The 115,343-nt window shown below is 55.4% G+C and carries 95 protein-coding genes and 1 tRNA gene (2 of these 96 running past the window's edge); 39 read left to right on the top strand and 57 right to left on the bottom strand.

Features of this window, described 5'->3' with window-relative positions; translation table 11 throughout:
* The 7 genes from ACQKLP_RS22860 to ACQKLP_RS22830 all read right to left on the bottom strand — a co-directional run.
* A protein-coding gene (locus ACQKLP_RS22860; RefSeq protein ID WP_427325291.1) for a response regulator crosses the window boundary here: on the bottom strand, positions 1-83 show its beginning. 3,502 nt of this gene lie to the left of the window's left edge; 83 of the gene's 3,585 nt are visible here — the first part of the coding sequence; its start codon is at positions 81-83; its stop codon lies off the left edge, out of view.
* The gene (locus ACQKLP_RS22855) at positions 80-1,681 is read right to left on the bottom strand and encodes a sensor histidine kinase (RefSeq protein ID WP_427325290.1); all 1,602 of its coding nucleotides are present in this window, start codon (positions 1,679-1,681) and stop codon (positions 80-82) included. Before ACQKLP_RS22855 ends, ACQKLP_RS22860 begins: the two co-directional genes overlap by 4 nt.
* Positions 1,682-1,878: 197 nt before the next feature.
* Positions 1,879-2,979: an efflux RND transporter periplasmic adaptor subunit gene (locus ACQKLP_RS22850; protein ID WP_427325289.1), complete on the bottom strand. Its 1,101-nt coding sequence runs from the start codon at positions 2,977-2,979 to the stop codon at positions 1,879-1,881.
* Complete coding sequence (locus tag ACQKLP_RS22845; protein ID WP_427325287.1) at positions 2,963-6,196, bottom strand: efflux RND transporter permease subunit; 3,234 nt, start codon at positions 6,194-6,196, stop codon at positions 2,963-2,965. Before ACQKLP_RS22845 ends, ACQKLP_RS22850 begins: the two co-directional genes overlap by 17 nt.
* Positions 6,197-6,208: 12 nt before the next feature.
* Positions 6,209-7,606: a TolC family protein gene (locus tag ACQKLP_RS22840; protein ID WP_427325478.1), complete on the bottom strand. Its 1,398-nt coding sequence runs from the start codon at positions 7,604-7,606 to the stop codon at positions 6,209-6,211.
* 37 nt (positions 7,607-7,643) lie between these two features.
* Complete coding sequence (locus tag ACQKLP_RS22835; RefSeq protein ID WP_427325286.1) at positions 7,644-8,969, bottom strand: sensor histidine kinase; 1,326 nt, start codon at positions 8,967-8,969, stop codon at positions 7,644-7,646.
* A gap of 6 nt (positions 8,970-8,975) precedes the next feature.
* Positions 8,976-9,659: a response regulator transcription factor gene (locus ACQKLP_RS22830; RefSeq protein ID WP_427325285.1), complete on the bottom strand. Its 684-nt coding sequence runs from the start codon at positions 9,657-9,659 to the stop codon at positions 8,976-8,978.
* Between the two features lie 159 nt (positions 9,660-9,818).
* Here ACQKLP_RS22830 and ACQKLP_RS22825 point away from each other — a divergent pair, with 159 nt between their 5' ends.
* Complete coding sequence (locus ACQKLP_RS22825) at positions 9,819-10,709, top strand: hypothetical protein (protein ID WP_427325284.1); 891 nt, start codon at positions 9,819-9,821, stop codon at positions 10,707-10,709.
* Between the two features lie 78 nt (positions 10,710-10,787).
* On the opposite strand, the gene ACQKLP_RS22820 is transcribed toward ACQKLP_RS22825, so the two are convergent.
* From ACQKLP_RS22820 to ACQKLP_RS22800, 5 genes are all read right to left on the bottom strand, one after another.
* The gene (locus tag ACQKLP_RS22820; protein WP_427325283.1) at positions 10,788-12,824 is read right to left on the bottom strand and encodes a protein-disulfide reductase DsbD family protein; all 2,037 of its coding nucleotides are present in this window, start codon (positions 12,822-12,824) and stop codon (positions 10,788-10,790) included.
* A gap of 99 nt (positions 12,825-12,923) precedes the next feature.
* A complete protein-coding gene (locus ACQKLP_RS22815) occupies positions 12,924-13,379 on the bottom strand; it encodes a protein-disulfide reductase DsbD domain-containing protein (protein WP_427325282.1) in 456 nt (151 codons plus the stop codon).
* A 56-nt stretch (positions 13,380-13,435) separates the two neighbouring features.
* Positions 13,436-14,128: a phosphoribosylformylglycinamidine synthase subunit PurQ gene (purQ, locus tag ACQKLP_RS22810; protein WP_126244175.1), complete on the bottom strand. Its 693-nt coding sequence runs from the start codon at positions 14,126-14,128 to the stop codon at positions 13,436-13,438.
* A gap of 114 nt (positions 14,129-14,242) precedes the next feature.
* Positions 14,243-15,223: a hypothetical protein gene (locus ACQKLP_RS22805; RefSeq protein WP_427325281.1), complete on the bottom strand. Its 981-nt coding sequence runs from the start codon at positions 15,221-15,223 to the stop codon at positions 14,243-14,245.
* Positions 15,224-15,238: 15 nt separating this feature from the next.
* Positions 15,239-16,753, bottom strand: a complete 1,515-nt coding sequence (locus ACQKLP_RS22800; RefSeq protein ID WP_427325280.1) for a hypothetical protein — start codon at positions 16,751-16,753, stop codon at positions 15,239-15,241.
* 156 nt (positions 16,754-16,909) lie between these two features.
* Here ACQKLP_RS22800 and ACQKLP_RS22795 point away from each other — a divergent pair, with 156 nt between their 5' ends.
* A complete protein-coding gene (locus tag ACQKLP_RS22795) occupies positions 16,910-17,833 on the top strand; it encodes a TIGR01777 family oxidoreductase (RefSeq protein ID WP_427325279.1) in 924 nt (307 codons plus the stop codon).
* Here ACQKLP_RS22795 and ACQKLP_RS22790 read toward each other — a convergent pair.
* The 4 genes from ACQKLP_RS22790 to ACQKLP_RS22775 form a co-directional block, all read right to left on the bottom strand.
* Positions 17,830-19,026: an anthranilate synthase component I family protein gene (locus ACQKLP_RS22790; protein ID WP_427325278.1), complete on the bottom strand. Its 1,197-nt coding sequence runs from the start codon at positions 19,024-19,026 to the stop codon at positions 17,830-17,832. The genes ACQKLP_RS22795 and ACQKLP_RS22790 overlap by 4 nt on opposite strands.
* 99 nt (positions 19,027-19,125) lie before the next feature.
* Positions 19,126-19,659 carry a hypothetical protein gene (locus tag ACQKLP_RS22785; RefSeq protein WP_427325277.1) on the bottom strand — a complete coding sequence of 178 codons (534 nt, stop codon included), beginning with the start codon at positions 19,657-19,659 and terminating at the stop codon, positions 19,126-19,128.
* Between the two features lie 97 nt (positions 19,660-19,756).
* Positions 19,757-21,019 (bottom strand): adenylosuccinate synthase, encoded by a 1,263-nt coding sequence (locus ACQKLP_RS22780; protein WP_427325276.1) that lies wholly within the window; start codon positions 21,017-21,019, stop codon positions 19,757-19,759.
* A 79-nt stretch (positions 21,020-21,098) separates the two neighbouring features.
* Positions 21,099-23,339 carry a RelA/SpoT family protein gene (locus ACQKLP_RS22775; RefSeq protein ID WP_427325274.1) on the bottom strand — a complete coding sequence of 747 codons (2,241 nt, stop codon included), beginning with the start codon at positions 23,337-23,339 and terminating at the stop codon, positions 21,099-21,101.
* Positions 23,340-23,516: 177 nt separating this feature from the next.
* Here ACQKLP_RS22775 and ACQKLP_RS22770 point away from each other — a divergent pair.
* The 10 genes from ACQKLP_RS22770 to ACQKLP_RS22725 all read left to right on the top strand — a co-directional run bounded on the left by ACQKLP_RS22770 (position 23,517) and on the right by ACQKLP_RS22725 (position 36,610).
* Positions 23,517-23,598: transfer RNA gene (locus tag ACQKLP_RS22770), tRNA-Leu, on the top strand.
* Positions 23,599-23,714: 116 nt separating this feature from the next.
* Positions 23,715-23,897 (top strand): hypothetical protein, encoded by a 183-nt coding sequence (locus ACQKLP_RS22765; RefSeq protein ID WP_427325273.1) that lies wholly within the window; start codon positions 23,715-23,717, stop codon positions 23,895-23,897.
* Positions 23,898-24,142: 245 nt separating this feature from the next.
* Entirely contained in the window at positions 24,143-24,745 is a 603-nt protein-coding gene (locus ACQKLP_RS22760; protein WP_427325272.1) for an RNA polymerase sigma factor, read from the top strand.
* A 106-nt stretch (positions 24,746-24,851) separates the two neighbouring features.
* A complete protein-coding gene (locus tag ACQKLP_RS22755) occupies positions 24,852-26,027 on the top strand; it encodes a FecR family protein (RefSeq protein ID WP_427325271.1) in 1,176 nt (391 codons plus the stop codon).
* A gap of 207 nt (positions 26,028-26,234) precedes the next feature.
* Positions 26,235-29,933 (top strand): SusC/RagA family TonB-linked outer membrane protein, encoded by a 3,699-nt coding sequence (locus tag ACQKLP_RS22750; protein WP_427325270.1) that lies wholly within the window; start codon positions 26,235-26,237, stop codon positions 29,931-29,933.
* 12 nt (positions 29,934-29,945) lie between these two features.
* Complete coding sequence (locus ACQKLP_RS22745; RefSeq protein WP_427325269.1) at positions 29,946-31,379, top strand: RagB/SusD family nutrient uptake outer membrane protein; 1,434 nt, start codon at positions 29,946-29,948, stop codon at positions 31,377-31,379.
* Positions 31,380-31,412: 33 nt separating this feature from the next.
* Complete coding sequence (locus ACQKLP_RS22740) at positions 31,413-33,494, top strand: DPP IV N-terminal domain-containing protein (protein ID WP_427325268.1); 2,082 nt, start codon at positions 31,413-31,415, stop codon at positions 33,492-33,494.
* Positions 33,491-34,855 carry a TlpA family protein disulfide reductase gene (locus ACQKLP_RS22735; RefSeq protein ID WP_427325267.1) on the top strand — a complete coding sequence of 455 codons (1,365 nt, stop codon included), beginning with the start codon at positions 33,491-33,493 and terminating at the stop codon, positions 34,853-34,855. The genes ACQKLP_RS22740 and ACQKLP_RS22735 overlap by 4 nt, the downstream gene beginning before the upstream one ends.
* Before the next feature lie 221 nt (positions 34,856-35,076).
* The gene (locus ACQKLP_RS22730; protein WP_427325266.1) at positions 35,077-35,889 is read left to right on the top strand and encodes a DUF899 domain-containing protein; all 813 of its coding nucleotides are present in this window, start codon (positions 35,077-35,079) and stop codon (positions 35,887-35,889) included.
* A 10-nt stretch (positions 35,890-35,899) separates the two neighbouring features.
* Complete coding sequence (locus ACQKLP_RS22725; RefSeq protein ID WP_427325265.1) at positions 35,900-36,610, top strand: sulfite exporter TauE/SafE family protein; 711 nt, start codon at positions 35,900-35,902, stop codon at positions 36,608-36,610.
* Between the two features lies 1 nt (position 36,611).
* Here ACQKLP_RS22725 and ACQKLP_RS22720 read toward each other — a convergent pair whose 3' ends face one another.
* From ACQKLP_RS22720 to ACQKLP_RS22680, 9 genes are all read right to left on the bottom strand, one after another.
* Entirely contained in the window at positions 36,612-37,625 is a 1,014-nt protein-coding gene (locus tag ACQKLP_RS22720; RefSeq protein WP_427325264.1) for a GlxA family transcriptional regulator, read from the bottom strand.
* 165 nt (positions 37,626-37,790) lie between these two features.
* Positions 37,791-40,808: a PQQ-dependent sugar dehydrogenase gene (locus tag ACQKLP_RS22715; RefSeq protein ID WP_427325263.1), complete on the bottom strand. Its 3,018-nt coding sequence runs from the start codon at positions 40,806-40,808 to the stop codon at positions 37,791-37,793.
* A gap of 16 nt (positions 40,809-40,824) precedes the next feature.
* The gene (locus ACQKLP_RS22710; RefSeq protein ID WP_427325262.1) at positions 40,825-41,952 is read right to left on the bottom strand and encodes a DUF4855 domain-containing protein; all 1,128 of its coding nucleotides are present in this window, start codon (positions 41,950-41,952) and stop codon (positions 40,825-40,827) included.
* 11 nt (positions 41,953-41,963) lie between these two features.
* On the bottom strand, positions 41,964-43,178 hold the full coding sequence (locus tag ACQKLP_RS22705) for a DUF4998 domain-containing protein (RefSeq protein ID WP_427325261.1): 1,215 nt from the start codon (positions 43,176-43,178) through the stop codon (positions 41,964-41,966).
* A 30-nt stretch (positions 43,179-43,208) separates the two neighbouring features.
* Positions 43,209-44,414 (bottom strand): DUF5000 domain-containing lipoprotein, encoded by a 1,206-nt coding sequence (locus ACQKLP_RS22700; RefSeq protein ID WP_427325260.1) that lies wholly within the window; start codon positions 44,412-44,414, stop codon positions 43,209-43,211.
* A 29-nt stretch (positions 44,415-44,443) separates the two neighbouring features.
* Positions 44,444-46,369: a RagB/SusD family nutrient uptake outer membrane protein gene (locus tag ACQKLP_RS22695; RefSeq protein ID WP_427325259.1), complete on the bottom strand. Its 1,926-nt coding sequence runs from the start codon at positions 46,367-46,369 to the stop codon at positions 44,444-44,446.
* A gap of 28 nt (positions 46,370-46,397) precedes the next feature.
* The gene (locus ACQKLP_RS22690; RefSeq protein WP_427325258.1) at positions 46,398-49,634 is read right to left on the bottom strand and encodes a SusC/RagA family TonB-linked outer membrane protein; all 3,237 of its coding nucleotides are present in this window, start codon (positions 49,632-49,634) and stop codon (positions 46,398-46,400) included.
* A 501-nt stretch (positions 49,635-50,135) separates the two neighbouring features.
* Entirely contained in the window at positions 50,136-51,380 is a 1,245-nt protein-coding gene (locus ACQKLP_RS22685) for a sugar MFS transporter (RefSeq protein WP_427325257.1), read from the bottom strand.
* Positions 51,381-51,401: 21 nt separating this feature from the next.
* The gene (locus ACQKLP_RS22680) at positions 51,402-52,586 is read right to left on the bottom strand and encodes an AGE family epimerase/isomerase (protein ID WP_427325256.1); all 1,185 of its coding nucleotides are present in this window, start codon (positions 52,584-52,586) and stop codon (positions 51,402-51,404) included.
* A 353-nt stretch (positions 52,587-52,939) separates the two neighbouring features.
* On the opposite strand from ACQKLP_RS22680, the gene ACQKLP_RS22675 reads away from it, so the two are divergent.
* Positions 52,940-54,169: an ROK family protein gene (locus tag ACQKLP_RS22675; protein ID WP_427325255.1), complete on the top strand. Its 1,230-nt coding sequence runs from the start codon at positions 52,940-52,942 to the stop codon at positions 54,167-54,169.
* Positions 54,170-54,285: 116 nt separating this feature from the next.
* Here the strand turns inward: ACQKLP_RS22675 and ACQKLP_RS22670 are convergent, their stop codons facing one another.
* From ACQKLP_RS22670 to rhaT, 4 genes are read right to left on the bottom strand one after another with little or no spacing between them, the layout of a single operon-like run.
* Positions 54,286-55,635, bottom strand: a complete 1,350-nt coding sequence (locus ACQKLP_RS22670) for an FGGY-family carbohydrate kinase (protein WP_427325254.1) — start codon at positions 55,633-55,635, stop codon at positions 54,286-54,288.
* Between the two features lie 3 nt (positions 55,636-55,638).
* Positions 55,639-56,913, bottom strand: a complete 1,275-nt coding sequence (locus ACQKLP_RS22665; RefSeq protein ID WP_427325253.1) for a sugar isomerase — start codon at positions 56,911-56,913, stop codon at positions 55,639-55,641.
* Positions 56,914-56,927: 14 nt separating this feature from the next.
* Positions 56,928-59,018: a bifunctional aldolase/short-chain dehydrogenase gene (locus ACQKLP_RS22660; protein ID WP_427325252.1), complete on the bottom strand. Its 2,091-nt coding sequence runs from the start codon at positions 59,016-59,018 to the stop codon at positions 56,928-56,930.
* Between the two features lie 7 nt (positions 59,019-59,025).
* Positions 59,026-60,081, bottom strand: a complete 1,056-nt coding sequence (gene rhaT / locus ACQKLP_RS22655; protein ID WP_427325250.1) for an L-rhamnose/proton symporter RhaT — start codon at positions 60,079-60,081, stop codon at positions 59,026-59,028.
* A 111-nt stretch (positions 60,082-60,192) separates the two neighbouring features.
* On the opposite strand from rhaT, the gene ACQKLP_RS22650 reads away from it, so the two are divergent.
* The 5 genes from ACQKLP_RS22650 (at position 60,193) to ACQKLP_RS22630 (ending at position 65,316) form a co-directional block, all read left to right on the top strand.
* On the top strand, positions 60,193-61,221 hold the full coding sequence (locus ACQKLP_RS22650) for a GntR family transcriptional regulator (protein WP_427325249.1): 1,029 nt from the start codon (positions 60,193-60,195) through the stop codon (positions 61,219-61,221).
* Between the two features lie 309 nt (positions 61,222-61,530).
* Positions 61,531-62,901, top strand: coding sequence for a trigger factor (gene tig, locus ACQKLP_RS22645; RefSeq protein WP_427325248.1), 1,371 nt, complete (start codon positions 61,531-61,533; stop codon positions 62,899-62,901).
* Positions 62,891-63,604 carry an ATP-dependent Clp endopeptidase proteolytic subunit ClpP gene (gene clpP, locus ACQKLP_RS22640; RefSeq protein ID WP_126244202.1) on the top strand — a complete coding sequence of 238 codons (714 nt, stop codon included), beginning with the start codon at positions 62,891-62,893 and terminating at the stop codon, positions 63,602-63,604. Before tig ends, clpP begins: the two co-directional genes overlap by 11 nt.
* A gap of 232 nt (positions 63,605-63,836) precedes the next feature.
* On the top strand, positions 63,837-65,081 hold the full coding sequence (gene clpX / locus ACQKLP_RS22635) for an ATP-dependent Clp protease ATP-binding subunit ClpX (protein ID WP_427325247.1): 1,245 nt from the start codon (positions 63,837-63,839) through the stop codon (positions 65,079-65,081).
* 34 nt (positions 65,082-65,115) lie between these two features.
* Positions 65,116-65,316, top strand: a complete 201-nt coding sequence (locus ACQKLP_RS22630; protein WP_126244204.1) for a DUF2267 domain-containing protein — start codon at positions 65,116-65,118, stop codon at positions 65,314-65,316.
* Between the two features lie 113 nt (positions 65,317-65,429).
* Here ACQKLP_RS22630 and ACQKLP_RS22625 read toward each other — a convergent pair whose 3' ends face one another.
* Together ACQKLP_RS22625 and ACQKLP_RS22620 are read right to left on the bottom strand one after the other, a co-directional pair.
* Positions 65,430-66,005: a cupin domain-containing protein gene (locus ACQKLP_RS22625; protein WP_427325246.1), complete on the bottom strand. Its 576-nt coding sequence runs from the start codon at positions 66,003-66,005 to the stop codon at positions 65,430-65,432.
* Positions 66,006-66,007: 2 nt separating this feature from the next.
* Positions 66,008-66,883 carry a c-type cytochrome gene (locus ACQKLP_RS22620; RefSeq protein WP_427325245.1) on the bottom strand — a complete coding sequence of 292 codons (876 nt, stop codon included), beginning with the start codon at positions 66,881-66,883 and terminating at the stop codon, positions 66,008-66,010.
* A 95-nt stretch (positions 66,884-66,978) separates the two neighbouring features.
* Here ACQKLP_RS22620 and ACQKLP_RS22615 point away from each other — a divergent pair, with 95 nt between their 5' ends.
* Complete coding sequence (locus tag ACQKLP_RS22615) at positions 66,979-67,470, top strand: helix-turn-helix transcriptional regulator (protein WP_427325244.1); 492 nt, start codon at positions 66,979-66,981, stop codon at positions 67,468-67,470.
* 266 nt (positions 67,471-67,736) lie between these two features.
* Here ACQKLP_RS22615 and ACQKLP_RS22610 read toward each other — a convergent pair whose 3' ends face one another.
* The 6 genes from ACQKLP_RS22610 to ACQKLP_RS22585 all read right to left on the bottom strand — a co-directional run bounded on the left by ACQKLP_RS22610 (position 67,737) and on the right by ACQKLP_RS22585 (position 74,316).
* Positions 67,737-69,365, bottom strand: coding sequence for an NADP-dependent glyceraldehyde-3-phosphate dehydrogenase (locus ACQKLP_RS22610; protein WP_427325243.1), 1,629 nt, complete (start codon positions 69,363-69,365; stop codon positions 67,737-67,739).
* 319 nt (positions 69,366-69,684) lie between these two features.
* The gene (locus ACQKLP_RS22605) at positions 69,685-70,827 is read right to left on the bottom strand and encodes an acyl-CoA dehydrogenase family protein (protein ID WP_427325241.1); all 1,143 of its coding nucleotides are present in this window, start codon (positions 70,825-70,827) and stop codon (positions 69,685-69,687) included.
* Positions 70,828-70,842: 15 nt separating this feature from the next.
* Complete coding sequence (locus ACQKLP_RS22600) at positions 70,843-71,346, bottom strand: ComEA family DNA-binding protein (protein ID WP_427325239.1); 504 nt, start codon at positions 71,344-71,346, stop codon at positions 70,843-70,845.
* A 261-nt stretch (positions 71,347-71,607) separates the two neighbouring features.
* Complete coding sequence (locus ACQKLP_RS22595; RefSeq protein WP_427325237.1) at positions 71,608-72,372, bottom strand: MBL fold metallo-hydrolase; 765 nt, start codon at positions 72,370-72,372, stop codon at positions 71,608-71,610.
* The gene (locus ACQKLP_RS22590; RefSeq protein ID WP_427325236.1) at positions 72,369-72,743 is read right to left on the bottom strand and encodes a hypothetical protein; all 375 of its coding nucleotides are present in this window, start codon (positions 72,741-72,743) and stop codon (positions 72,369-72,371) included. Before ACQKLP_RS22590 ends, ACQKLP_RS22595 begins: the two co-directional genes overlap by 4 nt.
* A gap of 19 nt (positions 72,744-72,762) precedes the next feature.
* Positions 72,763-74,316: a response regulator gene (locus ACQKLP_RS22585; RefSeq protein WP_427325235.1), complete on the bottom strand. Its 1,554-nt coding sequence runs from the start codon at positions 74,314-74,316 to the stop codon at positions 72,763-72,765.
* Positions 74,317-74,475: 159 nt separating this feature from the next.
* Here ACQKLP_RS22585 and ACQKLP_RS22580 point away from each other — a divergent pair, with 159 nt between their 5' ends.
* The 11 genes from ACQKLP_RS22580 to ACQKLP_RS22530 all read left to right on the top strand — a co-directional run bounded on the left by ACQKLP_RS22580 (position 74,476) and on the right by ACQKLP_RS22530 (position 85,436).
* Complete coding sequence (locus ACQKLP_RS22580; protein WP_427325234.1) at positions 74,476-75,702, top strand: HD domain-containing protein; 1,227 nt, start codon at positions 74,476-74,478, stop codon at positions 75,700-75,702.
* A gap of 92 nt (positions 75,703-75,794) precedes the next feature.
* Complete coding sequence (lpxD, locus tag ACQKLP_RS22575; RefSeq protein WP_341841620.1) at positions 75,795-76,850, top strand: UDP-3-O-(3-hydroxymyristoyl)glucosamine N-acyltransferase; 1,056 nt, start codon at positions 75,795-75,797, stop codon at positions 76,848-76,850.
* Between the two features lie 32 nt (positions 76,851-76,882).
* Positions 76,883-78,295, top strand: a complete 1,413-nt coding sequence (locus tag ACQKLP_RS22570; protein ID WP_341841621.1) for a bifunctional UDP-3-O-[3-hydroxymyristoyl] N-acetylglucosamine deacetylase/3-hydroxyacyl-ACP dehydratase — start codon at positions 76,883-76,885, stop codon at positions 78,293-78,295.
* A 9-nt stretch (positions 78,296-78,304) separates the two neighbouring features.
* A complete protein-coding gene (gene lpxA, locus ACQKLP_RS22565; RefSeq protein WP_298707709.1) occupies positions 78,305-79,105 on the top strand; it encodes an acyl-ACP--UDP-N-acetylglucosamine O-acyltransferase in 801 nt (266 codons plus the stop codon).
* Complete coding sequence (locus tag ACQKLP_RS22560; RefSeq protein WP_427325233.1) at positions 79,089-79,709, top strand: ABC transporter ATP-binding protein; 621 nt, start codon at positions 79,089-79,091, stop codon at positions 79,707-79,709. Before lpxA ends, ACQKLP_RS22560 begins: the two co-directional genes overlap by 17 nt.
* A 44-nt stretch (positions 79,710-79,753) precedes the next feature.
* Positions 79,754-81,085, top strand: coding sequence for an MFS transporter (locus tag ACQKLP_RS22555; protein ID WP_427325231.1), 1,332 nt, complete (start codon positions 79,754-79,756; stop codon positions 81,083-81,085).
* A gap of 3 nt (positions 81,086-81,088) precedes the next feature.
* Entirely contained in the window at positions 81,089-81,928 is an 840-nt protein-coding gene (locus ACQKLP_RS22550; RefSeq protein WP_341841624.1) for an MBL fold metallo-hydrolase, read from the top strand.
* Between the two features lie 23 nt (positions 81,929-81,951).
* Positions 81,952-82,395 (top strand): hypothetical protein, encoded by a 444-nt coding sequence (locus tag ACQKLP_RS22545; RefSeq protein WP_427325230.1) that lies wholly within the window; start codon positions 81,952-81,954, stop codon positions 82,393-82,395.
* Between the two features lie 42 nt (positions 82,396-82,437).
* A complete protein-coding gene (locus ACQKLP_RS22540; RefSeq protein WP_427325229.1) occupies positions 82,438-84,000 on the top strand; it encodes a helicase HerA-like domain-containing protein in 1,563 nt (520 codons plus the stop codon).
* 12 nt (positions 84,001-84,012) lie between these two features.
* Complete coding sequence (locus tag ACQKLP_RS22535; RefSeq protein ID WP_427325228.1) at positions 84,013-84,384, top strand: SdpI family protein; 372 nt, start codon at positions 84,013-84,015, stop codon at positions 84,382-84,384.
* A gap of 5 nt (positions 84,385-84,389) precedes the next feature.
* Positions 84,390-85,436 carry a Gfo/Idh/MocA family oxidoreductase gene (locus tag ACQKLP_RS22530; RefSeq protein ID WP_427325227.1) on the top strand — a complete coding sequence of 349 codons (1,047 nt, stop codon included), beginning with the start codon at positions 84,390-84,392 and terminating at the stop codon, positions 85,434-85,436.
* A gap of 5 nt (positions 85,437-85,441) precedes the next feature.
* Here ACQKLP_RS22530 and ACQKLP_RS22525 read toward each other — a convergent pair whose 3' ends face one another.
* The 3 genes from ACQKLP_RS22525 to ACQKLP_RS22515 are packed head-to-tail and all read right to left on the bottom strand — an operon-like array spanning position 85,442 to position 90,102.
* A complete protein-coding gene (locus tag ACQKLP_RS22525) occupies positions 85,442-87,346 on the bottom strand; it encodes a RecQ family ATP-dependent DNA helicase (RefSeq protein WP_427325226.1) in 1,905 nt (634 codons plus the stop codon).
* 3 nt (positions 87,347-87,349) lie between these two features.
* Positions 87,350-87,955: a trimeric intracellular cation channel family protein gene (locus ACQKLP_RS22520; protein ID WP_427325224.1), complete on the bottom strand. Its 606-nt coding sequence runs from the start codon at positions 87,953-87,955 to the stop codon at positions 87,350-87,352.
* 38 nt (positions 87,956-87,993) lie between these two features.
* Positions 87,994-90,102 carry a heavy metal translocating P-type ATPase gene (locus tag ACQKLP_RS22515; protein ID WP_427325223.1) on the bottom strand — a complete coding sequence of 703 codons (2,109 nt, stop codon included), beginning with the start codon at positions 90,100-90,102 and terminating at the stop codon, positions 87,994-87,996.
* Positions 90,103-90,347: 245 nt separating this feature from the next.
* Between ACQKLP_RS22515 and tsaE the strand changes: the two genes are divergently transcribed.
* Together tsaE and ACQKLP_RS22505 are read left to right on the top strand one after the other, a co-directional pair.
* Entirely contained in the window at positions 90,348-90,809 is a 462-nt protein-coding gene (gene tsaE / locus ACQKLP_RS22510; protein ID WP_427325221.1) for a tRNA (adenosine(37)-N6)-threonylcarbamoyltransferase complex ATPase subunit type 1 TsaE, read from the top strand.
* Between the two features lie 45 nt (positions 90,810-90,854).
* A complete protein-coding gene (locus ACQKLP_RS22505) occupies positions 90,855-92,072 on the top strand; it encodes an alanine dehydrogenase (protein WP_126244227.1) in 1,218 nt (405 codons plus the stop codon).
* A 52-nt stretch (positions 92,073-92,124) separates the two neighbouring features.
* Here the strand turns inward: ACQKLP_RS22505 and ACQKLP_RS22500 are convergent, their stop codons facing one another.
* From ACQKLP_RS22500 to ACQKLP_RS22490, 3 genes are all read right to left on the bottom strand, one after another.
* A complete protein-coding gene (locus tag ACQKLP_RS22500) occupies positions 92,125-92,907 on the bottom strand; it encodes an undecaprenyl-diphosphate phosphatase (protein ID WP_427325220.1) in 783 nt (260 codons plus the stop codon).
* A gap of 70 nt (positions 92,908-92,977) precedes the next feature.
* Positions 92,978-93,229, bottom strand: a complete 252-nt coding sequence (locus ACQKLP_RS22495; protein ID WP_341841635.1) for a DUF3098 domain-containing protein — start codon at positions 93,227-93,229, stop codon at positions 92,978-92,980.
* A gap of 20 nt (positions 93,230-93,249) precedes the next feature.
* Positions 93,250-94,104, bottom strand: a complete 855-nt coding sequence (locus ACQKLP_RS22490) for a cell division protein FtsX (RefSeq protein WP_427325219.1) — start codon at positions 94,102-94,104, stop codon at positions 93,250-93,252.
* Positions 94,105-94,288: 184 nt separating this feature from the next.
* Between ACQKLP_RS22490 and leuS the strand changes: the two genes are divergently transcribed.
* Together leuS and ACQKLP_RS22480 are read left to right on the top strand one after the other, a co-directional pair.
* Entirely contained in the window at positions 94,289-97,072 is a 2,784-nt protein-coding gene (gene leuS, locus ACQKLP_RS22485; protein WP_427325218.1) for a leucine--tRNA ligase, read from the top strand.
* A 304-nt stretch (positions 97,073-97,376) separates the two neighbouring features.
* Positions 97,377-100,559: a S41 family peptidase gene (locus tag ACQKLP_RS22480; protein WP_427325217.1), complete on the top strand. Its 3,183-nt coding sequence runs from the start codon at positions 97,377-97,379 to the stop codon at positions 100,557-100,559.
* Positions 100,560-101,373: 814 nt separating this feature from the next.
* Here the strand turns inward: ACQKLP_RS22480 and ACQKLP_RS22475 are convergent.
* Together ACQKLP_RS22475 and ACQKLP_RS22470 are read right to left on the bottom strand one after the other, a co-directional pair.
* Entirely contained in the window at positions 101,374-101,619 is a 246-nt protein-coding gene (locus ACQKLP_RS22475; protein WP_427325215.1) for a hypothetical protein, read from the bottom strand.
* Positions 101,620-101,634: 15 nt separating this feature from the next.
* Positions 101,635-101,916 (bottom strand): hypothetical protein, encoded by a 282-nt coding sequence (locus ACQKLP_RS22470; RefSeq protein ID WP_427325214.1) that lies wholly within the window; start codon positions 101,914-101,916, stop codon positions 101,635-101,637.
* A gap of 258 nt (positions 101,917-102,174) precedes the next feature.
* Here ACQKLP_RS22470 and ACQKLP_RS22465 point away from each other — a divergent pair, with 258 nt between their 5' ends.
* Positions 102,175-103,026: an endonuclease/exonuclease/phosphatase family protein gene (locus ACQKLP_RS22465; RefSeq protein ID WP_427325213.1), complete on the top strand. Its 852-nt coding sequence runs from the start codon at positions 102,175-102,177 to the stop codon at positions 103,024-103,026.
* Positions 103,027-103,097: 71 nt separating this feature from the next.
* On the opposite strand, the gene ACQKLP_RS22460 is transcribed toward ACQKLP_RS22465, so the two are convergent.
* Complete coding sequence (locus ACQKLP_RS22460) at positions 103,098-104,069, bottom strand: M20/M25/M40 family metallo-hydrolase (protein WP_427325211.1); 972 nt, start codon at positions 104,067-104,069, stop codon at positions 103,098-103,100.
* 90 nt (positions 104,070-104,159) lie between these two features.
* Between ACQKLP_RS22460 and ruvB the strand changes: the two genes are divergently transcribed.
* Entirely contained in the window at positions 104,160-105,188 is a 1,029-nt protein-coding gene (gene ruvB, locus ACQKLP_RS22455) for a Holliday junction branch migration DNA helicase RuvB (RefSeq protein ID WP_427325210.1), read from the top strand.
* A 74-nt stretch (positions 105,189-105,262) separates the two neighbouring features.
* Here the strand turns inward: ruvB and ACQKLP_RS22450 are convergent, their stop codons facing one another.
* From ACQKLP_RS22450 to ACQKLP_RS22440, 3 genes are read right to left on the bottom strand one after another with little or no spacing between them, the layout of a single operon-like run.
* A complete protein-coding gene (locus ACQKLP_RS22450) occupies positions 105,263-105,964 on the bottom strand; it encodes a response regulator transcription factor (protein WP_423737235.1) in 702 nt (233 codons plus the stop codon).
* 60 nt (positions 105,965-106,024) lie between these two features.
* Positions 106,025-106,819: a DUF3108 domain-containing protein gene (locus ACQKLP_RS22445; RefSeq protein ID WP_427325209.1), complete on the bottom strand. Its 795-nt coding sequence runs from the start codon at positions 106,817-106,819 to the stop codon at positions 106,025-106,027.
* Positions 106,820-106,829: 10 nt separating this feature from the next.
* Positions 106,830-107,837 carry a lysylphosphatidylglycerol synthase transmembrane domain-containing protein gene (locus ACQKLP_RS22440; RefSeq protein WP_427325208.1) on the bottom strand — a complete coding sequence of 336 codons (1,008 nt, stop codon included), beginning with the start codon at positions 107,835-107,837 and terminating at the stop codon, positions 106,830-106,832.
* A 13-nt stretch (positions 107,838-107,850) separates the two neighbouring features.
* Between ACQKLP_RS22440 and ruvC the strand changes: the two genes are divergently transcribed.
* A complete protein-coding gene (gene ruvC, locus ACQKLP_RS22435; RefSeq protein ID WP_427325207.1) occupies positions 107,851-108,414 on the top strand; it encodes a crossover junction endodeoxyribonuclease RuvC in 564 nt (187 codons plus the stop codon).
* 165 nt (positions 108,415-108,579) lie between these two features.
* On the top strand, positions 108,580-109,281 hold the full coding sequence (locus ACQKLP_RS22430) for a response regulator transcription factor (protein WP_126244241.1): 702 nt from the start codon (positions 108,580-108,582) through the stop codon (positions 109,279-109,281).
* Here ACQKLP_RS22430 and ACQKLP_RS22425 read toward each other — a convergent pair.
* The 4 genes from ACQKLP_RS22425 to rsmA form a co-directional block, all read right to left on the bottom strand.
* A complete protein-coding gene (locus ACQKLP_RS22425) occupies positions 109,278-109,679 on the bottom strand; it encodes an HIT family protein (RefSeq protein ID WP_427325206.1) in 402 nt (133 codons plus the stop codon). The genes ACQKLP_RS22430 and ACQKLP_RS22425 overlap by 4 nt on opposite strands.
* Positions 109,680-109,774: 95 nt before the next feature.
* Positions 109,775-110,248, bottom strand: a complete 474-nt coding sequence (gene greA, locus ACQKLP_RS22420; RefSeq protein WP_126244243.1) for a transcription elongation factor GreA — start codon at positions 110,246-110,248, stop codon at positions 109,775-109,777.
* Between the two features lie 157 nt (positions 110,249-110,405).
* On the bottom strand, positions 110,406-111,332 hold the full coding sequence (locus ACQKLP_RS22415) for an NAD(P)-dependent oxidoreductase (protein ID WP_427325205.1): 927 nt from the start codon (positions 111,330-111,332) through the stop codon (positions 110,406-110,408).
* Positions 111,329-112,081, bottom strand: a complete 753-nt coding sequence (rsmA, locus tag ACQKLP_RS22410) for a 16S rRNA (adenine(1518)-N(6)/adenine(1519)-N(6))-dimethyltransferase RsmA (RefSeq protein ID WP_427325204.1) — start codon at positions 112,079-112,081, stop codon at positions 111,329-111,331. The genes ACQKLP_RS22415 and rsmA overlap by 4 nt, the downstream gene beginning before the upstream one ends.
* Positions 112,082-112,183: 102 nt before the next feature.
* Between rsmA and pdxA the strand changes: the two genes are divergently transcribed.
* A complete protein-coding gene (gene pdxA / locus ACQKLP_RS22405) occupies positions 112,184-113,263 on the top strand; it encodes a 4-hydroxythreonine-4-phosphate dehydrogenase PdxA (protein WP_427325203.1) in 1,080 nt (359 codons plus the stop codon).
* On the opposite strand, the gene ACQKLP_RS22400 is transcribed toward pdxA, so the two are convergent.
* From ACQKLP_RS22400 to ACQKLP_RS22385, 4 genes are all read right to left on the bottom strand, one after another.
* Positions 113,264-114,109, bottom strand: coding sequence for a class I SAM-dependent methyltransferase (locus ACQKLP_RS22400; RefSeq protein ID WP_427325202.1), 846 nt, complete (start codon positions 114,107-114,109; stop codon positions 113,264-113,266). It lies immediately after the preceding gene.
* A gap of 85 nt (positions 114,110-114,194) precedes the next feature.
* Positions 114,195-114,491 carry a transcriptional regulator gene (locus ACQKLP_RS22395; protein ID WP_341841653.1) on the bottom strand — a complete coding sequence of 99 codons (297 nt, stop codon included), beginning with the start codon at positions 114,489-114,491 and terminating at the stop codon, positions 114,195-114,197.
* 71 nt (positions 114,492-114,562) lie between these two features.
* On the bottom strand, positions 114,563-115,198 hold the full coding sequence (locus ACQKLP_RS22390; protein WP_427325200.1) for a hypothetical protein: 636 nt from the start codon (positions 115,196-115,198) through the stop codon (positions 114,563-114,565).
* Between the two features lie 28 nt (positions 115,199-115,226).
* Positions 115,227-115,343: the end of a TonB-dependent receptor gene (locus ACQKLP_RS22385; protein WP_427325199.1), read on the bottom strand. It continues 2,037 nt past the right edge of the window; only the last 117 of its 2,154 coding nucleotides appear in the window; its start codon lies beyond the right edge, outside the window; its stop codon occupies positions 115,227-115,229.

Here is a 115,343-nt window from a genome sequence, read left to right as displayed (position 1 = left end):
ATGGACGCCGCCGATCCCGTAATGAGCAGGAATAGCGAGAACCCGAACCCGATGATGAGGTTGCGCTGGAAATTGGACTTCATGTATCGCTTGCTTGAGTATGGTTTTCGTGTTGATGTTGATGAACGGGCAGTACGATCGTAAATACCGAGCCTTCGCCCTCGCGGCTGCTGGCCGTAACCAGGCCGCCGTGGGTGTCGATGATCTTTTTGACGATGGCCAGGCCGATGCCCGTGCCTTCGAATTCGTTGCGCCCGTGCAACCGCTGGAAGATGACGAATATTTTGTCGAGATACCGCTCGTCGAACCCGATGCCGTTATCCCTGACGGTGATGCGGCAAAACGCCCCTTCGGCGGAAGTTTCCCCGGTTACGGACAGTTCCTCCGTTCTTTCGGCGACCACGCTGATTTCCGGGGGAACGCCGCGGCGGGAGAATTTCAGGGCGTTGCTGAGGATGTTCTGGAATACCTGCCGCATCTGCGAAGGGATGGCGAGGAGCAACGGCACGTTTTCCATCCGGATCACGGCGCCTTTTTCGCGGACGAGCAGTTCCATATCGTCGAGGATATCGCGGAGGATGGCGTTGACGTCGGTAGCACGGAACTGGCCGCCGATGGAGATCTTCGAATATTCCAGCACGTCGGTGATGAGGCTGTTCATGCGCGCGGCGGAGGAAACGATCTTGCTGAGGTAATGTTCCGCTTCGGGCGCTTCCGGCCCGAATTTCCCGCTGATAAGGTTGCTGAACACCTGGATTTTGCGGAGGGGCTCCTTCAGGTCGTGCGAGGCTACGTATGCGAATTGCTGGAGCTCGTGGTTACTGTATTCCAGGTCGTGGTTGGCCTGTTGCAGCGCGCGGGTCCGCTCTTCCACACGGTTTTCCAGCAGCTGGTTGATCATTTTCTGTTCGTGGATATCGGTGAAGATGCAGACCCACTTCCTGATGGCACCTTCTTTCCACACCGGCGTCAAACTGAAAAGATGATACCTGAAATCCGGTTCCCCGATGGGCCGGATGCGCACTTCGCAAACCTCCTGCCGGCCAGACGCCATGGCTTTTTCGATGCATTCCGGCAGGGAGGTTTCCCCTTCAGGCGTAGCCGGAAAGGTTTCCAGCGATTCCGCGTACCGGTACCAATACCGGTTGGCGAACTCGATCCGGCCCGAAGGCGCGAGCGTGAAAGCGATCTGCTGGATGGATTCGAGGATGGAACGGAGCTCGTCCAGGCTGTGCGACAACGCTTCCTGCGCCGCTTTCCTTTCCATGACTTCCTGCCGCAACGCTTCCTGCGCTTCGTGCAGCTCGCGGGTTTGCTGGTGAAGGCGGTAGAAGGTGCTCACTTTGAGCAGGAGGATTTCCGGGTCTACGGGCTTGGTAATATAATCCAGCCCGCCCGACGAATAGCCGCGGGTGATGAACCGCTTTTCCACGCTCACGGCGGAAAGGAAGATAATGGGAATGTCTTTCGACTTGCTGTAGCCTGTGATCGCTTCCGCAACTTCGAACCCGTCCATTTCCGGCATCTGCACGTCGAGGATGATGAGAAAATAGGTATTGCGCAGTATTTTCCGCAGGGCTTCCTCTCCCGAGGAGGCCGTATCCACTTTGAAATGATTCACTTCCAGAAGTTGCTGCAGGGAATAGAGATTCTCAGGCCTGTCGTCTACGATTAATATCATATTTGGCTGAATAAAGCGGCTGAAAAATATTCAATTTTCAAACAACAGGACTGTGGATTCTTCTCCACACTCAATGCATTGATTTACAACAACATAAAATGAATTTTCAATGGCATGGTTTTTAATGCCGGCATAAAAAAAGGAACAGCGCCTATCACTGCGCTGTTCCTGTCAACTTGGCCACTCATTGATTCGTATCACTTCTTGATCGTCACGGCAGATCCGTTCCTGATTTCGTCGTTGGCCTTTTCCACAAGCATATCTCCATCGCGGAGGTCTCCGAATATTTCCGTTTTGCCTTCTGCCTCGCGGCCTTTCTTCACATCCACCCATTCCGATTTATTTCCGTTCACGCGGATGACGAATACTTTTTCGGTGGAGCTGACCACGGCGGTGGTGGGTACCACGAACACGCTGTCTGCCGTAGCCAGCGGGATGTGCACTTCGGCTACCATGCCGGGCAGGAGGAGTTTATCGTTGTTCTGGACGTCCATTTCCACACGCTGCGAGCGCAGCCGGGAATCGAGCGCGCCGGCGAGGCGGTTGATGATGGCGTCGAATTCGCGGTTGCCGAGGGATTTGATCACGAATTTCACGGCGCTCTTTTCCTTGAGGTACGGCGTGTATGCTTCGGGAACAGACACCACGAGGCGCAGCTTTTTCTGTTCCTGCAACGTGAACAGCGGCATTTCCGAACCCTTGCCCGAAGGGCCCACATAGGCGCCGGCGCTCACGTTACGTGCGCTGATCACCCCGGAAAAGGGCGCCCTGATCTCCAGGTAATTCCGCTGGTCGGCGATTTCGCGATAAGCGGCACGGGCGGCTTCTTTCTGCGCAAAGTCGCTCTGCTGCTTGGCGAAAGCCATGTCCAGGTCGTTCTGCGACACCGTACCGGGCGTGAGGCTGGTTTGATATAATCTGTCGTAATTGGCTTTGCTGGCGAGGTACACGGCTTCCTGCGAGCGCAGGCGCGATTCGGCGCCAGACAGGGCGCTACCCAGTTCGGGCGCTTCCATGGTGGCCAGCACCTGGCCCGCCTGTACGGTGGAGCCCACGTCTACATTGAGTTTGCGGACGAAGCTGTTCACCTTCGCGTAGAGGTCTACCTGCTGGAAAGCCTGCAGCTCTCCCGGCGTTCTCAGGGATGCGGAGAAGATCGCTTTCCCGAGCGGAAACGCGGTGACGGCGGTGGCCGTTTCCACTTTCGTATTTTCCGGTTTGCTCTGCGAAACGCCGCAACCGGCAAGCCAGATGGCCGCTGCAAGGGCAAGGCCCGGCGTTTTATTGATTGTGATCATACAGGGAAGGTATATAGTGTTTACTTTCTTTGTTTTCTGGATTGAGGGAAACGCTTTGCGTGGATGCGGATTTCATCACCCATCCAAACACCAGCGGGAGCATCACGAGCGCCGCCACCGTAGAAGCCACCAGTCCGCCGATTACCGCGCGGCCCAGCGGGCTCACCTGGTCGCCGCCTTCGCCGTGCCCGATGGCCATGGGGATCATGCCCACCACCATCGCGAGGCTCGTCATGAGGATCGGGCGGAGCCGCAGCGCGGCGGCTTCCCTGGCCGATGCCAGCGCGTCGCCGTTATGCTTGCGCAAATGCTCCGCGTTCGTGATCAGCAGCACCGCGTTGGATATCGATACGCCGACAGACATGATGATGCCCATGTACGATTGCAGGTTCAGCGTACTGCCCGTGATGCGCAACAGCAGCAGGGAACCCAGGATCACCGCGGGCACCGTGGTCAGCACTACGAAAGATACGCGGAACGACTGGAAATTGGCGGTCAGCATGAGGAAAATCACCACGATCGCCACGAGCAGGCCGCTTTGCAGGCTGCTCAGCGTTTCGGTGAGCGTATTGCTCAGGCCCACGGGCTCCATCGTTAAACCGCGGGGCAGCTCGCCCAGGGAGGCGATGGCGGCTTTTACGTCTTTGCTGGCGGTGCCGAGGTCGGTATCGTTGAGGTTCGCGGTCACGGAGATCATGGGCATGGCGCCGAGGTTGTCGTTCTCCCCGTAGGTGGTCCCCGGGGTGAGGGTGGCCACGTCTCCCAGCACGGGGCGCGATGCGTTTTTCAGGAGCGGGATCTCAGCGATCTCGTCTATACTGTTCATTTTGTTCTCCGGCACTACCACCTGCACGCTGTAGCTGAGGTTCGTTTTCTCATCCACCCAAACGTTCTTTTCCGTTAACCGGCTGGAAGACGTGGAAGCGATGAGCGAACGGGTAACGTCCGTCATATCCGCGCCCAGCTGCGCCAGCCGCGTACGGTCTACCTCGATGTTGATAGACGGGTATTTGGTGGATTGCTGCAACTGCACGTCGCGCATGTAAAGGATCGCTTTCAGCTTATCGATGATCTTGTTGGCGTATTCTTCGTTCAGCTTTTTATTCCTCCCGGAAATGCGCACCTCCACCGGCGTCGGGGAACCCTGGCTGAGGATTTTATCGGTCAGCTCGATGGGCTCGAAAGACAATGTCATGTCGGGCACTTTTTCCTTCAGCGCGGCACGCAGCTGCTCTTTCAATTCTTCCAGCTCGAAATGCTTGTCCTTGTTCAGGCTCACCTGCAACACGGCTTCGTGCGGACCGGCCATGAAAAGGTAGATCGGGCTCACGGAGAACAGCGAGGGGTGCTGGCCTATATAAGACGATGTAATGCTGATATTTTCCTTGCCGATGACGTTTTCGATGGTGTGGATGGCGCGGAGCGTTTTTTCTTCCGTCCTTTCCATCCGCGTCCCCTCTTCCGCGCGCAGCCTGACCTGGAACTGACCGCCGTTGGTGCGCGGGAGCACGTCGCGCCCGATACCGCTCAGCAGCCAGAACGCGATGCCGCTGACGATGACGAGGTATGCGATCACCACGGGTTTGCGGACGGGCATGAGCCGGTCTATCAGTTTCATGAAACGGTTCCGGAATTTCTCGAAGCCGCTCACTTTCCCGTCGTTATTGAAATCGGCACGTTCCACGAGCACTTTCTTCTGGTCCCAGGTATCGTTTTCGTTGGCGGGAACATGTCCTTTTTTATGCGCTTTCATGATCCAGTTGGCCATTACCGGCACAAACGTCTGGGAAAGGAAGTAGGAAGTGATCATGGAGAAACCGATCGCGAGCGCCAGCGGGAGGAACAGCGAACCGGGGATGCCTTTCATGGTGAAGGCGGGCGCAAACACGGCGAGGATACAGAACAGGATCAGCAGTTTCGGGAACGCGATTTCCTTACAGGCGTCCCAAATGGCGAGGGCCTTGGGCTTGCCCATGTCGAAGTGCTGGTGGATGTTCTCGATCGTGACCGTACTTTCATCCACCAATATCCCGATCGCGAGGGCGAGGCCGCTCAGCGTCATGATGTTGATGGTCTGGCCGAAGAGGCTCAGGAACAGTACGCCCGAAATGATAGACACGGGAATGGTGAGGATCACGATGAGCGCGCCGCGGAGGTCTCCCAGGAACAGGACCACCATCAAACCCGTGAGGATCGCACCGATGATGCCTTCCGTCACGAGGCTTTTCACGGCGTTCATCACGTAGGTGCTCTGGTCGAATTCGTAACTGAGCGTCACGTCTTCCGGCAACTGCGCCTGCAGCCGCGGGATGGCTTTCTTCAGATTCTGTACCACTTCCCAGGTAGAGGCGTCGGCCGATTTGGCGACGTTCAGGTATACGGACCGGCGGCCATTCACGAGGGCGTACCCCGCGGCAATGTCCGCCCCGTCTTCCACCGTGGCCACATCGCGGAGGAAGAGCGTCTGCACGCCGCCTTTGAACAGCGGCAGATTCTCGAAATCCTTGATGTTTCTGACGGTCGTATTCGTTGGTGTGATGTAGTTTTTGTCGCCGATGCGGACGTTGCCCGAGGGCGCCACCTGGTTATTCAACCGGAGCGCTTCCACGAGCTGGTCGGGCGTGAGGTGATGGATGCGCAGCAGCTCGGGGTCTGCCTTGATCACCACGGTACGGATGTTGCCCCCGAACGGCGGCGGCGCCACCAGGCCGGGGATGGAGGTGAACGATGCGCGTACGTACACGTTGGCCATATCCATCAGTTCGTTGTTGGTCCGCTTGTCGGAACTGAGCACGAGCTCACCCACCGGCAGCGTAGACGCATCGAACCGGATGATGAACGGGGGCTGCGAGCCGGGCGGGAAAATGGCCTGTGCGCGGTTGGAGAAGGCGGACACTTCCGCCGCGGCCTGGCTCATGTTGGTGCCTTCGTAGAAGTTGAGCTTCATGAGCGTGAGGCCCTGCACGTTTTTCGTTTCGATGGATTTTACGCCGTTCACGAACAGCAGGATATTCACGTATTGCTTGGCGAAGAAGGCTTCCATCTGGTTGGGCGTGTATCCGCCGAAGGGGTGCGCGATGTAGAGCACCGGCATGTCGAGCTTGGGGAAGATGTCGACTTTCACTTCCCGCACCGCTTTCACGCCGAAGAAAAACAATCCCGCCACCAATACGAGAATGGTGATCGGTTTGTCTAGCGCGCTTTTGATGAGTCCCATTATCTGCTATGATTAAAATTCGTTGATAAATATTCCGAAATCCCCGGCGGCCGCCGATTTCAGCAGCAGCGCCTGCCACACGTTGCTGTACGCCACGTCGCGGTCGGTTTCCGCACGGTTGAGGGTATACAGCGCCTGGGTGACGTCTACCAGCGTGCTCAGCCCGTTCTTGTACATCACGGTTTTCTGGAGATAGGCGTCAGACGCGGATTTGATCTGCACGAGGGCTTCGCGGTAAGTATCCAGTGCGTTTTTCATTTTGGTATCTGCCAGCGACAATTGCGCTTTCAGTTGCTGGTCCACCACTTCCATTTCATTTTGCAATGCTTTGGACGTGTACGCCTGTGCGCCAAGCTGCTTGTTCACCCGCAAAATACTGGTCAGGTTCCAGGTGACGCCCAGGCCCAGCAGGTAGTTGGTGCGGGTGGGCTTCACGCCGTCCCAGTAATTATGGGTGAATGCGGTGTGGTCGGTGATATATTCCGCCTGGAACCCGGAGCCGCGGGTCTGGATAATGCTGAAAACGCTGAACGCGGGATATTGCAGGGTACGGATGTACTTTTCCTGCTCCTGGCTCAACTGGATGCGGCTTTGGTAAAATTGAAGGATGGGGTGCGCATCCGTCCGCATAGCCACGGTATCGGTCACCACCACCGGCAAGCGGGTGAGGATGAGAGAATCGAGGACGAACGGCTGGGGCGAGAGGCCCATGAGCTGCGCGAGCAGGTTGGCCTGCTCCTGCTCCACATCGCGCGAGCGCGTGAGGGAAATGCGGGCGCTGGCCACTTCCGCATTGGCGAGGGAAGAATCCACCCCGGCGATGAGGCCGTTCTTGGCACGGCGCGTTACCACCGAGCGGAAAGTATCCGCCCGCTCGAGGTTGCGCTCCCAGGCGGCGCTGAGGCGCTGGGCGGCCAACAGGTTAAGATAGGCGCCGGCCACTTTCACTTCGTGACGGAACTGCTCCTGCTGCCAGTCGCGCTCGTCGCGCTGCGCGAGCTGCTGTGCGGCTTTGATCTTTTCCTTCATCCTGCCGAAAGCGAAAAATTCCCAGTTCATGTTGGCCAGGTAGAGCGCCCCGAAAGCGGCGTTCCAGTTTTGCTCCGGCATGGCCATACCGGAAGAAGCTACGCCCAGACCGCCGAAACCGTAGAGCGGACCGTTCTGTCCGTTGATGGTACCATAGTCTTGCTGGGCAGACACGCTGAAGTTGGGCAGATAATCCCGGCGGGCCTGTTCTGCAGAGGCTTTGGAGGCGGCGACGTAGTTGGCTTTCGCCTTGATGGAACCGTAGTTGTTCAGTGCCGTTTGTACAGCATCTTTCAGGGTAAGCACCTGCGCGCGGGCGCCGGTGGAACCGGTGAGAAGGATAACAGACAACAGCAGATGAACAGGATAGCGTGAAGTCATCTGTTTCAAAAATGAGCGATTTTAAAGCATGGCAGCCTTACAGCTGAGTTTTCTCATGCAAAGAGCGCGCATCATTCTGAAGCAATTTTGAAGAAGTGAAAGTGGCGGGAAAATCGATCGAAATTATGTGATGACCGGTTTCAAAGCGGTATTCAATGGTAAAGCCGTTCATATCGCATATTTGCTTGACGATAGACAGGCCGATGCCCACAGAACTCTGGCACCGCATCCCCTTCCTGAACCGCTGGAACATCTCTTCCGGCGGCCCCTGTGGCTCCAGGCCGGTATTGGCGATCACGAGCCGGCGGCTCGTCAGCTCCACGGAAATATGCCCGCCGGGGTAATTGTGGCGGATGGCGTTGCCGAGGAGGTTGTTCAGCAAAATATCCACCAGGGCCGTATGGAGCTTCACTTCCACTTTTTCCTCGATGCGGTAGTCCATCGTCAGCCCCTTGATCGTCACCAGGTCGCAGAAGGTGTTGACGGTATCCCGGGTGTACCGGGAAATATCGAGTACCCCGGTGGAGGCGAACTCGTTGTTTTCCAGGCGCGCCAGCAGCACGAGGCTCTTGTTGATCTTCGTGAGCCGGTCTACCGCGTTCTGCATGTCGGAAATGAGAATGGCCTGTTCGCCCTCAATATTGTATTCGGACATGAGCTCCAGCTTGCTGCGGATGATCGCCAGCGGGGTTTGCAGTTCGTGGGAGGCGTTCTCGGAAAATTCTTTCAGGGAAATATAGTCGTCCACCGCCTTATCGGTCATTTTGCCGACGAACTTGTTCAGCTCGTTGAACTCCTTGGTGCGGGTGGGCTTGAAATCGAGCTTGGTGCGCGATCGCAGGTTGAAATGCTGCAGTTTCTTGAGGGTGTTGTAAAAGGGCGCCAGCACCAATCTTGAAGCCAGGCGCGCCGTGAGCACGATCAACCCTATCAATATGACCAGCTTCCACAGGATACTGGTCCGCAAACCGGCCAGGATCTGCTCGGAACGCGTCACGTAATCCCCCGAAATGATTTTATAACTTTTGCCGTTGATCATGTGCCACGATGCCACGGTGATCTTCCGGTCGTAATCCTCCATATTGGGATCGTGCTTGACGTCGCGGTCGGAAATGAGGAAGAAATCCGCCGGCATGGTGGAATCCGACGGCGCCGCCTTGATCCGGCAGCCCTGCATGAACTCGCCGATGGCCTCTCCCCGCCCCAGCTGCTCCGCCGCCCGGCTGTTGACATGCTTCAACCGCTCCACCGCCGCCCGGTCGATCTCCCCCTTGATGCTCTGGTATGTGATGAAACTGTTGATGGGGATGATCAGCATCGTAACGCCCAGGAACCACAACGTAAATCTGTCTACGATCTTCATGCGCTGTTATTGTCGGGATGTATTGAATTTATACCCCAGCCCGTACACCGTGCCGATGTAATCCGTCCCGTTGGCGGAACTGATCTTCTTGCGGATGTTTTTCACATGCTGGTACACGAAATCGAAGTTGTTCAGGTTGTCGGTATAATCGCCCCAGAGGTGCGCGGCGATCGACTGGCGCGAAAGCACCCTGTTCTTGTTGACCATGAAATACATGAGGAGGTCGAATTCCTTCCGGGTCATGTCCAGCAGCATGCCGTTCACCCAGGCTTCGAACGTATCGATGTTGAGGGTGATCTCGTTGAAGACGATAATGTTGCTGCCGCCCAGCGTTTTCCGCCGGTAAATGGCCCTTAGACGGGCGTTCAGCTCCGGCATGTGGAAGGGCTTGGTCAGGTAATCGTCTGCCCCTTCCTCCAGCCCGATGATCTTGTCGTCCAGCGAATTTTTGGCGGAAAGGATGAGGATACTGCTTTGCAGCCGCTCCTGGCGCATGAACCGGAGAATTTCCAGGCCGTTGCCGTCGGGCAGCATGATGTCCAGCAAAACGCAGTCGTACTGAAAGGAAATGAGCTTGTCCTGCGCATCGCGGATGTTGTAGCTCACTTCACAGATATACCCTTCCCGCGCCAGGAAGGCCGAGATGCTGCTTGCCAGCTCCACATTGTCTTCTATCAGCAACACTTTCATGATCCGGCAAAATTACGCACAAATTTGAAGCAATTCTGAAGCAGCGAACCGTTTGGGCATTCCGTGTGTTATCACTATGCTACTAACTGACTGAATTTCAATAGCTCACAAAACTGGCACGCGATTCGCAACGTACAGCCCGTTTTAAAATCCTTTCTTATGAAGCCATATGTTTTATTGTTCCCTGCGCTCGCCGGACTGGCCGCCTGCGCCGGCGGCGGCGAAAAAGCCGAAGCCGAAGCGGCGGACGCGGCCCGGTTGACGGCCATCAGCGAATATGTGTCCAGCATCGACGAAAAAGCCGCTTCCAACAAGATGATGGCCGCGCACAACTTCGTGAACGGCGATAATTCCGCCGGCGTCATCGGTTTATATTCCATCAAAGACACGCCCATCCGGCTCTATATCTTCCCCGAAGGCCCTCCGGGCGATTCCAGCATCGAAACCTGGTTTTACCTCGATACCGTTTCGGTTGACGTGAAAATGCTCCGCGAAGTGATCACCACCAAAACGGGCGTCATCGAAAACACGTTCTATTTCGACGTGGATACGCTCGTAGGCTCGGAAAGCCGCAAGGCCAAAGACCTCGCCTCCCTGGAAACCGCCGCCATCACGCCGTACGAATCACCCTTCGGCAAAACCGATTACCGGTTCAGCCCCGTCGAAGTGAACACCCTGGCCGAAAAAGCCAATGCGGCGCTGCTGATCGACCAAAAAGACCTCAGCCCGAAAGCCAACGAAATGCGCCGCCTCGGCGCTTCGCACTGGGCGGTGGGCAACGAGCCGGGCTGGTTTCTGGCCATCATTCCCAATAAAAAAATCATTTATACCGGCAACTACGGCGAAAACGTCATCGAATTCCCCGCAGCGCCCGCCCAGAAAGGCGATAAAGACGCGTCCATCTTCACCTCTTCCGCCAACGGCCACACGCTGACCGCCCAATTCGACAACCAGGTGTGCACAGACGATGGCGATAAAAAATACCCCTTCACCGTAACCCTCAAGGTAGACGGGAAAACTTTCCGCGGTTGCGGCCAGCCGCTCTTTTGACATCGTATCACAACTATAAAACAAAAAAAGGACGCCCCATTGCGGAGGCGTCCTTTGCTTTTTTATTCCGGTCGCGGATTATTGCTGCGCGGTGTTGCTCACTTTCTTCCAGCCTTCCAGACCGGCTTTCAGCCAGTTGGAATACTCCTGGATGTCGGGCGTGTAGGCCACGGGGAGCGTCAGCAGCCTTTCGTCGGGCGTGATGAGCACGTACAGGGGCTGCGACTGGTTAATGAAATTCACCCGTTGGAAGGTGGCGTATTTATCGCCGATGGTCACGATCTTTTTGGACCAGCCTTCGTCGGATTTGAAGAGGAACTGATCATTTTCGCCGAGTTTCTTGCGATCGTCGGTGTAGAGCGAAATGAGGATGTAGTTGTCTTTGATGAGGGAATGTACCTCGGGATCGGTCCACACGTTTTCCTCCATGTTACGGCAGTTCACGCAGGCCCAGCCGGTGAAATCGAGCAGCACGGGCTTGTTCTTTTCCTTGGCGAGCGCGAGCCCTTTTTCGTATTCGTTGATGATATCGGGTTCCACGGCGCCTTTTTCCGTAGCGGTGCTATGGCCGTACCAGCTGTAAGACATCGGGGGCGCGAAGCCGCTCATGAGGCGGATGCGGGCGTATTTCGTGTTGGTGATGCCGGGGATCAGGTAGAGCGTGAAGGCTCCGAAAAGGATACCGAAGAAGATGCGCACTTTGCCCAGTTTTTTAATGGGACTGTCGTGCGGGAATTTGATCAGTCCGAACAGGTAAGCCGTGGTGAGACCGAAGATGATGATCCAGATGAGGAAGAACGTTTCGCGGTGGAGGATGCCCCAGTGCGTAACGAGGTCTGCGTTAGACAGGAACTTGATGGCGAGGGCAACTTCCACGAAGCCGAGCACTACTTTCACCGAGGTGAGCCAGCCGCCGGATTTGGGCAGCGAGTTCAGCCAGTTGGGGAAGAGGGCGAACAGGGCGAAGGGCAGCGCCAGGGCGATGCCGAAGCCGGCCATGCCCGCGGTGAGCATCCATGCGCCGTTGGCGCCACCGGCCGCGGAGCCGGCGCCTGCCAGCAGGGATCCCATGATGGGGCCGGTGCAGGAGAAGGAAACCACCACCAGGGTGAGGGCCATGAAGAAGATGCCCACGAGGCTGTTCTTGTTGGCTTTGGAATCCGCTTTGGAAGCGAGGCCGCTGGGCAGGGTGATCTCGAACAGTCCGAAGAAGGAAAGGGCGAATACCACGAATACCACGAAGAAGGCCAGGTTCAGCCAGACGTTGGTGGAAATATTGTTGAAGATGGCGGAGTCGGCTTTGCCGGCGATGTGGAAGGGCAGGCTGAACAGTACGTAGATCAGGAAGATGAAGAACCCGTACATGGTAGCGTTGAAGATGCCCGACTTGCGGTCTTGCGCGGATTTGGTGAAGAACGAAACCGTGAGCGGGATCATGGGGAACACGCAGGGTGTTACCAGGGCCACGAGGCCGCCGAGGAACCCGAGCACGAAGATGAGCCAAACGCTGGATTCGCCTTCGTTACCGATGCCGCCCACTTTCATGATGGGGTTGGCGAGGTCGATGGTGGGACGTTTGAGGCCGGCGGCGGCTTCTTCGTTCACTTTGAGGCCGCCTGCTCCGCCGGCCAGGTTGCCGGAGGCGTCTGCGGTGAAGGTGAACGGTACCTCTTCCGGGAGGATCTCTTCACCTTTGAGGATGAAGTAGTTTACGGTGCCGCGGAGGTCTTTTACGGAGTCGGTGTTATACTTGACGGTGGCGGTGATTTCCGCTGCGTTCTCGAAGTATTTGATCTCCATGTTATCGAGCAGGGGCTCCTTGGCGGTGAGGGGCGCGGAAGCGTCTGCCAGGGCCTGGATTTTAACGCGCGTGTCGCTCAGGCTGTCGAAAACGATGCGGGAGTTGGGCTCGTCGTCGCCCATGGAGGCGGCCATGAGTTTCCAACCCGGTTCTATTTTGGCTTTGAATTTCAGGATATATTCTCCGGGCGCCTTTTTCTCGGCGGTGAATTCCCATGCGGAGGTATGAACTGGAGCGTTTTCCGTTTCCTGTGCTTTGGTGGCGAAGCCGATGAGCAGCAGGAAAGCGGAGATCATCGAAACGATATACTTCATATGTACGATAGACTTAACAGGTTGTATGAAAGCAAAATGCAAAAACGAGTTCCTTCGAATGAAAGAACTCGTTGTTATGATCAATGAGATGAGACAGGATTATTTACCTCCCACGTTCACGGCGAATTCCACTTCTGTAGGGGGAAGGCACTGGTGATCGTCGCATACCATGAATTCAACGGAGCCTTTCACTTTGGTGACAGCTTTCCCTTTCACGGTCACTTTCTGTACGAAGGTCACGGTGTTTTCGTAGTATTTCAGCTCGGAGTTGAAGTTCTTGTCGAATGCTTTGTGCATTTTGCCTACTTCGGTCAGTTTGCCTTGCGCGGTGGCGAGGGGGTTCTTCGCGAATTTGAAGCTGGTGGGCACGGGGCCTTCGCCGGCTTCCTGTGCGTAGAGGTGCCAGCCGCGGTCGATAGTGGCTTTGGCGTGCACTTCATACGTGGTGGCGTTCACTTTTTTGGAAGTAAATTCCCACTTCACGGGGTTCATGTCCTGCGCAATGGCCAAAACCGGCAGCGCGAAGAGCATCATGGCTACGAGCAACTTTTTCATACTTCTTTCTTTAATTGGTTGGTTGTTTTGATTGGTATAGACCAGGCGCTTTGGGCCTAGTTATTATTTATCAGGCTTTGGAAAATCAGCTGGCCGTCGCGGTTGCCCAGTATTTCGCTGGTGGCGCGCTCGGGGTGCGGCATCATTCCGAAAACGTTCCTTTCCTTGTTGCAGATCCCTGCGATGTTACGGATGGCGCCGTTCGGGTTAGCAGAATCAACAATGTTGCCAAACTCGTCGCAATACCTGAAAATCACCTGGTTATTCGCGAAAAGTCCTTCCAGGGTGGCTTCGTCCGCATAGTAACGGCCCTCGCCATGGGCGACGGGGATCATCAGCGGGCGGCCGGTCACCTCTTTAGTCAAAGAAGCTTGCGTGTTTTCGCTTTTGATGAATACGTTCTTGCAAACGAACTGCTGGTTTTCGTTTTTCAGCAATGCGCCCGGGAGCAGGCCCGCTTCGCACAGGATCTGGAAGCCGTTGCACACGCCGATCACGCGGCCGCCTTTGTTGGCAAACTCCACCACGCTCTGCATCATGGGGCTGAACTTGGCGATGGCCCCGCAACGCAGGTAATCACCGTAAGAAAAACCGCCCGGCAGCAAAATGCAGTCTTCCGTGCCGAACATGCTCAAGTCCTTGTCTTTGTGCCAAAGGCTGATCACTTCCTGGTTCAAATCGTTGCGCAGCGCATCGATCATGTCTTGGTCACAGTTAGAACCGGGAAACGTAACAACTCCGAATTTCATTTATTTATTTGTTTGAATATTTCTACTGGAAAGGACAAAATTACTGACCATTGGGGAATTTACAATCACCATTCATCAGATTTATGATTACACTAACAACCACCCCCAAACCCATCAATGGCTAAAATATTGCATTACAATAACATATGCGAGCACTAATATGTGTACTGCATTGGCTACCGTATTGTTAGTGATCGACCAGAACACGTTAGCTGCAAACAGCGAAACCGGCATCACCGCCAGCACCCAGTACGTCGCCGAAAAATGGCCGCTGAACAGGGGGAGCAAGGTTGCCACCAGCGCGTAAATCACCACCGTAGCCCAGATCTTCCGGCCCTGTATGAGCATTTTTTTAAATGTGCGCTGCAGCATCAGCCAGCCGGTCACGAAAAACAGTGCCGTCCCGATCAGCGCCCCCCAAACCTTATAATCCGTAATGATCGGCAGGTTTGCCCGGAGATTGACCAGGTCGGCGATCATGTCCCAGCGGTCCGTCAAAAACAGCCAGGTGCCCAGCAGGTAAAACGGGCAAATGATCCCCAACAGCCCGATGATCCACTCCGCCAGCCTGAACGCCCGCATGATGAGCAGGCTCAGGAACAGCAAAGCCACGAACAGCACCGAAGGGAAGTAAAACAGCCCGCAAACGCCCAGCGCGAAACCGATGTTGAAAGACACGTCGCGCGCGGAATTCCGCATATACAGGTCGGTTATGCTGGAAAATATCCACAGCATCACCGTATTGACGATCAGGGCAGGAGAAAACACGTTCCAGCTTTGCAACAGCGACGTCAGCAGGAGATAGCACATCGCCGTCAGGTACGTATCCTTCGCGAAAAGCCGGTGGTTGTTCACGATGCGCGTCAGCAGCAGCGACTGCACAAAAAGCAGCATCAGCGCCAGGAACGTGAAAAACATCGGGCTCGGCCCCACCCATCCTTCCAGCCATCCCACCAGCCATTTATAGGCCAGTCCCTCCGACCCGTCTGCCAGATAAAGCGACGGGTGCAGCAGGTAGTAAAACTTGATGAACAGCATGTACAGGAACAGCAGCAAGACCGTCAGCGGGTTGCCGGATCTGAAAAACTTAATCACGATGCAAAGGTGGGGTTAAAAGTCAATTTTTGCAAAGCAAATATAATTCCTGTAAATACAGGGAATGAGCACCGTCCGCCCACTAATTTGTTTGCCATACCGGGGCATCCAGGTAAACCCTTTATCCAGGTTCCTGAGCGTAGGCTTGCGGCTCAGCTTGCCGTCGGGCCCGATCGTATTTTCGGTGAGCACGTATTGCCGGCGCTCCAGCTCGTTGAACAGGAAACGCAGCTCGCTGCCCACGTTCACGAGCATATAGCTCAGGTAAAGGTCCGCCCCGTCGTCGAACTGGCTTTTATGCACAAAGTTGCTGAACGTGAGGTCTCCCTTATCGTCGAACGCCATGATGGCGATATTGTCGTAATGGTAGCGCGTGCCCTGCCCGTCGTTCCAGTAATACGGATTGTAATAGGACGGGCTGTAGGGCGAGTAATAATAGGGATAATATCCGCCGTAGCCGCCGTACATATAGTTCCAGCGGTTCCAGGGCTGGCTGCGCGACGAGGTATAGTAAGACTCCGCCGTGAGCATGAACCCGCCGTTGGCCGTGTTCACGATCTTGCGGATGAAATAATCGTTGAAAGCCGCGTTGGTGGAGGCATCTCCCTTCGCCTGCTGCTTGAGCTCGGGGGAGAAGATCACCGTTTTCTCGAAAACCCGCTGGTTGCTGGCATAGTCGAGGCGGAGGAGGTACATCCCTTCTACGTTCCCCCGTTTCTGTTTGTAATAGAACGCCGTCACGAGTGCCTGCCTGTCTTTATTGTCCAGCTTCATTTTCACTTCGTCCAGCAACAATTCCTTCTTCTCGAACGGATACGTCTCAAAAGCGTCTGTGGTGGCGCGTTTCACGATCACGCTCCCGTTCACGATATAATCCCGGCCCGCGCCGCGCTCCAGCTTGGTGAAGAAGAGATCGCCGTCGTTATTGAGGTTGAAGTTGTTGAGGAACTGCTTCTTGCCTTCCATGGGGAGGCTCACGCGGCTGTTGTTGACGAGGTTGAAGGCGCTGTCGTACAGGAAAGTATAGAAAACGTTATTGTCTTCCTTGTCCTGGTTGATTTTATAAATGAGAATGCGCCCTTTGTCTTCAGACGTTTCCACGGAATAGATCTTATTTTCCTTGGAGTAGAAGCCAATGCGGGTGGAGTCTACCATCACCGGCGCTTCCATGAACTGCCCTTTCCCGTTGACGCGCCCCACGAAGCTGTATACGGCGTCTTTCCGCTGGAACTGGTAGATCATGTACGAAAAATCGGGGTAGGATACGAAGTCGACGCTGATGAGCTTTTTGGGAAGGAAGTCGAGCTTCACGCGGTCGAGCAGCTGCATGCCGTTGTCGTACACGGAAATATGGTATTCTCCGCGGTCTGCCTTATACACGAGGATGTTTCCGGAAACCCTGCCTACGATCTCGAATTCGGTGGTTTTGTAATCGTCCCTTTCCGGTTCGGAATAGGTGACTTTCTGGGCCATGGCAAGGGAAGCGCAGAGCATCAGCGCAAGAAATGGAAGGATATGACGGAAGCGCATGGGCATGAGTTTAAGGTAATCTACAGGATAAACGCCTGACGCAGCGGTTTTAGCATAGATCCGCTTCAAACCTACATGAAAAATATCTTATTGCCAAGTGCTGGGAAGCACCGGGATTTATTGCGTAAATTTACGGAGGATCAACAGGCATTTACAATGATGGACACGGTTTTGATAACAGGCGGCTCCGGCCTGGTAGGCAGGGCATTAACGGATTTTCTCCTCGGGCGGGGGTATCGCGTGATCGTCTATACGCGGAAGATGCGCCCTTCCCCTCACCCGAACCTCCGTTTCGCGCTGTGGGACCCGTCCCGCCAAACACTGGATGCGGCCGCCCTGCAGGAAGCCGACCAGATCGTCCACCTCGCCGGGGCCAACGTGGCCGACAAGCGGTGGACCGAATCCCGCAAGCAGGAGATCCTCGACAGCCGCGTGCAGAGCGCGCAGCTTTTGTACGACCAGTTATCGCGCATTCCCAACAAGGTCAGGACTTTCGTGAGCGCCTCCGCCACGGGGTACTACGGCGAATTCCAAGGGAAGAACTTCCTCGAAACCGATCCTCCCGCCAACGATTACCTCGGCAAAACCTGCGTGGCCTGGGAAAACGCCGTGCAGCAAATGTCGACCCTCGGCAAAAAGGTCATCATCCTCCGCACCGGCATTGTCTTGTCCAACCACGGCGGCGCGCTGAAGGAATTTATCAAGCCCGTGCGCCTCGGTTTCGCCACCGTCATGGGCAGCGGCCAGCAGTTCATTTCCTGGATCCATCTGCAGGACCTCGTCCGCCTTTACCACAACGCGCTTACCAACGATCAATTGACGGGCATCTACAACGCCGTTTCCCCCTTCCCTATCACCAACCAGGAACTGGTTACCCAGCTGGCGCGGGCCGTAAAGGGCAAGAGCTTCGTAACGGTGCATGTTCCCGCGTTCGCGCTGAAACTGGCCATGGGCGAAATGAGCGTGGAGGTACTCAAAAGCGTGAAAGCATCTTCGGCGAAAATCCAGTCTACCGGCTTCCAGTTTTCCTACCCCCGCATCCCCGACGCGCTGGCGCAACTGGTGACCTCGGGCGATTAAATTCCCAGGGCTGTGCGCAGGGCACGGGCTTTCAGGAGGCATTCCTCCCACTCTTTTTCCGGGTTGCTGTAAAATGTAATGGCAGAGCCAGTCTGGAAGGAGATGTAATGCTTTTCGGCATTGTACAGAATGCTGCGTATCACCACATTAAAATCGAAATCGCCCTCGGGCGTGATGTAGCCGACGGCTCCTGAGAACAGGCCCCGCCGCGTTTGTTCGTATTGCTCGATGAGCTGCATCACCTTCACTTTCGGCGCACCGGTCATGGAGCCCATGGGAAAGGCGTTGCGGATGGCGTCGGTGAAATGGAACGCGGGGTCGAGGGTGGCGGTGACGGTGGAGATCATGTGGTGGACCTGCGGGAAGCTGTAGATCCCGAAAAGCTCGGACACCTGAACGCTGCCGCGGACGGCCGTGCGGGAAAGGTCGTTGCGGACGAGGTCTACCACCATCACGTTTTCCGATTGTTCTTTGGGGCTGTTGCGGAGTTGTTGGATGAGGGCTTCGTCTTCCTCCGGGCTGGCGGCGCGGCGCACGGTGCCTTTGATGGGCTGCGAGGTGAGCTGGTCGCCTTCCTTGCGGAGGAAGCGTTCCGGGCTGGAGCAGGCGAGGTAGCGGAGGCCGCGGCGGTAATAGGCCGCGAAGGGGGCTGGACTGAGGCCGTTGAGGCGGAGGAAAATGGCCGCCGGGTCCTGGAGTTTGGCGTGGGCGTATTGTTCCCGGCAGAAATTGACTTCGTAGCAATCGCCTTTGAGGATATGGTCCTGGAGGGCGCGGACGGCCTCGAGGTAATCGGCGCGCTGGAGGCGGGCCTGGGAAATGATGGGAACGGGCGGTGCGGGAACGATGCGGGGCTGGCTGCGGAGATCGGTGAGGATGGCGCGGGCGTCGGCTTCGGAGAGGTTTTCCCCGGAAATTTCAAGTGCGTCTGCGGTGAGGCGGAGCACGTAGCGGGGTCTGAAGAACGAAAGATCGGGGAAACCGATGCCGTCGGGGTTGCGGCTTTCGAGCTTTTCGGTCTCGTTTTTAAGGTCGTATGCGAGGTGGCCGAAGAGCCAGCCGGGCTTTTCGTCGTGGAAGCGGCGCAGTTTTCCGAACGCGCTGCCGGCGGGGGATTCCAGTGTTTCCACGGCATCTGCGGCCAGGATGGCTTCTGCGCGGGAGCCGGCCAGGCGGTAATTGTTGTTGTCCAAAAAACAACAAATGTTGAACCGGTTGCCCCAGCTCAACATTTGCTGTTTAATTGCGCTTATATCTTTAACAGGAAAACTGTATGATAGCACGTTTGTCAATTAGAAATCATCATCGTCGTCGTCGAAGCGATCGTTGAACAGGTCCATGTCCTTGAATTCATCGTCGATGCCGAGGTCGTCGTCATCATCGGCGCTTTTCTTGGACGGGCGGCCGCGTTTGTTTTTCGGCTTGGGCATATCGAATTCTTCGAAGTCGGGATCGTAATCTTCGTCTTCGCCTTTTTCCCATGCGTCATCGTCGTCGTCGGCATCATCGTCATCCGAATCATCATCCTCATCGTCGTCATCTTTCTTACGGGTGCCGGCTTTGGCGGGTTTGCGCCCTTTTTTGGGAGCATCTTCGTCATCGTCGTCGTCATCATCATCGTCGTCATCTTCCTTCTTCGATTTTGCCGCAAGCTTATCTGATTTTTTAGATGCAGCAGACTTACGGGGAGATTCCTCCTCATCCTCATCTTCATCCTCGTCTACTTCTTTCTTCGGCTTGGCGCTCGCTTTCTTTTCAGAGGCTTTGTCAGTCTTAGGCGAAGTAGTCTTTTTAGTCTCTTTCTCTTTATCAGATTTTGATTTCATAATGGTACGTTACAATTAGATTCTAAGGGTAAAGTTTTAACAGTTTTTTTTATTCGCCAAATTTTTTTTTGACTGTTTTTTTCGTAATTTTTTGTCTTTACTTTTCGAGTATCTGATCCCTACCCGGCCCGTTGGAAACGTACTTCACAGGCACTTTCAGGTAGTCTTCCACAAAAGATAAGAATTTTTTCATTTCCAAAGGTAAAGCGTCGTATCGTTCGCTTTTAGCAGTAGGTTCCGACCAGCCGGGGAAGTTTTCCAGGACGGGCTGGATGGGAGCGCCGCAGATGTTGAACGGCATTTCGCGGGTGGTCTGACCGTCAATGGAATACGCGGTGCAGGCGCTCACGGTGTCGAACTCGTCGAGCACGTCGCTTTTGGTCATTACCAGCTGGGTAACGCCGCTGAGCATGCAGGTGTAATCGAGTGCAACCAGGTCGATCCAGCCGCAACGGCGGGGGCGGCCGGTGGTGGCGCCGAATTCGTGGCCGGCCTGGCGGAGGCGCTCGCCGGTTTCGTCTTCCAGCTCGGTGGGGAACGGACCGCTGCCCACGCGGGTGCAATAGGCTTTGGTCACCCCGATCACCTCAGCTATCCATTTCGGAGCGATGCCGAGGCCGGTGCATACGCCGGCGGAGATGGTATTGGAGGAAGTCACGAAGGGGTAAGTACCGAAGTCCACATCGAGCATGCTGCCCTGTGCGCCTTCGGCGAGCACTTTCTTCCCGGCTTTCAGGTTGCCGTTCAGCCAGTATTCCCCGTTCACGATGTTCATTTTCGAGAGGAATTCCACCGCTTCCCAGAATTCGTTCTCCCATTCGGCGATATCTTCATCGAAATTATAATTGGCGAGCAATTGCAGATGCTTGGCTTTCAGCTTTTCGTACTGCTGGCGGAAGTCGCTCCGCAGCACATCGCCTACGCGAAGGCCGTTGCGGCCTGTTTTGTCCATATAAGCCGGCCCGATCCCTTTCAGGGTAGAACCGATCTTTTCCTGGCCTTTCGACAGCTCGGAGGCTTTGTCGAGCGCGCGGTGGGTAGGCACGATGATATGCGTTTTTTCCGCAATGAACAGGTTTTGGGACAGATCGATGCCCATTTCCGCCACTTTCTGGCATTCTTTACGGAAAGTCACCGGGTCGAGCACCACCCCGTTACCGATCAGGTTCAGGGTATTGCCGTGAAATACGCCGGAGGGGATGGTATGCAACACCACTTTCTGGCCATTGACATACAGCGTATGGCCCGCGTTCGGGCCGCCCTGGAAGCGTGCGATGATATCATATTTACCGGCAAAGTAATCTACGATCTTGCCTTTGCCTTCATCGCCCCATTGCAGCCCCAGCAGAACATCTACCATTGTTGAAAAGTTAATTATGGTTTAAAGAAGTGGCAAAAATAAGGCGATTGTGTGAAAATCGGGAGGAAATAAAAATATTCTAATCTTCCAGCCTTTGAATGCTCTGGATACCCTCCAGCCCCTTGAGGCGGTTCACCAGCTCCTCCAGTTCGTCCTTATCGTGTACGAAAACCTTGATCAGGCCTTCGAACAGCCCTTCCTTCGACTCGATCGTCAGCCCCGCGATATTGATCTTCAGCTCGCCGGAGATGATATTGGTGATCTTGTGGATCACGCCCACATCGTCCATCCCCACGATCTTGAGGCCCGTCAGGAACGAGATTTCCCGGTTTTTCACCCATTTCGTCTTTACCACCCGGTGGCCGTAATTGGCCAGCAACTGGGCGGCGTTCGGGCAGTTCGTCCGGTGGATCTTCAGCCCTTCGCTTGCCGTCACGAAGCCGAAAACATCGTCGCCCGGGATGGGGCGGCAGCAATTGGCCAGTTTATAGGCGATCTTATCGGAGCTTTCCCCGAAAATGATCAGTTCCGCGTCTTTTTTGGACGATTCCTTCGATTTGTGATGCTCCTCAGCCGGCGCAGGCTCGGCGGGCTTCACGGGCTTGGGCGGTTCCAGCTTGTCGCCCAGCACATTGAACTGCTTCAGTTCCCGCAGGTCGATGTTCTTGACGGCCACCTGGTAGTAGAGGTCCAGGGGCGACGGCTGTTTATAGAATTGCACCAGTTCGTTGATATTGTATTGACTGGCGCTCACTTTCATATGGTCGAGCTTGCGGTGGAGGATGTCTTTCCCATCCATGGCCACTTTCCGTTTTTCTTCCTTCAGCGCGTCCTTGATCTTGCTTTTGGCTTTGGCCGTGAGCACGATATTGAGCCAGTCTTCCGAGGGCTTCTGCTTGTTGGACGTGATGATTTCCACCTGGTCGCCGCTGCGGAGCTTATGGCTGAGGGGCACCAGTTTGTAGTTCACCTTGGCCCCGATGCATTTGTTGCCCACGGCGGAGTGGATGGAATACGCGAAATCGAGGGCGGTGGAGCCCACGGGCAGTATTTTAAGGTCGCCCTTCGGCGTGTAGACGTAGATTTCCTCGGTGAAGAGGTTGGATTTGAAATCGGCCAGGAAGTCGAGCGTATTGGTGTCCGGGCTGTTCAGGATTTCCCGGATCTGGCTGAACCACTGTTCGAACTTCGATTCCTGGACGTTGGAATTGCCTTCCTTGTAGCGCCAGTGGGCGGCCAGGCCTTTTTCGGCATAGTCGTTCATGCGCTTGGAGCGTATCTGCACTTCCACCCACTTCCCGTTGGGGCCCATTACCGTTACGTGCAGGGCTTCGTAGCCGTTGCCTTTGGGGTTAGACAGCCAGTCGCGCGTGCGTTCGGGGCTGGGGTGGTAGAAGTCGGTGATGATGGAATAGACTTTCCAGCAGTCGGCTTTTTCCTTTTCCACGGCGGAGTCGAGGATGATGCGGATGGCGAAGAGGTCGTATACTTCTTCGAACTGGACGCCTTTGGTTTTGATCTTGTTCCAGATGGAGTGGATGGATTTCGGGCGGCCGTATATTTCGAAGTTGAAGCCTTCTTCCTGGAGTACTTCCTTGATCGGCTTGATGAATTCGTTGATATACCGGGTGCGTTCGCGCTTGGTTTCTTTGAGGCGCCGGGCGATTTCGCGGTAATGGTCCTGCTCGGTGTACTTCATGGCGAGGTCTTCGAGCTCGGACTTGATATTGTACAGGCCGAGGCGGTGGGCCAGGGGGGCGTAGATGAAGACCGTTTCCGAGGCGATTTTGAGCTGTTTTTCGCGGCTCATGGAATCGAGGGTGCGCATGTTATGGAGGCGGTCTGCCAGCTTGATGAGGATGACGCGGGGGTCATCGGCGAGGGTGAGGAGGATTTTCTTGAAATTCTCCGCCTGCATGGTGCTGGTGTTGGAATCGATGACGGTGGATATTTTGGTGAGCCCGTCCACGATATGGGCGATTTCGCTGCCGAATTCGCGTTCCACGTCTTCGAGGGTCACTTCGGTGTCTTCCACGGTATCGTGCAGAAGCGCGCAGATGGCGGAGCGAACGCCGAGGCCTATTTCCTCGACGGTGATCTGGGAAACGGCGAGGGGGTGAAGGATGTAGGGCTCGCCGGATTTGCGGCGCATATCTTTATGGGCGTCTGCCGCCATTTCGAAAGCGGTGCGCACGAGTTCCCGGTCGCCTTTTTTGAGGCGGGGCTTCAGGGCGCGTAAAAGGGCGCGGTAATGGCGGACGATCTCCTTTTTCTCCTGCTCTTCGTCGAGGTTGTATTTTTGTACGGTCACTGTATCCATGCTGAGATCAAAAATACAAAAAGGACGCCATAAGGTGATATCCTGCCATTGCGTCAGCCGCGCGATTTCCTACATTTTTATTCGCCATAATAAATTGATTATCAACATAATTACAACCTTCAATATCCATAATTTTTATAATTCCTAAAAAAGAATACCTTTGCATGCCTTGAAAAAGCGGATGTGGTGAAATTGGTAGACACGCCAGACTTAGGATCTGGTGCCGCGAGGCATGTAGGTTCGAGTCCTATCATCCGCACGAAATTTGTCGGGAGCCAGGTGTAAGCCTGGCTTTTTTTATGGGGTGATGCGGCGGCAATTTGATTTTGACACGCCAGTGTAGGATCTGGTGCCGCGAGGCATGTAATTATCCGCATGAAAATTGCCGAGCGCCATGTATTTGCCTGGCTTTTTTTTGGGGTGATGCGGCGGCAATTTGATTTCGACACGCCAGAAGTAGGATCTGGTGCCGCGAGGCATGTAATTATCCGCATGAAAATTGCCGAGCGCCATGTATTTGCCTGGCTTTTTTTTTGGGGTGATGCGGCGGCAATTTGATTTTGACACGCCAGAGGTAGGATCTGGTGCCGCGAGGCATGTAATTATCCGCATGAAAATTGCCGAGCGCCATGTGTTTGCCTGGCTTTTTTTTTGGGGTGATGCGGCGGCAATTTGATTTCGACACGCCAGACTAGGGCCCCGCGAAAATAACATCCCCTTTCGCCAAAATACCAACAGGACCGCGCCAGCCGCAGCAAATCGGGTATTTTGATTAATTTTACGCATAACACAACCAACTGTATTTGGGCGATTGGGGAACATATGAGGAGATCGATCTGTTAAGCGGGATCATGGACCTGGACGAAGCCGCCTTCGGACAATTGCATCGCCGTTTCTACCGACAGCTCTGCTATTACACGGAGCAAATCACCGGCAACGGCCCCATCGCCGAAGACATCGCTTCGGAATCCTTCATCAAGCTCCTCCACAAGCGCCATTCTTTCTCCAGCGTCGCCAAACTCAAATCCTTCCTGTTCACCGTGGCCCACAACGCCGCGCTCGACTACCTCAAAGCCGAGAAACGCCACCAGTTCAGCCACGAACGCATCAGCCGCGAATCCGAAACCCTCGAGCCGCCGCACGATCTGCACCGCATCCGCGCAGAAGTGCTCGACGCCGTTTTCCAGGAGATCGAAGCCCTGCCCACCCAGTGCCGCGAAGTGATCCGGCTGTCGTTCATCGAAGGCCTGCCCGTCGGGGAAATCGCCGCCAGGATGAACATCGCCTACAAAACTGTCCTCAACCAGAAAACCCGGGGCATCCAGCTATTGCGCACCGCAATGGTCCGGAAGTCTGTCCACCCTTTGTTACTAGCCGTTTGCGTTCCCTTCCTTTTCGAGCAATGACCTCGCGCCCGAACGCTCCTGCCGCCTGAAATTTTTTTTTTGGGAACATGCGGGACATTCCGGCGCCCTGGTCGTTAACTTATAAAGCAGCCAGCAAAAACCGGCCATGGAAGACAACATCAGACACATCAGCGCCCTCATCACAGGGCGCCTCCGGGAAACGCTTACTGACCAACAGCAGCGCGAACTGGACGAATGGCTCGACCAGTCGCCGGAAAACCGCGCCCTGTTCCATTCGCTGGCCGACGAGCGCCAGATGGCCGCCGAACTGGACCGCTTCTCGCAATACGACCCGGCCCGGAGCCTGGAGAAAATCCGCGCCGGATTCCCCGAGCTCGCCGCCCATCGACAACCCGCCCGCACCATCCGCCTGAAATGGTGGGCGGCCGCAGCAGCTGCGGCTTTGCTCATCGGCACGGCCATTTACACCTTCCAGCGGCCGCAGAAACAGCCGATGGTACAGGCGGGCCCTGCAAAACCCGCTGCCGACGCGCAGCCCGGCACTTCCGTAGCTACGCTCACCGTAGCGGGGGGCGCCACGATCCAGCTGGATTCCTCGGCACAGGGGGCCCTGGCCACCAACGACGGCTCCAGGGTATCCAAAACCGGCCATGGCGGCCTCGATTACGACGCATCCGCCGAAGCGCCAGTGATGCACACGCTGCGGACTCCGCGCGGCGGGCATTACCAGGTGACCTTGCCCGACGGGTCGAAAGTCTGGCTCAACGCCGCATCCAGCCTCTCCTTCCCCACCGCATTCACCGGCAGCTCCCGTAACGTGACTATCAGCGGCGAAGCTTATTTCGAAGTGGCTGCCGATGCCGCCAAACCCTTTACGGTATCGCTTCCCGGCGGAGGCACCATCGCCGTGCTGGGAACGGCTTTCAACATCAATGCCTATGATAATGAGCCTTCCATTAAAACGTCCCTCGTGGAAGGCCGCATTCGCATAACCGCGGCCGGCGACAGCAAAACGCTCCTGCCCGGGGAACAGGCCCGGATCACCGGCAACCGCGAACTCATCATCGAAAAACACGCCGATCTCGAAATGGCCACGGCATGGAAAGAAGGGAAAATCTCGCTCAACGGAACAGATCTCGCCGCACTCATGCGCCAGCTTTCCCGCTGGTACAATGTGGACGTAGAAATAAAAAATAAAGCCGACCGGCAGGTGATCGGCGGCGTCATCAACCGAAATGTTAAACTTTCTACCGTCATGAAGGCGCTGTCGCTCTACGGTATCGAAACAAGACTGGAGAACAATGTGCTAACTGTATATTAAATCAAATACCAACCAGCACGGCCAGAAACAATACCGCTCCGTGGACTAGACGGAGCGGCGGCTTTCTGACCGATTTCAATGCTGCATCCGCTAAGACTGCAAATTTATCCGTCAACCAGAAAACTGTTTAAAGTTATGCTTTTTACCGAGTTGTTTGGCGGGGTATCTCATGCCTTACCCCGTCCAATCCGAAAATCATGGAGAATCATGAAAATCGCGAGTGTATTGATTTTAGTGAGTTGTATGCATGTAAGCGCAACCGTTTATTCGCAAAATGTCAGTATTTCCCTCCGCAACAAGCCTGTGGAAAAAGTATTGAAGGAAGTCGAAAAGCAGACGGGCCTCTCCTTCATGTGGTCCGAACAACTGCTGGCCGGCACCCAGCCCGTTAGCGTGGAAGCGCGGAACGTGCCTTACACCGATGTGCTGACCTCCTGCCTGGAGCCGCTGGGGCTCGGCTGGACGGTCGTCGACAATGTGGTGGTGATCCGCAGATTGACACAGGCGCCCGTGCCGCCGATGGACGTCCGCGGTACCGTCAGAGACGAAAACACGAAGCCACTCGAAGGTATTTCCGTCAGCATCCGCGGCCAGGCCCGCGGCGCGGTCACCGATGCAGAAGGCCGCTTCGCCATCAGGGCGGAAAAAGGGCAGCTGCTCATGTTCTCCGGCGTTGGATACCTGCCGGCCATGATAGTGGTGAACGACGACAAACCTTTATCCATCACCATGAAACAACAAGCCATCGCCATCAATACGGTGGATGTGGTGATGAGCACCGGCTACCAGGAACTGAAAAAGAAAAATACCGCCAGCGCCTTCTCGATCGTAGACAGCAAGGAGCTCGACAGGAAGGTGAACATCGACCTCATGTCTGCCCTCGAAGGCCGCGTGCCGGGCATGAGCACTTTCAAGAACAGCATGGTGATCCGCGGCAGCAGTACATTTTCGGGAAGCGTAGGCAATCGCCCGCTGATCGTGATCGACGGACTGCCGACCGAAACCAGCAGTCTTTCCACGACCGATCTTTCCACATCTTTCGAAAGGTCGAACCTTTCCTCCTTCATCAACCCCAACGATGTGGAAAGCGTGACCGTGCTTAAAGACGCGGCCGCCGCTTCCATTTACGGCGCACGCGCTGCCAACGGCGTGATCGTGATTACCACCAAAAGCGGGAAAGGGCTCGGATCGAAGGGGAAGCCCTCCATCAAGTTCAGCTCCGATTTTATTTTTACCCGCAAGCCGGATATCGGGGACATGCATTACGCCAGCACGTCTGACCTGATCGATTATGAAATGGCGCTATACAAAAGAGCCACCAGCCTCTACCCTGGCGGCGAATCCGACCTTTGGGGCGGCAACGTGGGGATGGGATATATCGGTTCCGTGCCTGCCATCAGTTATTACTCCCCGCTGTACGACCTGTACCGCCGCAAGTACGAAGGCGCCATTTCCCAAAAGGAATTCGACGACCAGGTGCAGCATATGCGAGGGCTCGACTATCGCAAGGAATATTCGAAGCTGGCCTGGAGAAACCCCTTCCGCCAGAGCTACAACCTCTCCGTCGCTACTTCAAACGAGAAGCAGGACCTGTACATTTCCCTGAACTACATCGGCCAGCGCGAAAAGCTCATCTCCGACAACAACGAAACATTTAACGCCTACATCAAGGCGCGGCAGCAGCTGATCAAGAACGTAAACCTGACAGTGGGCGTCAACACCCAATACTACCGCTCCATCCTCACGGAAGACAACGATTACAGCAATCCCGCATCCTTCATCGAACCGTATTCCAGCATTCTCGACGGGAACGGCAACCGCGTGTACCGCGGATGGGTGGCCCGTTCCGACGGATTCAGCGGATTCCCGGCCAATGGCGGAGCGCAGCTGAACGGGAAAGTGGCCGAACAGATCGACGCCATCAACGCCCTGAAGGGCAACCGGCTGAAATCCCCCAACTTCAATATCCTCGACGAGCTGGAACGAAACTTTACCCGTGGAAGCCGGCTGTCTGTCCGCTCTTTCGCCAACCTCGACGTACAATTTGCCCAGGGGCTCAACTACAGCTCCGCACTTCAGTTCGAGACGTCCCGGAACAAAACGGAAACGCTCATCGAGCAAAACGCTTACCAGATGCGGCACCTCGTGAACAGGATGGCTACCACCACCGGCGATCCCTTCACATCGCCCGTCCCGTTTACCTACGCCATTCCCGAAATAGGCGGAAGGCTGCAGCAGAACTTCAACGAAAACTGGAACTACACCTGGCGCAACCAGCTCAATCTGAACCGCTACTTCGGCCGCGACCATTACATTTCCGCGATCGCAGGCACGGAAATCCGGCAGAACTATGCGCCGCGCATGATCGAGAATATTTACTACGGCTTCAACACGGCTACGCTGGCGTTTAAGGATATCGACGAATATACCCTGCGCAACGTGGGCCTTCGCCCCTACATCTGGAACCGTACCACCCAACTGCAGCGCATCGGTGGCAGCCCGTTGCTTTCGGCTGTCCGCCATCGTTTCTTCTCGCTGTATTCCAACGCCAGCTACACCTACAAGGATAAATACATCCTGGGGGGAAGCGCGCGTATCGACCAGGCCGACCTGTTTGGTGTCGACAAAAAATACCGCTACCGTCCGCTTTGGTCGGTAAGCGCAGGATGGGATATCTCGAAGGAAGGATTTATGGAAGAGATGAACTGGGCGGACATGCTTAAGCTTCGCGCCTCGTATGGCATTACGGGGAACGTGGACCAAACCTCGAGTCCGTACGTAGTAGCCAGTGGCGGCACCAACGGCGCTTACGATCCCCTGCTCGATTATTACGCCGTGTTCACCGCGCCCAACCCGCTGCTGCGCTGGGAGCGGACCACCACCATCAACGGCGGTGTGGATTATGTGCTGTTCCGCGGAAAACTGCGCGGTGCGCTGGATGTGTACCACAAAAAATCTGACGACCTCCTGGCCACAAAAAACCTCGACCCCACCAACGGGTATGCCACAGCGCGCATCAATAACGGCGCTATGACGAATACCGGCGTGGAGGTTTCCGCCGGCAGCGACTGGTACAGCAATAAACAATTGACGCTGACGTCTATGCTCACCTTCGCTTACAACAAAAACAAAGTAAAGCGCATCGACGCCTATCCGCGCAATGCGGAACAACTTGTCAGCGGCGGATACTATCTCATCGGCAATCCGAAAGACGCGATGTATGCGTATCAGTATGCCGGCATCAGTTCCGGCGGAACGGTAGACCAGAACGGCATTCCGCTGTTTTACACGGCCGCGGACAAATCGACCGTGAACGTGGTGAACAATGGCAGCGGTGTAACGATCGGGCGGGTAGACGATGTGGATGCGCTGCGGTATATGGGCTCCTCCGTTCCCGTGTGGAACGCCAGCTTCCAGCAGAGCGCGCGGTATAAGGGTTTTGATCTGAACCTCCTGTTTGTGGCCTACGGCGGATATAAAATCAGGATGGAATCCATGCCGATGTATTCTTCCAGCATCGGCGGCGGCGCTATTTCGGAGCTGATCGCCCGGCGCTGGACGCCTGAGAACCAAAATACCGGGTACCCCAAGACCATCGCGGATTTCCCGACGGCTCAGGGCTCCAGCGTGCTGAACCTGAACAACTACCTGCGGAATGCCGACCATCTGGTGAAAAACGCGAACTACATCCGCCTCCGCAACGTGACGCTGGGCTACACCATCCCCGCGGCGCTCAGCCGCAAGGCGAAGCTCCAGCAGGTGAAAGTATCGGCACAGGCAAACAACACATGGTACTGGTTCTCCGCCGGCAACGACATCGATCCTGACACCTACGGCGGCACCTCCGGCACCCGAAGCTACCAGACGCCCGCATCGTACATCCTCCGAATGGACATTACCCTTTAATCGCGCTCAATCATGAAAAAACAAATCCAGCATATCATACTCGCCGCCGCGCTCCTCACCGGGGCCAGCGCCTGCAACAAATATCTCGACGTTAAGCCGGAAGGCAAAGTGCTGCTGACCACTTTCGAAGACTATAACAAAGTGATCAACTTCACCTCGATCCACATCTATCCCGATGCCGAAACCCGCTACCTCAGCGACTGGGCGGCTATAAACGAGATCGCCATCGTTGGCCGCGACCCCAGCCTCGCATCCATCAGTTATCTGTTCGAGGAAAACAGAAGCCGGTTCCCGTTCCTGATTAGCGGCAACGATGGCACCTACGGCAAAGCCTATGGCGCTATCTCCCGGTATAACCTCATCCTGCAGAACATCGACAAAATTACCGACGGCACGGCCGTACAGATAGCCCGGTTGAAAGCGGAAGCCCGGACGCTGCGCGCCTATGTGCATTTCGTGATGCTCAACCTGTACGCCAGGCCTTACAATCCGGCCACCGCTTCCGGCGACAATTCCATCTGCATCAAAAAGGATTTCGACCTGGAAACGCTGGAAAAACCGGTAACGGTGGCGCAGGCGTACGATTTCATCGAAACGGAGCTGCGGCAGTCGGTAGGCGACCTCGCGCAATTCCCAGACAACGCCTTCCACCCGTCGAAAGCCTTTGGATATGGGCTCCTCGCCAAAATGCACCTCTACAAGCGGGAGTTTGCCAAGGCGAAGGAAGCCGCGCAGCAATCGCTCGCATCCAACAACTACATCTTCGACCTCGTTAAATATTACAACGAGGGGCAGGTGGAACCGGTAGACATCGGTATGCAGGAAAACCTCTACTACGGCATCACCGGTAATACCAACAACACGCCCTATACCTATACTATCTCCAAAGAAATGGTGGCCATGTTCGGCACCCAGGACACGAGGATGATGGCCCTTTTCAGCACCACTTCCCCCGTTGTCCAGAACGGTTCCGGTACCGCGTCATTCATTAAAAACGTAAGCGGTGCAGGCCGGTATTGCTACAACGCAGCCGGCATGCGCACTACGGAAGTGTACCTCACGCTCGCAGAATGCCTTTGCCGCGAAGGGAATGTGAGCGAAGCGATGAAACTGGTGAACGACATCCGCCGCAAACGCATGCTCCCCGCAGGTTACGTAGCCGCCACCGCCGCTACGCCCGCCGCCGCACTGGATACGGTGCTTGTGGAAAGAAGGAAGGAGCTCCTGTTCGGGCATAACCGCTTCTGGGACCAGCGCCGACTGGCGCAGGACCCGGGGCATGCGGTGACGGTAGTGCGCAAATTCCCGGTGGTAGTGACCACCGTTCCGCAGCAAACGTATACGCTGCAACCGGGATCGCATCTGTACGTGATCCCCTTCGACCGGAACGTGATCATCAATAACCCGAACATCGTCCAGAACACCAGCGACGCCATGGACCTCTAACGTCCGCACAACCTTCCTGAAAAATAATTACACATGAAATTGAATGGATCCATCATGGTGCCCGTGCTCACGGGCGCCATGATCCTCTGCGGCAAACTGTACGCCCAAATGCCCACGGGCGACCGCTTCCACCGCCAACTGCCGAATGTAAACTGGTCCGACGACCGGCATTTTAAACGCTATTCGTCGATGGGCATGGACAGGAAGGAATTCCTCGTAGATGCGGCCACCGGCAAACAAACCGAGCTGCCGCCGTTTAACAGGGGCACGGTTTCCAAACCCCGCATCTCCATCGGCCGCAAAGGCGAGATCGCGCTCGCCGACACCGTGATCACCGGGAAAGAAAACGCCATGTTTTCGCCCGACTCCCAGCGCGTGGCGTATGTGCAAAACAACGACCTGTACGTGATGGAAATCGCCGGCCATAAAACCTGGCGCGTTTCGAACGACGGTGCCGAAGCGGTATACAACGGGAAATCGTCGTGGGTCTATAATGAAGAAATCCTGGGCCGGGGCACCAATTACCGCGCTTTCTGGTGGAGCCCCGACAGCCGGCGGATCGCGTTCATGCATGTAGACGACCGGCCCGTGCCCGTGTACACGATGTTCGACGAGCAGGGGCAACACGGAAAATACATCCACATCCGCTACCCCAAGGCCGGAGATCCCAATCCCCTCGTGAAGATCGGCATCGCCGACGTGAAGGCACGGCAAACCACCTGGGCAGATTTCGACGAACATGCCGATCAGTATTTCGGGACGCCGTACTGGCGCCCCGACGGCCAGGCGCTTTATACGCAATGGATGAACCGGCGGCAGGATACGCTGAAGATCGAAGCGGTGGACGTGCGCACGGGGAAGCGGTCTGCCGTGTACTCCGAGCACCAGGCAACCTGGATTTCCCTCGACCAGGAGCACCGTATCACTTTCCTCCCTTCCAGCAAACAACTCCTGCTCCTCAGCGACAAATCCGGCTGGCAGCACATTTACATCGCGGCGGAAGACGGCTCCAACCTGAAACCGCTCACCACTGGCGAATGGGAAGTGGAAAACATCGAGTATATCGACGAAAAGAAAGGCTGGATCTATTTCACCGGCAGGAAAGAAAACTCCCTCCGCACCGATTTCTATAAAATCAAAACGGATGGCTCCGGCTTCAAACGTTTGACTTTCGGCGATTACACCCACCGCATCAAAATCTCCCCTTCCGCCAGTTTCTTCATCACTACTTACGGCAATATTTCCACCCCGAACCGGATGGCCGTGGTCGACAACAACGGGAAAGTCGTCCGCGAGCTGGCCGATCAGAAAGGGCCGGATTACGTGGAATTCAAAGGTCCGCGCTACGAAATCTTCCGCATCAAAAACCCTGACGGCTTCGACCTTCCCGTGCGCGTGCGCTGGCCCGAGCATTTCGATCCATCGCGCAATTACCCGGTGCTCGTTCAGATTTACGGCGGGCCAGGCCACAAGAACGTGCAGGATGGTTACATCGGCGGGCTCCGGGAGCCGGATACCAGCGCGCGCGTCCAGGTTTCGATAGACCACCGCGGCTCCGGCCACTTCGGGAAGAAAGGCATGAACTGGATGTACGGCAAACTGGGGACCTGGGAGCTGGAAGATTACGCATTCGTCATGCAGGAACTTTTCCGCCGGTATCCCCATCTCGACCCAAACCGCGTGGGGATCACCGGGTTCAGCTACGGCGGCTACCTCACCTGCCTGGCGCTCGCCAAAAAACCTGGGATCTTCCGCTATGGCCTCGCCGGCGGCAGCGTTACCGACTGGATGCTGTACGACACACATTACACGGAACGCTACATGGGGCATCCCAAAAACAATCCGGAAGGCTATAAATCCGCCGCTGTGCTGCCTTTCGTAAAAAACATCAACGGTGTTCTCCGCCTGAACCAGGGCACGCTGGACGATAACGTTCATGTCCAGAACACCCTGCAGCTGGTGCATTCGCTCATGATGGCCGGCAAGCGCTTCGAGCTGATGCTGTACCCCGGCGCTGCGCACGCCTGGTTCTGGATGCACGAAAAACAGGCGCATTACGTCCGCGAAAACAAGGAATTCATCGATAAATATCTTTTAAACCAACCCACACCATGAGTACATTGAAATCCGCCGCCTGGCTCCTGCTGCTGCTGGCCACCGGCTTCGAATCGTATGCCGGCATGATCGTTAAGGGCGTATGGGAACGCCGTCACGAAGGCAAGATCAGTCTTTACCGGATCGAGCACGGCCGCCTCATCGAAATCTCAACTTCCGTTCCGGATGGCGGGAACCGCTTCGGGTTTTACTTTGAACCGAAGGAAGAAGGGTTCTTCGTCATCGGTATCGATCCCGCGGCATCGCAGCTATCGAAATACACTTTCTACGCGAAGAAGAATGACCAGCTCGATATCACCGTCAACGACAGTACGTTCGTCCTGAATGGCAAATCCAGCAAAGAAAACGCGGAAATCGCACGGTGGCACGATTTTGTGCAACCGGTGGAATGGAAGGCCGTTTACTTCAACCGTGCCCGCAGCATTTACAGCGATTTCTTCCCCCTGCTCGAAGAAAAAGCGAAAGCAGCGGCGGCTTACCGCGCCGGAAAAACCGGCAATAAAACTTTCGATGCGGTTTTCGAACAATTCCGCCGCTACGAAATGCAACGGCTCGCGCTCATCTTCCTCAGCACGCCCCGCACTGCGCATCCGAAAACCAGCGACCTTTCCACCTTCTACAAAAACATGCGGCTGGCCGACTGGAGCGCCGATGCAGGCATTCTCCGGTTTCCTTTCGCGCCCAACGTGATGATGGCCACCGCCCGCACGGAAGCACGGCTGAAGGGTGATGATAATTTCGAACTGGTGAAGCTGATCCCGCTTGTCACCAATGATACGCTGAAAGGCGAGGTTGTCCTTGAGTCGGAAAACATGCTGAGATCTTACCTCGGCTTCCAGGAATCGGATAAAAAATATGGTCAGTACATCGTTACCGCCGATCAAAAGCTACGGCGCACCGCCATTACCGAAAAACTCGCGAAAGCCGCCGCCAAATCCGGCGCGCCTGCCATTAACTTCTCCTATCCCGACGTAACCGGGAAAATGACCTCGCTGAGCGATTTTAAAGGGAAAGTAGTGCTGGTCGACGTGTGGGCTACCTGGTGCGGCCCCTGCAAAGCAGAGCTCCCGGCACTGAAGCAGCTCGAACAGGAGCTCCACGGGCCAGACATCGTGTTCATGGGCGTTTCCGTAGACGTGGAAAAGGACAAACAGAAGTGGCTGGACTTCGTAAAGACCGAGAACCTGAAAGGGGTACAGCTCTTCGCTTCCGGCTGGAGCGAGATCGCCAAATACTACGAGATCAAAGGCATTCCGCGGTTCATGGTGTTCGATAAACAGGGGAATATCGTGAGCACCGATGCGCCGCGGCCGTCGTCTCCCGAACTGAAACTGCTCTTGCAGAACGAAATGAAAAAGTGATGTATCGTTAGTTGATAGATGGAGAAAAGCCGCCTGTGATGGGCGGCTTTCTTTTTTGATGTCCAATTCGCCCCCCGACAAAGTCTTTTCCACCCTTCCCCGGTTGCCGCCCATTCCTGTAATTTTGATACAGGATGCGAATAAACACCTCACCACCACGGCATCCTGCCACGATCCTCCTTTTTATCCCGCATTCGTTACAGCTAAAAACACTTGTATACATGAAAAACGCAACAACAACTGTAGGAAACCGGGCAGTAGTAAGCCCCGAAGAATGGACGGCCTCCCGCATCGCATTGCTGAAAGCGGAGAAAGAGCTCACTCATCGCAGCGACGAAGTGGCCAGGATGCGCCAGCAGCTCCCCTGCGTGGAGATCCACAAGAATTATGTGTTCGATACCGACAAGGGGAAACAGTCGCTGGAAGCGCTGTTCGACGGCCGTTCCCAGCTGTTGGTGTATCACTTCATGTTTGGCCCGGATTACGCCGCCGGATGCGCCAGCTGTTCATCTATCGCCGACAGCTTTAACGGCATTACCGAACATCTGAAAAGCCACGATGTGATGTTGTGGGCCATTTCCAGGGCGCCGCTTACCAAGCTGCAGGCGTTCAAATCGCGCATGGGATGGAGCTTTCCGTGGGCATCGTCTTTCGGGAGCGATTTCAACTACGACTTCGGCGTATCCTACACTGCCGAGCAAATGGAAGCAGGCGCCTATCATAATTACAAAAAAGAAGACCCCATCATCCATGCCCGTTACAAATCGGACGGCTCCAGCGATGTAGCCATGCTGTCGGGCACCGATCTTTTTACCTACGTTAAAGAGCGGCCGGGAATGAGCGCGTTCATCCGCGAGGGCGGGCGCATCTTCCACACCTATTCCGCCTTCGAGCGCGGCGTGGATATTTTGTGGAACATGTACCAGTGGCTGGACAGGGCGCCCCTTGGCCGGAATGAAAACAGCTTTTGGCTCAAACATCACGACCAATACAACAACGAACAAAACGGCTCCGGGAAAAGCTGCTGTCACTAAATCATAAAACATGTTCGAAGCGATCCTTGCCGGGTTCGGCATCGGTATGGCCGGAAGCCTGCACTGCGTGGGCATGTGCGGGCCACTGGCCTTATCGCTGCCCATCAGCGGAAGAACGGAGATCGCGCGGGTACTTGCCGTGCTTTTGTATAATCTCGGGCGCACCGCCACCTATTTTACGATGGGCCTCGCGCTTGGCTGGGCCAGCCACCGGCTGGCTTTTGCCGGTTATCAGCAGATCGCGTCCGTAACAATGGGCGCAATTATTCTGGCGCTGTTGCTGTTGAAAAAATTGCTGCCTGGTAATCGATGGACCGGGCATTTGAGAAACGGGGTCAGGAAATGGTTACGGTATTTTCTCGTGCGGAGGAACAGCGCAGGAACGTTCTTCGTTATCGGGCTGCTGAATGGCGCGCTGCCCTGCGGAACGGTGTACATCGCCATTGCTGCGGCACTTACCACCGGGAGCGCGTTTCGCTCCGGGTTGTTGATGATCGCGTTCGGATTGGGTACCCTTCCGCTAATGGCGCTGCTGATGCTTTGCGGCCATCACCTCAGCCTTTCCTGGAAAACCCGCTTTAGAAAGGCGGCGCCGTTATTTATCGCAGGTGTTGCGGTGCTGATGGTTTTGCGTGGCCTCAACCTGGGGATACCGTTCGTTAGCCCGGCCTTTTCGGGAACGGAGGAGCGCCAATTCCTCAAATGCCATCCCCCGAAATAAATCAGTTCGCATCATGCATGAACTGTAATTCCGCCGCTTCCCGGTTGTATTTGTTTTTGTACGCCAGCGGCGAGATGCCGGTAATTTTCCGGAAAACCTCGCGGAAAGCTTTTGCATCCGAATAGCCAACTTCGTACATGATTTCATTTACGGTTTTGGGGGTGGATTCCAGCGCTTTTTTCGCGGATTCTATTTTCAGGCGCTGCAGGTATTCGGCAGGCGTGTTGCCGGTGGCTTTGATGAACCGCCGGTCGAAGGTCCTCCTGCCAAACGCCAGCTCTTTCGACAATTCATCCACCGAAATTTTCCTGTCGTAGTTATGCTCCATATACTCCTGTGCCTTGCGGATCATATCATCCCCATGTTTTTTCTGCCCGGAAAAAATCGCAAAATCGGACTGCGTCTGCCGGTCGATCTCCACTTGCAGCACCTTTGAGCAATAAATCGCCGTTTGCCGGTCGTAGTATTTCTCGATGAGGTAAATAAGGAGGTTTAAAAATGAATAGCCGCCGCCATTGGTATAAATCCCTTCTTCGTCCGTTATCAGTTTTTCAATCTTGAGCTGCACTTCCGGGAATAGCTGGTGAAAGCTTTCCGCCGATTTCCAGTGTACGGAACAGCTTTTTCCGTTCAGCAGGTCCGTAGCGGCCAGCATATATGCGCCGGTACACATGCTGGCGATCTCGGCGCCTTTCTTGTATTGCCCGCGCAGCCATGCCGACACCTTTTCGTCCACGAAACGCTTCTCCAGGAATTCCCCGCTCAACGCCGGAATAATAATCAGGTCCGTTTTCTTGACGGTCGAAATACTTGCCTGCGGCTGGATCATCAGCATGCCATTCACGAGCTCCGAGCGTTTGGACAGCCCCACCAGCTCCATTTTGAACACCGGTTTCTTCCCGAGCGTACCGTAGTATTTATTCGCCTCCGTAAAAGCATGATACGTTCCTGCAATACACGCTACCGTGTTGGGCCCTGAGCGATCGTCCGGCACGAGGATACTGAGATGTTTCATGGCTTTTTTTTCAAAGTTAGCCAAAAATAGGATATCCAGATCAGCCCGCAGCAACCTTATTTTGGACACTGTAAAATGTCTCAAAAACGACATAAGCCGCCCGGTCCAGGCGGCTTATGCATTTGAGGTTGGCGGCAGGGTCATGAACATTCCCTGCCGCCTGTTTTATTTTCCATTCTCGAAAAGCGTCCAGTCGATATTGAAGAGTGCGCCCTGGCCGGGGTTGCTGAATACGAACCAGAGGTCCTGGCGCCCGGGGGTTGCTTTCACCGGGGCCGTCAGTTCCACCCACTCGCCTTTGTCGCCCGCAGGCACTTTCAGCGTAGCGGCCACCGGCCCGTCTTTAGCGCCCGTTCTCAATTCCAGCGTTCCGCCGGCGCCTTGCAGCTGTACCCGGAACCGTGCGCGGGAGATGCCGCCGAGGTCGATGTTTTTGAAGACGAAGGAACTACCGTCGTTCGCAACGCCATAGCTGAGCAGCTGACTGATCCAGTTCACAAAGCGGATGTTCTGGTCGGTATCGCGCTCTTCCGCTTCCAGTTTCGGATGGCGGAGCATGATGAATTGCTGGCCCGTGAGCGCCTCGATGCCATTGGCGCCCTTATCCGTATAGCGGGCCGTGAGCAGGTAGACGCCGGAGGCGGATTTGCCGATGTGCTCTTTCAGCGCGATGGCACCTTCCGCCGGTAACGATGCGCCGGAAGACCGCAGCGACAGGATGTAATCCACGATCACTTTGGCTTCTTCCACCGCCATCGCGGGATGCGCGCTCATGGGGCGGTTGCCCCACACGCCGCTTCCACCGCGGATCACTTTATCTGCCAGCAAAGCGGTATTCTTTTCATTGCGCTCGTATTTGGCGGCAACGTCCATGAGGCTGGGGCCGACAGACACCGTGTTTTCTGTGTGGCAGGCCTTGCAATCCAGCGAATAGAAAAGCTCTTTCCCTTTCGGCGTTGGCATTGCGCCTCCCTGCGTGAGCGCCCCGGCCATGTCGCGGCCATACGGGATGTAGTTGAACCCAACCGCTACTTTTTCCGCTGCAATGGTGCCGTCTTCCGGATCGGTGACGGTCACTTTGTAAGGGAATTGCATATTGTCCCAATAGAACGAGCTATTGGCGGTAGTGGTGATCTGCACGTCTGGCGGGGTGTTGCCGGCTTTGATGTAGATGGATGCGGTATCAAAGGCTTTGTGATCATCGGTAACGGTCAGCAGCACTTTATACACGCCGGGTTTGGCGAAGGTGTGAGACATGGCGGAATCGCTGTAATCCTTTCCATCCACGTTCCAGCTGTAATGCAATTGATCCTGCCTGTCGGGATCGGAAGACCCCTCCGCAGAAAGCTTCACCGCCATGGGAGCGGGCCCTGTGAGACGGTCTGCGCCAATCCCCGCTACCGGCCGGCGGTTGCCCGCGGCGTAGGTGATGCGGACGAGGCGCGCGTCCATGTTCCGGGAAAACCAGTTGGTACCGTATTCGATCATGTAAATGGCGCCATCGTCGGCAAATCGCAGGTCGATGGGCGCTGCCGGCGCCAGGTGATCGAGGAAAGGCTCCATGCGGAGATAGTTATGGTTTTCGTCGAACGTAACGGCCATGATCCACCGGCGTACCCAATCGTAAATGAGGAGCTTGCCGTCGTAGTAATCAGACAGTTTGTATTCCGCGTTTTTGAATTGATCGGCATAGTAAACCGGTCCGGCCATCACGCTCTGCCCGCCTTTGCCCACGAGGGGGAATTTGGCGGAAGGGCCGTCCCCGAACCAGATCATGGCGCCTTGTGCGGGCGGCAGTTCTTTCACGCCTTTATTGTTGGGCGAGCTGTTGATGGGCTTGGCCGGGTCCTGTTTGGGGCCTTCGGTTTTGGTGGCGAAGTCCCACTTCGGCAGGGCTTCGTTTTCGCCGAGGAAGTACGGCCATCCGAAGAATCCGGGCTTCCGGGCCTGGTTTACTTCGTCGTAGCTGATGGTGCCTTCGCTGCCGGGCACTTTCGTATCCGGCCCCACATCTCCCCAATACACATACTGATTCTTACGGTCTACCGTGAACCGGAAGGGGTTCCGGCAGCCCATGACATAAATTTCCGGCCGGCCTTTGGAGCCGTCTTTCGGGAACAGGTTGCCATCGGGGATTTCGTAAGTTCCGTCGGCTTTGGGGCGGATGCGGAGGATCTTTCCGCGGAGGTCTGCCGAGGAGGCAGACGTGGCCTGGTCGTCGGCGAGCTCGCGCCCGGGGCGCTCGTCCACCGGCGTATATCCTTCTGTTTCTTCTGCGTTGGTATTGTCGCCGGTGGAGAGATAGAGCAATTTATCCGGCCCGAATTCGATGTATCCCGCAGAGTGGCAGCAATGTTTCCGCTGGGTGGGGATTTCGAGAAGGGTTTTCTCCGTTTCGTGCAACAGGCGCTGGTCGCGCATTTCCATGCGGGTGAGCCGGCTCACGGGGGCGTCCCCTCCTACTGCATAATAGAAATAAACCCAGTGGTTCTTATCGAATTCGGGATCGAGGGCCACGCCGAGCAACCCGTCTTCCAGCCCGCTGTACACATTGAACTGCGCCAGTGTGATCACATCTTTTTCGCGTGCCCGGTACAGGCGAACGGCGCCTTTCCGCTCGGCGAACATCACGTCGTTGCCGGGGAGCACGGCCAGTTGCAGGGGTTCGTCGAGCCCCTGCGCCAGCATCGTATAGGTGTACCGGTTATTTTCAGGGATGGCGGGTGTGCTGCAGGCGGCATAATCCAGGCCGCTGGCTTCGTCTCCCGCTTTCGTCAGGATGCGTTCCGCTTCTTCGGGAGCGCCCATAAATACCTGGTCGTTGTCTGCCAATGCATCCAGCCAGGGCCATCCTTTCACTTTGAAGGAGGAATCCTTCATCACCGCCCAGGTGCCGCCTGCTTCCAGGTATCGCTGGAGCGCGTTGATCTGGCGGTGGTCGAGACTGTCGGGGTACGACCAGTTGCTGACGATGGTCCTGAAATGCTGCAGGGAGTCGGGATGCAGGTAGGATTTGTTCCCTTCCACCAGTTCCCATCCATTGGCTTCGGCCGATGCCTTTACGGCAGCGATCATGGTTTCCGTGCTGCCTGCTGATGGCAGCAACAGTACCTTGTTTCCGGGTGATTTGCGCGAGCAGGCGGCTAATGCCAGCATGCACCCGAACATCCATAGTTTTTTCATCAATCGTGTAGTTTTTCTACCGGGATCGTACGTCGGTATCTTTTTGTCTCGTGGAAATAATGTCAGCAAGCCGCTTAAATAGTCCGGTGACGGTAGGGTCCGTTTGCAGGCTCATCTCGTACCATCCACCTCCGCCTTCGTAATAGGCGACGGGTAAATTACGCCAAGCGCCGGCTTTTTCAAACTCATTTATATAATCGGTGTATTTTTTCTGATAGCCGGCATCGGTGATGAGCCTGTTGTCGAATTCCATTTCGAGCGCCATGTTGTGCTGCTTCGCGAAGCTGATGGCGCCGGTGAGGATGCTGTAGGGCGAGTTGAGGTCGAAGAAGTAGTTAGGTTGCTGATAGGCGATATCGAAGCCCATGTTCTGCCAGTTGCCGGCGCCGTCGGCCCCGTAATACGGGATCCAGTAAAAGCGCTTGTTGCGCTCATGGATTTTGGCAGAAACGGTGGGCAGGATTTCGGCTGCCCCGGTATTATGCTCCGCCACCCAATAGAATCCCATCAGCTCCAGGTGTTGCAGGTTGGCGGCGTTCCACATGGTCATGGCCGTATCGATGAACCACTGGCAGGCGGCCACGCGGTCTGCCGCCACGGCGAAATTCAGCTGCCTTCCGTTCAGTTCTCCCCAGTTGGCGGTAGACCGGATGGGCTCGGGAAGCGTGAGCACTACCTTGCGTTTGCGCTCGGGGGTTTTGCCCTGGGCAGACAGGCTGTCGAGCATTCCGTTCAGCGCCTTAATTGCTTTCCCGTCTTCGAAATTCCGCTGCAGGAGCCAGAGCCACTGCGCCTTTCCGGCGGGCTGCTGGCCGTATCCTTCAGCATATTCATATCCCAGGTTGTCTTTGAATTCGATGAACAGGAACCCGTCGAACAGCCATTCGAACCCGGTGGTGGGTGTCCGGAACACGTAAGGCTTGAGATGGGTGCTCGTCCACGGAAGGCGGTGGGTGCCGCCCTGGTAGATCAGTGCGAGATCGGAAATGTAGTATGGGGGCAGCTTTTCGGGAGGCTTGGGCTTTCCCATTTCGGTCGGGGCCGTTGCCGTGGTGGCCTGCATGCTTTTCTGGCAGGAAGTAAAAGTGCTTCCGGTAGCCAGCATGCCGATGGCCACAAAACTGCTGAGAATTTGCTTCAACATAACATCAGGGTTTATTGTGGATAATGAATGATGTGCAGATTTTCCATCCTGAAATACTGTGCTCCCCAGGATTGCCAGTTCATTACGAACCCGACAGACAAGGTAGTTGGCTGTGCCAGGGTAAACTGCAGGGAACGGTCGTTTTCTCCCGAGAAGTTTTTGTATGCCAGCGCCGTGCTCATTTTATCATAATCCGGCAGTGAGTTACCGGTGGCAACGGCCATGTAGCGGGCATCGCCGCCCAAAGTGCCGAGGTACCATTCCCCCGCGCCCAGGTTCACCCGCAGCTCGTATTTGCCCGCAGGCAGGGTGATCGTCTGCCAGGCCTTTCCGTTGCTGATCACCGGCTCGCCGTCCCATTTCTCGAATCCGAAAGTAGCCGCCTCCGCCAGGTTGTCGAACCCGCCGAAACCGCCATTCCGTGTTTTGGCCGCGGCATTCACGTTCCAGTCTGCCGGCGTCCCCCATCTCGATCCATCCCATGTTCCGATAGCAAACGGCCGCTTATAATTCTTGAGATGCAGCGGCGTAATGAATTCCCGCTTCAGCAGCAAAGTTTCCTTCGCGGCGTAAAACGTGTCGATACAGCTCGTATCCGGTCGGAACATCGTACGGAACGCGAAAGGCGTTCCCGGCTTGTATTCCGGCAATACGATGGTAGACTTTCCCCGGGGCGATTTCAGGATGGCCGTTTTGCCGTCTGTTTTGGTATAGGTGAGTTCCACGCCGGCGGCCGTCTCTTCTTCGGTCCCGAAAGTGATGTAAGCGCTTCCGTCGTCGCGCCATTCGGCGTCAGACACCGGCCTGTTCAGCAAGGTGCTTCGGTACTGATCGCCATAGGCTCTCCCTGAAACATTGACGGGAATGGAGCGGCGGCCGTGCATATTGGTGGTATAGATCGTGAAATTGTACATGCCTTCCTGCAGCTGCGGGAAAAGATACGAAAGCGTATCGGGATGGCTGCTGCGTTTCACCGGCAACACCACGGAATCCTTTTTCGCGGAATTGCTGTAATAGATCACGACGTTTTCTACCGTGGGGTCGGCGAAGTGTATCCAACTGAGCTGGATGCGCCTGTCGCCCGAGCTGAGCCGCAGGGAATCTACCTTCCCCGCGTAGGAACGGTCTATGCCGTCCACATAATCCATGTACTTGTCAGACTTTGTGCATGCGGCGGCGGCCATCATGAAGGCCACCGCGGTTATAATGAGTGAATGCTTTTGCATGTTGCTTGATTTAAGTAGCAGTTACCGGAATTACAGGGGTTGGCCCCAGAGCGTCAGCTCGGTGAGCGACAGGTTACCATTGCCCAGCCAGTTTTCCAGGCAGCGGATGCGGATATAGCGGACGGCGGGCTTGTTGGACGGGATATCGCCCTGGTCGCCCTTCACCCAGGCCTGCGCGTCTTCGTCGTTGTACACGGCGTATCCGAGGCCGGAGGGTTTCTTCTGCTCGTAGGTAGTGAGGAGCGTCCAGCTGTCCCAGCTGCCGTCTGGCGCGGGGTTGTTGGACCCCCAGATCTCGTAGCGCTTCATGTCTTTATGGATGTACCGGTAATAGTGGTTGATCCGGAAGCGGCTGAGCTGTGCTTTCACACCCATGTCGATCGTAACGCTCACCGGCGCCAGGCCGGGCTCGTTGGTATCGAGGTTCATCCAGTTGTTGCCCGAGCCGTCGTACGGCATGTTGAAGTCGGAAGACCATCTGCCGTCCCAGATGCTTTCGTAGGTAATGTTCCATTGAACAGACAGCTTGCCGTCGCCGGGCAGGTGGTTGGAGCGGAATTTGTTTTTCTCCAGCTGCTTTTCGAAATAGGGCGTCAGCTCGGCCAGGAGCGTGTCAGACACGTTGCCCCACCTGTCGCGGAGGAACACGCCGAACTTCGCCTTCTCGGCCGGAAGCCCCCTGAAATTGTGGTACCCGGTATCTGCAGATACGTTGGTGATGTTGATCTGCGAAAACTTTTTCAGCGAATCCGGGCCAAGGAGGACCACTTCGAGGGTCTGTTTTTCGGGGTTGATATAATCTAGCCGAACGCCACCGAAATCCGCCACGAGCTTCAATGTTTTGAAAACGGACATGAACGGCGGCAGCAAAGGCTTGATACCGGTTTCCACCGCGGCCGAGCGAACTTCCGCGCCATTCACGGAGTAGAGCTTCACTTTATATTCGCTCGTATCGCCTAACCCCTGGATCTTGATCTGGTTGGTATGGAAAGAAGACTTGAACTGGCGGAGAACGCCGGCCCTCGTCTGCACTTCGGCCACCACGTACAGGAGGTTCTTGTCTTTCGGCAGCGAGTAGGTCAGCAGTGCGCCTCCAGGGGTGGCGGTCACCTTCACATTGCTCACCAGCCCCGGCGGCGTGGGGTCGTCGTACAGCGGCCCGAGCGGATGCTCTTCGCGGCAGGCCGAAATGATCAATGCGGAAAGAGATATAGAAAAGGCAATCAGTTTTTTCATGATTCGTAATCTTTAGGTATGAACATAATTTACCAACCCGGCGTTTGCTGCAGATTCGGGTTTACCACGATGTCGTGCTCCCGGATCGGCCAGAAATAATCGCGGGGCGCCACGAACTTCTGCGCGAACAGCTGTTTCTTTCTGTAATAGTCCGGCGCTTTCGACTGGAAAATATCCCATCCTTCCACCGGCTGGTTCATATAAATCAGGGCTTTCTTCCACCGGCGCAAATCCCATAACCGCGCGCCTTCAAACGCCAGCTCGATCATGCGCTCCTGGTGGATGATGTCCCGCAAACCTTCCTGCGTCGTGAATTTCGCCGGACGGTTGGAGAATTGTGTCCAGCTTTCGGCCACGCCTTTCAACCCGGCACGTGTACGGATTTTGTCGAGATAGTTGATCGCCTCTGCCCCTTTCCCGGTTTCATTCAGGCATTCGGCATACATGAGGTAAAGGTCGGCCAGCCGCATTTCGGGCCAGGCGTAATTCTCGACGATCACATCCGTATTCGTTTGCGTGAACCGGAAGTTGGTGAATTTCTTTACCCAATAACCGGTGGTGTTATAAAACTCGTCGGTGGCTTTCCCCTGCGGCTGTCCCATTTTCGCCTGAACGGTAGAGGCGTTATCATCTGTCTGGTTAGCCTGCAAAAACCACTTTCCGCCGTCGAACGCGATATTGGCGTAGAAGCGGGGCTCGCGGTGGAAGTGAAGGCCCACCGTGGTGTACCCTTCCTGCAGCACGAGCTTTTCAGACGCGGGAACGGTGCGCATTTCGTACCTGCCGGCAAAGTTCCAGGTTTTGTCTTCGTTGATGGGAACGCCGTTTTCCGAATAATACGTTTCGATCATTTTCATGGTCGGCGACATATACGAGCTGAGGTGGGTGCGCTCGGAACGGGTGAGGCTGGGCGCAGCGCTGTAGATCTGCAAGACCCGCGTATCGTTTACCCTGCCGGTCAACGGCCAGATCACTTCAGGGTTTTCTTTTTCCGTGATGGCGCCGTTTACGCTTAAATGTATCCGGGTGGCTTCTTTCACCTGCACAAACGGATTATTGAACTCATACAGGCGGATGCCGGCAGCAGCGCAGCTTTGGATCGCTTCTTCGCAAGCCTTGAGCGCGCGGCTCCAGCGGGCGGGATCGTGGGCGGGACTGAACATGGGACTGCCCTTTTTGTCTTTGAAAGCGGCAAAGTCGGCGTTTCCGTTGAACAGCGGGCTGGCGTGGGCCATCAGTACCTGAGCCTTCAACATCTGTGCGATCGGCTTTGTGATCCGGCCCAGTTCCATGGCGCGGTCGGTGATGCTTTCCGGGAGATCGGGGATCACCTGGTCGAGGGTGCTCACGATGTATTCCGTTACCTCATCCACCGGCTGACGGGTAACCCGCACGGCTTCCGGAGGCGCGTTGAGCGGGAGGTTCACGTCGGTGATGGGAATCGGCCCGTACATTTTCAGGAGGTAGAAATGATAGTAGGCCTTGAGGAATTTCACCTCCGCGATCCAGCGCTTCTGCTCGTCGGGCGAGAGGTAAGGAATGCGGCGGTACTTATCTCCGTCGAGCATGTTTTCGAGGAAGATGTTGCACTCGCGGATGGCGATGAAATACGCTTTCCCGTGGTTGGAACCATTCCAGAAATCCACCAATGGATTGGCGGCGTTCTGCATTCCCATGGAAATTTTCCAGGGAGACTGGTACCATTCATGATTATAGGAATAGGTCCACATATCATCCGCACCAAAGTAACGGATGTTGCAGACAGGATCGGCGGAAGGCAGGAAGGAGTAGCATGTCCGGAGATATTTTTCCGCTTCCGTTTTATTGCTGAAAGCGGTCTCGATGGTGGCGATGTTGTCTGGCACCACATCCAGGAACCCTTTCTTGCAGGATCCCATCAGCAGGCCGGTCATGAGTGCAGCGCCGTATAAGCTATGTTTGAAAGTTGTTCTCATGTTTCGGTTTTTTCCGTTTTACACTAGATTAAAATCCGACGTTCACGCCGATGTTCACCACACGCTGGATGGGATAATTGAACTCGTTGCCGCCCAGTTCCACGTCCCACATCTTGAACCGGCTGAAGGTGAACAGGTTAAGGCCATTCACGTAGAGGCGGAGGTTATGCAGCCGCGCGCGCCTGGTCCAGGCGGCCGGCATATCGAACCCGACCTCCATGGTTTTGAGGCGCATGTAAGCACCGTCGCGGAGCCACCAGGTCGACAGCTCGGTGTTGTTGGGCCGCGGGTCGGAATACAGGCGTGGCCAGAAGGCGTAGGGGTTCTGGTTATCTTCCGTCCAGCGGTCGTTGGCCACTACTTCCAGCAATCCTTTTTCCGTGCGTGCGCTTTTGATGAACGGCGCGAGGGCGTTGGGATTGATGAAGAACGAAGAACGCGCGGACCCCTGGAAGAAGGCACTGATGTCGAACGCGCCGTACTTGTACGTGAAACCGAAACCATAGTTGATTTCCGGCACCCAGGGGTGGCCAACCGGCACACGGTCCTGGTAATTGATGACACCGTCGCGGTTGATATCGACATATTTGATGTCGCCCGCGCCGAACTTGCCGAACTGCTGCACCGGAGAGTTCTGGGCTTCCGCATCGTCGATGAACAACCTGTCTGCCACATACCCCCACATCTGCTTCAGCGACTGCCCTTTCCAGTAGAGATGTTTCAGGCTTTCCGGATAATTCGGTTCTTCCGCCTCGAGGTACTTGCTGGTGGCGTAGGTGAACGTTCCGCGGACAGACAGGAATGATTTTTTGCTGATGGAGTGATTGACATCGAGCGCTACTTCAAAACCTTGTCCCTGCGCCACGCCTACGTTGGCGCGCTGTACGGAATTGAGGCCCATGGTAGTGGGGATGTTGTTACGGTCCATGAGGATGTTATCGCGGCGCTCGCGGAAATAATCGATTTGGAGCGTTCCCTTGTTGAACAATCCCATTTCCATACCCAGGTTTGTTTTGTATGCACGCTCCCAGGTGATCAGTTTATTTTCGTAGCGGTTCACATACACGCCGCCGCCGCCGTTGGAGAAGTTTTCGCCGAAGGTGTATCCGGGACCGCCGCCGAGGTTTACGTCAGACATGTAAAAGAAGCGGTCGCCTTCCGGGCCGATCTGATCGTTGCCCACGATGCCGTATGTTCCGCGGAATTTGAGGCGCGAAACAACGGGCAGGAGATTTTCGAACCAAGGTTCTTCGCTCACGTTCCAGCCACCGCCTACTGAGGGGAAGAAGCCGAAGCGGTTCCTTTTGTCGAAACGCTCCGAGCCGTTGTAGCCGAAGGTGAACTCCAGCAGGTAGCGCTTGTCGTAGTCGTAGGTAAAACGGCCAGACAGGCCCTGGTTGCGCTTCGGCAGCGAACCGATCAGCCATCCTGCGTTACCGGGCTGGTTGTTGCTGAGGATGCCGATCAGCATCCCGCCTACTTCATGCTTTTTACCGATGGTGCGGTTGTAGTTGAGCGCGGCTTCCATATAGGTTAACGAGCTCATTTCCTTTCCGCCCTCGTTATAGTCGAGATAAGGCCGTCCTTCCTTGGGATTGAGCGGTACCAGGCCGCGCGGGCCTTCGTCCGGATCTATCGCCACGGTATAATAGAAGGGAACATAGCTGCGGTTGAAAGCATAGCTGGCGTAGCGCTGCGTAAACGCCATAACGCGGCCGGTGAGCCCCGGTACGAGGAGCCCCAGGTCCTGCTTGATTTCCAGCTGCGCATTCAGGGTAGAATTGCTGTTTTGCTCAAATCCGGAAACCGCCTCGGCGAAGGGGTTCATGTACAATACCCGCTCGGTGATGAACGCGCCGCCAAACAAGGCATGCTTCGCTTCGGGCGCATAAGATTTCGGATAATAAGCCGGGAACGCGACGGGATTGGCCTGCACTGCGTTGCTGAAAATGGTACCGCCGCCGCCGCGGGGGCCGCGGTAATCATAGAACCGCCCGGTTGTACGAACGATCGCTTCCGTAGTCGGCGTCATTTTGATGTTCACGTTGGAGCGGATCTCGTAGTTGCGCGCGCGGATGTTGCTGTTGAACTCGTTCTCATCGATGGTGCGGAGAATCCCGTTGTCGATGTTGTAACTGCCCGACACATAATATTGCGCTTTCTGCGCGCCGCCGCTCACGTTGGCGTTGATACGCTGGTTATTGGTGCTGGGCTTGATCATGGTGCCCACCCAGTCCATATCCGGGTATACGTATGGATTGTCTTTGTTGACGCGGTGGCGGATATCGTCTTCCGAAAACTTGCGCGTGAGCCCGGAATTCACGCGGGCTTCGTTGGCGAGGCGCATGTAGGTAATATTGTCTGCCAGCTTCACGTTGCGGGTGTTGCGGGAATTGGAGTTTTCCGCGCGTACGTTGAAACGGGTATTCCCCACCTCGCCCGACTTGGTGGAAACGAGCACCACGCCGTTTGCGCCCCTGGCGCCGTAGAGCGACGAGGCCGTTGCGTCTTTCAGGATGGAGAAACCGGCGATATCGTCCGGTTGCAACCGCGCCAGGTCGGAAGTGGTGCTTTCGCGGCCGTCGATCAGGATGAGGGGATTCACCTTTCCTGTTCCGAAGGAGGTGATGCCGCGGATGAAGAAGTTGGCATCGTCGCGGCCGGGCTCGCCGCTGGTCTGGTAAGCCACAACACCGGCGAGGCGCCCTGCGAGCATGGTGGTAAGGTTACTGGTGGGGCCTTTCAGCTCTTTGGGATTGATGGTGGTAACAGAGCCGACCATCGTCGTTTTCTTCTGGGTGCCGAATGCCACGATGGCGACTTCACCCAACTGGCTTTCGTTGCTCTTCAGCTGGATATTGAAGGTACCGCCGGTCGTGACGCGCATTTCCTGCCGCGTAAAACCCATGAACGTGAACACCAGCGTGCTCGGCGCGGAAAGCTTGAAAGTATATTCCCCGTTGGGATTGGTTTGCACGCCTTTCAGCGGGTCGGTTTTGAGGGTGATGGAAACCCCGGGCAAGGGCATCCCCGTTGTGTCGGTCACGCGGCCTTTCACGACGATGCCGGTGTCTTGCGGAGCGGAATAGATGGCGGATACGGCGCCGGTGCTGGCCAGGGATTTCGCGTTATCCGGACGGTGCTCCGCCAGCGGACCGGCAGCCATGGCGGCGCCGGCGGCGAAAAACATACCCAACGTCAATTTCAAGCGCAGGATCGCCCTGTCGGCAGCAATGCCGGAATTGACCTTCAGTGGAAATAACATAGCGTAGGTTGTTGCTTGATTTAAGTGATTTAATACATCGGTACGTGGGCCCGTTGCAGACAAAACACTGCCCGTGCGCGAAGCGGCCGCACAGGGTTGGTTATCTGTAACAGTAATAAGTGGCGGTTACTGCATATTCATCTTGTAGCGAATTTGTTTTGCTTTTGGCTGATTACGTTCTCATGTTTCGGGAAGGAAATAGGGGTCCCCGTCCGCGCATGCGCGCAAACCTGCTACTCTATCCATTCCCAATTTGATTTTTTGCTGATTGACCGGGAAGCGCACCTGCCTTCCCCTGTTTCTCCCCCGGGCCGGATGTAAACACGCTGCATCAGTTCATTTGCGTTCGCCGGGTTTCCGGGCTTCTCTAACGTGGTATTACCTTAATTTTTCATCGTACAGGTTAAAGATAGAAAATAATTTTAAAAATACTAAGCTAGTAAGAAATATTTTTGGATAATTATCGCCAACTGGCAGTATGTTTTTAATTTTATTTACAAACTAAACCGATTTTGCAAGGCCGGACCGCCGGGGCTTACATTCCTCGATACCATAGAAAACGATATACGCATAACACAGGATGGGGATGATGAAAGCCGTTGCCCACGATGCGCTGTCGATCAGCCACCCCTGCAGCACCACGATCACCGCGCCGCCGGAAATGGCGGTAGACAATATCCCCGACGCCTGTGTGATATGCTTCCCCACACCGTTTACCGATAACGAAAAAATAATGGCGAACATCACCGAATTACAAAGCCCCACGCTGATCAGCGACCACACCGCCAGCGGCCCGCTACTGGTCATAGACACCACGATGAGCGCAATCGCTGCCAGCCCGTTGATCACCAGCATCCTTTCCGGCCGCACCACGCGCAGCACCCCCACGCCCAGGAGCCTTCCGATCAGCATCGCGCCCCAATAAAATGACACATACCGGTTCGCCTCCTGCTCCGTAATGGCCAGCGTATCGGCGATGTAGTTGGTCAGGAAAGACCCCACCGCCACTTCGGCCCCCACATAAAAAAAGATCGCCAGCGCCCCCAGCTTCAGGTTCCTGAAACCCAGCGCCGATCCGCCTTCCGCCTGCCCCTCTTCCACAGGCCGCACCTCCGGCAGCTTCATCCGCCACAACACCGCACTGATCACCACCAGCAGCAACGCGATCCCCGCATAGGGGTATTTCACGGCCGACGAGCCGCCAGCCGCCATCCCGGGCAATATCACCGCCGCGCCGAACAACGGCGCCACGATCGTGCCCACCGAACCCACGCTCTGGATCATGTTCATGCGCGACGAAGCCGTTTCCGGCCGCCCCAGCACCACGATGTAGGGGTTGGCAGACACCTGCATGAAAACGATCCCCACCGCCACGATGAACAGCGCCGCCAGGAAAAGGTAATATGCATGCAACAATGCCGCCGGGTAAAACAACAGCGCACCCGCCGCCGCCACGAGAAAACCCGTCACCATGCCCTTCCGGAACCCGATGCGCGACACGATCCGCCCGGCAGGAATGGAAAAAATCCCGTATACAGCGAAGAAATAAAACTGCACGAGCGACGATTCCGTATAACTCAGCGTGAACCCTTCCTTAAAATAAGGGATCAGCGTATCGTTGAGACAGGTAATGAAACCCAGCATGAAATACAGCACCGCAAGCGACAACAGCGCGGGCAGATAATTGCGGGATGAGGGCGAAGCGCCTTGGTGGACGCTCATTTCGGGCGAAAGTACGTTGGCCATGATACGATCAAATCTGGTTGGTTATACAGTTACGGTTTGCGAAACGGCGATCTCCTCCAGCGTTTTCCAACTGAGGAACAGCGAGCGCGGAACATGGAAACATCCTTTCCATTTCCCGCCCTTCAGCGGCAGCAGCACTTCTCCCCTGCGGTCCAGGTACCCGAACCATTCGCCGAACTCGGCGTCGCGGAAATGCCGCCAGGTATAGTTGTGCAGCCGGTGGAACCACTGGAGGCAACGCTCGTCGCCGGTGTAGCGGTAGCCTTTCAGCATGGCCACGATGGCTTCATGATGCACCCACCAGAGCTTCTGGTCCCATTCCAGTTGTTGCGGAGGCCGTCCTTTCGCGTCCATAAAATAGAAAATTCCTTCGAATGATGTATCCCACCCAAATTCGAGCATGCGCAGCGCGATGTCTTTACACTTGAGCATGAGGGCTTCATCGCCCAGCCGATGCGCGATGTCCATGAGGAACCACATCGATTCCAGGCTGTGCCCGGGCGATACGAGGCGGCCCTCGAAAGAATCCGACAGGCGCCCGTCCGGCGTCACGTTTTCCATGATGAGCCCGGTTTCCGGATCGTAAAAATCTTCCATCACCGCACGCACGCATTCGCGGATGGTGCTGTCTACTGTTTCGCGCGGCAGCACATGCTCCACTTCCAGCACCAGGTTGGAAAGGATCATAGGGAGCGACAACCCCTTCAGCGGCCGTGTGCCGGGAACGGCTTTGGAATAGCTGCCCTTCGGCTGGCTGAACCGGGACAGGATGCTTTGAAATGTGCGCAGCGCCACGTCATTATATTCCGCATTGCCGGTAGCCTTGCCCAACTGCGCGAACGCCATGGCGGCGAAGCAGTCGGAAAAAATGTTGTACGCCTGCACGAGGGGGCGGCCTTCGCGGGTAAGGCTGAAATACCAGTTCTCATTGACGTCGCGCCCATGGCGCAACATAAAATCAGCCCCATGCTTGGCGGTTTTCAGCCACTCGTCGCGCTTGCCCAGTTTGTTACAGAGCATGGCGAACGTCCACACCTGGCGGCCCTGCAGCCAGGCGAATTTATCGGTATCGAAAACGTTCCCTTCCCGGTCGAGACAGGTGAAAAATCCACCAAACTCCTCGTCTATGGAATGTTCCAGCCAGAATGGTATTACATCGTTCAACAGGTTGTCACGGTACTGCTCCGCGATTTGTATCAGGTTCATAAGTTGATAATAAAAGTTCAGAATCGGGTCGTAACAAAAGATGCGGCGGCGGGCCGTTGCGAACAGCCTTCCCTTCTCCCGACAATAATCGATTGCATGAAAAGCGGTTTCAGATGAACGCGGAACGGTCGCCCGGAGGCACGGTTTCCCTTACGCGGCCGCCGGTCCACGGGTTTTCGGTCATATCCGGCGCGCGTCCCGCTTCGACGGCGCCCCGGCATAATGCAGGATGCTAAATAACAATTTTATTTATAAAACTGCAACTAGTTTTTTAATTATTTTAATAAATAAAGTGGATATAAACCTTGGGGCAAATTTTCCTACTTTGACCCCTTCAATGAAGTAGCAGCTACATGAGCCGTCATACCTTTTTCGAAGATCTCCGTAACGATGCCATCACGGGCGTAGCGTACAAGAACCTGCAGCAGAAGAAGCAGGTTCTGTCGTGGTTCGTGAATGCGGGCAACACCACCATCGCCGACCTGAGCCGCGAGCTGAACGCCAGCGTACCGAAAGTGGGCGAGCTGATCAACGAGCTGATCGCCGACGGACTGGTAAAAGATTACGGGAAGATAGAAGCGGCGGCGGGCCGGCGGCCCAACGTGTACGGTCTGGAACCGGATTCGTTCTTTTTCGTGGGGGTGGATATCAAGCAATATTATGTGAACCTCGGCCTGGGGGATTTCCGGAACAACCTCGTCCGCACCCAGGAAAAGGTGCCTTTCCATCTCAAGAACACCCCGGAAGCCCTCAACCGGCTGTGCGACATCATCACCGGGTTCATCGCCGCTTCGGGTAAAGGGAAAAAGAAAGTCATCGGCATCGGCGTGAACCTTTCCGGCCGCATCAACTACCGTTCGGGCTATAGCTACAGCTTCTTCCATTTCCAGGAAGACCCGCTCAGCAAGGTGATCGAGCAGCGGCTGGGCATTCCCACATTCCTGGAAAACGACTCCCGCGCCGTGGCCTACGGTGAATTCAGCAGCGGCGCCTATCACGAGAAAAATGCGTTCTTCATCAACCTGGAGCACGGCATCGGCATGGGGCTGCTGCTGAACGGACAATTATATTACGGCAAATCCGGTTTCGCCGGAGACATTGGCCATATCCCGGTTTTCGACAATGAAATCCTTTGCCATTGCGGAAAGAAGGGCTGCCTGGAAACGGAAGCTTCCGGCGCCGCGCTCACCCGCCTGTTCATCCGGCGCCTCCGCGAAGGGGCGAGCAGCATCGTGGCCAGGCGCATCCCCAATCCGGACGATGTGCAATTGGAAGACATCCTCGCCGCCGTGAAGCAGGAAGACACCCTCGCCATCGAGCTCATCGCGGAAATCGGGGAGAAACTCGGCCGGGGGATCGCCATCCTCATCAACATCCTCAACCCGGAAGTGGTGATCCTCGGCGGGGCGCTCGCTTCCACCGGCGATTACATTTTACTGCCCATCCGCAGCGCCATCAATAAATTTTCGTTGACTTTGGTGAATAACGATACCAAACTCGTGCTTTCCCGCAAAGGGGAACATGCGGGCATGGCCGGCGCCTGCCTGCTGGTGCGCGACCGCCTCCTGGCGCTGATCGATTAAGGAAAAATGGAGCGGCAAATGAAAATTTGCACCCTGTATGCTATTTCACTTAACACGTATCTAAATCAGCAATTATACTTTACGGTCTATGCCGATCTCGTGCCGAGTGAAGTCTATCATCCAAGAATTTCTGCGCAGGGACCGGGATATGCGGCCAATGATATCAACTGTTGCGGCAGCGGCCCGTTTTGCCAGACGCCATGCAATGCCAGCGCGGCCCCCAGGGCAGTGGCCTGCGGCACGGTAGCCGCGAACACTTCGATTCCGCGGAACTGCGCCGCCAGCATGCGCATGAACACTTCGTTCTTCCCGAACCCTCCGTCCACAAAGATCTTCCCCACCGGCGCACCTTCCAGCACGAGCGCGGTGGAACGGTATTGTGCGGTCACGAGGTCGTATATCAATTGATGGTAAGCTTCCGTATCGGATTGGAAACCGGCCAGGTCACGGCCGGCGAAGTCCCCGCCAGGCAGCATTTTTTCCATCATCGCCGCGTCGAACGGCACCGATTGGTAATGCGCCGGCTCCCGGTTGAAATGCGCCGCGATGCGCGCCACTTCCCGCTCGTGCACGAACCCCGAAAACAACCGCGACGCTTTCACCGGCCGCGCATCGTACGAGAGGTAGCACAGGCAATCCTGTTCCAACTCTTCGGCCGTGAGCGGCGTGGCGTTGAAAGGGTTCAGCGTAATGCACCAGGTACCGGTGGAAATCAGCGCGAACGGTTCCCTGAATTGCAGCAAATACGGGATGAGCGCGGCGGAAGAATCGTGGAGGCCCGGGCCTGTGGGGATTTCCCGTCCCGCCACAACACCGTTCACCACTTCGCCCGCGTTCCGCAACGGCGCCATTACGCCCGCCAGCTGCTCGTTGTGCACCCATGCATGGTAATCCCGTTTTTCGAAATCCCACATCGCGGTATGGCAGCCGATGCTGGTGATATCCGCGCAGGGAGCGCCCGTTAGCAGGAAACTCACATATTGCGGCAGATGCAGCGCATGTCTGACGTGCGCAAAAAGCGCAGGACGCTCCATGCGCAGGCGATACAGCTGCAGGCCCGAATTCAGGCTATCCAGCGTGGGAGACGCCGTTTGCCGGGAAAGCGCCGGTTTTCCGCCGTATTGTTCGTATAGCCGGTCGCGTAATTCCGCCGGGTAGGGCTTGAGATAGTTGTACAATGGCGTCAACGGCTTTCCAGCGGCATCGATATACACGAGGCTCGCGCCGTAGGCGGACACGTTCACCGCGCGTACGTCCACGCCCGGCAGCGCCATGGCTTCTTCCAGCGATGCGTGCACGAATTCGCGGAGACTTTGGATGCACTCGCAGGGATCCCCGTCTTCGTCGGCCGTTTCGGGCAGCCGCACTTTTTTTTCATGCACCACGCGATACGCCCCGTCGAAGAGGAACAGTTTTTTATTGGTCTTGCCGATGTCGAGCACGGCGATAACGGGAATCTTCGTCATGGTTTATAAACCTGTAGCAATGGTCGATACCCCTCTTCTGCTGATGAGCCCCGAACGGACTTTCTCGCCGCGGTACACGCCCAGCGGACTGAGCGCGCCGCCCGCCCGGAGGCGCGCTTCCGCTACCAGCGGCCTTACGTCCGTACGGTACGCCTGTTGCAGGATTTCCTGCGCGGCCACCACATCGTTCCTTTCCTGCGCGGCGGTGAGCGCGGCGCGGTCTACCAGCAATGCCTGCGCATAAGCGATGAGGATCGCTTCCACGGATTGCAGCAGGTCTTCCAGCGGGTCTTTCACGTTGTGGGACGCGTCGATCATCCAGCCCAGGTCTGTCGCGTGTTTCATATTGCGCGCATTCATCCCGTCTACCAGTTCGCAGAAAATCAGGAACAGCTGGTAAGGCTTGATGCTGCCGACGGTGAGGTCGTCGTCCCCATATTTCGAATCATTGAAATGGAACCCGCCCAGTTTGCCTTCCATGAGCAGCAGCGAAACGATCTGTTCGATATTGGCGTTGGGGAGATGATGGCCGAGGTCTACCAGCGTGTACGCCTTTTTGCCCAGCTTGGACGCGAAGAGGTACGACTGGCCCCAATCACCGACGGTCGTGGAATAAAAATTCGGTTCGAAGGCTTTGTACTCGACGAACATCTTCCAGTTGCCGGGCAGTTCCGCATAAATCTCGCCCAATCCTTCCAGCGTGTTTTCGAACGCTTTGCGGAAGCTCAGCTGGCCGGGGAAGCACGACCCGTCCGACAGCCAGACGGTGAGCGATTCCGAGCCCAGTGCCACGCCGTGGCGGATCACTTCGATATTATGTTCGATGGCTTGTTTGCGCACATCGCGGTTTACATGCTGGAGGGAGCCGAATTTGTAGCTGTGCTCCTGGCCGGGCTGGTCCTGGAAGGTGTTCGAGTTCATGGCATCGAACCTGATCCCGTGCGCGGCGGCGAGGGCGCGGATGTGCGCGGGATCTTCCGGGATATCCCAGGGAATATGCAGCGAAATGGCGCCGCTGGCGCGGTTGAGGCGATGCAGCAGACCGATGTCTTCTATTTTTTCTTCGAGATTGCGCGGCTCGCCGCCGGCGGGGAATCTGCCGAAACGCGTGCCCCCGGTACCGAGGGCCCAGCTGGGGATCGCCACCTGGAATTCGCCGAGCAGGCGGAGGACTTCCTCCGCATGGGGGATTTCTCCCTGCAGATAAGCCAGCGCCCGTTCATGTTTACGGAGCGCCTGGCCGTTATAACCGTCTATCTTATTCTGGTCGATTTGCATGGTGTATTGTTTTACTATCTGACAAAAGCCATGGCCACGCCGCCGTCTACATTCAACACGTTGCCCGTAGCTTTCTGCAATAATCCTCCAACGAATGCGAAACATGCGTCTGCGATGTCTTCCGGCAAAATCACCTGGTTGAGCAAAGTGCGTTTCGCGTAATAAGCCGGCAGCTCTTCCACTTTCACGCCGTAGGCTTTAGCCCTGCCTTCCGCCCATGCGCCGGCCCAGATGGTGCTGTCGGCGATCACGGCATCGGGGTTCACGACGTTCACGCGAATGCGGTCTTTCCCCAGCTCTGCGGCGTTCAAACGGCTCAGATGCAGCTGCGCCGCTTTCGCGGACCCGTATGCGGCGTTGTTGGGGCCGGATACGAGGGCGTTTTTGCTGACGATGTTCAGCACGTCGCCACCGAGGTTTTGCTTCCGCATCATTTCCACACCTGCCTGCGTCACGAAGAACTGTCCTTTGACGAGCACATCGTACAACAGGTCCCAATCCTTTTCCGTATGCTCTTCCAGCGGCTTGGAGATGGAAAGCCCCGCACAGTTGACCACAATATCCATCCCGCCAAACGCCAGCGCGGCGGTATGGTAGGCGCTGGCCACATTGCCGCCGTCTTTCACGTCGAGCAGCGCGGCGGCGCAGGCATCTTTCCCGAATTCCTTTTCGAATGCGGCTTTCGCTTCCGCCAAACGGTCTGCGTTGTTGTCGGACAGCACTACCACGGCGCCTTCCTGCGCGAACTTACGGGCGATGGCCTTCCCGATGCCGCCCGCGCTCCCCGTTACCAGCGCGATGCGGCCGGTGAGGGCTTTGGGCCTGGGCATGCGCTGCAGTTTCGCTTCTTCCAGCAGCCAGTATTCGATATCGAACGCTTCCTGCCGCGGCAGCGAAGTGTAGGAAGATACGGCTTCGGCGCCGCGCATCACGTTGATGGCGTTGATATAGAATTCGGCGGCCACGCGTGCCGTCTGCTTGTCTTTCGCGAAGGTGAACATACCAATTCCCGGGCATAAAATCACTACCGGGTTCGTATCGCGCATGGCCGGACTGTTCGGATGCTTGCACTTGTCGTAGTATTCCGCGTACATTTTCCGGTAACCGTCGAATGCGGACGCGAGCTTTTCCGCATCGGCGGCCGTTTCCGGATGCACGACCAGCGGACTGATCTTCGTTCGCAGGAAGTGATCCGGGCAGGAGGTGCCGAGGGGCGCGAGGCGCTCCAGGTCGTTGGAATGGATGAACTGCAGCACGCGCTCATCGTCCGTGAAATGCCCGATCATCCGCTGGTTCGACGAGGCGAGGCCTCTCAGTACCGGCGCCAGCTCCGCGGCTTTGGCGAGCCTTTCCGCCTGCGGAAGCGCTTCCATGCGGGCGCCGCCGAAAACAGGGCGCGATTTGCCGAGGTGTTTCTCCAGGTATTCCGCGCACTGCTCGATCACTTCGAGGGTGTTGATGTAGGATTCGTACGCCGTATCTCCCCAGGTGAACAGCCCGTGCGATCCCAGCATAATGCCGCGGATGCCGGGGTTCGCGTCCAGGCAGGCTTTCAGCTGCAGGCCGAGATCGAAGCCCGGGCGCTGCCAGGGCACCCAGCCGATCTTCCCGCCAAACAGTTCCTGCGTGATCTTTTCCCCGTCTTTCGCCGCGGCAATGGCGATGGCCGCGTCCGGGTGCAGGTGGTCGATATGTTTGAACGGCAGGAAACCGTGCAGCGGTGTGTCGATAGACGGCGCTTTGGATTTGAGGTCGTATATGCAATGATCGAAGAGGGCAACCATTTCATCTTCCATCTGCATGCCCCTGTAGATGGATTTCAGGCTGCGGAGGCGGTCTACGTACAACGCGGCGAGGCCGCTGCGCTGGAGCGTACCCAAATCGCCGCCGGAACCCTTTACCCACATCACTTCCACGGGATTGCCGGTGAGGGGATCGGGCGCGATGGCCTTGCAGCTGGTGTTGCCGCCGCCGTAGTTGGTGAGCCGGAGGTCCGCGCCCAGCAGGTTGGAACGATAGATCAGCAGGGCCACTTCATCGCCCGCCATTGCGGCGGCTTTGCCCTCATCCCATAAATAACTTACATGTTTGAATTGCTTCGTCATCGATCAATTAATTTTCAAGTGAACTGCCGTACCCTACCAGCAAGACAGACAAAATAATGGTGGCGATACCCGCCAGCACTGTCCGGTAGGTTTTGGGGGTTACGCCTTTCCATTCTTTCAGCGCAAAACCCCACAACGTGGAAATGAGAATGATGAACGCCATGTGGAGTATCCACGAGCCGGCGCCATTGCCGAGCTTGCTTTCGCCCATGCCGTAGAAGAAAAACTGCATGAACCAGGTAGTGCCGGCCAGCGCGGAAAAGAAGTAATTCGCGGCCAGGGGCGTTTCCCGGTTCGTATAATCCTTGAAAGAACGGTTGCGCGCGTTGAGGACCATGCACCAGATGAAGTTGGTCGTGAGCCCGCCCAGCATGATCACCACGAACGTGACGTTGTTGGCGAAAAGCGGGTTGGCGCCGTTGGCCACGGCCTCCTTCCCCATCGAGCCGCCTGCCGAAATCGCGAAACTCATGCAGGCGCTCAGAATGCCGGAGATGCTCGCCACCGTCAATCCTTTCTTCAGATCGAATTCCTTTATATTTTCCTGTTTCTGATCGTCCGTCAACTCTTTTTCTTTCCGCATACCCGCTTTGCCGCTGATCATGATCCCGAGGAGGCAAACCGCCACGCCGAGCAGCACGAACAATCCGCCGTGCGTGCTCACCATCGTCCCGAAGTTATTGTCGCTCTCCGCAATGATGCTCCGGTAAATGGGCGGGATGAGCGCCCCGAAAGCGGAACAGAACCCTAGCGCCACGGCCATCCCCAGGCTCATGCCGAGGTACCGCATCGATAAACCGAACGTCAAACCCCCGATCCCCCACAACACTCCCAGGAAGTACGTCCAGAAAAGCGTGGCGCCGTCAGTGTTCAGGATGATATCCATGAACCCCGGCACAGTGATCCATGCGGCGATGAACGGAACGATGAGCCAGGAAAAAAGTCCGCCGGTGATCCAGTAACTTTCCCAGTTCCAGCCCCTGACTTTCTTGTACGGCAGGTAAAAACTTCCGGAGGCGAAGCCGCCCAGCAAATGGAAGAACAATCCCAGGATAGCGTGCATAATAACGTGGATTTTGTATGATGATCGCAAAATATGCATTGCGTGCGGAACCACTGTCATGCCCCGTCCTGCCTGTGTTTTTTCAATTATTTCACTACTTTGGACAACGTTATGAAAACACCAGACATCCTCCGGCATATCGCCATCGACGACTTCTCCGCCACGCCCAAATACCAGCAACTGGCCGATGCGCTTTTGCAGGCGATCGGGGAAGGAAAGATCCGGCAGAACGACATCCTCCCGTCCATCAACGAGCTTTCTTACAAACTCGACATCTCGCGCGACACGGCCGAGAAATCGCTCAAGCTGCTGAAAGCCCGCGGGATATTGGGCTCCGTGCCGGGGAAGGGATATTTCGTACAGCAGACGGGGCTGCGCCAGCAATTCAAGATCCTGTTGCTTTTCAACAAGCTCAGCGAGCATAAAAAGATCATCTACGACGCGTTCGCAGGCAAGCTGGGCGATGCGGCGAGCATCGATTTTTATATCTACAACAGCGATTTCGGGCTGTTCAAAAAACTGCTGCAAAGGAACCTGTCGGAATACACGCATGTGGTGGTGCTGCCGCATTTCCGGGAGCGCGTGCAGGTGGATGCGCTGCTGAACGACATCCCCCGCGAAAAACTGCTGCTGCTCGATAAAAAACTCAGAGGCGTCACGGGCCCTTACGGCGCCGTGTACGAAAACTTCCGCGAGAATATTTATGACGCACTGGAGGCGCTCCGCGACCGGCTGGAGCAATACGGCGCGCTGACGCTTATTTTCCCGGAGAACACGTATTACCCCGACGAGATCCGCGACGGCTTCCTGCAATTCTGCCAGGATTACGCGTTCCCTTCGCGGGTGGTGCATGCGCTGAACGATGGCGATGTGCGGGCGGGCGAAGTCTATATCAACATCCGGGAAAGCGACCTGGTGGAGCTGATCGGGAAAATCCGTGCGCAGGGCCTGACGCCGGGGAAAGACACGGGGATCGTCTCTTATAACGAAACCCCGCTGAAACCTTTTATCCTGAATGGCCTGACGACCATTTCGACCGATTTCCAGCTGATGGGGGAACTGGCGGCGGGGATGATCCTCGACGGATCGCTGTCGCAGGTGGAGGTGCCGTTCCGGGTTACACCGCGGGCTTCGCTCTGAGGCCACGCATGAAGATCGGCCCTAATATGACTGCCTCGGGGCCAAAATTTCGGGAAAACGAACTATCTTCGCGCTTCGCCGGCAGTGGCATTTTTTCACAAACCGTTGAGATTAACTGATTTAGAGGGGGCCAAAATTCCGATTGAGGCCCGGTCGGTGATATTCTGTCGGTCTGGCGGCCCGCCCGCCCTGCTAAAAAGGCAGGTTTTCCGCACTGCGGGCCCGTGGCACAATCTTGGTTGACAGGATTGGGCACGGAAAGACGAACAAGTATATTTTCTGTGTTTTTAATATTAACAAAAAGCAAAAATGGCAACCGTAACCAGAGAGAACATTGGTTTATTAAATGATAAGATCACTGTGAAAGTGAGCCAGGAAGATTACCTTCCTAATTTCGAGAAAGCTGTCAAGCATTTTTCCAAAACCGCCAACATCCCTGGATTCCGGAAAGGCCAGGTTCCCGCCGGCATGATCAAAAAAATGAGCGGCCAGGCGCTGTTTGCAGACGAAGTGCTGAAAACGGTGGAAAAGGAACTGATGGGCTATATCCAGACCGAAAAACTGGAAATCTTTGCCCAGCCTCTCTCCCTCGAGAACGAACCGAAAAACTTCGATTACAATACACCTGCGGAATTCGACTTCGCTTTTGAAGTAGGCCTGAAACCTGCGTTCGACGTAGACCCCCTGCTGGCGAAAACCTCCCTCACCCGCTACAACGTAAAGGTGACCGACGAGATCGTTGACCAGGAACTGGACCGTCTGCAACTGAAAGGCGGCAAATCCAGCGAGCCCGAAACCGTTACTTCCGAGAACAACGTGCTGAACCTCGAGTTCATCGAGACAGACAGCAAAGGCAACATCGCAGAAGGCGCAGAGAAAAAAGAAAACTCACTGCTTGTAAAAACCTTCTCCGCCGCCGCACAGGAAAAACTGATGGGCAAAAAAGTAGGCGACACCATCGTGTTCCAGCTTTCCAAAGCTTTCGATAAAGACCGTATCGAATACATCACCAAAGACCTCGGCCTCGCTAACGATAAAGACGCTGCGAAAAAATACTTCCAGCTCACCATCACCAAGCTGACCCTGATCGAAAAACGTGAACTGAACGAGGAATTCTTCAACGAAGTGTACCCCGGCCAGAACATCGCTACCGCCGAAGCTTTCCGCGAAAAACTCCGCGAAGAGATCGGTAAATACTGGAAACAGGAAGCCACCAACCACCTGCACAACGACCTGTTCGAGACGCTGGTGCACGAAACGCCCATCGAGCTCCCGAAAGAATTCCTGAAACGTTGGCTCCAGAAAGGCGGCGAAAACCCGAAAACGGAAGCAGAAGCCGAACAGGAATACCCGAACTTCGACCATCAGCTGCGCTGGACGCTCATCAGCGACAAACTGATCCGCGATAACAAAATCGACGTTTCTTTCGATGAACTGAAAGACAACGCACGCACCAAGCTCATGTCTTACTACGGCCTCGGCGGCGACCAGGCGGAGTGGATGGACAGCTACCTGGAGCGCCTGCTGCAAGACGAGAAATACGTGGACCAGACTTATCGTGAGCTCATCACCCAGAAGCTGTTCGACTGGGCCGAAACCAAGGTGAAAGTAAAAGAAGAGGAAATTACTGCAGAAGAATTTGTTAAATTACCTCATAAACATCACCATCATGAACATTAATGACGAATTCCGGAAATATGCGATTCACCACCGCGGGATCAGCAGCCTGGTTGTAGATAGTTATGCCCGTAACTCCCGCATCAATTCGCTCACTCCTTATATCATCGAGGAGCGCCAGTTGAACGTTACGCAGATGGACGTGTTCTCCCGCCTCATGGCAGACCGTATCATCTTCCTGGGCGATCCCGTGAACGACTATGTGGCCAACGTAATCACCGCACAGTTGCTGTTCCTCGAATCGGCCGACCGTAACCGCGATATACAGATGTACATCAACAGCCCCGGCGGCTCCGTTTATGCCGGTCTGGGTATTTATGATACCATGCAGATCGTTTCGCCCGACATCGCCACCATCTGCACCGGCATGGCCGCCTCCTTCGGCGCCGTACTGCTGGTTGCCGGCACCAAAGGCAAACGCACTGCCCTGAAGCACGCCCGCGTAATGATCCACCAGCCTCACGGCGGCGCGGAAGGCCAAACTTCCGACATCGAGATCACCGCGCGCGAATTCGTGAAGCTCAAAAAAGAGCTGAACGAAATCATCGCCTCCCACTGCGGCCAACCCGTGAAAAAAGTGGAAAAAGACGGCGACCGCGACTTCTGGATGACGGCCGACGAAGCCAAGGAATATGGTATCATCGACGACGTTCTGGACAAAAATCCCCGCAAGAAAGCTGTGGAAGGTGGCAACACACCCCAGTAATCGACGGACAAACGCATAAAAAAAACGCTCCCGGCCGGGAGCGTTTTTTTTATCTCCGCAACCCGGCAAACCGGGCTACGAACGGCAATAATCCATCATATGTAAGAATTTGTTAAGTTTAAAGCGGGATGGGGCAACAGGTAGGTTTTCCCCTTCCGAAACCCGCCAAAAAACCGTAATTTTGTAACCTCGTAATCGAGGCTGCAACAGCCTTACACTAAAAACCAGATAAATGAAAGAATCCAAGATACGCTGTTCGTTCTGCAACCGGAACAAAGACGAGGTAAGGATATTGATCGCAGGTGCAGACGGCCATATCTGTGAAAACTGTGTGGCCAACGCGCAGGAGATCATCGAGCAGGAACTGAGCCCCGCCGGCGAAGCGCCCCGCAAAAGCGGCCCCTCGCACTTCGTACCGAAAGTGGCGAAACCGGTGGAAATCAAGCATTTCCTGGATGAATACGTGATCGGTCAGGACGATGCGAAGAAAATCCTCGCCGTGGCCGTTTACAATCACTACAAACGCCTCAACCAGCAGGTAACGGAAGATGATGTGGAAATCGAAAAGTCGAACCTCATCATGGTCGGCGAAACCGGCACGGGCAAAACCCTCCTCGCCAAATCCATCGCCCGCCTCCTCAACGTTCCCTTCACCATCGTAGACGCGACGGTTTTCACCGAAGCCGGTTATGTGGGCGAAGACGTGGAAAGCATCCTCACCCGCCTCCTCCAGGTCTGCAACTACGACGTGGAAGCCGCCGAAAGAGGGATCGTATACATCGATGAGATCGACAAGATCGCCCGCAAGAGCGATAACCCGTCCATCACCCGCGACGTAAGCGGCGAAGGCGTTCAACAGGGCCTCCTCAAACTCCTGGAAGGCACCGAAGTGCTCGTTCCCCCGCAAGGCGGCCGCAAGCACCCCGAGCAAAAACTCATCAAGGTAAATACACAGAATATCCTGTTCATCTGCGGCGGCGCGTTCGACGGGGTAGACCGTATCATCTCCCGCCGTATCCAAACCCATTCCATCGGGTTCACGGTGAACAAGGAACAAGAAGAACAAAACCGCAAGCACATCCTGCGTTACGTGAATTCGCAAGACCTCAAGCAATTCGGCCTCATCCCCGAGCTGCTGGGCCGCCTGCCGGTGGTAACCTACCTGAACACCCTCGATAAAGACGCGCTGAAAGCCATTCTCACCCAGCCGCGCAACGCCCTCATCAAACAGTACAAAAAACTGTTCAAAGTGGAAGGCATCGAGTTCGAAGTGGAAGACGATGCAGTGGATTACATCGTGGAAAAAGCCCTGGAATACAAGTTGGGCGCCCGCGGCCTCCGCTCCATCTGCGAAGTGGTACTGGCGGACGCTATGTTCAACCTGCCCAGCACCACCGAGAAATCTTTCGTGCTCACCCGCGCCCTGGCGGCCGAAAAGCTCGAAAAAAGCACGCTCGTGGCACTCAAGGTAGCCTGATCACCCGAATTCCAAACCGATAAAATTTGTCCAGATGCAAGAGCTCATCCAGCAAGTGAAAGATAAAGCCGGCGTTAACGACGAGCAGGCCGTAAAAGCCATCGAAGCCGTAAAAGATTTCGTGAAAAGCAAGCTGCCCCCCATGATCGCGGGCAACGTAGACGTGTGGTTCGCCGGAATGGCAGGCGGCGCCCAACCCAAAAAGCCGGACGCCGCTGAAGATTTCCTGGATTAACAACGGTTAGGCCGCGCGGCGGATGCTGCGGCAAGCGTCAGACACCAGGCAATAAATGAAATCACGCGAATTCTGCGCGGCAGACACTAGCAACAATAACATATTCATCGTTTTTATACAGAGGCGCTTCCGGGCGCCTCTGCCTGTTTATAATAATGTTCCAATTCCTTTACGGCCCCCTTCCTCCGTGCCCTCCTGCCCAGGTACCTGAACAACCGGCTTTGCAACCAGTAAGGCATAAATGGCAGGTAGGTTTCCCCAATGTCCAGCAGCACCGCGAGGTGGCCGAATTTCAAGGGTATGCCCTTCTTGTTTACCTTTCCGTCCGCCGCCAGGCCATAGGCGATCCGCAACGTATCCTCAAACCCGCGCGCCGGCGAAATGGTAACCCGGAACGTCACCGGCTGTTTATTGCTGGGGTTGAAGAAAAGGTGACGAACATATAACGCGACATCCGCCGTTCCACCCCTACGCAGGTACAAAATTTCTTTTCCCACCTGCAACCCCAGCTCCCCTTCCACCACCTCGAAATGCTCGAAATAAGTCGTGTGGTAATGCAAGCCGTTCTTGCCGCCGGGCGCCAATTCCACTTCCACCGTCACCCGCTCACCGCCCGTTTCCGCCGCCGTTTCCAGGAAAGTGACCTTGTCGCCTATTATCGGATTGTATATCGTTCTTGGAAGGGCCATAGTTACAGGGTTTTTAAATATCTGTACAATGCGGTCAGCTCCTCGTCCGAATACTGGCTCGTCATCTGCCAGGGCATGTCGTCGTTCTTCAAAGCGCGGCCGTCGGGCGTATTGCCGGTCCGCAGCACGGCGATGAATTCCTTTTCCGACCATTTGCCGACATTGCCCGAAGGTGTGATGTCCCGCACGAAAACGCCGCCGGGTATGGGGCTTTCGCCGCCTTTCAGGTTGGGCTTGTGGCAGCCGGTGCAGGACATGGAAAGATATTGGCCGTATTCGGCGGTAGGTCCTTTCGCTACCGGGGCTCCCGGCCGCCAGGCGTGATCGATTTTTTCCGCGGGGATGAGGGGCAACTGTCCGATGCCGGAAAGCACCGTGCCGAGAGGCCCCAGGCTGGGCGCGGCCGTTTCGTTATCGCGCGGGGTGGCGGATTTGAGATAGGCGATCAAGCTGCCGAGGTCGGCATCCGTCATTTTGTAATACTCGTACGAAGGCATGACCAGCAAAGGTTTCCCGTCTTTCCGGATGCCGTGGCGCAACGCCAGCAACCAGTCGCGGTCCGTGTAATCTGCCGGCCGGCCGCCTTTGCCGCGGGTGAGGTTGGTACCGTATATTGTGCCGATGGGCCCTTCGTCGAGGAATTTTTTTCCGCCGAGATCGGCACCATGACAGTCTCCACAACCCCGCGTTGCGTAGATATGCGCACCATCCGCTATGGAGGCGGAATCCGAAGGAATATCGAACATCCGTACTTCTACGCTGTAGATTTTGTCCCTACTATTTTTCACCATGATATGCATGATGAAATAAAAAATAAGTACCCCGGTAATCAGAACGGCGATGATCCCGCCCGTCCATTTCAGTATTTTCCGCAACATGAGATTGATTATTTTTGTGACATCAAAAGTACGTGCCACTACAACCCCAGGTGGTACGCGAAACGGATAATACTATACGATAAACGGATTACGTTATGACCCCAAAAGCTTCAACAACCGCGCAGGACGCGGTTTCCACGCATGCATTCTTCATGGACCACGCTACCGTGGCCGAACCTGATTTCGCAGGAGACTGGGATCCCCTGCAGGCATTGCTTCACTTTCAAACGAAGGCCGTGCCCGGGCGTATCATTCCCCCGGCCGATGTTTCGCGCCTGCAATCCGTGAAGGATTTCCTCCGCGAACATTTCCTCGACCCGCACCTGAGCCTTAATTTTCTCTGTCGCCGTTTCGGGCTCAATGAATTCAAACTGAAAAAAGGATTCAAGCAATTATTCGGCAACACCGTGTTCGGGTACGTGCAGGAAATGCGGATGAAAACCGCGCGCCGGCTCATCATCGAAGAAAAAAGAAATGTGAATGAAGTGGCCGACTTCCTCGGCTACAGCTCGCCCAATCACTTCTCCGCAGCATTCAAGCGGCTGTACGGCTTTCCGCCGGCGAAGCTGAAGGCCTGGCAAATGTGAAGGTGTAGTGATGAAAAGAAATACAGCGAAACTCCTCCAGGGGCAAAAATAAAAACCGCCTCAGAGTGAGGCGGTTTCTTTTTGGAGTAAAATTTTCTCGATCTTTCTTAATGTTTAGGTTGATAAATTGGTAAGGAAAGTAATTAACTCAAATTTAACTTTCTGTTATCAATTTTCCATCACACTAAGGTGTAAATATTCAAAATAATGTAAAAAAAAGCGATCGTAATCACTAAGTTATGCGATAACAGCGCTTTTACAGTTGATTAAAATATATACTTTGTCGATAAAAAGTTCGAAGATTGGGCACTTACGATCTCATTTATGAGCGCTTTGTTCTCTTCGGTCTGTTTTGTAGCCACCAAAGAGCGGATGGAAAACGTGCGTAGCGCATCGAAAACGGAGAGCGTTGCTTCCGCGGAATCCTTTCTGCCGGTGAACGGAAAGATATCCGGTCCTCTTTGACATTGGCAATTGATATTGACGCGGCTCACCTGGTTCACCAGCGGATCGATCAGCGAAGCCAGCTCTGCCGCGTCGTTCGAGAACACGGCCACCTGCTGGCCATGGTCTGCTTCGATGAGGTAGCGGATGGGCGTTTCGATATCGTCGAACGGCACCACCGGGATCACCGGGCCGAATTGCTCCTCGCGGTAGAGTTTCATTTTTTCATTGACGGGATACACGATGGCGGGGTACACGAACGATGCGTTGGCCGCGCCGCCGAAGGGATTAATCACCTTTGCGCCGTGGGCCACGGCATCCGCCACGCAGCTCTGGAGGTAGCCCGGTTTCTGTGGCTCCGGCAGCGGCGTGAGGAACACGTCTTTTTCCCAGGGCATCCCGGATTTGAGCTGGCCGACGGCCGCCGTCATCTTCTCCAGGAAAGCCGCTGCCACACTGCTGTGCACGTAAATGATCTTGATGGCGGTACAACGTTGGCCATTAAACGAAAGCGATCCCAGCACACATTCTTTCACGGCGAGGTCGATGTCGGCTTTTTCGGTGATGATCGCCGCGTTCTTGGCATCGAGGCCCAGGATCGCGCGGAGGCGGTTCACTTTCGGGTGCATTTTCTTCAGCTGGTTGGCCACTTTGCTGGAGCCGATGAGCGTGAGCACGTTGATTTTCCCGGATTCCATGAGCGGCGCGATAATCTGGTTGCCGCGGCCGTAAATGGTGTTGACCACGCCCGCCGGGAAACAGTCGCGGAATGCCTCGAGCAGCGGAAAATGCAACAGGGTGCCGTGTTTCGGCGGTTTGAACAGCAACGTGTTCCCCATGATGAGCGCGGGAATGAGCGTCGTGAAAGTTTCGTTCAGGGGATAATTGAACGGCCCCATGCACAGCACCACGCCGAGCGGACTGCGGCGAATCTGCCCGATGATGCCCTGTTCGATGGCGAAGGAAGACGATTTGCGGTCGAGGTCCTTCAGCGCATCGATGGTTGCGTGGATGTATTCTACCGTGCGGTCGAACTCCTTCACGGAATCGGTGTAGGATTTACCGATTTCCCACATGATAAGCTTTACCACTTCCTGTTTTTTGGCGATCATGCGGCCGGTGAATTTTTCCACGCAGGCGATACGCTCGACTACCGACATGGTCGGCCATTCTCCCCTGCCGTCTGCATAGGCCGCCACGGCGGCGTTGAGGGATTCCATGGCCTCGTCGGGCCCGCATAAGGGGTACGACCCGATCACGCGGCGCTCCAGGCCTGTGGGGGTTTTGACGCAGATAGGCGATAACACGGTGTGCACGTCTCCGTGCCAGTTTTTCATAACGCCGTCAGACAGATAGCTCCGTTGGTGGATTTCCCCCGGCAAGTCGTACTCCGCCGGAATAGCGGAAGCCTCGGGAAAGAGGTGATTCAATTGGTCTTCTAAGGTTGTCATATGTCAGGATTAATGGATCGCAATTTATGAAAGTTAACATTAAAAAGTAATGAAATCATTCTCAACAAATTGTAAAATTGCAATCGATTGATTATATCTTTCCAGGGGTGTATTGGAAAAGGAGATACTGCGGTAAAATAGTATGAGGATGGGGTAATATTGATAAATGGGGCCGATGGAGGGAGGCCCCCCTGCCGGAAAATCCATCCCAAAAATTATGTGAAAACCCGCGCAACGAGGCGCATCCGCGGTAAAACCGCAGCGGCCGGCCCCTGTGGGAGCCAGCCGCTGACTATGAGTTGACCTTTTACTTTTACTGTCAGGATTTGAGGACTTCCCGCGCGATGACGATCTTCTGGATCTCGCTCGTACCCTCGCCGATGGTGCATAGCTTCGCATCGCGGTAGAACTTCTCCACCGGGAAATCTTTCGTGTAACCATATCCCCCGAAAACCTGCACCGCTTCATTGGCTACGGACACCGCGACCTCAGAAGCGTAGTATTTGGCCATGGCAGCCTGTTTCGTCATGGGTAAATGCTTGTTCTTCATATCGGCCGCCTGCATGGTCAGCAGCTCCGCCGCGGCGATCTGCGTAGCCATGTCTGCCAGTTTGAAGGAAATTCCCTGGAAACTGGAGATGGGTTTATCGAACTGGTGGCGCTCCTGCGAATACTTCAAAGCCGCGTCGTAGGCGCCTTTCGCGATACCGAGCGAGAGCGCGGCAATGGAAATGCGCCCGCCGTCGAGCACTTTCATCGACTGGATGAAGCCGTCGCCTTCCTTGCCCAACATGTTCCCCGCCGGGATGCGGCAGTTATCGAAAATCATTTCGGCGGTTTCGGAAGCCCGCATGCCGAGTTTGTTTTCTTTCTTTCCGCCACTGAAACCGGGCGTTCCGCGCTCCACCACGAAGGCGGTCATACCATGGCTGTCGCGCACCGCGCCCGTTCTGGCGATCACTACGGCCACGTCCCCGCTTTTCCCGTGGGTGATCCAGCACTTAGTACCATTGATGACCCATTCGTCGCCCTCTTTCTTCGCCGTGCATTTCATGTTCATGGCGTCCGACCCGGTGTTCGGCTCCGTAAGGCCCCATGCGCCAATCCATTGGCCCGACGCGAGTTTGGGCAGCCATCGCTGTTTCTGTTCTTCGTTCCCGAATTGCAGGATATGCCCGGTGCACAAGCTGTTATGCGCAGCCAGGCTCAGCCCTACCGCACCGCAAAGCCGCGCCACTTCGCTGATGACCGTCACATATTCCAGGTAACCAAGTCCCGAGCCGCCATAGGATTCCGGCACGAGCACGCCCATCAGCCCCAGCTCGCCCATGCGGTGAAACAGGTCTGCAGGGAATGTCTGCGATTCGTCCCACTCCATAATATGCGGCTGGATGTTCGTTTTCCCGAAATCTTTGATCACCTGGGCGATCTGTTGTTGCATGTCCGTTGGCTGAAAGTTCATAACCTGAAATACGTTTTAAGGGGCGATTAAGTATTTTTCAATTTTACGATAAATGGAGTCATTCACCAAAGGCAATGCCTTTAGGTCGCTCACCTGCCTGAAACGCCCGTTGGCACTACGATATCGTATGATAGCACGGGCCAATTTCGTGTTGATGTATGGATGATCGGCCAAAGATTTTTCATCTGTCTCGTTGACATCGATCTTTCTTAGAGATTCATCACCCAGTCGTAAATAAGGTTGAATTTTTTTAAATACGGAATCGGGCAAACCATAGGTTTCACCTACTTGTATGACGCTGTGGAAGCCGCCGAGGCGGTCCCGGAACCGCACGATCCGCCCCGCATACCCCGCGCCGATGTATGGCAAACGTTCCCATTCCGCACTGTCTGCCGCATTGATCCGGACCACCGGCGGCGGTTTCCGTTCCCAGGATTTCTTCCATGCTGTATCGCGCTGCCAGGGTTTGCGAAATGCACTGTCTTTGCGATAGGATTTACCTTTCCAGCTGGCGCGCATACTGTCGTACCGCCGCGTTCTTTCGCGCGCCCCTTCCGCCAGGAGCCCCGCTACCGCGCGCTCCGCCTCCGCCATGCCCAGCGTATCCGCAGGTGGCGGCAATGGGCGGACGTGCAACCAGACGACCGGTACACATTGGAAAACTACGATGAGGATTAAAAGGCAGGCAATGCCCTGCCGTTCCCGGCGGGAAAAATCAAAAAAAGAATCCGGCACAAACAATGGTTTTAATGAGTGCCGAATGTACTTTTTTTTTTTCGATCACAAAATTATTTCGAGACCATCATAAGCCAGGTGCATCCCTTCGGGCAGCGTAGGGTCTACTTCCGCATGCAACCCAAGCTGGTGGCTGATATGCGTAAACAGCACCTGCGGCACTTCCAGTTCCCGGCCCAGCTCGATCGCTTCGTCGAGCGTGAAATGGGAGATATGTTTTTCGCGGCGCAGCGCGTTGAGCACAAGCACTTTCGAGCCGCGGACCTTTTCTTTTTCCTCCGGGGCGATGAAATTGGCGTCGGTAATGTAGGTGAAGTCGCCGAAGCGGAAGCCCAGCACGGGCATCTTATGATGTAAAACGTTGACGGGCGTGAATTTCAGGCCGTTCACCATAAAATGCTCATCCCCGATCGTTCTTAAATTCAGTTCGGGAATACCGGGGTATTTGAAATCGGCGAACGCGTAGGAGAATTCGCGCATGATCACGTCCTGCGAATAATCCGAAGCGTAAATATCGATGGGTTGCTGCTGGAAATAGTTGAAGGCGCGGATATCGTCCATCCCGGCGATGTGATCTTTGTGGGAATGCGTGATCACCACAGCTTCCAGCCGCTTCACCTGTGCGCGGAGCATCTGGTAGCGGAAATCGGGCGTGGTATCGATGACGATATTGCCGGCTTTTTCGTCGGAGATGAGGATGCTGGAACGGAGGCGGTTGTCTCGCGGGTCTGAAGAGGCGCAAACGTTGCACGGGCAGGCGATGACCGGCACGCCCTGCGAGGTGCCCGTACCGAGGAAGGTTACTTTCACGGCTGCGGGGTTTCCGGGTTTTCGTCAGTGATCCCTTCTTCGGCCTCGCCTTTACCGGCCTCGTTTTCCGGCGCTTCTTCCTTAGCGGCGGCAGCGGCCATTTCGGCGCGGCTGTCGAGCACCTGGCGGTAGAGCTTCTGCGATTCCGGCGTGAGGAAACCTTCTTCCAGGGCGATGGACGGCAGAATGTCGAGCAGGGTATTGATACGGCCTTCCACGTTCAGGAATTTGTTCACCACCACTACTTTCTTGTGTTCCAGGATGCAGTAGCCGGAGTTGAACGTTCCCTTTTCGTAGCGAATGATATATTTCGCCTCGTCAAAAATCTTCTCCAGCTTCGCCAGGTTGGCGGGGGTACTCTTCAGGTTCATATGTTCTCCCGTTGTTTAGCTATTTGCTCACCATCTTCGCCACCGGCACGATCATCTCTTCGAGCGAGATCCCGCCGTGCTGGAAGGTGTTGCGGTAATAGTTCACAAAAAAATTATAATTGTTCGGATAGCAGAGGTATCCGTCTCCACGGGCAAAGATATAAGAAGAATTGACATTCGGCCGCGGCAGCCCGGCATCTTTCGGGTCGCGGAAGGCCAGTACTTCCTTGGGATCGTAGTTCAGGTTGCGGCCGTGCTTGTATCGCAGGTTGGTGGTGGTCTGCTTGTCGCCGATCACTTTCACCGGCGTTTTCACGCGTACGGAACCGTGGTCTGTAGCTATGATCAGGTTGATCTTCTTGTCCGAAATCTTCTTCAACGCCTGGTGGAGGGGCGAATGCTCGAACCAGCTGGCGGTGATGGAACGGTAGCTCACTTCGTCGCCCGCCAGTTCTTTCAGCACTTCCATTTCCGTCCGGGCATGGCTGAGCATGTCCACGAAGTTATAAACGATCACGTTCAGCGGATAGTTCAGCAGGTTGTGCATATTGTTGACGAGATGCTGGCCGTCTGCATGATGCACCACTTTCGTATACGAGAATTTCGGGTCCATTTTGAGGCGGGCCAGCTGTGCGGCGATGAATTTCTCCTCGTGGAGGTTTTTGCCGCCTTCTTCGTCGTCGTTCTTCCATTCATCGGGGAATTTCGCTTCGATGTCTATCGGCAGCATACCGGAAAAAATGGCGTTGCGGGCATATTGGGTGGATGTGGGGAGAATGCTGTAAAAGGTGTCTTCCTCCACTACCCGGAACGATTCGGTGAAGATGGGCTGGATGGCTTTCCACTGGTCGTACCGGAGATTATCGATAAGGATGAAGAAATTGGGGACGGAAGGGTCGAGCAATGGCAGCACTTTCTTCGAGAAGAGGGTGTGGCTCATGATGGGCGCGTTTTTGGCGCCGGGGGCCACCCAATCCGCGTAATTCCGGGCGATGAATTTGGCGAACTCGGTGTTGGCTTCGGATTTCTGGGACTGGAGCACTTCCAGCATTTCGGGCGCGTCGGATTTCGCCATTTCCATTTCCCAGTACACGAGCTTTTTGTAGATATCGGCCCATTCTTCGTGGTTCGGATTATCGTTAAGCGCCATGAACAGCGTCCGGAACTGTTGCTGGTAGGCCGTTGTGGTTTTTTCCGCCACGAGGCGCTTGTTATCGATGATTTTCTTGAGCGACAGCAATACCTGGTTGGGGTTGACGGGTTTGATGAGGTAATCGGTGATCTGGGACCCGATGGCCTCGTCCATGACATTTTCCGCCTCGTTCTTCGTGATCATGACCACGGGTATCTGCTGGTTGATCTCCTTGATCTTCCCGAGGGTTTCGAGGCCGGTGATGCCGGGCATCGACTCGTCGAGCAGCACCACGTCCACGATGTTGTCGCGGAGGAATTCCAGCGCGTCGTACCCGTTGGTGAGTGCGGAAACGTGGTAACCTTTATTTTCCAGGAAGATGATCTGCGATTTGAGGGAATCAATCTCATCGTCCACCCAGAGTATATTGATTTGATTCATGTATACGAATTACGAATTTATTTAGAATATATTGGCAAATATTTAGATACGGTCAAAAATCGTACCCATGCGGTGTAAAAACGCCGGGGCGGGGCTTTCCCATCAGCAAAAGTTAGCGCGGATGGCGTAGATTTGTACCGATCGATATAAAACGACCGAATGACTGACCGAAAACGCAAGATTGTGAACGACCCGGTGTATGGGTTTATAACAATCGATCATCCATTGATATTCAGCCTCCTGTCGCACCCCTACTACCAGCGGCTGCGGCGGATCCACCAGATGGCGCTGGCGCACCTGGTGTACCCGGGCGCCATGCATACCCGTTTCCATCACAGCATGGGGGCGTATCACCTGATGAGCTGTGCGCTGGCGGAGTTGAAGGGAAAGGGGGTGGAAATATCGGAAGAAGAGGAAGTGGCCGCGAAAATGGCCATATTATTGCATGATGTGGGGCATGGGCCTTATTCCCATGCGCTGGAGCATACGCTGGTGGAGGGTGTTTCCCATGAGGAGATTTCCCAGCTGCTCATGCAGACGCTCAACCGGGAGATGGACGGCGCGCTGGACCTGACTTTGGAGATTTTTAACGACCGGTATCATAAAAAATTCCTGCATCAATTGGTTTCCAGCCAGTTAGACGTAGACCGGATGGATTACCTGAGCCGCGACAGCTTTTACACGGGCGTTTCGGAGGGGGTGATCTCGTACGACAGGATCATCAAGATGCTGACGGTGGCCGGCGGGGAGCTGATGGTGGAGGAAAAAGGGATTTATTCCATCGAGAAGTTCATTGTGGCGAGGCGGCTCATGTACTGGCAGGTGTACCTGCATAAAACGGTGCTGAGCGCGGAAAACATGCTGGTGCGCGTGCTGATGCGGGCCAAAGTGCTTGCGGGGCAGGGCGTGGAGCTGTTCGGTTCCCCGGCGCTGCGGTACTTCCTGTACCGGCGGGTGGGGCGCCAGGAGTTCGGGCACGACCCCGAGGTGCTGGCACAGTTCTGCCTGCTGGACGATTACGACATCATGGGCGCCATCAAGGTGTGGGCGGGGCATGAAGACAAGACGCTGGGCACGCTGTGCCGCTGGCTCGTGAACCGCCAACTTTTCAAGGTTACGCTGCGGAGCGACCCGTTCAGCGCGGCCGAAGTGGCCGGGCTGCGGGAAAAAGCGATGCAGGAACTGGGGCTTTCCGCGGAGGAAGCGGAATATTTCGTGTTCACCGACGCGGCCAGCCTCAAGGCGTATGATGCTGAAGATGAAAAGATTAACATATTATATAAGGACGGCAACGTGCGGGATATTTCTTCCATCGACAATGCCCTTGTATCGCATACTTTGGCAAGACCGATAAAAAAATTCTACATTTGTCATCCAAAATTCTAGGCTAACAACGTTTTACACGAACTTAACATGTTAGTGAATACGGTAATATTATCCGGAGGCGGCCTGGAAGGTAACATTTCAACATTATAACTATGCAATTCAGCGCATTACAGCTGGCTACCATATTGAACGGTAAGCTGGAGGGGGACCCGGAAGTGAAAGTGCACAATATCGCCAAAATAGAAGAGGCAGGGGACGGCATGTTAAGTTTCATCGCCAACCCCAAGTACGAAGAATTCATTTACACCACGCAGGCTTCCATCCTCATCGTGAATGATACCCTGGAGATCGACCGGCCGGTGAAGCCCACGCTGATCCGCGTGAAAGACGCGTACAGCTCCTTTGCGCTGTTGCTGGAGAAATACCAGCAGCTGACGGGTGCGGGCAACAAAACCGGCATCCAGCAGCCTTCCCACGTTCCGGCCACCGTAAAAATGGGCACCGGCGTGTTTATCGGCGCTTTCGCCTATCTTGGCGAGAACGTACAGCTGGGCGATAACGTGAAGATCTACCCCGGCGTGTACCTGGGAGACAATGTGAAGATCGGTTCCGGCTCCGTGCTGTACCCCGGCGTGAAAGTGTACGACCATTGCGTGGTGGGCAACCGCGTGATCCTCCATGCCGGTTGCGTGATCGGCGGGGACGGGTTCGGGTTTGCGCCGCAGGCAGACGGTTCCTATAAAAAAGTGCCCCAGGTGGGCAACGTGGTGATCCACGACGATGTGGAGATCGGCGCGAACACGACCATCGACCGGGCAACCATGGGCTCCACCGTGATCCTTTCCGGCGTGAAGCTCGACAACCTCATCCAGATCGCCCACAACGTGGAAATCGGCCAGAACACCGTGATCGCGGCGCAATCGGGTATTTCCGGCAGCACCAAGATCGGGCGGAACTGCGTGATCGGCGGGCAGGTAGGCATCGTGGGGCATATCCAGATCGCAGACGGTACCCGGATCAACGCACAAAGCGGATTGTCGAAATCCATCACCACGCCCAATACCGCCCTTACCGGCTCCCCGGCGTACGATTATAAAAGTTCACTGAAAAGTCAGGCAATTTTTAGAAATTTGCCGGAATTGGAAAAGCGGGTCAAAGAGCTTGAAGATATGGTGAAGCAACTGCTGGCGGAAAAAGCCGGTGTTTAAATAATTAAATCGAAACTGAATACGTAGCTATAATGATGGACACTCAGCAACAGAACCAGCAGACCCTGAAAGGTCCCGTGACCATTTCTGGCGTTGGTTTGCATACAGGAGCGCATGTGAACATGACCCTCAAGCCGGCAATGCCCGGTTTCGGCATAAAATTCCAACGCATCGATCTGCCGGACCAACCAATCGTTAAAGCGGATGTGGACTATGTGGTGGATACCGCCCGCGGCACTACGCTCGAGCACAACGGCGCCCGCGTAAGTACCGTGGAGCACATCCTCGCCGCCCTCGTAGGCATGGGGGTAGACAACGTGCTGATCGAGCTGAACGGACCGGAAATCCCCATCATGGACGGCTCTTCCCTCCCTTTCATCGACCTCATCGAGGAAGTGGGCATCCAGGAACAGGAAGCCAAAAAGATCTGGTATTCCATCGACACCAATATCAACTATTACGATGAAGTGAAGAAAGTGGAAATGTCTGCCCTTCCGGCGCCGGACTACCGCATCACCACGCTCATCGACTTCAATTCTCCCGTGCTCGGCACCCAGCACGCCAACCTGAAGAGCCTGGCCGATTTCAAGAAAGACATCGCGCCGTGCCGCACGTTCGTGTTCCTGCACGAGCTGGAATACCTGCTGGCCAACAATCTCATCAAAGGGGGAGACATCAATAACGCCATCGTGGTGGTAGACCGCGCCGTGAGCGAAGAAGAGCTGAACAGGCTCGCCAAGGCTTTCGACCGTGCGGAAATCTCCGTTCACCAGCGCGAAGGCATCCTCAACAACGCACAGCTTCACTTCCCCAACGAGCCCGCGCGCCACAAGCTGCTCGATATCGTGGGAGACCTCGCCCTGATCGGTTACCCCATCAAGGCGCATATCATCGCCAACCGTCCGGGGCACGCATCCAACGTGGAGTTTGCCCGCAAGATCAAGGCGTATATCAAGAAGAACAAGCATAACCGCGACGTTCCCATCTACGATCCCAACCAGCCCGCGATCTACGACATCAACCGCATCGTGAAAACCATGCCGCACCGTTACCCGATGCTGCTGGTAGACAAGATCATCGAACTGAGCGATACGCTGGTGGTAGGCATCAAGAACGTCACCTTCAACGAGCAGATCTTCCAGGGGCACTTTCCCAACAACCCGGTAATGCCCGGCGTACTGATCTGCGAAGCCCTGGCACAGGTAGGCGGCATCCTCGCCCTCAACCCGAAGCCGGACCCGGAAAATTACGATACCTATTTCCTCAAGATCGATAATTGCAAATTCAAGCAAAAAGTGATGCCCGGAGATACCATGGTACTGAAAATGGAGCTGCTCAGCCCCATCCGCAGAGGCCTGGTGGAAATGCGCGGAACCGCTTTCGTCGGCAATAAAGTAGCCGCGGAAGCAGACATGGTTGCTCAAATTGTAAAACGCGAAGGATAAAATAACAGCATGATTCACCCGCTCACATACATCCACCCGGACGCCAAAGTTGCGCCCAATGTAAAAATCGATCCTTTTACCGTTATTCATAAAAATGTCGAGATCGGGGAAGGCACCTGGATCGGTTCCAATGTGACCGTCATGGAAGGTGCCCGCATCGGCAAAAACTGCCGCATCTTTCCCGGAGCGGTGATCGCCGGTATTCCGCAGGACCTCAAATTCGAAGGCGAGGAAACCATCGTGGAAATCGGCAACAACACCACCATTCGCGAGTATGTGACCGTTAACAGGGGCACCAAAGACCGCTGGAAAACATCCATCGGCAATAACTGCCTCATCATGGCCTATAGCCACATCGCGCACGATTGCATCATCGGCAACAACTGCGTGTTCTCCAACAACACCACCCTCGCCGGGCACATCACCATCGGCGACCACGTGGTACTGGCGGGCATGGTAGCCGTTCAGCAGTTCTGCAAAGTGGGCAACCACGCCTTCGTGACCGGCGGCTCCCTCGTCCGTAAAGACGTGCCGCCATACGTGAAAGCCGCCCGCGAACCGCTGTCGTACGTCGGCGTCAATTCCATCGGGCTCAAGCGCAGAGGGTTCTCGCTGGACAAGATCAACCACATCCTGGACATCTACCGCATCCTCTTCGTGAAAGGCAACAATATTTCCAAAGCCATCCGCATCATCGAAGCCGAATTCCCCGCCACGGACGAAAGGGACGAAATCCTTTCCTTCATCCGCGACTCCGGCCGCGGCATCATGAGAGGATACAGCACCCGGGCGAATGACGATCTCGCTTAACCAGGTCGGAAAACGGTATAACCACGACTGGATCTTCCGTCGTTGCACCCATACTTTCTCCGGCACGGGCGGCTCCGCCATCCTCGGGCCCAACGGCTCCGGCAAAAGCACCCTGCTGCAGATCATCAGCGGCCATCACCATCACAGTGAAGGCAAACTGGAATACTTCTTCAACGATCAACTGCTCCCGCAAGACCAGTTCTTCCGCCATTGCGCCATCGTAGCCCCCTACCTGGAAGTGGTGGAAGAACTGACCCTGCAGGAATGCTTCGAATTCCATCTTCAGTTCAAATCCTTCCTCCCCGGCTTCAAACCCCGGGAAATCGCCGGCATCGTGGGCCTCGACGCCGCCTGGCACAAACAGGTAAGGCACTTTTCCTCCGGCATGAAGCAGCGCGCCCGCCTCGCACTTGCCATCTTCTCTGACGTCCGCGCCCTGCTGCTCGACGAGCCCTGCACCAATCTCGACGCCGCCGGCATCAGCCTCTACCAGCAGCTGATCCGCGAATACGGCGGCAACCGCCTGATCATCGTTTCCTCCAACGACCCCGCCGAATACAGCTTTTGCCAGGAACAAATCCGGATCAGCGACTACAAGCAATAAATTTGTACTTTCAGGGCGTCATTGTGAATGATTAAATTCTCCCTATGAGCATTCCGAACAAAAAAGTCGTGAACGGATGGGCCATGTATGACTGGGCCAATTCCGTGTACAATCTCGTGATCACGACCACTTTCTTTCCACTTTACTTTATTTCCATCACCAACGCCGAATTCGGCGGCGACGTGGTCGATTTTTTCGGCTGGAAACTGAAGAACTCCGTCCTGTACGATTACGCACTGGCCTTCGCCTATCTCCTCATCGCGTTCGCCATGCCCATCCTCGGCTCCATCGCGGATACGCGTGGCAATAAAAAGAACTTCCTCCGCTTCTTTACATACCTCGGCGGCCTTTCCTGCATGGCGTTTTTCACTTTCACCACCCATTCCTCGCTCGAGCTGGCGGTACTGTATTTCGTACTGGCCACGGTGGGGTATTGCGGTGGATTGGTGTTCTATAACTCATACCTGCCCGAAATTGCGCCCATCGAATTGAGGGACCGGGTATCGGCGCGCGGATACTCCTTCGGGTATATCGGCAGCGTATTGCTGCAAATCATAGGGTTCGCACTGGTATTGGGTTTCGACGCCATGCAACTCCCCGGCGACCTCGCCCCCAGGATCACTTTCCTCCTCGTAGGGCTCTGGTGGATCGGGTTCGCGCAGATCCCGTTCGTCCGCCTCCCAAAATCACAGCCTTCCATCGAAGATCATAAGGGCAGCGTCTTTTCCGACGGTTTCGCGGAATTGAAAAAAGTCTACGCGCAGGTACGCCGGATGCCAGTGCTGAAACGTTTTCTCAGGGGATTTTTCTTTTACTCCATGGGCGTGCAGACCGTGATGATGGTAGCCACGATCTTCGGACTGAAGGAACTGAAAATGCCGCAGACCAACCTCATCGGCTGCGTGGTGATCATCCAGCTGGTGGCGGTGCTCGGTGCCTGGGGCATGGCAAGGCTCTCGGAACGGTACGGCAACTTCCGCATCATCATGCTGACGGTTTTACTGTGGATCGGGATTTGCCTGGCCGCCTATTTCATGACCACGGAAACGCAGTTCTACTTCCTCGCCGTGGGCGTAGGGCTCGTAATGGGCGGGATCCAGTCGCTCAGCCGCTCTACCTATGCCAAGCTGATCCCCGAAACGAGAGACACCGCATCCTTCTTCAGCTACTACGACGTAACGGAAAAGATCTCCATCGTGATCGGGCTGTTCAGCTTCGGGTACATCGAGCATCTGACCGGCGATATGCGGACGTCCGTGCTTGTTTTGACAGGGTTCTTTCTCATAGGGCTTCTCTGGGTTTTCTCCGCCTTGCAGAAACAACGTAGCTTAGCAGCAGCGGAAAAATCCGCGGCTTATGAAACCGAAACTATCTGACGCATGAAATTACACACGATCAATACCGGTCTTTTCAAGCTCGACGGCGGCGCCATGTTCGGCGTTGTGCCCAAGAGCATCTGGAACAAACTCAACCCGGCAGACGATAACAATATGTGCTCCTGGGCCATGCGCTGCATGCTGGTGGAAGACGGCAACCGGCTCGTGCTCATCGATAACGGCATCGGCAACAAACAGGACGCCAAATTCTTTTCCCATTACTTTCTGCATGGAGACGATACGCTCGACAAATCGCTCGGCGCACTGGGCTTCCATCGCAACGATATCACCGACGTTTTCCTCACCCACCTGCACTTCGACCATTGCGGCGGCAGCATCGAGCGCGAGGGCGACAAGCTCGTGCCCGCGTTCAGGAACGCCACGTACTGGAGCAACGAAGCCCACTGGAAATGGGCCACGGAGCCGAACGACCGCGAAAAAGCATCGTTCCTCCGCGACAACATCCTCCCCATCCAGCAAAGCGGCCAGCTCAAATTCATCGACCAGCAGGACGGGATCGCGTTCACCGACCACATCCGGGTGCGTTTCGCCTACGGCCATACCGACGCCATGATGCTCCCCGAGATCCGGTACAACGGGCATACGATCGTCTACATGGCCGACCTGCTGCCGTCCACCGGCCACATTCCCCTCCCCTATGTGATGGCGTACGACATGTTCCCGCTCACTACGCTGGAGGAGAAAAAACGCTTTCTCATGGAAGCCAACGAGCGCAATTACGTGCTCTATTTCGAGCATGACCCCGTGGTGGAATGCTGCACGCTGCAAAGCACCGAAAAAGGGATCCGCGTGCAGGAAACCTTCCCGCTCAGCAACCTCTAACCGTTAAACCGAAACATAAGCATATGAACATCTTACGTACGCTGCCCGTTGCCGCAGCCCTCTTTATCACCGCATGCCAGGGCGGGAACACCAATTCGCAAGACGCTACCGCGGTACAGGACTCCCTCGCCATCGATTCCCTCAGCACGGAAGTGATGGCCATTCACGACGAAGGCATGGCCAAAATGATGGTCATCCGCCGCCTGCGCACCCGCGTCACCGAAGTCACCGATTCCCTCGGCAAAGCCAAGGCTGACACCGCTTCCTATCACGCCGCCGGCGCCCTGCTCGACAGCGCCAACAGCGCCATGAACGCCTGGATGCACGGGTACGACATGGAACTGGCCGATAAAGACAACGCACAGAAAAAAGCCTACCTCGAATCCGAGAAAAAGAAAATCAGCGAAGTGAAAGACCTCATGCTCAAAAGCATCGACGACGCCAAAGCTTTGCTGAAAGAACAATAAAATCGATCCATCAAACCGCTATCTTCACGTAAACAGATCGCTATGTCCAAGCAGGAAGATTTCTTACAATACATCAACAACGGATACACGTTCAAAGGAGAACGTTTCAAACTTGGCTGCGCCATGCTCGACGGTGAGGTGATCGCCGGGGCAGACGTTTACCTTCCCCTCAAAACCCTCAACCGCCACGGCCTCATCGCCGGCGCCACCGGTACCGGTAAAACCAAGACCCTCCAGGTGATCGCCGAAGGCCTCAGCGACGCCAGCGTGCCCGTGTTGATGATGGACATCAAGGGAGACCTTAGCGGCATCGCCGCCCCCGGCACCTCCAACGCCAAGATAGCGGAGCGGTATGCCAAGATCGGCGGAACATGGACGCCCTCCGGTTATCCCGTGGAACTGCTCACCCTCAGCCACGAAAAAGGCGCGCGCCTCCGGGCCACCGTCAGCGAATTCGGGCCCGTGCTCCTGTCCAAAATCCTGGAGCTCAACGATACGCAAGCGGGGCTCGTGGCCATGATCTTCAAATATTGCGACGATAATAAACTGCCGCTGCTCGACCTGAAAGACTTTAAAAAAGTGCTTCAGTTCGTGAGCGACGAAGGCAAAAAGGAACTGGAAAAAGACTACGGCAAGATTTCCACCACTTCCACCGGCACCATCCTCCGGAAAGTGATCGAACTGGAGCAACAGGGCGCCACGGTGTTTTTCGGCGAAAAATCGTTCGAGGTAGACGATCTCATGCACATCGGCGACGACGGGCGGGGAATGATCTCCATCGTTCGCGTGGCCGACATCCAGGACCGCCCGAAACTCTTTTCCACCTTCATGCTCAGCCTGCTGGCCGAGCTCTATGCCACGCTCCCGGAAGAAGGGGATATGGAAAAGCCGAAGCTGGTCATGTTCATCGACGAGGCACACCTTATTTTCCAGGAAGCCAGCGATGCGCTGCTGCAACAGATCGAAACGATCGTGAAGCTCATCCGCTCCAAAGGCGTCGGTATTTTCTTCTGTACCCAAAACCCCATGGACGTTCCGGCGTCTGTACTGGGACAACTGGGCCTGAAGGTGCAGCACGCCCTGCGCGCATTCACGGCCAACGACCGTAAAACGATCAAACAGACGGCGGAGAACTATCCCTTGTCGGATTTCTATAAAACCGACGAACTGCTCACCCAGATCGGGATCGGCGAGGCGCTGGTGACCTGCCTCAGCGAAAAAGGCACGCCCACGCCGCTGGCCGCCACCATGCTCACATCGCCGCGTTCCAGGATGGATATTCTGAGCGATGGGGAGATAGACGACCTGGTGGCCAAATCCAAACTGGTACGGAAATACAACCAGGAGATCGACAGCGAAAGCGCCTACGAGATCCTTACCGCCAAACTGGAAGAAGCCGCCGAAAAAGCGAAGCAGGAAGAAGAAGAGAAACCCGCTGCGAAAGGCCGGCAGAAAGAAGAAAAAGGCCTGCTGGAATCGGTCCTGACCAGCTCCGCCGCCAAACAGGCCGGCCGCACCGCCGCCAATATCATTACGAGAAGCTTGCTGGGCGCGTTGGGACTGGGCGGAAGAAGCAGCAAGAAAAAAGGATCAAGCTGGTTTTAAAAAACTTGCGCCATGGCATTGATTATCCTGTTGATCGGAACGATTTTTACGGTGATGGGATGGATTTTCGGAAAGTTCCCACCGAAAAACATCAATCCCATCTATGGTTACCGCTCACCCCGGTCGAAAAAGTCGCAGGCGGCGTGGGACGCGTCGCAAGTCTACTCCGCCCGGATCATGCGGAACACGGGCATGGGCATACTTGCGCTCAGCATCCCTGTCTGGCTCACCAGCGGCATGGAACTGCAATACGTCCCCGAAGTCTGGATCATCGTGCTGCCGTTGCTGTTCAGCGTTGTGCCGGCGGTGATCATCATCCTGCAGACGGAAAATTTCCTGAAGAAAAACTTCGATAGCAGCGGCAATCCAATAAAAAACAACTAAAAGATATGTCAACACCCATCAAAACCGGTCTTTGCTCCTACGGCCACAGCGGATACGCCTTCCATGCGCCGTTCCTGCACGTGCATCCCGGCTTCGAGCTGACGGCGGTGACCGAACGCTCCAAACACCTCGCGCAGCAGCGTTATCCTTATGTAAAGATCTATCCCGACGTGATGAGCATGATCGGCGACCCGTCGCTGGAGCTCATCATCGTCAACACACCGAACTATTCCCATTACGAATATACCAAAGCCGCGCTGCTGGCCGGTAAGCACGTGGTGGTGGAGAAGCCGTTCACCGTTACTTCCGCCGAAGGCGAAGAACTGATCGAACTGGCCAAAAAACAACAAAAACTCATCATCGTATATCAAAACCGCCGCTACGACAGCGATTACAAAATCGTTCGCCGGGTGGTGGAAGAAGGGCTCATCGGCGATGTGCTGGAAGTGGAATTCCACTACGACCGGTTCAAGGAAGAACTGAGCTATAAAAAACACAAGGAAGCCGCTTCGCCCGGCACCGGCGTGCTGTACGATCTCGGGTCGCACCTGATCGACCAGGCGCTGACCATTTTCGGGATGCCCGAAGCCGTGTTCGGCGATGTACGCATCATCCGCCGGGAATCTGTGGTAGACGATTATTTCGAACTGCTGCTGTATTATCCTTCGCTGCGGGTGCGCCTCAAATCGAGCTATCTCGTGAAAGAAGCCCTCCCCGCCTACATCCTGCATGGCCGCAAGGGCTCGTTCATCAAAAGCAAGTCAGACATCCAGGAGGCGCTGCTCATGAAAGGCGTGCTGCCCGATACGCCCGATTGGGGCGCGGAAGCTCCGGCAGAATGGGGCCTGCTCCACACCGAGAAAGACGGTAAAACGGTGAAGGAATTCCTGCCCGGCGGCAATGGCAACTATCTTGATTTCTACAAAGGCGTGTACGGTGCCATCCGCGAAGGCAAGCCCAATCCCGTTACGCCCGAAGAAGGACTGAACGTGGTGAAGGTGATCGAAGCGGGATTCCGCAGCAGTGCGGAACGCCGTGTTGTGACGCTGTAATTTTTTCAGGGCTTCGCCGCGAAGAGCAACCCGTCTCCATCGCGCAGTACGCAGCCTTCGGCGATGAGGAATTGCAGGGTATCGAGTATCCTGCTTTCCTCCGCGTCGAGCTTTTGCATGAGGTTTTGCATGCTCGACTTTTCACTCAGCGCGGCCAGGATGGCTTTCGCCAGTTCGCCGAACTCCCCGGCCTTCAGTTTCCCCCGGTCTTCCTTCACGCATACATCGCAGACGCCGCATCTTTCGGCGTCTTTTTCCCCGAAATACCCCACCAGCTGGCGCGTCCGGCAAACATCCGCGTTTTGCGCATACTTCGTGATGGCGTTGATCTTCGCTTCCATGACCTTTTTCCTTTGCGCGAGGCGCTCCATATCGATGCGGAGCTGCTGCGCGCGGGGGCGCTCCTGGAGGAACGACAGCTGTGGACTGTCTTTCCGCGGGTAATACCTGACCACGGCCTGGCGGTGCAATTGTTTGAGGTTGTCCACGATCTCGTCTTCCGTGCAGTTGAGGATGCGCGCGAGTTGTTTTTCGAAGATTGGGACGGGCATATCGAGAATCCCCTGGTAAGTGCGCAGGAGTGATTTGATGAGTTGATCGAGGCGGGGATTGATGTTTTCGTATTCGAAAAGCGTTTCGCGGTTGGTGATGATTTCCGCTTTGGAGGGCATGTACACGCTTTCACTGAGCTGCCATACGCCCTCCTGCTCGATGACCTTGATGGCGCTGTGCGCCACGGTGACGTTGAGCTTGAACCGTTGCACGAATTCGTTGAAATCGAAATCGAAATATACGCCTTCCACGCCACCGGCGGGCGCCTGCAGGTAGTTCACCACGGCCTGGAACACTTCGCGGATGGTGTCGAGGTCGGGGAATTGCAGTTCGAGGCGGGCTTTCATCTGCTCGAGGTCGTTTTGCGTGTAGAGCAATATGGCGAAGGCTTTCTGCTCGTCGCGCCCCGCGCGGCCCGCTTCCTGGTAATAGGCTTCTATGCTGTCGGGCACGTCGGCATGCACCACGAGGCGGACGTCGGGCTTATCGATCCCCATTCCGAAGGCGTTCGTGCAAACGATGACGCGGGTTTCGCCCTTGATCCAGGCGGATTGACGGGCGTTGCGCTCTTCGTTCGGAAGGCCGGCGTGGTAATAGTTCGCTGAAATCCCCTGGGCCTGGAGCAGCCCTGCCAGCTCCTGCGTCTGGCGGCGGTTGCGGCAATAGACCACCGCGGTGCCGGGCACCCTGTCGAGAATGGCACGGATGCGCGCGGGCTTGCTTTCCTCTTCCAGCACGCTGTAGGAAAGGTTGGGCCGTGCGAAGGATTTGATGTAGATATTCGGGGCGCGCAGTTGCAGCTGGATACAGATATCTTTCTGAACGGCGGGCGTGGCGGTTGCGGTGAGCGCGAGGATGGGCGCGTTGGGGAATTGATCGCGGATAGTGGCGATCTGCAGATAGGCCGGCCGGAAATCGTACCCCCACTGCGAAATGCAATGCGCTTCATCCACCGCGATCAGCGTCACGGGCAATACTTCGCAATACCACAGGAATCGGCGGCTCTGGAGCCTTTCCGGCGAAACGTAGAGGAACTTGATATCGCCTTCCCGCGCCATCGCCAATACTTTTTCCACATCCTTCCCCATCATGCCCGCATAAATTGCGAACGCCGGAATACCCCGCTTGTTCAGGTTTTCCACCTGGTCTTTCATCAGCGCGATGAGCGGCGTCACCACGAGGCAAAGCCCCTCGCGCATCATGGCGGGCACCTGGAAGCAGATCGACTTCCCGCCGCCCGTAGGCAGCAGCGCCAGCGTATCTTTCCCCGATGCCACCGCCTCCACGATTTCTTTTTGCATGGGGCGGAATCCGGAATATCCCCAGTATTGCTGTAATATTTGCTGTGCCGTAGACATGTGTTATTTCTTCTCCAAATAGGGCAACGACCAGCCTTTGCGCAAGGCCGTCAGCCGGATCGTGATCACAAGAATAATACTGGCCACCATGTTCCAATCCTGCTCCACACCGAGGTGCCGCAGCCCGATGTACAGCGCGGCGCCGGCGAGGCAGGCGGTTGCGTAGATCTGGCGGCTGAAGATCAGCGGGATTTCGTTCACCATCATATCGCGGATCACCCCGCCGAAAATGGCCGAAATCATCCCCAAAATCACCGCCGCCCAGGGATGCACCCCGAACGCCAATGCCTTCTGCAAGCCGATCACGGTATAAAAACCGATCCCCAGCGTGTCGAACAAAAAGATGGAACGCCGGTACTTCAGCAACCGCGCACGGAACAAAATGGTCACGATCACGCCGAGAATGATGGCGATCACATACCGGGAATCGTTCACCCACACCGGCCGCGTGCCCAGGATCAGGTCGCGCATCGTGCCGCCGCCGATGGAAGTAACGAACGCAGTGAAGCTCACCCCGAATATGTCGTGGTACATCTTCTTGTCCCAAGCCGCCAGCGCGCCGGATATGGCGAACACGAAGGTGCCGATGAGGTCTAACCAGTATATCATTCACGAACGGATTTCGATATACGAATTAACGACAAATTTTAATGGCTTACACGCTTGAAACGAAGTCGCACGGAATTGATGGCCAGCACTACATCCGACAGGCCCATGACCAGCGCGCCCACGATCGGGTTCAGGAATCCGAGCGCCGCCACGGGAATGGCCACCACGTTGTAAATAAAGGCCCAGAAAAGGTTTTGCTTGATGGTAAGATAGGTATGCTTGCCCAGCCCCATGGCGAGCGGAAGCGCGCCGAGGTGGTTGTTGAGGAGGATCACGTTCGCGCTCTGCATGGCCACCTGCGTGGAATCGGAGAGCGATACGCCGATGGTCGCCTTCGCCAGCGCCGGCGCGTCGTTGATACCGTCGCCCACCATGGCCGTGGGGGCATCCTGCATGAGGGCATCGATTTTTTCGAGCTTCTGTTTGGGCGACTGCTCGGCGAACCACGCGTCCATCCCCAGCTCTTCCGCCATTTCGCGGCATTTGCGGGTAGTGTCGCCGCTGAGGAGGATGGTTTTAATACCTGCGGACTGCAGACTGCCGATGACGGTTTTCGCTTCGGGGCGCAGCTCGTCGGTAAAGTCGAGCCATCCGGCCAGGGCGCCGTTCTTCAGAAGGTAGATATTGTGGGAATCGTCTGTGGTGAGGTCTTTGGCGAGGAGGAACGATCCCAGCTTCCATTCATTCCCGTCTTTGTCGCTGGCTTGCATGCCGAGGCCTTTTACTTCGCGGACCTGCCGGAGCGTGGTCTCCGGCGTGCCTTTCCATGCGGCGGTGATCGACCGGGCGATGGGGTGGGAAGAATATTTTTCGAGGCTGAAAACGAGGGAACGGAAAGTGGCTTCATCGATGCCGGTGGCTTGCCATTGGCCGATGCGGAGCTTCCCGGTGGTGAGGGTGCCGGTTTTATCGAACACGATCTGGCGGATGTTGCGGAACTGTTCGAGTGTGTTGGCACCTTTGATGAGGATGCCGTTTCGCGCGGCCCTTCCCAATCCCACCATTACCGCCGCGGGCGTGGCGAGCCCCATGGCGCAGGGGCATGCGATGACCAGCACGGCGATCGCCCGCATCATGGCCACCTGCAAAGGCGTTCCGCCGATAAAATACCAGCCCAGGAAGGTCAGCAGCGCGATCCCCAGCACCAGGGGCACGAAAATTGCGCTGATCCTGTCTGCCAGCTTCTGCATGGGCGGCTTGTTGCCCTGCGCCTGCTTCACGAGGTCGATGATGTAAGACAGCACGGTATCTTTCCCCGTAGCCGTGATATATACTTTGATGGAGCCGTCTTCCAGGATGGTGCCCCCGATCACTTTATCCTTCTCCTGCTTGCCGACCGGCGCGCTTTCCCCCGTGATCATGGATTCGTTGACGTGGCCGGCGCCCCAGTAAATGGTGCCGTCCATGGGAATTTTATCACCTGTGTTGACGAGCACGCGGTCGCCGGTGCGCAGGGCTCCGTTATCCACTTCGTCTATATGTTCTTCGCCGTTTTCATGCACATGCAGCCGGCGGGCGGTGGTGTGTTGGAGCCTTGCCAGTTCGGCGATGGCGGTGGTGGTGGATTTGACGGAACGTTCTTCGAGCAGGTTGCCGAGGAATACGAGGGTGAGGATGGCGGCGGTGGTTTCGAAAAAGAGGTAATTTTCTCCCATGCCCTGCAACGCCCCGATGAGGCTGTAGGCGAAGGCAGCCGTGGCGCCCAGCGTCACGAGCACGTCCATGTTCGCCACGCCGTTGCGCAGTGAGCGGAAGGCGCTTTTCCCGAAATGCGCCATGCCAACGAGGTACACCGGTACCGTGAGCGCCAGTTGCACCCAGGGGTTATGCAGCCAGTGCCAGTTTACCCACATGTGCAGGAGCAGCGGGGCGGTGAATATGGCGCAAAAGATGAACTTGAAAGTGAGGGAGGTATAGAAAGGCCGCTGTTGCGCCTCGGCGCCGGGGAGCACCACTTCGTACCCGAGCCCGTTGATGCCGTCGATGATGTCGTTCGCACTGGCGCCTTCGGGAAGGTTGAAGCGCAATTCTTCCGTGGCCACGCTGATCGCCACCTCTTCCATGCCTTTGTTTTCGAGGAATTTGGAGATGGTGAGCGCGCAGCTGGAGCAGTTCATGCCTTTTACCTTGCAACTGATCGTTTCCATATGCAACAAAATTACCGCCGGCGCCCCGCAAACCCATGGGTTTTTAATGCAACAGCGGTGCTATTTCGACGGGGCCACAGGCTATTCCGGGCGCCAATGCTGCATTTGGCCGGATGGCGGGAATTATTGCAACACCGGTGCTTTTCCGCCGCCGATTTCACCGTCAAAACCCCTGAAAACGGCATAAAACGGCCGTAAATGCGCGGGAATTGCTAAATTTAGGCTTTGATAAGGGAAAGACACGTATGAAATTGATTTTCTCTCTGGATGAATTACAGGATGCGGCCCGGCAGCTTTGGGCCAATTACCCGAAAGCGCGCGTTTTCGCGTTCAACGGCGATATGGGGGCGGGCAAAACCACCTTCATCAAAGCCCTTTGCGCGGCCAAAGGCGTAAACGGCACCACCGCAAGCCCCACTTTTTCCATCATCAACGAATACCGGTATAAAAACGGCGACGGGCAGGACAGGACCATCTACCACCTCGACCTCTACCGCCTCAAAAACCTGGAAGAAGCCGTGGAAGCCGGTGTGGAGGACTGCCTTTACCACCCTTCCGCCGTGTCTTTCGTGGAATGGCCGGATGTGGTGGCCGACATCCTCCCGGCAGATACCGTACATATCTTCCTGTCCGTCACCCCGGGCCAGCAACGCCAGCTGGTGGCCGGTTCCGCCAATCCGGGGGAATTCAGGCCTTCGCTGCAATAATAAACGTAACTTTGGAAGCCACCCAAACATACAACTGTCATCAATATGGAGCATAGGCCAAAACCTGTTGTGAGTGCCGGTTTCACGTATTCGCCCCTCGAGGAGACGCTGGACATCCCGCAGAAAAATTCCCGCCTTTACATCGGGATACCGAAGGAAACGTCTTTCCAGGAAAACCGCATCGCGCTAACGCCCGACGCGGTCAGCATCCTCACCAATAACGGGCATCATATCGTGGTGGAACATAAAGCCGGCGACGGCTCGCATTTCTACGATACCGATTATTCAGAAGCCGGCGCGGAAATCGTGTATGACAAAAAAGAAGTGTTCAAGGCAGACGTCATCGTGAAATCCGCTCCGCTGAACGACGAGGAGATCGAGCTGCTGCACCCGCACCAGATCGTTATTTCACCCATCCACCTGTCTGTCCTCAAAGCGGAGCAGTTGCAGAAAATGATGGACAAGCGGATCACGCTGCTGTCTTTCGAAAACCTGAAAGACGATTCCGGTACCTACCCCATCGTTCGCGCCATGAGCGAGATCGCGGGGTCGGCGGTGATGCTGATCGCGGGGCAATACCTCAGTACGAGCAGCCGGGGGAAAGGCATCCTCCTGGGCGGCATTACCGGTATCCCGCCAACGAAAGTGGTGATCATCGGCGCGGGGATCGTAGGCGAATTCGCAGCGCGCACGGCGCTGGCGCTCGGCTCCTCCGTGAAAGTGTTCGACAATAACATTTACAAACTGAAACGGCTCCAGAATAACATCGGCGTGCGCGTTTTCACCTCCGTCATACAGCCGCGGGTGCTCGCCGACCAGCTGCGGACGGCCGACGTGGCCGTGGGCGCCCTGTCGTCCCAAAGCGGGCGCACGCCCATCGTGGTCACCGAATCGATGGTATCTCACATGAAAACCGGGTCGGTGATCGTGGATGTAAGCATCGATCGCGGCGGCTGTTTCGAAACTTCGGAAGTGACCTCGCACGAGAATCCCGTTTTCAAGAAATACGACGTGATCCATTATTGCGTGCCCAACATCCCGTCGGGCTTCGCCGGCACGGCGTCCCAGGCCATCAGCAACGTGCTCATGCCGCTGCTGATCGAAGCGGCGGACGATGGCGGGTTCGAGAACCTCGTCTGGATCAAGCGCGGCGTCAGGAACGGGATTTACCTGTACAAAGGCGCCCTCACCAACTATCACCTCAGCGAAAAATTCAAGTTGAAATACACGGACCTGGAGCTCCTCCTCGCCGTAAAAGGATAAAAAAAAGGCTGACCACATTACGCGGTCAGCCTTTTTTCATGTATTTGATTCCCTATTTGTTCAGGAAAATTGTCGCGATAATGATGATGCCTACCACGATCCGGTAATATCCCCACATTTTGAACCCGAATTTCTGCAGCGTTCCGATGAAGAATTTGATGGCGAGCATGGCTACGATGAAAGCCACTACGTTGCCGATGAGCAGCAGGCGCATATTGTCGGGGGAACTGGTGAGCACTTCGTGGTTCTTCAGCAGTTTGTACCCGGTGGCCGCGGCCATGGTGGGCACGGCGAGGAAGAAGGAGAATTCCGCGGCGGCGTGGCGGGTCAGTTTTTGCTGCATGCCGCCGATAATGGTGGCCGCGCTGCGGCTCACGCCAGGGATGAGGGCGATGCACTGGAAAAGCCCGATGCGGATGGCGCGGAAATAGTCCATCCCTTCGTCGGACGTGATGGTGGGGTGCTGGAACCATTTATCGACCACCAACAGTACGAAGCCTCCCAGCAGCAGGGTGCAGCCCACGATGAGGGGGCTTTCCAGCCAGGCATCGATGTAGTCGTGGAGCAGGAACCCCAGGATCAGGGCGGGCAAAACGCCGAGGATGAGCTTCACATAGAACTGCCATTTGCCGAAATCGATGAATTTCTTCCAGTACAGTACTACCACCGCGAGGATGGCGCCCAGCTGGATGGCGACTTCGAATAATTTGGTGAACTCGTCTTCGTTAATGCCCATTACGCTGCTGGCGATGACCATGTGGCCGGTAGACGAGATGGGGATGAATTCGGTTAATCCTTCGATGATGGCTATGATTACGGCTTCTAAAGTGCTCATGGTTCAAAATAAGAAAAAGCGATGAGGGCGTCATCGCTATGATTACAATGTGGGTTTACGGTATTGATAATCAGGCTTTCGGCTTTCTCATGATAGCCCAGGCTTCTACGGCGAGGCCGAGGAGGATGACGATGGGGGCCAGGGTGATACGGCGGAAGCTGTACACTTCTTCAGGGGAGAAGCGCGCAGGATCGTCGGAGCTGCCGCCCATCATCAGGAGGAACCCGATAGCGATGAGGATTACACCTGCCAGCATGAGCTGGTAATTGCCTTTCCCGAAGAGAGACCCGGAGGTGGACGGCTTATTTGCTTCTTTGGACATATCTGTAGATTAAATTTGGATCAATATAAATCATCGAGTTTCAACTTGAGGTATTTCATCACCGAGCGATGGGTGCTGAGGAGGGAAATACCGATACCGAGCCCGACCAGCGCCAGGAACAGAAGGCCCGTCAGCCAGTAGTCGCGCATCCCGCGGAGGCCCGGCAGGGCGGATTCCGCGAAGGAGATCAACCCGATGAGGCAGGCGATGGCCAGCACCGCGCTGATACCGCCGTTGATGATGCTCCGCCGGTCGAACGGTTTGGCGATGAACCACCGGGTAGCCCCTACCATCTGCATCGTTTTGATGAGGAAACGGTTGCTGTACATGGCGAGGCGGATGGTATTATCGATGAGGAACAGTACCACGATGCACATCAGCGCGCTGATCACCAGCAGTACGATCCCGATTTTCTTCGCGATTTCCAGCACTTCCGATACGAGCGACTTCTGATAATACAGTTCGCGGACGTTGGCGCGGCTCTGGATCTGCTGCTCGATCACCTTCAGGCTGTCTGGCTGCACATACCGGGCGTGCAGGCTGATATCGACGCTCGCATACAGGGGGTTGAAGCCCAGTACCGCGAAATTCTCGTCCGGATTCTCGCGTTTGAACTTCTCGGCCGCCATGTCTTTCGATACATACTGCGCTTTCTTCACAAACGGCATTACCGCCAGGGAATCGCGCAGGGCGATGGCCTGGTCTTCCTTCACATTATCGCGCAGGATCACCTGCAGCTCGATATTCTCCTTGTAATACTCGCTGAGGTTCTTGGCATTGATCATGAAGAGACCGAGCACACCCAGCAGGATGAGCACCAGGGTCACCCCGATGATCGAATATATATAAGACGGCTTCGATTTCTTTGCTGACATTTTCCCGGGTTGAGCCATTCGTCTATAGTTTAGGAGCGAAAATAATAAAAATTGGGACTTATGTTTACTTTTGCCATCCCAAACGGTATTTTAACATTTTTTATTATATGGTAAAATGCCCGGTTGGAAAATCTTTTGTGAATAAGTAATTTACAATAAAGCGCCCGGCAATACCGGGCTTTAGATGATTATGGAGTACAATTTCAGGCAAATTGAGCGGAAATGGCAGGACCATTGGGTGAAAACCGGCGCCTACAAGGTCAGCAACAACAGCACCAAACCCAAATGTTACGTGCTGGACATGTTCCCCTACCCTTCCGGGGCCGGGCTGCACGTTGGGCACCCGCTGGGTTTCATCGCGTCAGACATCTATGCCCGTTACAAACGGCTGAAAGGCTTTAACGTGCTGCACCCCATGGGGTACGACGCGTTCGGCCTCCCCGCGGAGCAATACGCCATCGAAACCGGCCAGCACCCCGCCGTGACCACCGAAGCCAATATCCGCACCTTCCGCCAGCAGCTCGACAATATCGGGTTCAGCTTCGACTGGGAGCGCGAGATCAACACCAGCGACCCGTCGTATTACAAATGGACGCAACATATTTTCCTGCTGCTTTACGGCAGCTGGTATAACCGCCATGCCGCCAAAGCCGAAAACATCGAAACCCTCGTGCGCATTTTCGAACAGGAAGGCAATATCCACCAGGAATGCCCCGGCGACCGTAGCCTCCGCTTCAGCGCCGACACCTGGAACGGCTGGACGTACGAAGAGCAGCAGCAGGCCCTCATGGAATACCGCCTCGCTTATCTCGCCTACGCCGAAGTGAACTGGTGCCCGGCATTGGGCACGGTGCTCGCCAACGACGAGGTGATCAACGGCGTGAGCGAACGCGGCGGCCATCCCGTCATCAAGAAGAAAATGCGCCAGTGGTTCCTGCGCATCACCGAATATGCGGACCGCCTCCTCGAAGGGCTCGAAACCGTCCAGTTCAGCGACGCCATGAAAGACATGCAGCGCAACTGGATCGGGAAAAGCCAGGGCGCCGAGATCAAATTCAACGTGGCCGGCAGCCTCGAGAACATCGTGGTCTACACCACCCGGCCCGACACCATTTTCGGCGTCGACTTCATGGTAGTCGCCCCCGAGCACGAGCTCGTAGACGCTATCACGACCGATGCGCAAAGCCAGGCGGTGAGCGATTACCGCGATTATGTGCAGAGCCGTTCCGAACGCGAGCGCATGGCCGAGGTGAAACAAATCACCGGATGCTTCACCGGCGCCTACGCCGTGAACCCTTTCGACGGCCGTCAAATCCCCATCTGGATTTCCGAATACGTACTGGCGGGATACGGCACCGGCGCCATCATGGCGGTGCCCTGCGGCGACGCGCGCGATTTCGGCTTCGCCCGTCATTTCAACATCCCGATCACCAATATCATCGGCGACGCCTTCAACGGCGAAGAAGCCAATGCCACCAAAGACGCCATCCTCCAGAACAGCGGCTTCCTCAACGGCAAGCCCATGCGCGAAGCGATGGACATCGTAGCCGAAAAGATCGAGCAGCTGGGCATCGGCAAGCGCCAGATCAACTACAAAATGCGCGACGCCGGATTCAGCCGCCAGCGTTACTGGGGCGAACCCTTCCCCATCGTGTTCCGTAACGGCGTTCCCGAAGCAATGGATGTTTCCGAATTGCCGCTGGAACTGCCGCATGTGGAGAATTACCGTCCGGGCGAAGAGGGCGAAGGGCCGCTCGCGAACGTGACCGAATGGGTAAACCTGCCTTCCGAGCCGGGCACTTCCCTGAAGCGCGAAACCAATACCATGCCCGGTTACGCCGGATCCAGCTGGTATTTCCTCCGGTATATGGACCCGAACAACGCGGAAACCTTCTGCGACAGGAAAGTGTCTGATTACTGGGGACAGGTGGACCTGTACATCGGCGGCACCGAACATGCGGTGGGCCATTTGCTGTACAGCCGTTTGTGGACGAAAGTCCTGTTCGACCTGGGGCTTATCGGTTTTGACGAGCCTTACAAGAAACTGGTGAACCAGGGGATGATCGGCGGCAGCTCGCGCCTGGTGTACCGCGTGCGGGGAACGAACCAGTTCGTGTCTGCCGGACTGCGCGACCAGTACGAGACCGACGAGCTGCATGTGGATGTGAACATCGTGGATGGCGTGGAGCTGGATACCGAGGCATTCCGGCAATGGCGTACCGATTATGCCAATGCGCAATTCATCCTCGAGAATGGTAAATATATTTGTGGAACGCAGCTCGAAAAAATGAGCAAGCGCCTTTTCAATACCGTGAACCCGGATATGGTGGTGGAGAAATTCGGTGCCGATACGTTCCGGATGTACGAAATGTTCCTCGGGCCGATCGAGCAGAGCAAACCCTGGGAAACCAAGGGCATTGAAGGCGTTCACCGGTTCCTGAAGAAAGTATGGCGCCTGTTTTACGATGAGAACAAGGGGCTGGTGGTGAAAGACGAAGCGCCTACGGCGGAAGAGATGAAATCCCTGCACAAGGCGATCCGTAAGATCGACGAAGACAGCGAGCGCCTTTCGTTCAACACCGCGGTGAGCGCATTCATGGTGTGCGCCAACGAACTGACCGATCAGAAATGCCACAAGAAAGCCGTGCTGGAACAGCTGCTGGTGCTGCTCACGCCGTATGCGCCGCATATGAGCGAAGAGCTGTGGGCGGCCATCGGCAACAGCGGTTCCATTCTGGATGCGGCGTTCCCGGTGTTCGACGTGAAATACGTGGCGGAATCCACGAAGGAATACCCCGTTTCCGTGAACGGCAAACTTCGTACGACCATCAACATTTCCCTGGACGTGGAGCAGGCGGAAGCGGAGCAGATCGCGTTGGGGAATGAAGTGGTGCAGAAGTGGCTGGAAGGGAAAACACCGAAGAAGATCATCTTCGTGAAAGGTAAAATGATCAACGTGGTGGTGTAAAAACCATTGTCCGATACTGAAGGGCCGGCCTGCGAGGGCCGGCTTTTTTTTACGCTCACCGCAAAAAATAATAATAACACTCAAACCGGGAGGAACAAAAAAGTACAAACCGTCCCGGAATGTTCAATTGCTGATCATACCGGTCCGGCAAGCTCCCGGGAAAACCAGTGGCTCCTACGCCCCAATGCGCTCCAGGGGCACAAATCACCCGAAAAATGTTCCGAAACCGCCTCCTGACGTGATAAATGGTTTCCGGGTACAGGGAATCCTCACTATCTTTCTATTCTTAAATTCCCCTGTTATTATGAGACCAATCTACATGGGTATCCTGGCGGCAGCATTATCCCTGCCGGCCGCGGCCCAACAGTCGGACACTTATTTCACCACCTTTCCCACCCTTACCCCGGACGGACAAACGGTTATATTCAGTTTCGAAGGCGATCTCTGGAAAGCGGACCTCCGCAATCCACAAGCCACCCGCCTCACCGCCATGCAAGGCAACGAAACGCTCCCGAGGGTTTCCCCGGACGGGAAATGGATCGCTTTCACCGGCACCCAGTTCGGACGGCAAGACGTGTTCATCATGCCCATCAGTGGCGGAGATATCAAACAGCTCACCTTCCATGACGCACCCGACCTCATGGATTCCTGGAGCTGGGATTCCAAATCCATCTACTTCACCTCCAACCGCGAAGGGTCTGCCACCTCTTTCAAACAAAGCATCAACGGCGGAACTCCCGTTCGCGTATTCCCCCACTACTTCAACCAGGTACATAACCTGTCTGAACACCCCGCCTCCGGCGAACTGTTCTTCAACGACACCTGGGAATCCAGCTGGGCCGCCAACCGCAAACGATATAAAGGCGATTTCAACCCAGACATCCAATCCTACAACCCCGCCACCAAACAATACAAACAGTACACCGACTACCGCGGTAAGGACTTCTGGACCACCATCGACCGCAAAGGCAATATATTCTTCGTTTCCGACGAAGCCAACGGGGAATACAACCTCTACACCTTCGCCAACGGACAGAAGAAAGCCCTGACCAAATTCTCCACCTCCATCAAACGGCCCAACGTCAGCGCAGACGGCAGCAAAGTCGTGTTTGAAAAAGACTACCAGGTTTGGGTATACGACGTGTCTTCCGGGAAATCCGAAAAACTCGCGCTCCAGCTCTTCCGGAACCCCGTTCTTTCCAAAGAACAAGCTTTCGACGTGCGCGACCGCATCTCCAACTTCGATGTATCGCCCGATGGCAAAAAACTCGCCTTCATTTCGCGCGGCGAGCTCTTCGTGTCTGATATCGAAGGCAAGTTCGTCCGCCAGATACCGCGCAACGGCGAAAGAGCGACCGAAGTGCTGTGGCTCCCCGATAACAAAACCCTCCTGTTCAACCAAACGCTCAACGGCTACCTCAACCTCTATACCGTTGCCGCTGATGGCAGCGGGACCATCAAACAGCACACGAGCGACAAACGCAACAACCGCAGCCTCAACCTGAACCACGACCGCTCACAGGCCGTGTACTTCAGCGGCCGCGACGAAGTCCGGATCATCGATCTCAAAACGCTGCAATCCCGCACCATCGCGAAAGAGGAGATATGGGCGTTCCAAAGCCCCGATCCCCGTTTTTCGCCCAATGGCGAATACGTGGTATTCAATGCACACCGCAATTTCGAAAAGGATATCTTCGTGCACAACCTCAAAAAGAACACGACGGTCAACCTCACCAATACAGGCGTGTCTGAAGTCGATCCCTTCTGGTCGCCCGACGGGAAGTACATTTACTTCGCCTCCTCCCGCACCCGGCCCGCGTATCCCTTCGGCATGACCAACCCGAAAATCTACCGGCTCGCGCTCGACAAATACGACGATCCCTACCGTTCCACCAAATTCGACGAGCTGTTCAAGAAGAAGGAAGACGATAAAAAGAACGACGACAAATCAGGCAAATCCGGCAAAGACGACAAGACTGCGAAATCCAACAAAAAATCCGACAGCGCAGACGCCACCAAGAGCATCACCATCAATATGGACCGGCTCATGCAGCGCGTAGAACAGGTGTCTCCCGGCTTCGGTTCCCAATACGGCCCCTACCATATGTCGGGAAAAGGCGATAAAACCACCCTCTTCTTCGGCTCTAACCACGAAGGCCGCGGCGCACTTTACAAAATGGTAAGCGAGCCTTTCGAAGAAACCAAGACAGAACGCATCAACGGCAGCGAACGCTTCGACGGCAACATCGTGGAAGTAGACGGCAAACTCTTCGCACTCGCCGGTGGAAATATCTGCAAACTCAATGCAGACGCCAACAAGATCGATCCCATCAGCATTGGGCAAACCTTCTACCGCAACCTGCAGGAAGAATTCCAGCAGATTTACTACGAAATGTGGGCGAACGTGGAAGAGAACTTCTACAATGCCGATTTCCACGGTACCAACTGGCCTAAACTGCGCGACGAATACAGCCGTTATCTTCCCTACGTGAATAACCGCGCCGACCTCCGCGTGCTGCTGAACGACCTGCTCGGGGAACTGAACTCTTCGCACCTGGGCTTCAACACTTATGGCGACGACGAGCGCATCGCCCTCAGTTACCAGACCATGGAAACCGGCGTCCTCTTCGATCCGCAGCAACCTTACACAGTACAGCGCATCGTGGCCAACAGCAATGCCGACAGAACGGGCATCGACATCCAGCCCGGTGACGTGCTCACCCAGGTAAACGGCAAAGCCGTGGACCCCAAACAATGCCGCGACCAATACTTCACCCGGCCCTCGATGGAGCGCGAAATCACGCTCACGTTCGAGCGCAGCGGCAAACCCTTCGAAGTGCGGCTCCACCCGCAAAGCTCCGGCGCGCTCGACCAGCAGCTGTACGACGAATGGATTTACGGCAACGAACAGAAGGTCGACAAGCTCAGCAACAACCGCATCGCATACACGTATATGAAGAACATGGGCGGCGGGGAGCTCGACAAATTCCTTATCGACATGACCGCGAAATTATCCGGCAAAGATGCGCTCATTCTCGACCTCCGGTACAATACCGGCGGCAACGTGCATGATGAAGTCCTCAAGTTCCTTTCCCAACGCCCGTATCTCCAATGGCAATATCGCGAAGGCAAACCCTCGCCGCAGCCGAACTTCGCACCGGCAGGCAAACCCATCGTATTGCTGATCAACGAACAATCGCTCAGCGATGCGGAAATGACGGCCGCGGGCTTCAAGGCGCTCGGGCTCGGGAAAATCATCGGCACCGAATCTTACCGCTGGATCATTTTCACCTCCGGCAAAGGACTCGTAGACGGGTCCTTCTACCGGCTCCCTTCCTGGGGTTGCTATACCCTCGATGGCAAAAACCTCGAGAAAGAAGGCGTGGCCCCCGACATCTATGTCAAAACCACCTTTACCGACAGGCTGGCGGACAAAGACCCGCAACTGGAACGCGCCGTACAGGAACTGCTGAAAAGCGTTCGCTGATTTCAGCGATAACATACCAGGGGACCGGCAGGAATGCCGGTCCTTTTTTTATGCTGCTTATGTCCACCGCTGCCGCCGGTTATCCGGCGCACAATGGTACTAACCCCAGGGTTGCGCGGCATTGCTACCGCCTTTGTCAACACCGGCAATTCATTGCACAATCAACCGCAATGCGCGGGTATGTGCATTCCATTTTCATTGCACTACCCAAATTCCGCTTTATCGTATTTTCACATTCATTCATTACAGCGCGCTTCCGGCCACGTATGTCCATAACAGCCATTCTTCGGGCCGTTCGTTTCCCACAATAACTTCATCGTGTTACACGGTTCTCCAATGCATGGGAAAATGCATTCCAATAACATGTTCCTACACCAGTCCCATTTTTTTCATACTGCCATATCGAGCACCAGGTCCGATAGTCCAGCAGCTCATCCTTCGCAATACCATTCCCCACAACAACTGCGAGTTTCACCGTTCTCCACCGTAGTGGGAAAATGCAATCCCATCAAATTCCCATGCACAAACTCCATTACAGAAAAGCTCCTTTTCCCATTCCGCAACCTCACGTCTCCCCGGCCAGATAAGCCCTCAAGGCATCCCTCGGGCCACACGTTTCCCACTGCAACTGCATGAATCCCCATGCACAAACTCCACATTACAGAAAGCTCCTTTTCCCATTCCGCAACCTCACGTCTCCCCGGCCAGATAAGCCCTCAAAGCATCCATTGGGCCACACATTTCCCACTACAACTGCATGAATCCCCATGCACAAAACCCACGTTACAGAAAGCCTCTTTCCCGTTCCGCAACCTCACGTCTCCCCAGCCAGATAAGCCCGCAAGGCATCCATCGGGATACCCGTTTCCCGCAACACCTGCCGGATGACAAATGGCGGCACCGGGCACACCGTGCGCGACAACACCACCGGCCGCCGCTTCCGAACACCCTCCCACTGCTCATGCCCGCCACCCAACAAGCGGAAATGATAACCATTCAGGCACAGGAAATCCCGGAACGTATCCAAAGACACGTCCTCATTGCATTCCAGCGTTTGCATATCCCTATTGATTGATTACGAACCCCGCGCCAGCGAGCCCTCTTCCAGCAATAACCCGAACGGCCGCATCATCGCTCCCCTCCGCATATATCCCAACACCTCCCGCAATTGACCATACCCCATCAACGGCGCATACCATTCCCCCGCCTCCATTTTCCATCCCCCTTCCTCCATATCCTCCATCATATCTTCTATCACGCCCCCCATCCCCCGCACCGCCCGCAAATACACCCGCACCACCACCTCCAACGATCCATAGGCAGCCTGCCGTGACCATCCATAACCCGTCAATCCCAAAGCCGGCACATGCGCATGCCAACAACCTCCCGCATCCTGAAACAATACCCCCGCAGCCCGGACCCGGCGATCCCCCCGCCCCTCATGTACTATGCGTATCGTTTTCATCATGATGTTGCCGGATGATCACGGACGGTAATACATCCTGATGCAAAACTAGCGGGAAGAGGGACCCAGGCAATGAAAAAAAGGCGAGAATATCTCAGAGTTAACGTAGAATATCTCCGAAAAACGAAGATTGTAATGTATTTTGACCGCATGAAAAGGATTTTATTGCTCCTCATCGCCGCTTTCACCGGCTTCCAGGCCGGCGCACAAGACCGCAACATCCAGGTCATGACGTTCAACATCCGCATGAACACACCCAAAGACAGCATCAACGCCTGGCCCAACCGGAAAGACCGCCTCGCGTCGCAAGTCCTCTTCCACCACCCGCAACTCCTCGGCGTCCAGGAAGCCCTCTGGGAACAAATGCAAGACCTGCAAAAATCCCTCCCCCAATACAAATACCTCGGTGTCGGCCGCACCGACGGCGATAAAAAAGGCGAATTCTCCGCCATCTTCTACGACACCACCCGCCTCAAACTCCTCGAATCCCACACCTTCTGGCTCTCCGAAACGCCCGAAACCATCGGCGCCAAAGGCTGGGACGCCGCCATCGAACGCATCGTTTCCTACGGAAAATTCCGCGACAAGATCACCGGCAAAATATTCTTCCACTTCAACACCCACTTCGATCATATGGGCAAAATCGCCCGCCGCGAAAGCGCCAAACTACTGCTGGACAAAGTATCCGCCATCTCCGGCAAACTGCCCGCCGTTGTCACCGGCGATTTCAACGCCACGCCCGACGACGAGCCCATCCGCGTCATCATGGACGCCGCCAACCCGAAGCACCTCAAAGACGCCAAAGCCCTCAGCCAAACGCCGCACTACGGTCCCACAGGCACTTTCAACGGCTTCCGCTCACAGGAAATAGGCGACGATCCCATCGATTACATCTTCCTCAAAGGCCCCTGGAAAGTACTCCAGCACGCCACCATTTCGCAAACATGGAAAGGCCTCTTCGCATCCGACCACTTTTCGGTTACCGCGAAGCTCCAGCTTTAGTCAGGAATCTCCCAAAATACAACAAGGGCGGGCCTTTCGGTCCGCCCTTGCGATTTTATCAATGATACAATTTAATCTTCCTTCGCCACACGGGTAGGCGTATCCTTCCCGCTCACGATGGTACCCGAGCTCACGGCGATCGCGTCGATGATGTCCGCGATGTTCTGCAGGTCGAGGGATTCGACTTCGTCGTCTACACTATGATAAAGCTTGTCTTTGTCGATCTGCGTCGTGGAAATCGTATGCGCCGGCACGCCGAGCTTCGCCAGCATGGCATTGTCTGAACGATAGAAAAGCTGCTGTTCGGGATAAGGATCGGGATGGAATTTGAAAGCCGATCCTTCGAGGTTACGCTGTAGGATCTGGCCGAAGTCCGAACGCTCGAAACCCGTGATGAACGCGCTGTTGCGGCCGAACTTGGATTCCTTGCCGATCATTTCGATGTTGAACATGGCCACCACGCTGTCTGGATGCACTTCGCGGGAGAAATAGCGCGAGCCGAAGCCGCCGATCTCCTCAGCCGTGAAACAAGCGAAAATCACCGTGCGCTCGGGCGGATGCTGCTTGAAATGGCGGGCCAACAGGATCACCGCCGTAATGCCGGAAGCATCATCGTCCGCACCATTGGCGATCGTGTCCTGCGTTTCGGATTTCAGGATGCCGATATGATCGTAGTGACCGGAAAAGATTACGTACTCGTTGGGCTTGCCCGTTCCGCGGATGAGGCCCACCACGTTATGGAGCGCCCTGGCACCGGGCACCAGTTCCAGCGAATCCGCCGGATAGATCGATCTGCCCTTCATGGCGAATGGCTGCCGGTAACTCGTTGCGCCGGGCAACTTCTCCAGCCCCGCTTTTTCGAATTCCCCTTCAATGAAAACGGACGCTTTCTCGATCCCGGGCGTAAAAGTCCCGCGCCCCATCATATCGTCGGCGGCAAGTGTGGAAATGATCCGGCGCACCTCGTTCACGTCGGTCTGCTGCGCAGCAGCGCCCAGGCTTACGGTGAGCAACGCGGCGGCGGCTATTAATTTTCTGGTCATAGGTCGATGCAAGATTTGCCTAAAAATAAACGATATTCATATCCTCGCCAATTTCTCATTACTTTTGACGCTGAAAGGCAACAAACTTACATGTCCAATCCGAACCTAAGACCAGATGACAGCAGGATGAGCGCCGCCGAGAAGGAATTCGAGAACAGCATCCGGCCGCGGGAGATCATGGATTTTTCCGGGCAAGACCAGATCATCGAAAACCTCAAGGTATTCATCAAAGCGGCGAAGATGCGCGACGAAGCGCTCGACCACATTCTTTTCCACGGCCCTCCCGGGCTGGGGAAAACAACGCTGTCGCGCATCGTGGCCAATGAGCTCGGTGTGAACATCCGCGAAACGTCCGGCCCCGTCATCGAAAAACCCGGCGATCTGGCCGGCCTCCTCACCAACCTCGAGGAGCGCGACGTATTGTTCGTAGACGAAATTCACCGCCTCAGCACCGTTGTGGAAGAATATCTCTACTCCGCGATGGAGGATTACCGGATAGACATTATGATCGATTCCGGCCCCAATGCGCGGACGGTCCAGATCAACCTGCACCCTTTTACGCTGGTAGGCGCCACCACGCGCTCCGGCCTCCTTACCGCACCGCTGCTCAGCCGTTTCGGCATCAAAAGCCGCCTGGAATATTATAACTCGGATACGCTGCAACGCATCCTCTGGCGCGCGGCCGGCCTCCTCGGCACCAAGATCACTTCCGACGCCGCGTCCGAAATCGCCCGCCGCAGCCGCGGTACCCCGCGTATCGCCAACGGGCTCCTGCGCCGGGTGCGCGACTTCGCTCAGGTAATGGGCAACGGCGTCATCGACCTCGGTATCGCACAATTCAGCCTCAAAGCCCTGAGCGTCGACGAATACGGCCTCGATGAAATGGACAACCGCATCCTTTCCACCATCATCGACAACTTCAAGGGCGGCCCCGTCGGCATCACCACCATCGCAACGGCAGTGGGCGAAGAAGCCGGGACCCTCGAGGAAGTATACGAACCTTTCCTCATCCAGGAAGGATTCATCAAACGCACGCCCCGCGGCCGCGAAGTGACGGAAAAAGCCTACCATCACCTCGGCCGGAACCCCAATAGCCGGGGATCGCAGCTTCTCTTCTAATCATTTCATTATCAAACGAATAAAAAAGGCCGGTTGAACGTTCAACCGGCCTTTTCACATAATATATATGGGCGTCAGTCTTTCACCACGAGGCGGAAACCGTTGCCATGGATGTTGACAATCTCGATGTTGGAATCGTCTTTCAGGTACTTCCGCAATTTGGCGATATACACGTCCATGCTGCGGCCGTTGAAATACGTATCGCTGCCCCAGATTTTCTTCAGCGCCACTTCGCGGGGAAGAAGGTCGTTCTTGTGCTCGCAAAGCATGTGCAGCAGCTCGTTTTCCTTGGGCGACAGCGTATGCGAATCGCTGCCTTTTACGAGGGTGCGCAGACGGGAATTGAACTGGTATTGCCCGATCCGGAACTCGAACTGCTCTTCTTCCTTGCTGTTCAATTCCTGGTTGCGTTTCAGGATGGCTTTGATTTTGAGGAGGAGCAACTCGGAGTCGAAGGGTTTGGAAATATAATCGTCGGCACCCAGTTTATAACCCTGGATGATATCTTCCTTCATGGTTTTGGCGGAGAGGAAAAACAGGGGAATGTCGGGGTCTACGTCCCGGATCTCTTCCGCCAGCTTGAACCCGTCCATATTGGGCATCATGATGTCGAGCAGGCAAATGTCGAACTTGTCCCGGCGGAAGGCTGCCAGCGCGAGGATGCCGTCCCTGCAAAGCTCTACGTCGTAATCGTTGAGTTCCAGGTAATTCTTCAATACCATTCCGAGGTTGGTATCGTCTTCGGCGAGCAGGATCTTGGGTTTGCGTTCTTCCATATTTGAAATAGATTGAGTCAGAAACAAATATAACAGATAAAGACCATTCCGGTTCGGGCTTTAACGTTTCTTTACGAGTGAAGACAGGGCCCAGCGGAGGTTGGTGAAGCTGATCATGTCTACTTTGATGCTGCCGACGGAGATGGGAGAATCCACGCGGAGGGGGATTTTATTGCCGTCGTCGCTCACCCACACGGTCATTTTTTCACCGCCTTCGAAGATGGTGCCTTTGATGAGAAGGGGTTTGAACTTGATAGCGCGGAAGGTGCCGTAGCGGGTTTCCACCTGTTCTTTGCCCATGTACCGGATGTAGATGTCGAACACTTCATCGTCGAGGAACATGGAGAAGGGGATTTTATCGCCGGGTTTGTATTTGTTGAAATCGATGTTGCGGGCGTAATAGATGGAGGAGATGACGTCCTGGATGCAGGCGGGCACCTTGAAGTTGCCGAGCGTGCTGGTGGCGATATTGGTTTCGCGGTTGAAGACGACGTTGTTGTATTTCTTGTAGCCGCCTTCGTTGATGTTGCGGATGAAGCGCATGGGCAACATGGTGGCGGTGTCGATATAGCTTTCGTAGCGGTCGCGGACTTTGAAGAACCAGTCGTACGAGCGGTACGTTTTCCCGTCGCCCACAACGTGGTAGGCGTCTTTCCCGTTGTATTTTTCGAGGGTAGTGGTGAAGGTGGCTTCCCCGGCGCCTACGTAAACGTTGCCGAGGTTATAGAATACTTTGAGGGTGAGGGTTTCGCTGGCCTTGAATGCCGTGTTGACGATACCACAGAAGTTTTCCTGCGCCCTGGGGGAGGCGGGGTAAAACAACAGGCCGCATAGCAACAGTAAAACATACTTCATCGATCGTTCGCTATTTATCTCTGAAAATCTTCACGCCGAGGAGCAACACGGCACCGATGGCGGCAGGCAGCACCAGGTTGATAAGCCAGATCGCCACCGTGGCGGCCAGTATGCCGGCCGCGTTGGCGCTCAGGAGGCCCAGGAAGTGGAGGCTGACACTGCCCCGCAAGCCGATTTCCGCTATGGCTACCGTGGGGATCGCTGCCATGACCAAGTAGATGACACTGATCATGAAAAACCCTTCCCACCACACAAATGCAACTCCCAACGCATATAATAAAATCAAATACTGTGCCGTAAACACGATGTACCGGATGGCACTCAAATACAGCAGGGTCCTTAATTCCGAGGGAGAATACCGGACAATCACCATGATGAAAACCTTCACCTTCCGCAGCCACTTCACCCGGTCTACCAGCGAAACAACCCATCGTAACCGAAAATAAAGGAATAAAACGGTGACACAAACCCCTATGAGTAAAGCGAGCGTTAATTTTTCCCTAAAACCCGGTCCAACAGCCGGCAAACCTTCCACATCGTACCGGTATATATAAAATATGGAGCCCGCCAGTCCGAAAAGCAGGGTGGCAATGATCTGTGAAAAGCTGCCCACGATGGTGGCGGCGATGGATTTGAGCTTGCTCGCATTGCTGAGGTACAACATCCGGCCGCCGTATTCCCCGATGCGGTTGGGAGTGCTTACCGACACGGACACCCCGGTCAGGATAGCCCCGAAGGCCCGCCGGAACGGCACTTCTTCGAGCGGGCGCACCAAAATCTGCCACTTCCGCGCCTCGATCCCCCAGTTCACCAGCATCATCCCTATCACCATCAGCAAAAGTACCCAACCCCTGTCGGCCACGATCTCCTGAATGTGCGCCCAGGCCGCCGGCAGATTGTCCTGGTGCCGGATCTGCCTGATGATCGCAAAGGTTAACCAGGTGAAGAGCGCCCCGCCGAGGACGTAATTGAGGATTATTTTGGTACTTTTGTTCAGACTTCGTCGAATTTTTGGCAAAAATAGGCTCCGCTTGGCAAACAATACAAAAATAATTCTCGGGGTAGACCCCGGGACCATCATCATGGGCTACGGCCTGATCGCCGTAAAAGGCCAGCATGCGGAGATCATCAAGATGGACGTTCTCAAGCTCAATCCTAAAATCGATCACTACGAAAGGCTCCGGAAAATCCACGACCGTATGAACGAAATCATCCGGGAACACAAACCAGTTTGCTGCGCCATCGAGGCGCCGTTCTTCGGCAAAAATGTGCAGTCGATGCTCAAACTCGGCCGTGCCCAGGGCGTGGCCATCGCCACGGCGATGCAGGCGGGGCTTACGGTTGCGGAATATTCTCCCAAGAAAGTGAAGCAGTCGATCACCGGTAACGGAAATGCCAACAAGGAACAGGTGTGGCAGATGCTGCAACGCATCCTCAAGTTCACCGAAGTGCCCGAATACCTGGATGCCACAGACGCGTTGGCGGTTGCTGTCTGCCATCATTTCCAGGATTCCAGCCCGCTCGTAACCACCGGTAAATCAAAAGGCTGGGAGAAATTCCTCCAACAGAATCCCGAAAGGCTCTCCAGACCCTGATGCAAATTGAACATAATCCCGCCGGCCGATGTTTGTTAATTGAGAAATTGTACTTATTTTGAACTGAAATATGGCTGAATAGCGCCCTGAACCAGTACCGCTGGGCGCCTACAAGTGTTACTAATGAAATTTTTTACCTTTTATCACCCCTAATTTTTTTCGTAGATGGATACGAAGGCTAGAATTTTACTAGTGGAGGATGATTATAACCTGGGTGCTATTACCAAAAAACGTTTGGAAGAATCCGGATACGAGGTGACCCATTGCTCTGATGGAGAAATAGCCTGGAAAACGTTTCAAAAAAGCCTGTACGATATATGTCTGCTCGATGTGGTGATGCCCAAGAAAAACGGCTTTGAACTGGCCCGGCAAATACGGCAGAAGAACGATCTGATCCCTATTCTCTTCCTCACTTCCAAGTCGCAGGACGAAGACAAGATCAGCGGTTTCAAACATGGCGCGGACGATTACGTGACCAAACCTTTTTCCATGCAGGAGCTGCTCCTGCGTATCGAAGTTTTCCTGAAACGGACACGGCCCCTCAATGCAGACAAACGCTCCACCTATACCGTCGGCAAAACGACGTTCGACTATGGCGAGCTGAAACTGATGGACAGTTCCGGCAAGCTGAAGGCGAGCCTTACCCAGAAGGAGGCCGATCTTTTGAAGTTTTTCTGCGAGAATGCCAACAAAACCCTTAAAAGGGAAGAAATCCTGTACCACGTGTGGGGGAAAGATGATTATTTCCTCGGCAGAAGCATGGACGTGTTCATTACGAAAATCCGCAAACATTTTGTCGACGACAAAGACGTGAAGCTGGAAACGCTGCACGGCATCGGGTTCAAGTTCTACGTTCCGACCCTTTAAGCGTTACGCTCCAGTTCCGCTACGATTTTTTCCTGGATCGCCTTCAGTTCTTCAGGCTGCAGTTTCAGCTTGGGGCGGGTGAAATTGAGATCGTCGGCCGAGTTGATCGGTACGAGGTGAAGGTGCGCATGCGGTACTTCGAGGCCCATAACGCTGATGCCTACCCGGTTGCAGGGCACCACGGCTTCGATGGCTTTCGCGATGGGGCGGGCGAAGAGCAGGTACTCCGCCAGGTACGCATCGTCTACATCAAAGAATTTGTCTACTTCCGTTTTGGGAACGACCAGCGTGTGGCCTTCCATCATGGGAAAGATGTCGAGGAACGCGTAAAACTTGTCGTTTTCCGCGATCTTATAGCTCGGAATGTCTCCTTTGATGATTTTTGAGAAGATGGTCATGGGTCGGGTCACTTTTTGCTCGGTATAAAGCTACAATTTTTGGTATAAAAAAAGGCCCCCGCGCGCGGGGGCCTTTCCTATTATCGCCGCCGCTCTTACACGGTGATGTGGTCGATTTTGAAACGGAGCTTGCCGTTGGGGGCCGTAACATCGGCTTCCTCGCCTACCTTCTTGCCCAGCAGGCCTTTGCCGATGGGGGAAGTAACGGAGATCTTGCCGAGCTTCAGATCGGCTTCTTTCTCGGAAACCAGCTGGTAAGTGATGGTTTTCTTATTGGCGAGATTGGTAATGGTCACTTTGCAGAGGATAGACACTTTGGAAGTATCGATATCGCCTGCTTCCACCACGCGCGCCGTAGCGATGGCGTTTTCCAGCGTGGCGATCTTGGCTTCGTGAAGGCCCTGTGCTTCTTTGGCTGCGTCGTATTCCGCGTTTTCTTTCAAATCCCCTTTCTCACGCGCCTCCGAGATCGCACGCGCAATCTCCGCCCGTCCTTTGGTCTTGAGTTGCGTCAGCTCATCTCTCATCTGGTCAAGGGTCTCTTTGGTAACGTAATTTACGCCAGACATACCTGAATGTTTTAGTTGTATAGAAAAAAAAAATTAACGCCCTCGCTTGCGCAAAGACGTCAATCCGGTATCAGTATTGCAAATATAACTTTTTTTCGTTCGGAACCCTCCCCGCTATCAAATATTAAAATGCTTAATATGGAGGGTTTCCCATATGCTACAAGGCCAGTTTTTCCAGCACCACTTTCGCCATTTTGATGCTCGCTTCATGGCTGTAGCCGGCGATATGCGGGGTCAGCACCGCCCGCGGGTGCGCCAGCAGGAACCGGAACTCCGCCTGCTCCGTTTCGCTGAACGTGTCCAGCTTTTCGTTCTCCAGCACGTCGAGCGCCGCGCCGGCGAGGGCGCCGTTTTCCAGGGCTTTCACCACGTCGGCCGTTTTCACGACTTTCCCGCGGGAAGTATTGAGCAGGTATACGGGTTTGTGGAAAGATTGGAAGAAGGACATGTTCCCCAGGTGCCGGGTTTCTTCCGTAAGCGGCAGGTGCAGGCTCACGATGTCTGCCTCCCGGAAAATGGCTTCCAGCGAAGCTTCCTGCACGAATTCGTCGCCGAAACCGCTTTTGTATTTATCGTAAGCGAGGATTTTCATGTCGAACCCGCGGAGCCTTTTCGCGAAGGCGCCGCCGGTATGGCCGTAACCAATGATGCCGACGGTTTTGCCGCCCAGTTCCCAGGCCCGGTTGCCGTCGCGCTCCCAAATGCCGTTGCGCAGCTCGAGATTGCTTTTCAAAAGATTATGCATGAGCATGACCAGCATGCCCACGGCCTGCTCGCCCACGGTATCGCGGTTGCCTTCGGGGCTGCTCGCCAGCCGGATGCCTTTCTCCGCGGCGTATGCCGTATCGATCAGCTCCATCCCCGATCCCAGACGCCCGATCCATTCCAGCTGCGTGGCCCGGTCGAGCATGGCCTTGTCCACCTTGATCCTCGTGGTCACGATCAGCCCGGAAGCCGCATGGATGGAAGCCGCCAGCTCGTCGTAGGTGATAGAAGGCCGGTAGTCGACCGTAAAGCCCTTCTCCTGTAATGCATTGATCAGATATTCGTGTACTTTGGCCGTGATGATTACTTGCTTGCTCATATCATGTGTTCGGTGAGGGCTACGAAATCAGCTACAGTCAGCTCTTCCGCGCGTTTCGTAAATATAGGTTCCTGTAAATATTCTTTTTTGAACAGTCCTTTCAGTGGGTTGCGCAACTGCTTGCGGCGCTGGCCGAAGGCGGTTTTTACCAGGAGGGTGAATTTCTTCCAGTTCTTCACCTCGTACGGCGTTTCGAGCCGCGTGCAGCGGATGACGCCGGATTTCACTTTCGGCGGCGGGTTGAAGCAGTTTTCGTGCACATCGAACAGGTATTCGATCTTGTACTCCGCCTGCAGCAATACGCTGAGGATACCGTATTCCTTGTTCCCATGCCCCGCAGCGATGCGCTGCGCCACTTCTTTCTGGAACATGCCTACCACCAGGGGCACCTGCTCCTTCCAGTCCAGCACGCGGAACATGATCTGGGTGGAGATATTGTAGGGGAAATTGCCGATGATGGCGAACGGCCCGGTGAAGGGGGCCGCCATTTCCAGGAAGCTTTCGTTGATGAGCTTGCCCTGGATGGCAGGGAATGTTTTTTCGAGGTACTGGACTTTTTCGGTATCGAGTTCCACGGCTTTGAAGCTGATTTCCGGGAGCTCCAGCAGGTATTTGGTGATGGCGCCGGCGCCCGGGCCCACTTCCAGCAGCTGCATTCCCGGCGTAACGGGCAATGCCTCCACGATCTTGCGGCACATGTTCTCGTCTTTGAGGAAATGTTGGCCTAATGACTTTTTCAGCGTATACATGGAACAGAATAAGCTGCAAATTTAAGGAATCCCCGGCAGTTTGCCCCCGGGGGCCTATCTGTCAACTTTAACACGTATATTTGTTGGATATTTCGTTTACTCATGAGCTCAGCAAACGCACATACGCACCGCCCCGTCATCGGGATCTCTGCAGGAGACCTGAACAGCATCGGCCTGGAGGTCATCATCAAGACTTTTGCCGACAGCCGGATGCTTGAATTGTGCACCCCCGTGGTTTTCGCTTCCAACAAAGCGATCAATTTCTACCGAAAACTGCTCAACGAGAACAATTTCAATTACCAGAGCATCAAGGATTTCAGCAAGCTGAACCCCAAGCAGGTGAGCGTTTTCAACTGCTGGGAGGAAGAAGTCCAGATCACGCCCGGCGTTCTGAACGAAACCGGCGGCAAATACGCGGCCCGCTCCCTCGCGGTAGCCGTGGAAAGCCTCAAGGCCAGGCAGATCGAAGGCCTGGTGACCGCTCCCATCCATAAAAAGAACATCCAGTCGAAGGATTTCGACTTCACCGGCCATACCCCCTACCTCCGCAACGCCTTTAACAGCAAGGATGTCCTCATGTTCATGACGGCAGACAATATGCGCGTGGGCCTGCTCACCGAGCACGTTCCCGTTTCGGAAGTCGCCAAATACGTGACCAAGGAAAACATCCTCTCCAAGATCGCCATGATGAAAGACAGCCTCGTGCGCGATTTCGGGATCGACAATCCGCGCATCGCCGTACTGGGCCTCAATCCGCATGCGGGAGACGAAGGCCTGATCGGCAACGAGGAAATCCAGCAGATCGCCCCGGCCATCCGCGAAGCCAAGCAGCGCGGTACTTTAACCTTCGGCCCCTACAGCGCAGACGCCTTCTTCGCCCGCGAAATGTACACGAAGTTCGACGGCGTGCTGGCCATGTATCACGACCAGGGCCTCATCCCCTTCAAATCCCTCGCCAGCGGCGAAGGCATCAACTACACCGCCGGCCTCCCCATCGTACGTACCTCGCCCGATCACGGCACCGCCTTCGATATCGCAGGTAAAAACGTGGCAGACGAAGCATCGTTCCGGCAAGCCGTGTTTTCCTGCCTCGACATCATCGCCCAGCGCAAGGAATACGCGGAAAACACCCGCAATCCCCTGAAGAAAACGGAGATCGCTTCAGAAAGAGGCGCCGTATAATCAGAGGTAAAACGCGATCATCTCCATAAATCCTTCCCCGTCTTCGTAGAACAGCTCATTGCGGCCGTTCAGCTTGAATTCTATGTCCTGCAGCGAGTCTACGCCCGCTACATCCCCGTGCAGCAGTTCCACCAGCCGGAAAATCTCCCTGCGCTCATATTGGTACATTTTTCCCCCGATAAAATGTTGCATCCGCGCCATCAGATCACGCATCACCGGCCTTTCGGCCACCGGCACTTTATGCTCGGGCAACAGGTAGTCCATGAGCACCACGTTCGTCTTGTTCGGCGTCCGGAAAGCCTGCATGGTGTTGAGGAACAGTTCGTCGGGAATGTAATGGATGATGCCCTCGAAGATGACGAGGGCGGGCTGTTCGGTAGAATACCCCGCATCCCGGAGTTTATCCAGCAGATGCAGGGTATCCGTTATATCCGCCTGAATGAAATGCAGGGCAGGTTCGCCCGGCAGCAGCCGGGCATACAGCGAGGATTTCACGGGCATATGCACCGCGTCCACTTCATAAATCCGGCTGATGGCCTGGCGGTGGTGTTCCAGCAACCAAAGCGATATCGGGTCGAGGCCGGCGCCGAGAATACAAACCTGGACGGGCTTGCCGTCTTGCAGATACGTTTCCAGCAAATGGCGGATAAATCGCTTGCGGTACAATACCACCGTGGAGAAATGCGGCCAGGCGCCCTGGATCCCGGAAGAGAGCTCCCGTACGTCACCGAAATCGAGCAGGTCATAGTATTGACCGGCGATACCGGAGTCGTACAAAGACCGGGATTGCAGCAAAACGAGCGCAGAAGTGGGCGCCACTTTCAGTTTGTGATCCAGCAGTTCCATCGCGTGCCTTTTAAGGTTTCTAAACCGCCCCGGGCGGACGTTAAAGATACCAAGCAACGCTGCACCGGCCCGTCAGTCGCAAATTTCAGGACTTCCCGCCGGTATGGAAATAGGATTTGATGGAGCGAATGTAATTCTCGAAAGCCGCCGATCCTTTTTCGGTGACGCGGCAAATGGTTTGGGGGTAATTATCCTTGAACTGTTTCGTGACTTCGATGTATTCCGCTTCCTTCAGCTTGTTGATCTGCACGCTGAGATTCCCCGCCGTGGCGTTGGTCAACTCCTTCAGTACGGTAAATTCCGCTTCTTTCTCCCGCATCAGCACCGACATCACTGCCAGCCGCAACTGCGAGTGCAAAACCGGGTCCAGTTCTTTAAACACGTTTCACGATTGTTTGGATTACAAAAATTTACGGGCGGAATATGCGCTTCCGCCCGTAAAGTATAAAAAAATCAAGGCATTTTCAGTAACTCCTTCGTATACATTTCGCCCCAGCGCGGCGCGATGTCGCTTTCCGGTTTGAAAGCCGTGAATTTCTGCAATGCAACGTTGAGCAGTTCTTTCCCTTTCGATTTGCTGCCGCCAAAAGCTTCGGGCGTGAACATGAGGTTTTGGCCCTGGAGCAAATACACGCGCGGGTTTTCGGGATTCTGCGCCTTCGCTTTTTCCAGCAGCTCGGCAGATTCCGTGCCGAATTTGGCGCCCCGCGTCATGGGGTCTACCGCGATGCGGGAAACGGCGATGAGCGACAGCAGGCACGACAATTCGGAATCCTCACCTTTCAATGCCACGGCTTTTTCGGCCAGCATTGCCGCTTTGTCGGAAATAGGGTCCACTTTGGTTTTGTCCTGCGTCATGAATGCCTCGTTCACCAGGCAATAAGCGGCATAATAATACGGCAGCCATTGGGTTTGCTCCGCGTTCGCAATGCGCTCGAAGGTGTTGCTGAGGGCATTGAGCGACGCGGGGTTGAAGGTGCTGGCACTGTCCAGCAGACTCACCTGTTGCTTCATGGCGGCCTGGTAACGGTCTTGCGCATTGGCCGTAGCAACGGCGAAGAACAGTAAATAGGCGAGAATGGATTTCATATTAGAATATTGAGGGTTGATGATGAAATTATTGACGGTCGATCATTTCCTGCCGGCGGTCGATACCGAAGCTCATGAACATCCCCAGGTAAAAAAACCTCGGCGCCATGGGCCCTATCATGCTCCTGCGCATTTTGTCCGACGA

Origin of the sequence: Chitinophaga sp. NPDC101104 (assembly GCF_050277495.1) — a bacterium.
Lineage (GTDB): Bacteria > Bacteroidota > Bacteroidia > Chitinophagales > Chitinophagaceae > Chitinophaga.
The sequence above is the reverse complement of the archived record's forward strand: the minus strand, read 5'-3'. Positions and strand labels throughout refer to the sequence as shown.

Coding starts and splice junctions, on each gene's coding strand:
- ACQKLP_RS22855 (WP_427325290.1), bottom strand. CDS start 1,681: ATGATATTAATCGTAGACGACAGGCCTGAGAATCTCTATTCCCTGCAG.
- ACQKLP_RS22850 (WP_427325289.1), bottom strand. CDS start 2,979: ATGATCACAATCAATAAAACGCCGGGCCTTGCCCTTGCAGCGGCCATC.
- ACQKLP_RS22845 (WP_427325287.1), bottom strand. CDS start 6,196: ATGGGACTCATCAAAAGCGCGCTAGACAAACCGATCACCATTCTCGTA.
- ACQKLP_RS22840 (WP_427325478.1), bottom strand. CDS start 7,606: ATGACTTCACGCTATCCTGTTCATCTGCTGTTGTCTGTTATCCTTCTC.
- ACQKLP_RS22835 (WP_427325286.1), bottom strand. CDS start 8,969: ATGAAGATCGTAGACAGATTTACGTTGTGGTTCCTGGGCGTTACGATG.
- ACQKLP_RS22830 (WP_427325285.1), bottom strand. CDS start 9,659: ATGAAAGTGTTGCTGATAGAAGACAATGTGGAGCTGGCAAGCAGCATC.
- ACQKLP_RS22825 (WP_427325284.1), top strand. CDS start 9,819: ATGAAGCCATATGTTTTATTGTTCCCTGCGCTCGCCGGACTGGCCGCC.
- ACQKLP_RS22820 (WP_427325283.1), bottom strand. CDS start 12,824: ATGAAGTATATCGTTTCGATGATCTCCGCTTTCCTGCTGCTCATCGGC.
- ACQKLP_RS22815 (WP_427325282.1), bottom strand. CDS start 13,379: ATGAAAAAGTTGCTCGTAGCCATGATGCTCTTCGCGCTGCCGGTTTTG.
- purQ (WP_126244175.1), bottom strand. CDS start 14,128: ATGAAATTCGGAGTTGTTACGTTTCCCGGTTCTAACTGTGACCAAGAC.
- ACQKLP_RS22800 (WP_427325280.1), bottom strand. CDS start 16,753: ATGCGCTTCCGTCATATCCTTCCATTTCTTGCGCTGATGCTCTGCGCT.
- ACQKLP_RS22795 (WP_427325279.1), top strand. CDS start 16,910: ATGATGGACACGGTTTTGATAACAGGCGGCTCCGGCCTGGTAGGCAGG.
- ACQKLP_RS22785 (WP_427325277.1), bottom strand. CDS start 19,659: ATGAAATCAAAATCTGATAAAGAGAAAGAGACTAAAAAGACTACTTCG.
- ACQKLP_RS22780 (WP_427325276.1), bottom strand. CDS start 21,019: ATGGTAGATGTTCTGCTGGGGCTGCAATGGGGCGATGAAGGCAAAGGC.
- ACQKLP_RS22775 (WP_427325274.1), bottom strand. CDS start 23,339: ATGGATACAGTGACCGTACAAAAATACAACCTCGACGAAGAGCAGGAG.
- ACQKLP_RS22765 (WP_427325273.1), top strand. CDS start 23,715: ATGAAAATTGCCGAGCGCCATGTATTTGCCTGGCTTTTTTTTGGGGTG.
- ACQKLP_RS22755 (WP_427325271.1), top strand. CDS start 24,852: ATGGAAGACAACATCAGACACATCAGCGCCCTCATCACAGGGCGCCTC.
- ACQKLP_RS22750 (WP_427325270.1), top strand. CDS start 26,235: ATGAAAATCGCGAGTGTATTGATTTTAGTGAGTTGTATGCATGTAAGC.
- ACQKLP_RS22745 (WP_427325269.1), top strand. CDS start 29,946: ATGAAAAAACAAATCCAGCATATCATACTCGCCGCCGCGCTCCTCACC.
- ACQKLP_RS22740 (WP_427325268.1), top strand. CDS start 31,413: ATGAAATTGAATGGATCCATCATGGTGCCCGTGCTCACGGGCGCCATG.
- ACQKLP_RS22735 (WP_427325267.1), top strand. CDS start 33,491: ATGAGTACATTGAAATCCGCCGCCTGGCTCCTGCTGCTGCTGGCCACC.
- ACQKLP_RS22730 (WP_427325266.1), top strand. CDS start 35,077: ATGAAAAACGCAACAACAACTGTAGGAAACCGGGCAGTAGTAAGCCCC.
- ACQKLP_RS22725 (WP_427325265.1), top strand. CDS start 35,900: ATGTTCGAAGCGATCCTTGCCGGGTTCGGCATCGGTATGGCCGGAAGC.
- ACQKLP_RS22720 (WP_427325264.1), bottom strand. CDS start 37,625: ATGAAACATCTCAGTATCCTCGTGCCGGACGATCGCTCAGGGCCCAAC.
- ACQKLP_RS22715 (WP_427325263.1), bottom strand. CDS start 40,808: ATGAAAAAACTATGGATGTTCGGGTGCATGCTGGCATTAGCCGCCTGC.
- ACQKLP_RS22710 (WP_427325262.1), bottom strand. CDS start 41,952: ATGTTGAAGCAAATTCTCAGCAGTTTTGTGGCCATCGGCATGCTGGCT.
- ACQKLP_RS22705 (WP_427325261.1), bottom strand. CDS start 43,178: ATGCAAAAGCATTCACTCATTATAACCGCGGTGGCCTTCATGATGGCC.
- ACQKLP_RS22700 (WP_427325260.1), bottom strand. CDS start 44,414: ATGAAAAAACTGATTGCCTTTTCTATATCTCTTTCCGCATTGATCATT.
- ACQKLP_RS22695 (WP_427325259.1), bottom strand. CDS start 46,369: ATGAGAACAACTTTCAAACATAGCTTATACGGCGCTGCACTCATGACC.
- ACQKLP_RS22690 (WP_427325258.1), bottom strand. CDS start 49,634: ATGTTATTTCCACTGAAGGTCAATTCCGGCATTGCTGCCGACAGGGCG.
- ACQKLP_RS22685 (WP_427325257.1), bottom strand. CDS start 51,380: ATGGCCAACGTACTTTCGCCCGAAATGAGCGTCCACCAAGGCGCTTCG.
- ACQKLP_RS22680 (WP_427325256.1), bottom strand. CDS start 52,586: ATGAACCTGATACAAATCGCGGAGCAGTACCGTGACAACCTGTTGAAC.
- ACQKLP_RS22675 (WP_427325255.1), top strand. CDS start 52,940: ATGAGCCGTCATACCTTTTTCGAAGATCTCCGTAACGATGCCATCACG.
- ACQKLP_RS22670 (WP_427325254.1), bottom strand. CDS start 55,635: ATGACGAAGATTCCCGTTATCGCCGTGCTCGACATCGGCAAGACCAAT.
- ACQKLP_RS22665 (WP_427325253.1), bottom strand. CDS start 56,913: ATGCAAATCGACCAGAATAAGATAGACGGTTATAACGGCCAGGCGCTC.
- ACQKLP_RS22660 (WP_427325252.1), bottom strand. CDS start 59,018: ATGACGAAGCAATTCAAACATGTAAGTTATTTATGGGATGAGGGCAAA.
- rhaT (WP_427325250.1), bottom strand. CDS start 60,081: ATGCACGCTATCCTGGGATTGTTCTTCCATTTGCTGGGCGGCTTCGCC.
- ACQKLP_RS22650 (WP_427325249.1), top strand. CDS start 60,193: ATGAAAACACCAGACATCCTCCGGCATATCGCCATCGACGACTTCTCC.
- tig (WP_427325248.1), top strand. CDS start 61,531: ATGGCAACCGTAACCAGAGAGAACATTGGTTTATTAAATGATAAGATC.
- clpP (WP_126244202.1), top strand. CDS start 62,891: ATGAACATTAATGACGAATTCCGGAAATATGCGATTCACCACCGCGGG.
- clpX (WP_427325247.1), top strand. CDS start 63,837: ATGAAAGAATCCAAGATACGCTGTTCGTTCTGCAACCGGAACAAAGAC.
- ACQKLP_RS22630 (WP_126244204.1), top strand. CDS start 65,116: ATGCAAGAGCTCATCCAGCAAGTGAAAGATAAAGCCGGCGTTAACGAC.
- ACQKLP_RS22625 (WP_427325246.1), bottom strand. CDS start 66,005: ATGGCCCTTCCAAGAACGATATACAATCCGATAATAGGCGACAAGGTC.
- ACQKLP_RS22620 (WP_427325245.1), bottom strand. CDS start 66,883: ATGTTGCGGAAAATACTGAAATGGACGGGCGGGATCATCGCCGTTCTG.
- ACQKLP_RS22615 (WP_427325244.1), top strand. CDS start 66,979: ATGACCCCAAAAGCTTCAACAACCGCGCAGGACGCGGTTTCCACGCAT.
- ACQKLP_RS22610 (WP_427325243.1), bottom strand. CDS start 69,365: ATGACAACCTTAGAAGACCAATTGAATCACCTCTTTCCCGAGGCTTCC.
- ACQKLP_RS22605 (WP_427325241.1), bottom strand. CDS start 70,827: ATGAACTTTCAGCCAACGGACATGCAACAACAGATCGCCCAGGTGATC.
- ACQKLP_RS22600 (WP_427325239.1), bottom strand. CDS start 71,346: ATGCGCGCCAGCTGGAAAGGTAAATCCTATCGCAAAGACAGTGCATTT.
- ACQKLP_RS22590 (WP_427325236.1), bottom strand. CDS start 72,743: ATGAACCTGAAGAGTACCCCCGCCAACCTGGCGAAGCTGGAGAAGATT.
- ACQKLP_RS22585 (WP_427325235.1), bottom strand. CDS start 74,316: ATGAATCAAATCAATATACTCTGGGTGGACGATGAGATTGATTCCCTC.
- ACQKLP_RS22580 (WP_427325234.1), top strand. CDS start 74,476: ATGACTGACCGAAAACGCAAGATTGTGAACGACCCGGTGTATGGGTTT.
- lpxD (WP_341841620.1), top strand. CDS start 75,795: ATGCAATTCAGCGCATTACAGCTGGCTACCATATTGAACGGTAAGCTG.
- ACQKLP_RS22570 (WP_341841621.1), top strand. CDS start 76,883: ATGATGGACACTCAGCAACAGAACCAGCAGACCCTGAAAGGTCCCGTG.
- lpxA (WP_298707709.1), top strand. CDS start 78,305: ATGATTCACCCGCTCACATACATCCACCCGGACGCCAAAGTTGCGCCC.
- ACQKLP_RS22560 (WP_427325233.1), top strand. CDS start 79,089: ATGACGATCTCGCTTAACCAGGTCGGAAAACGGTATAACCACGACTGG.
- ACQKLP_RS22555 (WP_427325231.1), top strand. CDS start 79,754: ATGAGCATTCCGAACAAAAAAGTCGTGAACGGATGGGCCATGTATGAC.
- ACQKLP_RS22550 (WP_341841624.1), top strand. CDS start 81,089: ATGAAATTACACACGATCAATACCGGTCTTTTCAAGCTCGACGGCGGC.
- ACQKLP_RS22545 (WP_427325230.1), top strand. CDS start 81,952: ATGAACATCTTACGTACGCTGCCCGTTGCCGCAGCCCTCTTTATCACC.
- ACQKLP_RS22540 (WP_427325229.1), top strand. CDS start 82,438: ATGTCCAAGCAGGAAGATTTCTTACAATACATCAACAACGGATACACG.
- ACQKLP_RS22535 (WP_427325228.1), top strand. CDS start 84,013: ATGGCATTGATTATCCTGTTGATCGGAACGATTTTTACGGTGATGGGA.
- ACQKLP_RS22530 (WP_427325227.1), top strand. CDS start 84,390: ATGTCAACACCCATCAAAACCGGTCTTTGCTCCTACGGCCACAGCGGA.
- ACQKLP_RS22525 (WP_427325226.1), bottom strand. CDS start 87,346: ATGTCTACGGCACAGCAAATATTACAGCAATACTGGGGATATTCCGGA.
- ACQKLP_RS22520 (WP_427325224.1), bottom strand. CDS start 87,955: ATGATATACTGGTTAGACCTCATCGGCACCTTCGTGTTCGCCATATCC.
- ACQKLP_RS22515 (WP_427325223.1), bottom strand. CDS start 90,102: ATGGAAACGATCAGTTGCAAGGTAAAAGGCATGAACTGCTCCAGCTGC.
- tsaE (WP_427325221.1), top strand. CDS start 90,348: ATGAAATTGATTTTCTCTCTGGATGAATTACAGGATGCGGCCCGGCAG.
- ACQKLP_RS22505 (WP_126244227.1), top strand. CDS start 90,855: ATGGAGCATAGGCCAAAACCTGTTGTGAGTGCCGGTTTCACGTATTCG.
- ACQKLP_RS22500 (WP_427325220.1), bottom strand. CDS start 92,907: ATGAGCACTTTAGAAGCCGTAATCATAGCCATCATCGAAGGATTAACC.
- ACQKLP_RS22495 (WP_341841635.1), bottom strand. CDS start 93,229: ATGTCCAAAGAAGCAAATAAGCCGTCCACCTCCGGGTCTCTCTTCGGG.
- ACQKLP_RS22490 (WP_427325219.1), bottom strand. CDS start 94,104: ATGTCAGCAAAGAAATCGAAGCCGTCTTATATATATTCGATCATCGGG.
- leuS (WP_427325218.1), top strand. CDS start 94,289: ATGATTATGGAGTACAATTTCAGGCAAATTGAGCGGAAATGGCAGGAC.
- ACQKLP_RS22480 (WP_427325217.1), top strand. CDS start 97,377: ATGAGACCAATCTACATGGGTATCCTGGCGGCAGCATTATCCCTGCCG.
- ACQKLP_RS22475 (WP_427325215.1), bottom strand. CDS start 101,619: ATGCAAACGCTGGAATGCAATGAGGACGTGTCTTTGGATACGTTCCGG.
- ACQKLP_RS22465 (WP_427325213.1), top strand. CDS start 102,175: ATGAAAAGGATTTTATTGCTCCTCATCGCCGCTTTCACCGGCTTCCAG.
- ACQKLP_RS22460 (WP_427325211.1), bottom strand. CDS start 104,069: ATGACCAGAAAATTAATAGCCGCCGCCGCGTTGCTCACCGTAAGCCTG.
- ruvB (WP_427325210.1), top strand. CDS start 104,160: ATGTCCAATCCGAACCTAAGACCAGATGACAGCAGGATGAGCGCCGCC.
- ACQKLP_RS22450 (WP_423737235.1), bottom strand. CDS start 105,964: ATGGAAGAACGCAAACCCAAGATCCTGCTCGCCGAAGACGATACCAAC.
- ACQKLP_RS22445 (WP_427325209.1), bottom strand. CDS start 106,819: ATGAAGTATGTTTTACTGTTGCTATGCGGCCTGTTGTTTTACCCCGCC.
- ACQKLP_RS22430 (WP_126244241.1), top strand. CDS start 108,580: ATGGATACGAAGGCTAGAATTTTACTAGTGGAGGATGATTATAACCTG.
- ACQKLP_RS22425 (WP_427325206.1), bottom strand. CDS start 109,679: ATGACCATCTTCTCAAAAATCATCAAAGGAGACATTCCGAGCTATAAG.
- greA (WP_126244243.1), bottom strand. CDS start 110,248: ATGTCTGGCGTAAATTACGTTACCAAAGAGACCCTTGACCAGATGAGA.
- ACQKLP_RS22415 (WP_427325205.1), bottom strand. CDS start 111,332: ATGAGCAAGCAAGTAATCATCACGGCCAAAGTACACGAATATCTGATC.
- rsmA (WP_427325204.1), bottom strand. CDS start 112,081: ATGTATACGCTGAAAAAGTCATTAGGCCAACATTTCCTCAAAGACGAG.
- pdxA (WP_427325203.1), top strand. CDS start 112,184: ATGAGCTCAGCAAACGCACATACGCACCGCCCCGTCATCGGGATCTCT.
- ACQKLP_RS22400 (WP_427325202.1), bottom strand. CDS start 114,109: ATGGAACTGCTGGATCACAAACTGAAAGTGGCGCCCACTTCTGCGCTC.
- ACQKLP_RS22390 (WP_427325200.1), bottom strand. CDS start 115,198: ATGAAATCCATTCTCGCCTATTTACTGTTCTTCGCCGTTGCTACGGCC.